Genomic DNA, 115,343 nt, shown 5'->3' with positions numbered 1-115,343 from the left:
CCTGGAGCTCGTCGATCCACATGAGCAGCCGGTCGAGCGGGTCGATGAGCTGCTGCACGTAGAGCGTGGCCGCGGTGACCTGCTCCAGCGAGACCCAGCCCCGGATGTAGAACATGCCGCCGATGACGAGCGTCGCCACGATCGGGATCACGTAGCCGAGCTCGACCGCCGGGAACCAGACCGTGCGCAGCCCCAGGGTGTAGCGTTCGGCCGCCCACGACCGGGAGATGTCGGTGTCGGTGCGGCGGTGCCGCCGGGCCTGCAGGCCCAGGGCCTCCACCGCGCGGGCGCCGCCGACCGTCTCGGCCAGGCCGTCGGTCATGTCCGCGTAGGCGGCGCTCTCGCGCAGGTAGCCGTCCCGGGCCCGCTTGAGGTACCACCGGGTGGAGATCCACAGGATCGGCGCGGCCAGCAGCGAGGGCAGCGCGAGCAGCGGCCCCACCACCAGCAGCGCGCCGACGGTGATCACGCAGGTGACCAGCGCGATCAGCGTCTCGGGTACGGCGTGCCGTACCGTGCGCGACAGCGCGTCCACGTCCCGCGAGGTCCGGGTGATGAGGTCGCCGGACCCGGCGCGCTCGACCGTGGACAGCGGCAGGCCGAGCACCCGGCCGACGAACTCCTCGCGCAGCTCGGCGAGGACCTTCTCACCGAGCCTGGAGGAGGCGTAGACCGCGGCCCTGACCAGCACCGCCTGCGCGACCAGGAAGCCGCCGATGGCCAGCGCCACCATGGTGACGTCGATCCCGGTGCCGTCGTGCACCCCCTGGACCAGCCGGCCCAGCAGCCACGGCACCGCCAGGCCCGCGACGGCGGCCAGGCCGTGCAGGCCGAGCGCCACCGTCAGGTCGCGGGGGTATTTCAACGTGAGCCTGCGGGCGTACGCCCGGACCTGCGCCTGGTCGGCGACGGGCAGGATCTGCCTGCTCATGCCTTCTCCTCCGCCCGCCACCCGGAACCTGTGCTCACACGATCACGGCGCTCTTCCGCTCGCCCGCTCACGAGTCTTCCCCTCTGGTGACCACGGCGGTGTAGGCCGGCACGGTCGCCAGCAGCTCCCGGTGCGTCCCCTGGGCGTGCACGACGCCGCCCTCGACGTAGATCACATGGTCGGTGCGGTCGAGCACCAGCGGGCTGGTCGTGCAGACCAGTGTGGTCTTGCCCGCCCGTGCCTTGGCCAGCCGGTCGGCGATGCGCGCCTCGCTGTGGGCGTCGACCGCGCTGGTGGGCTCGATGAGGATGAGCACCTCCGGGTCGGCCGTCAGCGCCCTGGCCAGGCGGAGCCGCTGCTGCTGGCCGCCGGAGAACTCCCGGCCCGACTCGGCGACGTGCCCGTCGAGGCCGTCGGGCAGCGCCTCGACGATGTCCTCGGCGCACGCGGTGTGCAGCGCGCCGGCGATGTCGGCGGCGGAGGCCCCGCCGGAGACGTCGAGCTCGTCCCTGAGCACGCCGGCGAAGAGCTTCGCGCCGTTGTCGGCGACCAGGATCCGGCGGCGGACCTCCGCGATCGGCAGAGTGTCCAGCGGCACGTCGCCGAAGTCGACGTCGCCGTCGCTGTAGCGGCCGAGCCGGTCGGCGATCGCGACGGCGTCCTCGGGCGTGGCCGCCGCGACGGCGGTGAACACGCCGGGGCGGACCGCGACCCCGGAGGCCACGTCGCGCAGCAGGCCCCCGCCCGAGTGGCCGGTGCCGCCGTCCACCTCCGGCTCCAGGTTGAGGATCCGCACCACCCGGCGGGCCGCGACGTGTCCCTTGGTCAGCTTGTCGGCCGCCTCGGTGAGCGCCCGCATGGGGGCGATCAGGAAGACCGCGTAGCCGTAGAAGGCGACGAGCTGGCCGGCGGTGATCTTGTCCTCGATCGCGAAGGTCGCGCCCAGCCAGGTGACCCCGGCGATGAGCAGGCCGGGCAGCAGGATCTGCGCGCCCTCCAGGGTGGACTCGACCGCGGCCACCCGCACGCCCGCGTGCCGCACCCGCTGCGACTCCTCGGCGTAGCGGTCGGCGAAGACCTGCTCGCCGCCGATGCCGCGCAGCACCCGCAGGCCGGCGACGATGTCGGCGGCGCGGGTGGACAGGTCGCCCTGGAGGTCGCGGTGGGCGTGCTGGCGCCGGTGCAGCGGCCGGAGCAGGGGGACGACGGCGACGGCCATGACCGGCACTCCGATGAGCACGGTCAGGCCGAGCGGCAGCGAGGCCCTGATCAGGATGACGGTCACCGCGACGATGGCGACGATCGCGCCGGTGCCCCTGAGCAGGATGTCCATCGCGCCGCCGATGTGGGCGATGTCGGAGTTGCCGACGCTGACCACCTCGCCGGTGGACATGCGCTTGGGCAGGGTCGCGCCCAGCCGGGTCGACTGCCTGACGGTGACCTGGACGGTCCGGTAGGCGGCGCACAGCCAGTTGTAGACGGCCATCCGGTGCCGGAGGATGCCGGCGGCCGCCTGCACGATCCCCAGGCCGAGCAGCACGGCGCCCCAGGTGACGAGGGCCGGCGTGTCCTTGGCCCTGATGGCGTCGATGCCCTCGCCCATCGCGGCCGGCACCAGCGCCATCGCCAGCCACCACAGGGTGGCGTAGCCGATGCCGAGGAACAGGGAACCCGCCTGCATGCGGGCGATCCAGTACAGGTATCGGACCGGGCTGCGGGCGTCAGGGATGCCGGGGTCGGCGACAGGTAGGGAGCGCATAGCGAGTCCAGGCTGACAAACTCCCTCCTCGCCAGGCAAACCATTTTCTGACCTCCGGCGGCGTCAAGCAGAGTTGACAGCCATTCGATGTCAACCTAAATTGACAGGCATGAGCGATACGGCGCAGCTGGCATCCGACGCCGGCAGCCGCGATCCGGCCGTCGGCCTGCGGGCCGTGCGGGCGCTGCGGATGCTGGTCGACCGGCTGGAGGCCCTTCAGGTGGAGAACGCCAGGCAGCAGGGCTGGTCCTGGCAGGAGATCGCCAACTGCCTGGAGGTCACCCGGCAGGCGGTGCACAAGAAGTACGCAGGGGGCCGCGGCCTGTTGAGGCGGGAGAAATAGGCATGTTCGAACGGTTCACACACGAAGCCCGGCAGGTCGTGACGCTCGCACAGGTGAACGCCCGGCGGCTTCACCACAGCCGGATCGGCACCGAGCATCTCCTGCTCGGCCTGTGCGAGCAGCCGGCCACCTTGTCGGCACGCCTTCTGGCCCGGCACGGGCTCGACCACGCGGAGGCGTCCGCCGCGGTGGTCCGCCTCATCGGCCCCGCACCGGCCGAGGAGCTGGACAGAGACGCCCTGGAGACGATCGGCATCGACCTCGACGCGATCCGGGAGAAGGTCGAAGCGGCCTTCGGCCCCGGCGCCCTCGACCGGGAACCGGAGCGAGACCACCGTGGCCGCCTCCGCAGCGGCCGTCACATCCCGTTCTCCCCCGGTGCGAAGAAAACCCTGGAGCTCTCCCTCCGGGAGGCTCTCACCCTCAAGCACAGGCACATCGGCGACGGCCACATCCTCCTGGGCCTGCTCCGGGGAGGCGACGGCCTGGCCCGCCGCGTCCTCGACGAGGCACTCGTCGACACCGGGACGCTGCGCCGGGAGATCGTCGAGAACATCGGCCCCCACCGAGCCGCCGGTTAGAACCCGCTCGGCGCCGCCCACCCGTCGTACGGCCAGGGCACCTGGGCCCGGCGGAGCAGGAAGAGGCTGCACAGCGTCTCCCAGAGCGGGCTCGTCGTGATTCTCGTCCTGGCCAGAGTGAGCTCATCCAGCTCGATCCGGATCACGCTCCGAATCTACCCATACGACGCCTCATACCGATCTCGCACCCACCACGGACGACACGCCGCACCAGGCGGGCCAGGGGCTGCGCCGGGTGGGCCGGAAGCGGCCGACCCGGCGCAGCCCGCCGTCGGCGGCGCCATTCGGGACCACTCGCCGGACCAGTCCCGCTCCCGGGTCCGGCCTGACCAGTAGGACCGGCCGGTAGGACCGGCCGGTAGGACCGGCCGGTAGGACCGGCCGGTAGGGCCACACCATGACGCCCGTGCCCGGACACGGAAACGCGGGCCGTACCGGAGGAGGATCCGGTACGGCCCGCGGCGCGGTTCACCCGACCTACTTGGAGGCCCTGAGGTAGTCCCGGTTCATCTGGGCGATGGTGTCCAGCGGGATGCCCTTGGGGCAGACCGCGGTGCACTCGCCGGTGTTGGTGCAGCCGCCGAAGCCCTCGGCGTCCATCTGCTCGACCATGGCCTTGGCGCGGGAGTCGCGCTCGGGCTGGCCCTGCGGGAGGAGGCTGAGGTGAGTGATCTTGGCCGCGGTGAAGAGGGAGGCCGAGCCGTTCGGGCAGGCGGCGACGCACGCGCCGCAGCCGATGCAGGTGGCCGCGTCGAACGCCGCGTCGGCGTCGACCTTCTTGACCGGGACGCTGTGCGCGTCGGGGGCGGACCCGGCGGGAACGGAGACGAAGCCGCCCGCCTGGATGATCCGGTCGAACGCCGAGCGGTCCACGACCAGGTCCTTCACCACCGGGAAGGGCGCGGCGCGCCACGGCTCGATGGTGATGACCGCGTTGTCCTCGAAGTGCCGCATGTGGAGCTGGCAGGTGGTGGTGGCCACCTGCTCGCCGTGCGCGACGCCGTTGATGACCATGCCGCACATGCCGCAGATGCCCTCGCGGCAGTCGTGGTCGAAGGCCACCGGGTCGTCGCCCTCCAGGATGAGACGCTCGTTGAGCACGTCGAGCATCTCCAGGAAGGACATGTCGGGAGACACGTCCTCGACGCGGTAGGTGACCATGCGGCCCTTGTCCTCGGGGCCCTTCTGGCGCCAGACCTTGAGAGTGAGGTTCACTTGTAACTCCGCTGGCTCATCTTGACGTACTCGTAGTCGAGGTCTTCCTTGTGCAGGACCGGGCCCTGCTCGCCGTACTCCCAGGCCGCGACGTAGGCGAAGTTCTCGTCGTCGCGCAGGGCCTCGCCGTCGGCGTCCTGCGACTCGGCGCGGAAGTGGCCGCCGCACGACTCGGTGCGGTGCAGCGCGTCGATGCACATGAGCTCGGCCAGGTCGAAGAAGTCGGCCACCCGGCCGGCCCGCTCCAGCGCCTGGTTGAGCTCGTCGGCCTCGCCGGAGACCTTCACGTTCTTCCAGAACTCCTCGCGGAGCTCGGGGATCCGCTCCAGCGCCTTGCGCAGCGACTCCTCGGTCCGCTCCATGCCGCAGTAGTCCCACATGAGCTTGCCCAGCTCACGGTGGTAGGAGTCGGCGGTGCGGCTGCCGTTGTTCGACAGCAGCTTGTTGATCTTCTCGCGGACCGCGATCTCGGCCTCGGCCACGGCCTCCTCGTCGACCTCTCCGTAGGGGCCGTTGGCGAGGTAGTCGCCGATCGTGGTCGGCAGCACGAAGTAGCCGTCGGCCAGGCCCTGCATCAGCGCGGAGGCGCCGAGACGGTTGGCGCCGTGGTCGGAGAAGTTGGCCTCGCCGATCACGAACAGGCCGGGGATCGTGGACTGCAGGTCGTAGTCGACCCACAGGCCGCCCATCGTGTAGTGCACGGCGGGGTAGATGCGCATCGGCTGGGTGTAGGGGTCCTCGCCGGTGATGCGCTCGTACATCTCGAAAAGGTTGCCGTACTTCTTCTCCACCGCGTCGCGGCCGAGCCGCCTGATCGCATCGGCGAAGTCGAGGTAGACGCCCAGGCCGCCGGGGCCGACGCCGCGACCCTCGTCGCAGACGTTCTTGGCCGCGCGGGAGGCGATGTCACGCGGGACCAGGTTGCCGAACGCCGGGTAGATGCGCTCCAGGTAGTAGTCGCGCTCCTCCTCGGGGATCTGCGAGACGGGCCGGTCGTCGCCCGCCTTGAGCGGCACCCACACGCGGCCGTCGTTGCGCAGCGACTCCGACATCAGGGTCAGCTTGGACTGGTAGTCGCCGCTGACCGGGATGCAGGTCGGGTGGATCTGCGTGTAGCAGGGGTTGGCGAACATCGCGCCGCGCCGGTGCGCCCGCCAGATCGCCGTGGTGTTGCAGCCCTTGGCGTTGGTGGACAGGAAGAACACGTTGCCGTAGCCGCCGCTGGCCAGCACGACCGCGTCGGCGACGTGCCGCTCGATCTCGCCGGTGACCATGTCGCGGACGATGACGCCGCGCGCCCGGCCGTCGGAGACGATCAGGTCGAGCATCTCGTGGCGGGTGTGCATCTCCACGGTCCCGGCCGCGATCTGCCGCTCCAGCGCCTGGTAGGCGCCCAGCAGCAGCTGCTGGCCCGTCTGGCCGCGGGCGTAGAAGGTCCGGGAGACCTGCGCGCCGCCGAAGGAGCGGGTGTCGAGCAGGCCGCCGTACTCGCGGGCGAACGGCACGCCCTGGGCCACGGCCTGGTCGATGATGTTCACGCTGACCTGGGCGAGCCGGTAGACGTTGGACTCGCGGGCGCGGAAGTCGCCGCCCTTGACGGTGTCGTAGAACAGCCGGTAGATCGAGTCGCCGTCGCCTCGGTAGTTCTTGGCCGCGTTGATGCCGCCCTGGGCCGCGATGGAGTGCGCGCGCCGGGGCGAGTCCTGGTAGCAGAACGACTTGACGTTGTAGCCCAGCTCGCCGAGGGTCGCGGCGGCCGAGCCGCCCGCGAGACCGGTGCCGATGACGATGACGTTGAGCTTGCGCTTGTTGGCCGGGTTGACCAGCTTGGCGCTGAACTTCCGCTTCTCCCAGCGGTCCTCGATCGGACCCTCGGGAGCCTTGGTGTCGCGGATCGGCTCGCCTTCGGTGTATTTCAGGGTCGTCATCGTCCGATCACCGTTCCTCATTCGCTACGCGGATGGCCTGCTCCACGGCGTCCGTCGCCGCGCTCACTGCGTCGGGTCCACTCACTTGACCACTCCGGCCATGACCGCGATGGGGACCGCGAGGAAACCGAGGACCAGCACCGCGGAGATCGCGGCGGCCACGCCCTTGAGCGGACGGTAGCTGCGGCCGCTCGCCAGCCCGAGCGTCTGGAACGCGCTCCACAGGCCGTGCCTCAGGTGCAGGCCGACCATGACGACCGCGAGCACGTAGAAGATCGTGACCCACCAGCGCGAGGGGTCGAAGCCCTGCACCAGCTTCTCGTACGGCGTGCCGTCCCAGCCGGCCGGGTTGACCGTGCCGAAGGTCAGGTCCAGCAGGTGCCAGATGACGAACAGGACGATGACGACGCCGCCGTAGCGCATGGTGTGCACGGCGTAGCCGCCCGCCTGGGACTTGCGCTTGGCCGCGTACTTGACCGGGCGGGCCTTGCTCGCCCGGCGGGCCAGGGAGATCGCCGACCACATGTGCAGGCCGACCGCCACGGCCAGCACGACCTCGACGACGGTCAGCAGGACGCGCCTGGGGACGATCGGCTCGCCCATGGTCCGCAGGAACTCGGCGTAGGCGTTGAAGGACTCGGCGCCGAAGAAACTCTTGAGGTTCCCGGCCATGTGGCCGATGAGGAAGAGCACCAGGATGGCGCCCGTGACGGCCATCACCGCCTTTTTCCCGTTGGAGGTGCCCAGCAGCCCGCCGGGCCTGTCGGGCTTCGCGTTCTTCGCGGCGGCTTCCGCGGGGGGGTTGACCCGCGCGGTGGCGGATCCGCGCTCAATCGTGGCAGTCACGCACGTGACGCTAGGAAACGCGCTTTACCCCCGTCCAAGTCATCGTGGATGTGGTTTCCATAGCCTGTGGCTATTACCTCTGCGTCCGGGGAGTTTACCCGGGCGGGTCCCGCGGGCCGATGCGAGCAATCTCACATCTTCCCCGGTGCCGGGGGGCGCCCCGGATCCGGCACCGCCCCCTCCGTACGCTAGGGAAGCGTGCAGCTTCAGCAACTGGCCTATTTCGTGGCGGTCGCCGAGGCCCGGCACTTCACTCAGGCCGCCGAACGGATGCGCGTCGCCCAGCCGTCGCTCAGCAAGCAGGTCAAGGCCCTGGAGGCCGAGCTCGGCGCGCCGCTGTTCAGCCGCGCCAGGGGGAACGTCACCCTCACCCCGGCCGGGGAGGCCCTGCTGCCGCTGGCGCGCCGGATGCTGGCCGACGCCGAGACCGCGCGGCGTGAGGTCGGCGAGCTGGCCGGGCTGCGCCGCGGCCGGGTGCGGCTGGGCGCCACGCCCTCCCTCTGCGCCGGGCTGATGGCCGACGCGCTGGCCAGGTTCCACCGCGCCTACCCCGGCATCGAGCTGCTCGTCGAGGAGGGCGGCTCACGCGACCTGGTCCGCACCCTCGCCCGCGGCCAGCTCGACCTGGCGCTGATCATCCTGCCCCTGCAGAGCGACGACCCCGCCCTGGTCACCGAGGAGATCCTGCGGGAGAACCTGGTCGTCGTCTCCCCCTCCGCCGCGCCCGCGCACAGGCCGTACATGCGGATAGAGGAGCTGCGCGGGCAGCCGATGGTGATGTTCCGGCGCGGCTACGACCTGCGGGAGGCCACCCTCGGCGCCTGCCGTCATGCCGGGTTCGAGCCGAGGCTGGCGGTCGAGGGCGGCGAGATGGACGCCGTGCTCCGTTTCGTGGAGGCCGGACTGGGCATCGCCCTGGTCCCCTCGATGGTCCTGGACGGCCGCCCCGGTCTGAGCGGGACGCCGCTGGCGCCTCCCGGGCTCCGCCGCACCATCGCCATCGCCCACCGCAAGGACGTCGAGCCCACCCGCGCCGCCCAGGCCTTCCGCGCGACCCTGCTGTTCTATCTCGCCGAGGCCGCCCACGACGGCAGCCTCCCCGAAGGTGTGGAATTGATCACCACGGCTTGAGCGACCCATTTCCCGGATGGCACACCGGAGAAGGCGCGGGCCGTACAAGATGGTCAAGGTCCGCGGGCGACTGCGCCACGGCGGGGAGCGGCGAGCTGTCCGCTCCGGGCCCGACCACCGCCGCAGCCGGGAGCCCGGGACGAGACTGATCGCTGTCCCATAAGTCCTGGTGTCACACTATTCTGCATAGCGTTAATAGGTGCTCCCCGATCCCGCAAAGAGGCGTCAGTGACCGCCCCTCCCCCCGACACGCTCACGATCCTCCTCATCGAGGACGACGCGGGCGATGCCTTCCTCGTGGAGGAGCTGCTCGGCGAGGCGGACAACCCGCCGAAGATCATCTGGGTGCGCAGTCTGGCGGAGAGCCGCGTACGGCTGACCGAGGACGTCCAGTGCGTGCTCGTGGACCTCTCGCTCCCGGACGCGACCGGCCTCGAAGCGCTGGAGCAGGTGCTGTCCATGGCGCCGCACGCCGCCGTCCTCGTGCTGACCGGGCTGAACGACACCCACGTGGGCACCGAGGCCGTGGCGGCCGGCGCCCAGGACTTCCTGGTCAAGCAGGACGTGGAGGCCCGGCTGCTGGCGCGGGCGATCCGCTACGCGATGGAGCGCAAGCGCGCCGACCTGGCCCAGCGCAGGCTGGTCGAGGTCGAGCTGCTCACCAAGGAGAACTCCCGCCTCGAACGCGGGCTGCTGCCGGTGCCGCTGCTGGAGACCGAACATCTGGAGCACCAGGCCCGCTACCTGCCGGGCCGCAGACGGGCCCTGCTCGCCGGCGACTTCTGGGACACCGTGCAGAGCCCCGACGGCGCCGTGCACGTGGTGGTCGGCGACGTGTGCGGGCACGGCCCGGACGAGGCCGCGCTGGGGGTCGCGCTCCGGATCGCCTGGCGGACCCTGGTCCTGGCCGGGCACACCGGCAACGATCTGCTGCGCACCCTCGACTCGGTGCTCCGTCTCGAACGCAAGTCCGCGGAGATCTTCACGACGCTGTGCATCGTCACGATCGACCCCGCGCTCAGCACCGCGCGCATGCACGTGGTCGGCCATCCGCCGCCCCTGCTGATCCGCGAGGGCACGGTCGGCGTGGTGCCGGGCACCCCCTCGGGACCGCCACTCGGGATCTTCCAGGGCGTGGACTGGACGGAGATCGAGGTTCCGCTGGGCCGTGACTGGTCCCTGCTGCTCTACACCGACGGCCTGATCGAGGCCACCGTCGGCGGCGGGCCCGACCTGCTCGGCACCGAGGGTCTGCTCCGCCTGGTCCACGAGCAGGGCGGGATCCACCTCGACCGGCTCATCGACCGGGTGACCGAGCTCAACCAGGACGCGCTCAGCGACGACCTGGCGACCGTGCTCATCTCGCGGAACGGGCGGGGATGAGCGACCGCCCCCGTCCCCTGCCGGCCGCCGCGCCGGCGACGGGCTTCGGGAAGCTGCGCGTGGGGCAGTGGTTCCTGCTCGCGGGGGTGTCCGTCACACTGATCTTCACCATCGCCGGCGCCTTCACCATCTCCTCGATCGAGAAGACCCGCCAGGCCAGGGTGGCCGTGGTGGACGTCGTCGACCCCGCGGCGCTGCGCATCCTGGAGATCTCCAACGCGCTGACCTCGCAGGAGAGCTCGGTGCGGGCCTACGGCAGGACCAACGAGGAGTCGTCCCTCCAGGACTACCGCCGGTCGGTCACCGCGGAGGCCGACGCGCTGGCCGCGCTCGACCCCCTGCTGCCCCGGATGCCGGAGCGGCAGGCGGTCGGCACCGAGGTCGCCCGCCTGAAGGCGGCCGGAGACGCCTGGCGGCGCGACTACGCCGACAGGCTCATCGCCTCGGTGCCGACGCTGGGGACCGAGGCCAGCAACCGGCAGAACGCGCCCGTCAACGCCGCGCGGTTCACCGAGATCCGCCGCTCGCTCACCGCGCTCCAGGACCACCTGAACCGGCTGCACGCCGAGGGCAGCGCCCGGCTGGAGGAGGGCTGGCAGGCTCTCTACGTCGCGCTCATCGGGGTGGCCGGCGTGCTGGTCCTGGCCGCGATCGGCTTCACGCTCATCGTCCGGCACGCCGTGCTGCGCCCGACGGCGGAGCTGACCGGCCAGGTCCGCGCCGTCGCCCAGGGAGACTTCGACCACAAGCTCAGGGTCGAGCGCCCCTCCGAGCTGGCCGAGCTCTCCAGCCACGTAGACGCCATGCGCCGCCGCATCCTCGCCGAGTGGCGGCGGGCCTCCGAGGCGCAGGGCAAGCTGGAGGAGCAGGCGGCGGAGCTGCGGCGCTCCAACGGCGAGCTGGAGCAGTTCGCCTACGTGGCCAGCCACGACCTGCAGGAACCGCTGCGCAAGGTCGCCAGCTTCACCCAGATGCTCGACCAGCGCTACGGCGACCAGCTCGACGAGCGGGCCAGGCAGTACATCGCCTTCGCGGTGGACGGCGCCAAGCGCATGCAGCTGCTGATCAACGACCTGCTCGACTTCTCCCGGGTCGGCCGGCTCGGCGGCGAGCGGACCACGACCGACTCCGGCGCGGCCCTGCGGGCCGCCCTGAACAACCTCTCGGCCACGATCGAGGAGACCGAGGCCACGGTCACCTCCGACGACCTGCCCGAGGTGCACGGCAACCGGGTCCAGCTCGCCCAGCTCTTCCAGAACCTCGTCGGCAACGCGCTGAAGTTCCGCTCCCAGGAGTCCCCGCGCATCCACATCGGCGTACGGCGCGACGGGGACATGTGGGAGTTCTCCTGCGCGGACAACGGGATAGGCATCGAGAGCAAATACACTGACAGGATCTTCCTGATCTTCCAGCGCCTGCACGGCCGCGACGCCTACGCGGGCACCGGCATCGGGCTGGCGCTGTGCAAGAAGATCGTCGAATACCACGGTGGCCGGATCTGGGTGGACGGCGAGGAGACCGACAGGCCCGGGACGACCTTCCGCTGGACGCTTCCCTCTGGAGATGTGGATGAATGACCTGCGCTGGATCGACGTGCTCCTGGTCGAGGACGATCCGGGCGACGTCCTGCTGACCCGGGAGGCGTTCGAGCTCAACAAGGTCCGCAACAAGCTGCACGTCGTCAACGACGGCGAGCAGGCCATGGCCTTCCTGCGCAAGGAGGGCGAGTACGCCGACATGCCCCGGCCGGACCTGATCCTGCTGGACCTCAACCTGCCCCGCAAGGACGGCCGGGAGGTGCTCCAGGACATCAAGGCCGACGAGAAGCTCCGCAGGATCCCCGTGGTGGTGCTGACCACCTCGGAGTCCGAGGAGGACATCCTGCGCAGCTACAACCTGCACGCCAACGCCTACGTCTCCAAGCCGGTCGACTTCGACCAGTTCATCAACGTGGTCCGGCGGATCGACGACTTCTTCGTCACCGTCGTCAAGCTGCCCAGCTCCGACCAGCACTACTGACCGGCGTCCCACCCCGCCGTAGGCCGGGCTGACCGGGGATCTCCCTGGAGTCCCGTTCAGCCCGCGTTCCTGACAGGTCGATGACCTCTCCCTGACCAACGTGACAGGAATCACATCCGGTCAGTGAAAATGTGAGTGACCCTTCTCACATAATCCCCGGGCTCCGTCGTAACGTATCCCCACCAATAACGCGCGCGCACGTGTGAGCCGGCGCGACCATGGCCCAGCGCGCGGCACAACTGAAACGACCCGGACCCCCCGGTGAGTAGGGTCCGCGGGAGGTGGAGAGGTCTCCGATGACCCAGACAACGGCCGACAGCCCGGCCAGAAGGCAGCGTGCGCAGATCAAGGAGCGCACTCTGCGTACCGATCCGTGGTGGCGCTATCCACTGATCACTTTCATCATCTTCACGGCGTTCCTCGTCTACGCGACGTGGGCGATCTTCGACGCGGACTTCTTCGTGTCCCCGTACCATGCCCCGTTCGCCTCCCCGTGTCTGGCGGAGGCGAGCTGCCCGCCGGAGTCGCGGCTGTTCGGCTTCGCGCCCTTCGGTGACTGGTACACCCTGCCGCCGGGCCTGCTGATCCTGGGGCTGCCCGCCGGCTTCCGCTTCACCTGCTACTACTACCGCAAGGCCTACTACCGGGGCTTCTGGCTGTCGCCCCCGGCCTGCGCGGTCAACGAGCCGCACGGCAAATACACCGGCGAGTCCCGCTTCCCGCTGATCCTGCAGAACATCCACCGCTACTTCTTCTACGCGGCGATCGTGGTCGGCCTGATCCTCGCCATCGACGCGGTGAAGGCCCTCATCGGCAGGCCGGCGGGGCTCGGGACGTGGATCCTCATCGTCAACGCCGTACTGATCAACCTGTACACGCTGTCGTGCCACTCCTGCCGCCACATCACGGCCGGGCGCCTGAACCACTTCTCCAAGCACCCCGTCCGCTACAAGGCGTGGGGCTTCGTCTCCAAGCTCAACGCCAAGCACCAGGAACTGGCGCTGATCTCGATGTTCTCGGTCATGGGCGCCGACCTCTACGTCCGGCTGGTCGCCAAGGGCATCATCAACTTCCCGTTCGCATAAGGATCAGCTGTGGAAATCGAGCGTCACGAATACGACGTCGTCGTCATCGGCGCCGGCGGGGCAGGACTGCGGGCGGCCATCGAGGCCCGCCAGCAGGGCAAGCGGACGGCGATCGTCTGCAAGTCGCTGTTCGGCAAGGCGCACACCGTCATGGCCGAGGGCGGCGCGGCCGCCGCCATGGGCAACGTCAACAGCGCCGACAACTGGATGGTGCACTTCCGCGACACCATGCGCGGCGGCAAGTTCCTCAACAACTGGCGGATGGCCGAGCTGCACGCCAAGGAGGCCCCTGACCGGGTCTGGGAGCTGGAGGCGTGGGGCGCGCTGTTCGACCGCACCAAGGACGGCAAGATCAGCCAGCGTAACTTCGGCGGGCACGAATACCCCCGGCTGGCCCACGTCGGCGACCGTACCGGCCTGGAGCTGATCCGCACCCTGCAGCAGCGGGTGGTCGCGCTCCAGCAGGAGGACGAGAAGCTGCACGGCGACGCCGAGGCCTACATCAAGGTCTTCCAGGAGTGCACGGTGACCCGCCTGCTCAAGGACGGGGACGCGATCTCCGGCGCCTTCGGCTACTGGCGGGAGAACGGCAGGCTCATCCTGTTCGACGCCCCCGCGGTCGTGCTGGCCACCGGCGGCATCGGCAAGTCCTACGTGGTGACCTCCAACTCCTGGGAGTACACCGGGGACGGCCACGCGCTGGCGCTGCTGGCCGGGGCGAAGCTGATCAACATGGAGTTCATCCAGTTCCATCCCACCGGGATGGTCTGGCCGCCGTCGGTCCGCGGCATCCTCGTCACCGAGTCCGTCCGCGGCGACGGCGGGGTGCTGAAGAACTCCGAGGGCAAGCGCTTCATGTTCGACTACATCCCCGAGGTGTTCAAGGACAAATACGCCACCACCGAGGAGGAGGGCGACCGCTGGTACACCGACCAGGCCAACAACCGCCGTCCGCCGGAGCTGCTCCCCCGTGACGAGGTGGCGCGGGCCATCAACTCCGAGGTGAAGGCCGGCCGCGGATCCCCACAGGGCGGCGTCTACCTCGACGTCTCCACCCGGCTCCCGGCCGCCGAGATCATCCGGCGGCTGCCGTCGATGCACCACCAGTTCAAGGAGCTGGCCGACGTCGACATCACCAAGGAAGCCATGCAGGTCGGGCCGACCTGCCACTACATCATGGGCGGCGTCGAGGTCGACGCCGACACCGGCGCGGCGGACGTCCCCGGCCTGTTCGCGGCGGGCGAGGTCTCCGGCGGCATGCACGGCTCCAACCGGCTCGGCGGCAACTCGCTGTCGGACCTGCTGGTGTTCGGCCGCCGCGCGGGCGCCGGAGCGGCCTCGTACGTGGACGGGCTCGCCGCCCGGCCGAAGATCTCCCAGGACTCGGTGGACGCCGCGAAGGCGGAGGCGCTCGCCCCGCTGGAGCGCGGGGGCGAGAACCCCTACGAGGTCCACCAGGAGCTGCAGCGGACGATGAACGAGCTGGTCGGCATCATCCGCAAGGCCGAGGAGGTCACCGAGGCGCTGGAGGCGGTGGGCAAGCTCAAGGAGCGGGCCCAGGGGGTCGGGGCGCCCGGCAGCCGGATCTACAACCCGGGCTGGCACCTCTCCCTCGACCTGCGCAACATGCTCCTGGTCTCCGAGTGCGTGGCCAAGGCGGCCCTGATCCGCCAGGAGAGCCGCGGCGGCCACACCCGCGACGACTTCCCCGGCATGTCGGCCGAGTGGCGCCGCAAGCTCCTGGTGTGCGGCCTGTCCCCCGACGGCTCCGGTGTGACCGTCGAGGAGAAGGTCCAGCCCTCGATGCGCGAGGACCTGATCACGCTGTTCGATCGGGACGAGCTGAAGAAGTACATCACCCAGGAAGAGCTGGCCGACTTCGACGCGTTGGTCAAGGAGTAGCCATGAGTTACAAGGCGAAGTTCCGCGTGTGGCGGGGCGAGGGCGGCGAGGGCAAGCTGGAGGACTTCACCGTCGAGGTGAACGAGGGCGAGGTCGTCCTCGACATCATCCACCGGCTCCAGGCCACCCAGGCCCCCGACCTGGCGGTCCGCTGGAACTGCAAGGCCGGCAAGTGCGGCTCCTGTTCCATGGAGATCAACGGCAAGCCCCGGCTCGGCTGCATGACCCGGATGTCCACCTTCACGGAGGACGAGACGATCACGGTGACGCCCATGCGGACGTTCCCGGTGATCAAGGACCTGGTCACGGACGTGTCGTTCAACTACCAGAAGGCCCGGGAGATCCCCTCCTTCACCCCGCCGTCGGACGTGAAGCCCGGCGAATACCGCATGCAGCAGATCGACGTCGAGCGGTCCCAGGAGTTCCGCAAGTGCATCGAGTGCTTCATGTGCAACAACGTCTGCCACGTGATCCGTGACCACGAGGAGAACAAGACCAACTTCGCCGGTCCGCGCTTCCTGATGCGGATCGCCGAGCTGGACATGCACCCCTATGACGTGACCGACCGCAAGGACGCCGCCCAGGAGGAGCACGGCCTGGGCTACTGCAACATCACCAAGTGCTGCACCGAGGTCTGCCCCGAGCACATCAAGATCACCGACAACGCGCTGATCCCGATGAAGGAACGCGTGGTCGACCGCCGCTACGACCCGCTGGTCTGGCTGGGCAACAAGATCTTCAAGAGGTCCGGCTCGAAGAGCTGACCCTCCCCTGCGAGCCCGTCCCCTACCAGCGCCGCACCTGTCCGACAGCGCCGGCCCGCGTCCACGCGGCCGGCGCTGTCGGACAGGGACCGGTGGATGAGGTAGCCGTTGGCGCCGTGCGGTTCCACGCCGTCGGATCCGGCGGCCGGCTCACCTCGCAGGAGCGGCGGATCGTACGGCCGGCCGCCGCAGGGGTCAGCAGCCGTGAGATCGCATCACAGCTGTTCCTGAGCCCCCACACGGTGGAATATCACCTCTGCCGGGCCTACCCCGAAGCTTGGGGTCACCTCGCGCCACGAACTCTCCAGGGCCGATCCGGCGCGTCCCCAACGTGGTCGGGCGGGGCGCGCCGGCGCCGTCACTTGGAGCGGCGGAACAGCCCGCGTCTCTTCTTTCCGCTCTCCTGCCCGGGCAGAGGGTAGACCGCCGTGGCGGTGGGCTCGGCGGGCGGCGGGCCGACGAGGGGCTCCTGGCCGGGGAACGGCCCCCGGCCCGGGTCACCGGCGTGCGGCGGCTCCAGCGGGAACGGCGCGCCGGGGAACTCACCGGGCCCCTGCGGGACGGCCGGACCGCCCTGGAGACCGGGCCCCTGCGGGGACGGACCGCCCTGGAGACCGGGGCCGCCCGGGAACGGCGGACCGTCCGGGTGGAAGGGCTCGGCGCCGTGCGGGGGCGGACCGCCCTGGGGGAGGCCGCCGGGCGCGCCGGGGAGGAGGTCGTCGGGCCGGCCCGGCCGCGGGTGGTCGCGGAACTGGTCCGGGCCGGGAGGGAACGGCTCCTGGGCGTGGCTACGGACGTACGGCGGTTCCTGCGGGAACGGCGCGCCGGGGAACTCACCGGGCCCCTGCGGGACGGCCTGGCCGCCCTGGGGACCGGGGTCGTCCGGGGACGGCGGGCCGCCCTGGAGACCGGGACCGCCCTGGAGACCGAGGCCGCCCTGAGGACCGGGACCGCCCGGGAACGACGGGCCGCCCTGGGGGAAGTCCCCCGGAGGGCCGTACGGCGCGGCGCCGTGGAAGGGGGCCTCCGGCCCCATCGGCCCGTGGGGCGCCTGCCCCTGCGGGTGCTCCATGTAGCCGACGGGCTGCCGGCCGTAGCCCTGCGGCTGGTCGTAGCCGGGCTGGAACTGCTCATGGCCCGGCTGGTCGTAGCCCGGCTGAGGCGGGTAGGCCGTGGACTGCTCGTACGCCTGGGGATACTGCTCCGGCGCGTACTCCTCCGGATAGGCCGGGGCGTACATCTGCATGGGGACGAAGCTGATTATCGGGGCGTAGGCCGTACCGCTCTGGTAGGTGCCGTGCGGGAAGCCGGGCGCCGGTCCGTAGCCGGGGCCGATCGGGTAGCCCATCGGGCCCATGGCGTCGCCTCGCTGGTGGCCCAGGGCGCGGGGGCCGGCGCGGCGGATGGCCGCGGCGTGGGCCAGGCGGCGCAGCCTGCCCTCGAAGATCAGCACGGCGAACAGCACCAGCAGCACGAGGATCAGCGCCGGGATGGCGAGCTGGCTGCTCAGCGTGGCGCTGTCGAACTCGGAGTTGGCGTTGCGGATCTCGTAGGGCACCGGGGCCGGGGTGGTGTCCTCGAACGTCGGGGCGTTGGTCGGCGCGGGCGTGGCCGTGGGGAGCTCGGTCGGACTCTGCTCCGTGGTGGGGAAGACGACCTCCGACTCCGACTCCTCGGGCGTCGGCGGCTGCGTGTCGACGACGGGAGGCGGCTCGATGGGGGCCGAGTTCGACGGCGGCGGGACGACCGGCGGGGCGGTCGTCGCCGGCGGGGCCGTGGTCTTGGGAGGCTTCGGGGTCGTCGTCTTCGGGGGGACGGTGACCGTGGTGGTCACCGTCTTCTGCGGCACCGGGGTGGTCGGCGGCGGCTCCTGCCCGGGGTCCTCGGTGACCGTGACGGTGACGATCGGCGTGGGCTCCTCGCACGGCCCCGCCGGATCGGCGTCACAGCCCGGGATCTCGGAGGGGTCGACGGCGACCAGGCGGGTGGCCGCGCCGGCCGGGGTGGAGGTGGTGAGGGGCGCCGCGGCCAGCAGCAGCGCGCCGCTCAGCCCCAAGGACATGACAACGGCGGAGACGGCCGCCGTACGCCGTGATCGCGTCACCGGTGCCCTCCGCGGATTTCCCAAACAGGCTGAGTCAAGGAAAATACTAGTTGGGCAAAAGTAACAGCAAAGCGCTTTTTACAACACAGGTCGCGACTCACGCCGGCGCTGGACCTTCATCTGCAGCCAGAGCAGCCCCAGCAGGCCCCCGATCGCGGTCCCCACCGCGGGCAGTCCTCGCATCCCGGTCAGCAGCGGACCCGACTCGGCGACCGGCCCGATCTCCCGGCCCGGCCCGTCGACGTCCCGGGGCAGCGGCGCGCCCAGGGGCTGCGGGTCCGTCGTGGCCGCCGACGGCGGCGACGCGGCCGGCGCGGCCAGCGGCATCCGGAGATTCGGGTCGTCCCACACCTGGAGCGGCTGCCCCGGTGCCTGCGGCATCGGTCCCGGCGCCTGCGGCATCGGCCCCGGCAGCTGCGGCACCTCTCCCGTCAGCGGGGGCATCTGCCCGGCCTCGGCCAGCTCCGCCGAGCGCCGCGACACCGTCTCCGCCCTGGTGGCCGCGGCCTCCTCCCGCCGCCCGGCCCGCCGCGCCGCCACCCTCTCCGGCCGGAGCGGGCCGGCGGACGCCCCGCCCCGGTCCGGCGCGGCGCTCGGGGTGCCGGAGACCTCCGGCCCGGCCTGCTCGGTCCGGGATCCTCCGGACACAGCGACGCTCCCCCGAGGCGCCGGGGCCTCCTCCAGGGTCATCCGCATGCCCTCCCCGCCCTTCAGCCGCGGGTCCGGCGGCACCGCCCGCGCCCCGGGCTCCCCCAGAACCTGCGGCGCCGCGAGCGCCGGCGGGTTCAGCGGTGCGACCGGCTCCGGCAGGCTCTGCGGGATCTGGGGGGCCTGCCCCGGGTCCGCGGGGCCGTGCGACGTCACCGGCGAGGCGGGCGGCGTGGACGGCCGGTCCGCGGCCGTCGCGGCACCGGCCGGCCCGGCCTGTCCCGCCGCCTCCGCGCTCCCCGACGCCCCCGCGGGGCTGCCCGGAGGCAGCGGGGGCACGTTCGGGGCGGGCCGGGGCAGGACGGGGTCGGCCCCGACGGTCTGCGCCGCCTTCATGATCTCGGCGATCCTGGAGGCCGGGTTCTCGATCGTGGTCCGGGCCGTGTGCGTGATCCACACGCCGTCGCGGTTGCGCATCCGGGCCACCGCGGTCAGCTCGATGTCCTCGTCCTGGTCGGGCATCGTGAGCAGCACGTCAACCGACCTGCGCGTGTCGACCACCCCGAGGGAGCACATCTGGGCGCCGCCGCCGGGCGGCACCTGGGCGCCGGCCTCCTGCGGGCACTCGATGCTTCTGAGCGCCTCGGCGGGCGTGGTCTCCACCGCCAGCCGCGCGTCGGTGCCGGACCCCTCCAGCCACACCCGGAACCGGATCACGTCGTCGGCGCGGACCCACTGGGACCAGGAGTTGAGCTCGTCGGCCTCGGCCGCCTCGGCGGGGAACGTGGCGGGGTCGTCCGCCCCGACCGCGTACACGGCCGGTCCTCCGCCCAGCACGAGCGCCCCCGTCCCCAGGGCCGACACGACCCGGGCACGCTGCCACCATCCGGTCACCGCACTTCTCCGATCCCCCGATACGGACGTACGCCAACGACACATCCCGCTATTGTTATGTCACAATGCGTAGCCGCTCAACCCTCGCGGAGCTGACCTTGTACGGCGCGCACGATCGGCAGGTCCGCGGGCAGCCACGGCACGTCATACAGCTCGTCCATGGGCAGCCAGCGCAGGTCCAGGTGCTCCTTGGCCTCCGGCTCGCCCTCCACGATCTCGGCCAGCCACACCCGGAGCACGTAACCGCTCGACAGCGGCCAGTCGCCGCCGATCTGCGCCCCGGCCTCGACCAGGACGCCGAGCTCCTCCTGGCACTCCCGGATCAGCGCCGTCCGATCGTCTTCCCCCGGGTCGACCTTTCCACCGGGCAGCTCCCAGCCACCGGCGAGTTCGGGAGGCTCGGCGCGCTGGGCGGCGAGCAACCTGCCGCTGCCGTCGACGATCGCGGCTCCCACAACGACCTTGTCCATGGCCCTCGATTCTGTCAGCCCTGCTCCTTCAACCTGAGCTGTGCGAGAACATCGGGGTTCTGCAGCGGCCGGGTGAACCCCACGATGCCGATGCGGTCCCGATAGGTGGTGACCTTGATCGGCCCGCACAGCCGGCACCTCGCCTCGACCATCTTGCCCGGTGAGACCACCATTCCCACGTGACCGGGCCGGTCGACCCCGGTGCCCGGCCCCGCGTTGAAGAAGACCAGATCCCCGGCCTGCTCGTCGCCCGGCGCGATCTTCTCGCCGAAGGGCCACTGACCGAAGGTCGTGCGCGGGATGGTCAGGCCGACGCTCCGGTAGGCCATGTAGATGATCCCCGAGCAGTCGAAGGCATCCGGTCCGGTGCCGCCCCACAGGTACGGCTTGCCGCGCTGGGCCAGCGCGTAGTCCAGGATCCCGGCGACCGTCTCGGTGGGCGCCGCCGCCACCAGGGGCTCGTCGCAGGCCGCCTCCGCCTCCGGCGGGACGCTGACCGCGCCGTCCTTGGCATATTTCTCGGCGATCTCCATGACCTGGTCGACGTACCACCAGGCCCGGTTGTAGACGAACAGCGAACGCCGCACGTCCTCCGGCGCGCCGTTGCGCTTGAGCATCTTCGCCGCGCCCAGGATGGCGTCGGCCGGGTTGTAGACGTCGGCCCAGCCGTCGCCGTCGCCGTCGGAGGCGTAGCCGTTGAACTGCGACGGAATCTTGATCTTCGCCTTGCCGCCCCAGGTGCCGATCAGGAACTGCATCGGCCCGGCCGCCCCGGCGTAGTTGGTGCCGCTGCGCACCCCGGGGAGCGTGGACCGCCCGTGGTCGGTCTCCCGCTTGCCCACCCCGGCGAGCACGTTCCACTGCACGCCGATCTTCTCGGCGTGCTTGCGGTACAGCTTCAGGTAGTCCGCCGGGATGTCCGAGCCCGCGGCCTCGGACTGCTCGCCCGCGGCCCTGGAGACCTCCTCGCAGTCGGGCAGCCCGCCGCCGGTGAAGGAGGGGAAGGTGCTCATCATCATCATCGGCGCCAGGACCAGGGTGAGCAGGCAGAGCCCGGCGACGGCGATGATGAGGACGAGGCGGACCCGCTTGCCCGTCATCCGCTCTCCCCACTCCGCGCGGACCCGTCGTCGCCGTCCTGGCCTTCGTCGGCCGGCTGCAGATCGTGGACCCGCCAGTCGGCCCCGACCTCGATGAGCGTGACGGCGTAGTCCTCGGTCCGCTCCTTCGGCCCGCTCTTGGCGGTGACGTCCTGGGTGCCGGTGACCACGAACACCACCGAGGTGTTCTGGATCTGCCGGATCTCCTTCACCCGCGCCGTGCCGACGGAGACGACCTCGTCGGCGCGGTTGGCCTCGACGCTGCCCGGGGAGGTGACCGTGCGCAGCAGCACACCGGCGAACTCGGTCGTGGTGTATCCCCTGAGCCGGTCCCCGTAGACCGCCGGGTCCTCGTCGTAGCGGAACGTGCCGTACTCGGCGGTGAAACGCTGGGCGTAGTCGGCGGCGGCGGCCAGCTCCTGCTTGGTCATCGGCAGGTAGGAGTAGACGTCGAAGGGCGCGTTGCTGGCCGTCGCCGACGGCCGGGGCGGCTCGGCGCTCACCGCCGCCCGCGATCCGGGCACCGTACGGCTCACGCCCGCCGGATCGGGCTGCGGCCGCCCCTCGTCACCGGAGTCCGGCCACATGGTCAGATAGATCCCGACCGCGGCCAGCATCATGACCAGCACCGCGAAGACCAGCCCTCGACGGCTGCCCCCTTCGACCATCGTCAGTCCTTGTCGGGGTTGGACGCGCGGAGCCAGAAGGGCGCGGCCGTCTCATCGGTCCCCCCGCCCCGCTCGGACCGGCTGGGCAGCCAGAGCGGGGGCGCCTCGGACGACCTGTCCGCGCGCCCGCCGTTCCCCGACCTGCCGGAGCCGCCGAAGATGCCGCCCCCCGACCCCGAGGAGTCGCGGGAGCCGCCGAAGATGCCGCCGCCGGATCCCGAGGAGCTCCGGGAGCCGCCGCGTGGCGCGGAGCCCGAGCCGGAACCGTTGCGCGATCCCGAGCCGCGCGGCTCCGGAGCGCGCGAGCCGGAGTCCCAGCGCCGGGAACCGCCGCCGGGGCCGAAGACGCTCCCGCCCGACCGTCCGCCGCCCGACGAGGACGACGGCGACCCGCCGGAGGACCGGCCGCCGGAGGAAGCCGGGGAGGACCCGCCCGCCGGCCCGCCCTGCGGGGCCCAGCCGCCGGAGCGGCCGCTGAACCAGCCGCCCCCGCCACCGCGGGTGGAGCCCCCGGAGCCGGAACGGGCCGGGGCGGCGCCGGCCGCGGTGGTGCCGCCCGTCGCGGCGCCGCCGGAGAGGTTGAGCGGCGGCGCCGCGCCGGCGCGCGCCGCGGTGACCGGCCGGCCGGTGGCCTTGCGCCGCGTGCCCGTCTGGGCGTCGGTGTCCAGCGGCGCGGGCTGCGCGCCGGCCGGGATCCGGGCGCCGGAGGGCGTGTTCGCCGCCGAGCCGCCCTCCTCCCCGCGGACCTTGCCCTGGGCGACCGCCGCGGCCGCCGTCGCGACCGAGGCGCCGCCGGCGAGCGCGGCCGCCTGCAGCACGGGCTCCGCCTTGCGCATGCCCCAGCGGCCCACCCGGGCCGCCGCGACCGGCGGCAGCACGCCCGCCGCGCGCTGCAGGGTCGGCGCGGAGGCCGCGTCGCCCAGCATCCGGGTGGTGAGCGTGTGCCCGTCCATGGAGGCGAACAGGTGCTGGAACGGCCGGCGGTAGAAGAAGACCGCGATCGTCAGCAGGGCCATGAACATGACCTGCATGCCCCACGGCATCGCCGTGGAGATGATCAGGGCGTAGCCGTACACCAGGACGCCCAGGACCAGCGTCAGCACCGCCTGCCTGAGCAGGGTGCCGACCACCATCTCCACCCAGCGCATCGCGATGATCCGGCCGGACCCCGGATGCACGCCGATCAGCAGGAAGACCGGCGCGAGGATCAGCAGCAGCAGGAACCCGACCTTGAGCACCAGCAGCGAGACGGCCACCAGGAAGATCAGCAGTCCGGCGACCATCGCGGCCAGCAGCGCGCCGATCGCGATGCCCAGCCTGTTTGTCCAATCCTTTCCCTGGAAGAGGAAGAAGATCGGCGTGTTCTCCAGCTTGTCGGCGATCTCCGCCTCGTATCGTGCCTGGTGGGCGCTGACGTTCGGGATTTGCGTCGCCCGCAGCTCGGTCTCGTCGATGGCCTGGACGTCCAGCAACTTGGCGGCGTATGCCGCCACCTGGGGCGCCGCCGGGTCGGCGGTGCCGAACTCGCCCATCAGCCACGGCTTGCAGATCAGGGTGGACCAGAGCGCCTCGGCGTTCTGTTCGACCCCCGGGACGCCGGTCTGGCCGTAACCACCGGACTTCATCTGGGGATTGGTGTCACCCTTGGCAGGAACGCAGGATGTCCCGCCCGCGCCGGGCAGTCCGGAGAAGGCCGAGTTGACGACCTCGCTGGTCTTGTCGGTGACCAGCTTGCCCATGCCGGTGAAGTCGCCGGGGCGGCTGAAGAACCAGACCGCGACGGTGACCGCGAGGACCATCCAGATGACGCCCTCGGCGGTCGTGGTCGCGCGTTTGCGGATCAGGCCGTACCAGGCCAGCCAGATGGCGCCGAGGATCACGATCGGCCGCAGGTACGGCCAGTACATCGCGTTGGACAGGCTGATCACGATGTCGTCGACGACAGCCTTGATCGACTCCAGCGGGCCCTCGGTGGCCGCGGCCTGATAGGTCGTGATGGTCAGCCGGTCGAGCGCCTTGGCCCACGAGAAGATCGTGTTGGCCATCGTGTTGCCCATCACCGCCGCGACGTCGTCGCAGCCGAGCTGGTGGGTGTGCCAGAACTGGCCGCTCATGCCGTAGGTGGCGTAGTTGCCCTGCGGGGCCGGGGCGGAGGTCGGCGCCGGCGCGGCCGACGCCTCCGGTCTGGCCGCCGCCGCTCCCGCCGTCTCCGGGGACGGCGGCTTGAGCAGGCCGTCCACGCCCGAGCCGACGACCTCGGGAGCCAGGTCCGGCGAGAGGTCGCAGGGAGCGGCGGCGACGGCGGTGGACGTGCCCGCCGGCGACAGCAGCGGGAGCGCGAGAAACGCGGCCAGCGCCACCAGCGCGATGACGATCCGCCTGCGTAGTCGTCCCTTGCGGGAGTTCTTCAGCCCCTTGCGGGAGCCCTTCATGACCGCACCTCCAGCGCCGCAGCCCCCGGCCTACTGACTCTGTCGCCCCCGGAAAGATCATGCACGTTCTCGCCCGGTTTGTCGTGGGTCGGATTCGTATCGAGCCACCGCACCAGCTCGTCGGAGATGAGGTCCACCCCTATACGGCCCGCACGACCGTCCAGATCTCGGAAGACACACTCGCCGTTGCCCAGCGAGCGCAGGATCGCCTTGTGCTCCTCCGAGGGCTCCACCCCGAGCAGCGCCATCACGTGCTCCACCTCGACCCGCTCGGTCGAGCGGAAGGCGAACACCGACGACAGGCAGTTCGTCACCTGCTCGTTCAGCAGGTCGCCGGCGTTCTGCGAGACCAGCACCAGGGCGGTGTTGCGGGAGCGGCCCATCCGGCTGACCTCGGGCACCAGTTTGGCGCCCTCCGGCGTGGAGGTGATGGCCCAGGCCTCGTCCAGGAAGATCGCCTTGGGGGTCCGCCGGTCGAGGCCGTTCATCAGGCCCCGGGCGAACTGGGCGACCAGGTAGAGCAGCGCCACCGACAGCCGCTGCTCGTAGGAGTAGTCGTCACGGCCGGTGGAGGCGTCCGGGAGGGTCAGGCCGCCGAGGGTGAAGACCGTGGTCCAGCCCTCGGTGTCGATCTGGTCGCCGCCCGAGGGGTCGAAGCAGAGCCGGGCCAGGTGCATCTCCGACATCGAGCGGAGCACGGCGCCCAGGTTCTTGGAGGCGGCGTCCTCGGCCTGCTCCAGGAAGTCGACGACCTTGCCCAGCGAGGGGTCCACACCGTTGGAGACCGCCGCGACCGCCTGGATCATCGCCGACTCGCGCTCCTCCGACATGCGCGGGAGCAGCAGCCGCAGGGTCTCGCTGGCCATCGTCTTCTTGGCCGCGATGTCCTCGCCGAAGGAGAACGGGTCGAGCAGGCCCGGCGCGGCCGAGCCGAGCGGGATGACCCGCGCCTTCCGGCCCCGCCGCTGCAGCAGCTGGACCAGGGAGTCGGCGTCGCCCTTGGGGTCGATGACCGCGACCGTCACGCCGCGCAACGCCATCTGGTAGATCATCAGCAGCGCGAGCGTGGTCTTGCCGCCGCCGGGCTCGCCGGTGATCGCGATGGCCGTCGGCCGGTTGCGCGTGGCCGCCACCAGCGGGTCGAAGTGCACGATGCTCCGGGCCCGGCCCAGGGTCTCCCCGACGTAGGGTCCCATCCAGCCGGCGTTGGCCTCGTCCGCCCGGTCGCCCAGGTCCACGGTGGCGGTCGCCATCCCGCCGGCGATGGTGCGCAGCGGCTGCCGCTGCGCGTAGGCGTTGACCCGGACCCGCTCGCCCGGCAGCGCCTCGCAGAACAGCGAGAACTGGTCGCCGGTGGAGTTGACGATGTCGATGCCCAGGTCGCGGTAGTGCTCCACGACCGCCTCGACCCGCTGTATGCAGATCTCCTCCGTCGGAGCGGACACGATCAACCGGTGCCAGCCGTACACGAAGGGCAGGCGCTCCTTGGTGATGCCGTGCTCCAGCATGCGGGCCGCGTCGATCTGCTCGGCCAGCGCCAGCGGCGCCTCGGCGCCCGCCTCCCGGATGTGAATGTCCATGTCACGGGCGTGGGCGAGCTTGCGCGCCACGTCCTTGCTGGCCTTGACCGGCGAGATCAGCCGCATCCTCGAACTGATCTCCACCGGGAAGGGGAGCTGGTCGGCGAAGTGCATCCACGGCTCGCCGTCGGGGAAGGGCATCAGGTCGGGGAACCGGGCGAAGGACAGATGCGCGACGTAGGAGTCGCCGTCGGGCTGCTCGATCCGGAGCAGCGACCTGCCGTTGTGGATCTGCCCCTCGACGAGGGACTCGATCTCGCCCTGGCCCCAGCGCCGCTTGGGGCTGGCCGAGGCGGGCGGATCGCCCAGCGAGCCGGTCGCGGCGTGCTGGAAGAGCCAGGCGATCTCGGTGGAGGTGGCGTGCCGGGCGTACAGGGCGCTGGCGGACAGGGCCCGGCCCAGCCGCTCCGCCTGCTCCGACCACTTGGCGATCTCCGCCTTGGGGACGTGGTCGTCGTCGATGCCCAGGACCTTCTCGCTGCGCTGGTAGAGGCCGAAGAGCTGGGACAGCACCCCGGTGCCGAGCTGCCTGCCGCGCGCGCCGAGCCGTACGCCGAGATAGACCTCCTTGCTCCAGAAGTCCTTCGCCCAGACGTGCCGGTACATCTCCTCGAGGTAGTCGCGCCAGCCGGGGCCCTCGTCGGAGGTGGCGTTCAGCGCCATGGCCCACTCGGCCGCCGGGTAGGTGCGGTGCGCCACCCGCAGGTGCACCTCGGCGTCCGGCATCCGGATCGCCGCCAGGGCGATCGTGATGTTGGTGACCAGCGCCTCCCGCTCCTCGGGGGTGACGAACTCGTAACTCACGGTCGGCAACCGGAAGTAGGCCCAGACCGACGAGTCGGTCAGCAGGATCCGGTCGTCGAAATATCGGACGGCGAGACGACTGCGTGCCCGCGAGGCGCGGCTCACACGACCTCCTTCACCGGCCGCGTGGCCGGACCGCTGTGACCGGCGGCTCGCCCGCCACGCTCGCTCACGTGCCCACCTCGTTACGCCCGTTCACCACGTCTCCTCGCGCCCGGGGGATCACTGGGCCAATTCCTCCTCGCTGGGTCGGATCGCCTGTGCCGCTCCGAAACCCGCCACCACGACTCCGGCCAGCGCGAGATACGCCCGGCGGCCCGGCGCCCGCAGATGCGACGGCTCCACCCGCTCGGACCTGCCGGGGGCCAGCTCGTCCTCCCAGGGCACCCGCACGATCGCCCGGCACCGGCCGCGCGCGACCGCCTCGGCCTGCTCCACGTCGCCCATGCTGCGGCGGCTCACCCCGTTGACGACCATGATCGCGCGTCGGCGGAGGTCCGCGCAGCCGTGGCCGTCGAGCCACTCGTAGGTCATGGCCACCGCGTCCGGGCCGTCCTCGCTGGCCGGCACGACCAGGACGAGCTGGTCGGCGTAGGGCAGCACCCGCGCGGCCAGCGCCGCCGCCGGGTCCATGACGATCAGCTTGTAGTGCCGGTCCAGCATGTCCATCGTCTGGCTGAGCCGCCGGTCGGAGAAGAGCGTGCGGTCGGAGAGCCGCTGCTCGGCCCCGGAGTCGCTGTCGCCGGCGATGACCTCGAGGCCGGAGGCGCAGCGGCTGGTGTAGGCGCGCATGCCCAGATAGCCGTGGACGTTGTCGAGGCCGGCCAGCAGGGAGGTCAGGGTCTCGGGCGACTCGCCCTGGATCCGGCTGGACAGGGCGTGGATGCCGATGTTGGCGTCGACCGCGAGCACCCGGTCCTCGCGGTATCGGGCGAGGGTGTGGCCGAGCATGAGGGCGGTCGTGGTCTGCCCGGCGCCGCCGGTGCAGCCCAGCACCACCACCCGGCGGCTGCCGGCGAACACCGCCCTGGTCCGTGCCTCGTCGATCTCCGATCCGTCCGTGCGGCCGGTGCCGCCGGGCCCGATGACCACCTGGGCCAGCCGTCGCCAGCCTCCCGAGGAGTCGCGGCCGACGACCGACTCCACCCGGCGCACCCTGGCCTCGCCATGGGTGGGCCGGGACACCGGCACCGCGGGCGCCACCGGGTCGGCCTTGGCCTCGGCCCCGGACGGGACCGCCCGGATCGACACGCCCGCCGACGTCCCCGCGGGCCGGTCCTGCTGCCAGGTCCTCGGCGTCTCGGCGGACTGCCCCATCGGCGCCGGCTGCCCCTTGCGGTGCCTGGTCCACAGGCCGTTGTCGGCCTCCGCCGCCGCGTCGCCCACCCGCACCTCCGGTCCGGCGGGCCGCCGGACCGGAGCGGGCCCGATGAACCGCGGCTCGGCGGGAGCCTGCTCGGCGGGGCCCGCCGCGGCCGCGGGCCGCTCGACCGGCGTGGGCCGCTCGGGCAGCACAGGCCGTCCGGGCCGCTCGACCGGCGTGGGCCGCCCGGCGGGGTCGGCCGGAGCCGCAGACCGCTCGACGGGCTCCTCGGCGGCCATGGACCGCCTGGCGGGATCCTCGGCGGGCGCGGACCCTTCAACGGTCGTGGACCGCCCGACGATCTCCTCAGCGGTCGTGGACCGCCCGACGGGAGCGGCCGGGGCGGCGGACCGCTCCACGGCCTCCTCGGCGGGCGTGGACCGCTCGACCGGCGTGGGCCGCCCGGCGGGGTCGGCCGGGGCCACGGACCGCTCGACGGGCTCCTCGGCGGCCGCGGACCACCCGGCGGGCTCCTCAGCGGCTGCGGACCGCTCCAGGGGCTCCTCAGCAGTCGTGGACCGCTCGACGGCCTCCTCGGCGGCCGCGGACCGCTCCACGGGCTCCTCGGCGGCCGTGGGCCGCTCGGGGAGCCGGCCGGCGGCCCTGGGGGCGGCCACGGGCCGCTCGGCGGGAGCGGTGGAGGCGGTGTCCGTCTGAACCCCGTCCTGGCCGGTCCCGGCCGGAGCGGGGCGCTCCGCCTCGGCCGAGGCGGCGAGCCTGCGCAGCCGCCGCAACGCCTCGGTGCCGATCGGCGCGACCGGATCGGCGGGAGCCTGCCCGGCCGGGGCCGCCGGAGCGGGGTCGGCCGGGATCTTGACCAGTGCGGCGGCGGCCACGGGCGGCGGAGCGAGGGAGACCCGCTCGACCGGCTCCGCCGGAGCGGAGGCGGCCCGCGTCGTCGAAGGGGAGACGGCAGGCGTGGCGGGAGCGGCGGCCACGGGCCCCTCGGCGGGGACCGCCTGCCCGAGGGCCGGAGCGGTGCCCCGGCGGGGCGTGCGCGTGCCCCAGGCGACGCGTTCGCGGGCGACCGGGGCGGCCGCTGCCGCCGCGGCGGCGGCGGCCACCGCGGGACGGACCTCGCGGGAGGACGCCGCGCGCTTGGGCTGGGCGTGCCGGGCCCTGCGGGAGACCTTGGCCCGGGCCGGTGCGGCCTGTCCGGGCGCGGCCCGCCAGACCCGGCCGGTGAGGCTGATCTCCGAGGGCTCGGCGGTGGGGGCCATCCGGCACCAGGTGCGCGGCTCACCCACGTAACGCACCTGCGACTGGAGCAGCTCGGTGAGCCTCTTGCTCTCGATCACCGGCCTGGTGGAGAGCCAGGTGACGATGCCGGGCGGCACGAGGTAGACCACGTGCCAGGGCGCGTCGAAGGGCAGGCCCAGCAGGTAGAGCACCAGTGACCAGGGCACCACCACGCCCACGAACACACCGATCCAGACGATCGGAAGCGGCATCGGCAGCCGTAGGTCGTACAGCTTGTAGAGCCGTTTCTCGATCCGCCAGATATTGGTATACGTGGGCAGGTCCACACGCTCCTCCTCTCCGCCCTCGTTCTTTGACCGCTACGCGCGATCTCAACCCCCCGTGATGCCCAGCGCGCCCGCGATCGCCTTGGCCGTCACCTCGATGATGTTGGGCACGTAGAAGATCACTCCGATGGCCACCGCGAGGATGATGAACTGCACGAACCTGGTGATCTCACGGGTGAAGAGGAAGAAGAGCGCGACGACGGAGACGACGACGAGGAAGAGCGGGGCGAAGAACTTACGGAGGAAGTCGGCCAGTCCCTCGGTGTTGACACCCGTCGGAGCACCGGTCGGCTGGGCGAGGTCCATCGCGCTCAGCAGGATGGTCTTCAGGATCACTTCTCGTCCTCCGTGCTCATGATCGTGCTCGCCGGGCGGCCACGGACCCGCGACACGCATGCCCGGACCCGCCCACCGCCGATTCACTGATCAGGGGGGGTCTGTTCACTGCGGACCGGCACCATTCGATCATGTGTTACCCCACAGACCGTTTCGCGCCTCGGATGTCCTTGACGAACCACTTGTCGCCCTGCTTGACCACGGTGAGCAGGTAGGCCTGCTCAAGCTTGCCGCTCATGTCACCGGGGTCGGACGGGGTGGGCTCGGCCGAGGGGGCCACGCCCGAGGGCACACCCCACACGACCGTCGCGGTGACCTCCCGGGTCGCGCCGCCGACGAGAGGGACGGCGAGGTCCTTGAGCTCGACGAGGGTGAACGCGCCGCCGAACCCCTCCAGGGTGACCCCGGCGGCGGCGTAGCGCTGCAGGGAGGCGTTGTCGCCGGCGGCGTAGGCCTTGAAGAAGTCGGCCAGGGGCGTGCGGAGCTCGGCCTCGGCGGCCTCGTCGCCCTCGCCCTCGGGCACCGGGGGCAGGTTCGCCGGGGTCGGCGCGGGAAGGATGCCCGGCCGCCCGGAGACCACGAACCTGTCGGTCCGGCTGTCGTGGAACACCGGCACGGACAGGAGCTGGCGGCGGCTTCCCGACTGGAAGGCCAGGGTCACGACCGCATTCTCCCGGTCGACGATTTCCGTGCCGTACGGCTGCACCGCGCCGGCGGCCATCCGGCCGACTCCGTCCCAGCCGAACTGCGGCTCGGCGCCGTCGGGCAGGTAAGGCGCGAGCCGGGAGGCCCTTTCCTGGGAGCGGACGGCCTCGAAATTCAGATAGACGGCGGCGAACTGGCTGGCGAAAGAGGTGGCCCGGCTGAGCGGAAATTCGGTGTCCGCCGGAACGGCGGCCGCCCCACCTGCGGTGTTCTGCCGGGTGAAGCGTTCGAAAGGCGCACGGACCCCGTTCACCACGATGACCACTATTAATGCCCAGAGCACGGCGCGGCCGGTCCACACCAGCCAGCGACCGCCTCCGCCGGACCAGCGGGCCCGGCCCGGTGCGCCCCGCCCTCGGGCCGGAGCGCCGTCGGACTCGGGGCCGTAGGGCTCCTCCGGGTATGCCGACAGCTCAGGGTCGCCAGCGATCCGAGGATCACGCTGGACCGTTGCCCTTCGAGCCATCTTGCCTCCGCTCGCGCCCATCCCCCGGTTGGCGCGGTGTCGTATTACTCCCGACCCCGTTAACCATGGTCAAGCACTTACTCTAACCGCCCCGCCGATTGTTCCAGGAAAGCCACGCCTATGCTGCAGGCATCGTCGTGACTGAGCAAACCCGGTCTGGAACTCGGCCGGACCCGCCACCTGTGCACATCGCCAAGAAAGCACGTTATGCCTGCTCGGCGGGTAACCCGATTACTCAAAGGCCACGCATTGCTATCCAAACGGCGCCGAGACTGTCGCGACCTGCGCATTTAACTCGGAATGCATCACACAGTGTCACCATATGAGGAACGGGCCTGGTCAGAGGACCAGGCCCGTTCCCTCACGCGTGAGCCGTCAGACGTTGAAGCGGAACTCCACGACGTCGCCGTCGCGCATCACGTAGTCCTTGCCCTCGATGCGGGCCTTGCCCACCTGGCGGGCGGCGGCGATGGAACCCGCCTCCACCAGCTCGTCGAAGGAGACGATCTCCGCCTTGATGAAGCCGCGCTGGAAGTCGGTGTGGATGACCCCGGCCGCCTCCGGAGCGGTGGCGCCCTTGCGGATCGTCCAGGCCCGGGTCTCCTTGGGACCGGCGGTCAGATAGGTCTGCAGGCCGAGGGTCTCGAACCCGACGCGGGCGAGCTGGGACAGGCCGGACTCCTCCTGCCCGACGGACTGCAGGAGCTCCAGCGCCTCGTCGTCGGGGAGCTCGACGAGCTCGGACTCGATCTTGGCGTCCAGGAAGACGGCCTCGGCCGGAGCCACGATCGCCGACAGCCGGGCCCGCAGCTCCTCGTCCACCAGCTCGTCGGCGTCGAGGTTGAAGACGTAGAGGAACGGCTTGGCGGTCAGCAGGTGCAGCTCGCGCAGGTCGGCCACGTCGATCCCGGCGCCCTTGGCCCCGGCGTAGAGGGTGGCGCCGCCGTCGAGGAGCTTGACCGCCGCCTCCGCGGCCTCCAGCGTGGCCTTGCGGTCCTTGTTGGTCCTCGACTCCTTCTGGAGCCGGGGGATCGCCTTCTCCAGCGTCTGCAGGTCGGCGAGGATCAGCTCGGTGTTGATCGTCTCGATGTCGCGCTCGGGGGCGACCTCACCGTCCACGTGGGTCACGTCGGGGTCGGTGAAGACCCGGATGACCTGGCAGATGGCGTCGGTCTCGCGGATGTTGGCGAGGAACTGGTTACCCCGTCCCTGCCCCTCCGAGGCGCCGCGGACCAGTCCGGCGATGTCGACGAACTCGACCTTCGCGGGCAGGAGCTTCGCGGAGCCGAATATCTCGGCCAGCTTCTCCAGACGCGGGTCGGGGACGCCGACGATGCCCACGTTGGGCTCGATGGTGGCGAACGGATAGTTCGCCGCCAGGGCGTTGGCGGTCTTCGTCAGCGCGTTGAAAAGCGTTGACTTACCGACGTTGGGCAATCCGACGATGCCGATACTCAGGCTCACGTAAGCCGAGTTTACGGGGAATCACCCAGTGCTACCCGCCGCAGGCACGTCACGGGCCGGTGGACGGCCGCGGCCGCCGGCGTCCGCGGGGCCTGGCGGGCGAGATGTAATGACACGGGCGAAATGCCGGAATCGATCCGGAAGGCGTGTCGGGCAGCCAGGAGCCACCGGGCCTGCGATCATTCCGGGGTGGATGTCATGGCACTCGCTTTCCAGCTCGCCGTGGGACTCGCCGCGGGACTCGCGATCGGGTTCCTGCTGGGCCGGGCGCGTGCCTCCTCGGGAGCGGCGGACATCGTGACGCGCCTGGCCGAGGCCGAGGCCCGCGCCAAGGCCGCCGAGGAGAAGGTCGCCTACGTCGAAGGGCAGCTGGCCGAGCGGTTCCAGGCCCTGTCGGCCCGCGCGCTCGACGTCAACAACCTGCGGTTCCTGGAGCTGGCCGAGACCCGGCTGGCCGCCGGCCGCGCCGAGGCCGCCGGGGAGCTGGAGCAGCGCAAGCAGGCCGTCGAGCACCTGATCGAGCCGTTGAAGGACACCCTGGCCCGTGTCGAGGCGCAGCTGCGCGACACCCAGTCGGGCCAGCGGGCCGCCCACGCCGAGCTGGCCAAGCACATCGACGTGGTCCGGGAGAGCAACGACCGGCTCCGCGTCCAGACGACCGCGCTGGTGCGTGCCCTGCAGCGCCCGGAGGCCCGGGGCCGGTGGGGGGAGCTCCAGCTCCGCAGGGTCGCCGAGATCGCCGGGATGCAGCGATACTGCGACTTCGACGAGCAGGCCAGCGCCACCACCGCCGACGGCGTGCTCCGGCCGGACATGATCGTGCGACTGGCCGGCGGCAAGAACATCGTGGTCGACTCCAAGGTCTCCCTGGCCGCCTACCTGGAGGCCGCCGAGTCCGGCGACCCCGACCACCAGTCGGCCCGGCTCGACTCCCACGCCCGGCACGTGCGCGAGCACGTGGACCGGCTCGCGTCCAAGGCCTACTGGCAGGCGTTCAGCCCGGCGCCGGAGTTCATGGTGCTCTTCATCCCCGGCGAGGCGTTCCTGGCCCCGGCCCTGGAACGCGACCCCGCCCTGCTGGAGTACGCCATGCGGCGGCGGGTCCACATCGCCACGCCCACCACGCTGATCACCATGCTCCGCACCGCGCAGTACGCCTGGCAGCAGGCCGCGCTCAGCGAGAACGCGCGGGCGGTCTTCGAGCTCGGCAAGGAGCTCTACGAACGGCTGGGCACCATGGGGCGGAACATGGAGACGATGGGACGGTCGCTGAGCAGGGCGGTCGAGTCCTACAACCGGACGGTCGGCTCCCTGGAGACCCGGGTGCTGGTGAGCGCGCGCAAGCTGAACGACCTGGGGCTGGTCGAGACCGAGCTGGACAGGCCCGGCACGGTCGAGGACCTGCCGCGCGCGCTGACCTCGCCCGAACTACTGGAAGAAGAGGGCGCAAGCTCGTCCCCCATCTCCCGGCTGAACGGTAAGTTGGCGAACGACCTGCCCTGAAAGCCGTTCCCCGAAGACGCCGTCGGCCGGACACTGGAGGCGGAGCGGAGGGGGTTGGCGATGAGGGGCCGAGGTCGAGGGGGACGACTGGTGGACGATCGAGGCGACGGGCAGCCGCTTGGCGGGGTGAGCGCGTGAGTGAGCAGAAGCGGAGTGCCGGCATCCGGCTGACCGCCCGGGGCGCGGTGGCGTCCGTGCTGGTGTTCACGCTGGCGGGCAGTGTCGCGCAGGCGCTGCTCGGCCTGCCGGTGCTGACCGGCCTGGCGTTCGTGGCCGGTTGCGCGGCGGCGGTGTCGCTGGTGAACCGGCGCGACCTGCTCTCGCTGGTGGTGTCACCACCGTTGATCTTCTTCGCGGCCACGCTGGTCGCCGAGGCGGTCCGGGCCCTGGGCGCGGCCTCACCGGTCCAGGCGTTCGGCCTGGGCATGCTGACCAAGCTGTCGGCCGGCGCCCCGTGGCTGTTCGGCGGCTCGCTCCTGGTCCTGGTCGTGGCCTGGCGGCGCGGCCTGGCCCAGTGCGTCCGCGACCTGCGCGAGGAGCTGCGGGCCGCCGGCCCCGACATTCCCCGCCCGAGGAGCGGCGACAGCGTCGGCTACGCCCCCGAGCCCGAAGGCTACTTCGAACCCAAGGTGTACGGCACGCCCCGCGAAGGCCAGTAGCCGCGGGGCGGGCCGCCGTAGGCGCACAGCCCGGCCGGCGATCGCGCGGCACGGCCGCTGCGGGCGCACGGCCCGGCCGGCGAGGGACCGTGGACCTGCGGAGGACCTCAGGCCGAGGACGCCCGTACGGCGGCACGCGGCGCCGCCGTACAGAGCGGGGAGGGCGGGTCAGACGGTGGCGCGCAGGTCCTTGCGCAGCTCGTGCGGGAGGGCGAAGCGGACGCTCTCCTTGACCGACTCGACCTCCTCGACGTCGTCGAAGCCGTGCGCGGCGAGGCGGGCCAGGACGCCGGCGACGAGCTCGTCCGGGACCGAGGCGCCGCTCGTCACACCGACCGTGGTGACGCCGTCGAGCCACTCGTCCTTGATGAGTGAGGCGTCGTCGACCAGGTAGGAGGCGTCGGCTCCGTGGTCGAGGGCGACCTCGACCAGCCGCTTGGAGTTGGAGGAGTTCTCGGAGCCCACGACGATGACGAGCTGGGCCTGGGCGGCGATCTCCTTCACCGCGATCTGGCGGTTCTGGGTGGCGTAGCAGATGTCGTCGCTCGGCGGGTCGATGAGGTTCGGGAAACGCTCCTTGAGCCGGGAGACCGTCTCGACCGTCTCGTCCACCGACAGCGTGGTCTGCGACAGCCACACCAGCCGGTCGGGGTCCTTCACCTGGACGGCGTCGACCGAGTCGAGGCCGTCGACGAGCTGGATGTGGTCGGGCGCCTCGCCGGCGGTGCCCTCGACCTCCTCGTGGCCCTCGTGGCCGATGAGCAGGATGTCGTAGTCCTGGGAGGCGAAGCGCCTGGCCTCGTTGTGCACCTTGGTCACCAGCGGGCAGGTGGCGTCGATCGTCTTCAGGCTGCGCCGGGCGGCCTCCCGGTGGACCGCCGGAGAGACCCCGTGGGCGGAGAAGACCACGATCGCGCCCTCGGGGACCTGCTCGGTCTCCTCTACGAAGATCGCTCCCCGCTCCTCCAGCGTCTTGACCACATGGGTGTTGTGGACGATCTGCTTGCGGACGTAGATCGGCGCGCCGTACTGCTCAAGGGCCTTCTCCACGGCCTCGACCGCTCGATCGACCCCTGCGCAGTAGCCACGGGGTCTAGCCACAAGCACACGTCGGGTCGCGGGGGTCTCTGAAGTCATGTTCTTATGCTACGTGGAGTGTCCGCTGGGCCGCCCACGCGTCCTATGACCTCATACGGCACAGTCTTGCGAGACTAGACGCCTAAAACAGACCTCCCAGGGAGACGACATGGCAGTCCCCGACATCCTCCGTAATGTCACCAGAAATGTCCGCGAGGCGCTCTCCAGCCGCGAAGGGTTCAAGGAGAAGGCGAAGGACCTGCCGCTCTACGTGCTGCAGTCCGCGCTGAGCGGGGTCGGCCAGGCCCTGCTGATCGGCGACCGCGTGCGGAGCACGATCAAGCGTATCGGCCAGCAGGACGAAGAGGAGTCCACGCAGACCGCCGACGAGCCGGCCGAGTCCGCCAAGGACGACAAGACCGAGGACAAGCCGGCCCGCCGCGAGCCGGTCATCTTCGCCCCCCGCCCGGAGAGCGCCTCCACCAAGGAGATCACGCCCGAGACCAACGGCGCCAAGTCCCGTCCCGAGCCGGTCATCTTCGCCCCCGCCAAGCCCAAGGCCAAGCCCGCCACCACCGAGGCCGAGACCGTCGAAGCCAAGCCCGCCGAGCCCGCAGAGGTCAAGGCCACCGAGCCGGTCAAGGCCGAGACCGTCGAAGCCAAGCCCGCCGAGCCCGAGGCCACCACCCCCGAAGCCAAGCCTGTCGAGACCGACACCGCAGAGGCCGAGCCCGCCAAGGCCACCAAGACCAAGAGCGCCGCGCCCAAGGCCAAGTCCAAGACCGCGGAGCCCAAGGCCGCAGAGGCCGCCGTCTCCCAGCCCGCGGCCGCGAAGGTGGAGGTCACGGAGGTCGAGGTCGTCAAGCCCGAGGCGGCCGACGCCGCGCTGGTCGAGGTCACGGAGACCAGGGTCGCCGAGCCTCCGGTGGCCACGCCGGTCCCCGAGGCGGTCGCCGTCCCCGCCGAGCCGATGCCCGGCTACGGCCAGCTGTCGATCGCGTCCCTGCGCGCCCGGATGCGCGGCAAGACGGCCGAGCAGATCCAGGAGCTCATCGACTACGAGCGGGCCACCACCGCCCGTCCGGAGGTCGTGCGGATGTACGAGAACCGGCTGGCCAAGCTGGAGGCGGCCGGATAGCCGCAGCTTGCGCGTAGGCTCCCGACCATGACCTCGAAGACCACCCCGGAACAGCCGCTCCCGGTCCGCACCGTGCTGCAGATGGTCGGCGGCTGGATCGGCAAACTCGGCACCGTCTGGGTGGAGGGGCAGATCACCGAGCTGACCGCCCGCGGCGGCACGGTGTTCCTGACGTTGCGTGACCCCGTGGCCAACGTCTCGGCCCGGGTCACCTGCCCCCGTGGCGTCTACGAGGCGACCGTCCCCCGGCCGGTGGACGGCGCCCGGGTCGTCATGCACCTGAAGCCGGACTTCTGGGTGAACAAGGGCTCCTTCGCGTTCACCGCCCTGGAGATGCGCCCGGTCGGCGTCGGCGAGCTGCTGGCCCGGCTGGAGCGGCTGCGCCAGGTGCTCGCCGCCGAGGGGCTCTTCGGAGTCGACCGCAAGCGGCGCCTGCCGTTCCTGCCGGGCACGATCGGGCTGATCTGCGGCCGTGACTCGGCCGCCGAGCGCGACGTGCTGGAGAACTCGCGGCGCCGCTGGCCCGCGGTGCGGTTCAAGGTCGAGCCGGTGGCCGTGCAGGGCCCGTACGCGGTCACCGAGGTCACCGAGGCTCTGCGGAAGTTCGACGCGGACGGCGAGGTCGACGTCATCGTGATCGCGCGGGGCGGCGGGTCGATGGAGGACCTGCTGCCCTTCTCCGACGAGGCGCTCGTCCGGGCGGTGGCGGCGTGCCGGACCCCGGTGGTCAGCGCCATCGGCCACGAGCAGGACAACCCGCTGCTCGACCTGGTCGCCGACGTGCGGGCGTCCACCCCCACGGACGCGGCCAAGAAGGTCGTGCCGGACGTCGGCGAGCAGCTCACGCTCATCCGCCAGCTCCGCGACCGGGGCCGGCGGGTGGCCGGCGGATGGCTGGAGCGCGAGACGGCCTGGCTGGCCGCGGTCCGCTCCCGCCCCGCCCTGGCCGACCCGGTCCGTGAGATCGAGCGCAGGGCCGAGCAGGCCGAGCAGCTCAGGGACCGGGCGAGGCGCTCGCTGACCGCCTCCCTGGACCGCGCCCAGGACTCCCTGGAGCACCTGCGGGCCCGCCTGGTCTCCCTGTCCCCCGCCGCCACCCTGGAGCGCGGTTACGCGATCGTGCAGCGCCCCACGGGTGAGGTCGTACGGCGGGCGGCCGACGTCGCCCCCGGCGCCGAGCTGACGATCCGCTTCCCCGACGACAGGGTGCCGGTCAGGAGGGATTCAGCCACGTGAGCGAGGGGTAGCGCAGGCCGTCGTCGACGAAGCCGAACTGCCGGTAGAGCGACTCGCCGTCGGAGGTGGCGTGCAGGTCCACCCTGCGGACCTCGCTGTCGCGGTACCACTCCATGAGCTTGGCCATGATGGCCCGGCTGTGTCCCCGGCGCCGGTGGCCCGGGGCGGTGGTCATGTCCTGGATGTAGCCGCAGCGGCCGTTGGTGAGGGTGGGGCCGGGGAAGCGCTCGAAGATGAGGCCCATGCCGCAGGCGGCCAGCCCGCCCTCGGGGGCGTCCACCACGTAGACGGCCGTGTCGTCGCTGCCCAGCCTCTCCTTGAGGCTGTCGGCGTAGGTGTCCTGCCACTGACCGTCGACCGGGTAGCTGCCGTCCTGGGCCATCCGGTCGGCCAGGATCTCACGCAGGCGGACCAGCTCGGGGATGTCCTCGGGGGTCGCGGTACGAACGCTCATCCATGCAGTGTCCCAGGACCGTGATCCGCCCCTTGTGCCGGCGGGTGACTCTAGGGTGGGGATGTGGCCGATGAGAAGACACCGTCGTATGAGCAGGCACGCGAGGAGCTGACCGAGGTGGTCCGCCGCCTGGAGGCCGGCGGGCTGACGCTGGAGCAGTCGATCGAGCTGTGGGAGCGCGGCGAGCGGCTGGCGTCGCTGTGCGAGGAGTGGCTCCAGGGCGCCCGGGTGAAGCTCGCCGCCGCCATGGCGCAGCGCCGGCAGCCCGACCCCGCAGGGGACGCGCCCTTCTGAGGTCTGTCCGGCGGCGTACGTCCTGGGACGGCAGCGTACGTCCTGGGACGGCGGCGTACGTCCTGGACGGGGGCGTACGTCCTGGACGGGTCGGTCTCGGTCGAGGTGTCGCCGTCGCCGGAGTCCCGGGCGCGTGAGGCGATGGCGCCGTCGGAGACGGTCGAGCCATCGGTGAAGGTGACGGTGGCGCCGTTGACGTCGCCGGAGCGGTCGTTGGCGAAGAACGCGTCCGGCGCGGAGCGGATCGAGCTCTGGAGCGCCGTGCCGTACGCGCCGACGCCGTTGTCGACCTTGCTCCGCACGCGGTGGCCGGCCCGCGGGAACAGCACGGGCCGCGGCGCGCCGGTCCTGTCCGTCGATCGTCACCGCGCCCGGTCAGGGCCGGGCCGCACCGCCCAGGTGAGGCCGCGACCTCATGGTCCGGGCCCCGGACAGGCCCCTAGGAGGTCACCCGCGTCTGCTGCTTGATGGATCCGGCCAGGGCCGACAGCTCGTCCCACTGGGCGGTGCCCGTGACGACGACCGTGGCGTCGGGCAGGAGCCGGACGAGGGAGCGCTGGTTCTTGTCCTTGCGGACGCGCTGCTCCCAGGTCACCCCGCCGATCTGGACGCTGCCGGTGACCTCGCCGGTGTTGGCCAGCCGGTTGGCGAACTCGGCCGCGGGCCTCTCGTCGCTCTGGGCAAGCATCGCGTGGGAGCGCTTGGCGGTGGCGAAGCCGAGCCTCCAGGTGACCGCGCCCTTCTCCTTGGTCATCCGGGAGCTCGTCGGGATCCAGCCGGCGGGCACCTGATCCGGCGACCACACCTGGTAGGGCGCGTCGCGGCGCATGTTGGCCACGTCGAACGAGAAGTCGACCTTGGGGATGTGCTCGGTCCTGCTCTGCGGTGTGACCAGCAGGAACACGCCGACGCCGGCGAGGCAGACCAGCATCGCGACCGCATAGCCGTAGAAACCCTGAGTGAACCGTTCCACGACTGTCGAGACTAGTCGCTCGGGGGCGCGGTCCGGTCTCAGGGGCGCCTGATCTGCCCGACGATGGCGAGCACGCCCTCGGCGAGGTTGCGGGACGCCTCTTCGTCCTCGGACAGGGCGACCTCGGAGACGGCGGCGGCGAGCGCGCCGGTGAGGACCACGACCAGCGCGCCCTCGTCGCCCTCGAACAGGGCGGCGTTGCGCTTGGCCCACTGGCGCAGCCGGTCGCGCATGATGACCTCGAACCCCGGGGGCCCGTCACCGCGCAGGAACAGCGCGGCGAGCTCGCGCTCGGCGAAGCAGCCCTCCAGGTAGGCGCGGGCGCCGGCGATGAACAGCCGCATCGGGTCGGCCTCGCCCCCGGTCCGGGCCTCCTGGACGGCCTGCTTGGTCCGCTGGGTCTGCCGGGTCTGGAAGTCGTCGAAGAGCGTCAGGTAGAGATCGGCCTTGCCGGAGAAGTGGTGGTAGAGGCTGCCGACGCTCGCCCCGGCGCGGGCGACCACGTCGGTGACACCGGCCTCCGCGAAACCGCTCGCGACGAAGACCTCCCTGGCGGCCGCGAGGAGCGCGACGCGCGTGGCGGCACCCCGCTCGGAGGTCCGTGCAGCCACGCCTGTCACCAGCCGTTCCGTGTCGCTACTCATGGTGGGCACATTATCCCTCGCCGCCCGGCAAGAGGGAGGCAACTACGATCGATGCAGTAATCCACGAGAGGGGCTCCTCGTCATGTCCGATCAGACGTCCGTACCTGCCGCGCTCGCCACGGGTGCACACGCACCTGATCGCAACCTGGCCCTCGAACTGGTCAGGGTCACCGAGGCGGCCGCGATGGCCGCGGCCCGCTGGGTCGGGCGCGGTGACAAGAACGGCGCCGACGGCGCCGCGGTGAACGCGATGCGCCAGCTGATCAACACGGTGTCGATGAACGGCGTGGTGGTGATCGGCGAGGGCGAGAAGGACAACGCGCCGATGCTCTACAACGGCGAGCACGTCGGGGACGGCAGCGGCGCCGAATGCGACGTGGCCGTGGACCCGATCGACGGCACCCGCCTGACCGCGCTCGGCATGCCCAACGGGATCTCGGTCATCGCGGTCAGCGAGCGCGGCTCGATGTACGATCCCTCGGCCGTCTTCTACATGGACAAGCTGGTCACCGGCCCCGAGGCCGCCGGGGCGGTCGACATCAACGCGCCGGTGGCCGACAACATCTCCGCGGTGGCGCGGGCCAAGGGCGGCGAGCCGTCGGACGTGACCGTGGTCATCCTCGACCGGCCGCGCCACGAGAAGATCATTCAGGAGGTCCGGGAGGCCGGGGCGCGGATCAAGCTCATCACCGACGGCGACGTGGCCGGAGCGATCATGGCCGCCCGTGCGGGCACCGGCGTCGACCTGATGCTCGGCATCGGCGGCACCCCCGAGGGCATCATCGCGGCCTGCGCGCTCAAGTGCCTGGGCGGCGTCATCCAGGGCAGGCTGTGGCCGCAGGACGACGCCGAGCGCCGCCGGGCGCTGGACGCCGGACTCGACCTGGACGCCACGCTGACCACCGACGACCTGGTCCGCTCCGACGACGTGTTCTTCGCGGCCAGCGGGATCACCGACGGTGAGCTCATGCAGGGCGTCCGCTACCGCGGTGGCCGCGCCGTCACCAGTTCCCTGGTCATGCGCGGCCGTTCCGGCACGATCCGCAAGATCGAGAGCGAGCACCAGCTCTGGAAGCTGCGCGCCTACAGCGCGATCAACTTCGACAGCGCGAGCTGACCGGCCCGGCGCCGCTCGTGGCCCGTCCGCTCAGCGGCGGAACCACGAGCGGCGGGGCCGCTTCGGCGACTTGGCGACGATGTTGCCCAGGGTGACGATCCCGGTGATCTCGATGAGCGGTCCGTCGGGCGAGGGCGGGACCTGGTTCTTCTTGCCCGCCATGAAGGCGGAGGCGGGCATCTCGATCCGGACGCCCTCCGGGACGATCAGCGTGAGGGTCGCAGCCATCACGGTGACCTGGAGCGTCACGTGGCCCGACTGGAGCAGCGCCTCGCGCAGGTCGAGCGTGACGTTGGCGCAGACCGCGGTGGCGGAGAAACGGGTGGGCACCACCCAGCGGCCCGAGCGCTCGTCCGAGCCGAAGAAGGCCAGCACCGGGCGGACGTCGGTCCGCAGCGGCTGCGCCTCGGGCGGGAGCAGGTCGGCGGTGAGCGCGGCGATCTCGCCCAGCGTGCGGGCCCGGTAGAGCGTCTGGAGCCGCTCCTCGTGCTCGTCGTGGTCCAGCCGGCCGTCGGCGAGCGCGTCGCCCAGCACGGCGGCCACCCGTGCTCTGTCGTCGTCCCCGGCGCGCAGGTCGCCGGGGCGCGGCAGGCGCCCGGAGTTACGGATCGACGGGGGCGGGGAACTGTCCACCCTTCGACGATAATCGCTGTCAGGGCCGTAGCGGCGCGGCAAGGCCGCCGACATGGCGCCGGAAGAGGGCGGTGCCGGCGATCACGGCGGAGCGCCGGGCGCGGCCGAGGTCACGCGGGACACGCCCGACCACTCCTGCCGGGACGCGCACACCGCTCCCGACCACTCCTGCCGGGACGCCCGGACCGCACCTGGCCACGCCGCCCCGGACGCGCGCACCGCTCTTGGCCACACCGCCCCGAACGCGCGCACCGCTCTTGGCCACGCCGCCCCGGACGCCGGGCGCGACGGTCCGGATGATCAGCCATTGACCGCCGGAGACGGCGCCCCTACTCTGACGAGAACCTGAACCCCCCTCATGTTCTCTGGAGGTCGTGATGCCGACCCCACGCGACAGGCAAGCACGGGTGGCGACCTGGGCCGCCTTCTTCGTCCAGGGCCTCTGCTTCGCCACCCTGCTCACCCATGTGATCGACCTGCAGCACAGGTTCGGGCTGAGCGACGGCGACCTCACCCTCGTCCTGCTGCTCGTCCCGGTGATCGCCGGCGTCGGGAGCGTCGTGGCCGGCCCGCTGGCCGCGAAGTACGGCAGCGGCCCGGTCCTGCGGATCTCCCAGGTGGGGGTCTGCATGGTCGTGGCCCTTGTGGGATGGAACACCCAGCTCATCGGGCTCTACCTGCTCAGCGCGGTGTTCGGCCTGTTCGTCGGGGCGGTGGACGCGGCGATGAACATGCAGGCGGTCGCGGTCGAACGCCGCTACGGCATGAGCGTGCTCACCGGTTTCCACGCCGTGTGGAGCGTCGGCTCGATGCTGGGCGCCGGGTTCAACTCCGCCTTCAGCGCTTTCGGCACCGGCCTGGGCTGGTCGTTCTCCGTCCCAGTGGCGATCGGCGCCGCGATCTCCGTGATCATGCTCCCCCGCCTCTACGACCGGGACGGGGAGCGGGCGACCGCGCGCGCCGCGCAGACGGCCAGGGTGCCGTGGCGGCCGATCATCCCGCTCTGCCTGGCGATGGCGTTCCTCTACGTCGGTGACGCGGCGGTCTCCAACTACAGCACCCTCTACATGGAGAGCGCGCTGTCGGCGAGCGGCTGGCTGGTGCCCTTCGCCTACCTCGTCTACCAGGCGGCCATGCTCCTCGCGCGGGTCCCCGGGGACTTCGCCGTGCGCAGGTACGGCCCGGCCCCGGTCGTCCGGGTGGGCGCGGTGATCGCGGCCGTGGGCACGCTCGGCGTCGTCGCCGCCCCGGGCGTCACATCGGCCGTCCTGTCGTTCGGCCTGATCGGCGTCGGCCTGTCCGTCATCGCGCCGCAGTCGTTCTCGGCGGCCGGCCGCCTCGGCGCCGGGGCCGAGACGGCGATCGCGCGCGTCAACGTGTTCAACTACGTCGGCTTCCTCGTCGGCGCGGCCGTGGTCGGCACCGTCAACGACACCATGGACGCGCGGGCGGCGTTCGTGCCCGCCGCCGTCCTGGTGGCCCTGATCGTGCCGCTGGCCAGGGGCTTCCAGCCGAAACCGGAACTCGTGCCGCAGAAGTAGGGCCGCTGGTCACGTCCGGTCCGTCGGCCGACCGGCCGGGAAGCGCACGGGCGCCTGCGCCGTGGTGAGCCTCATCGCGACGCCTTCGTCATGGGGACCCGTGGATCGACCGGCTGGTCCGCCCAGGAGGAGCGGACCCAGGCGTGCCGGGGGTCGTCGCAGAAGGCCATGGACCGTGTGGGGGCGGGTCCGGCCAGGACGTTGAGGTAGTACAGGTCGTAGCCGGGGGCGGCCATCGACGGGCCGTGGTAGCCGTGCGGGACGAGCACCACGTCGCCGCCCGAGACCTCGGTCAGGGTGTCGTGGGTGCCGTAGACCCGCTGGTAGCCGGGGCCGCCCTCGAAGTAGTAGATCTCCTCCAGCACGGCCTCGTGCGGGGAGGCGGTGTCGTGCTTGTGCGGGGGGTAGGAGGACCAGTTGCCGCCGGGGGTGAGCACCTCGACCGCCACCAGCTTGTCGCAGTCGAAGGCGTCGGGGGCGCAGAAGTTGTTGACCTGGCGGCTGGCCTGGCCCGCGCCGCGCACCTCGACCGGCACCTCGCGCGCCGGGCCGTACCGGACCGGGAAACGCCGGGTCGCCCGCGCCGCGGGGAAGGCGAAGCGGCCCCGGCCGGTGATCCGGACGGTGGAGCCGACCGGCAGGTAGACGAAATCGCTGACCGCCTGGAAGACCGAGGTCCGGCCGTGCAGCGCGAGCCGCACGCCGTCGCACTCGACCTCGCACGAGCCCGACAGCGGCAGGACCAGCATCTCCTCCTCACCGGTGGTGAACTCCACGCTCTCGCCGGACAGGCAGAGCAGGCGGAGCCCGGTGTAGGTCCATCCGGCCGACTCCGGAGTGATCAGCAGCGCCCACGGGGACAGCGCCGCGCTGCCTGCGGGGATCAGAGTCATGCCCTCGCCTCCCCTCGCCGCCCGCCGGGACGTGACGTTCCAGCGCTGTGCCTGGCCGATCGCTCGCTCATGCCACCTCCAGCATCGCCACGGCGGTGTCGACGGCCGCGGCCACGTCGTCATCGGAGGGGTACAGCAACGCGCGGCCCACCACAAGCCCCCGCACCCCGGGGAGCCCGAGAGCTTCGCGCCAGGCGCTGTAGGCGTGCTGAGGAGTGTCTCCGGGATCACCGCCGAGCAGCAGGGTCGGCAGCGTCGTGGCCCGCATCACCCGCTCCATGTCGTCGACCACCGGGATCTTCAGCCACGTGTGCGCGGAGGTCGCGCCGAGCCCCTGGCCGACGCTGATGGCGTGGATCATCCCCTCCGGCGACAGGTCGTGCCTGACCGCGCCGTCGACCCTGCGCGACCAGAACGGCTCGACCATCGCCATCAGGCCGTGCCCGGCCAGCTCCGTGACCGCCGTCGCGCAGGACTCCAGGGTGGCGGCGGTCGCGGGGTCGTCCAGACCGATCCGGCAGAGCATCTTGCCGCCGTCCAGGCCCATCCGGACGATCGAGGCGGCGTCGTAGGCGGTGAAGCGGTCGTCGAACTCGAAGGCCGCGCCCTGCAGGCCGCCCCGGTTCATCGAGCCGATGACGAGCTTGCCCTCCAGCGCGCCGAGCAGCAGCAGGTCCTCCACGATGTCGGGGGTGGCCAGCAGGCCGTCCACCCCCGGCCGGGCCAGGGCGGTCATGAGCCGCGCCAGCAGCTCGACGCGGCCGGCCATGGCCATCGGCCGGCCGGCGACACCGAGCGCGCCCCGCGCCGTGTGGTCGGCCGCGACGATCAGAAGCCGGTCGCGGTCCTCCAGCAGGCTCCGCCGCCGCCGGGCCGCCGCCGCCTCGGCCACCCGCCAGGGAGAGCGCGCGCGGGTCTCGCGCAGCTCCCGGTAGCCCTCCGCGCTCACGCCCGGCACGGCGCCCGCCGGCTCCGGCGCATCCGGCCGGGCGCCCGCCGGCTCCGGGCCTGTCGCGCTCAACGCCCGCTCCCCCGCGCCGGGTCCGCCCACTCCGGGCCGAGCACCTCTCCCACCTCGTCGAGGGTGGGCATGGCGGGCGCGCAGGCCAACCGCCCCGCCACGATCGCCCCCGCCGCGTTGGCGAACCGCAGCACCCGCTCCAACGGCCACCCCTCCAACAACCCATGACACAACGCCCCGCCGAAGGCGTCACCGGCCCCCAACCCGTTGACCACCTCCACCGGCACCGGCGCCACCTCCACCGTCTGCGCCCGCGTCATCCCCACCACCCCGGCCGACCCCCGCTTGATCACCGCCAGCTCCACCCCCGCCTCCAGCAACATCCGCCCCGCCGCCAACGGCTCCCGCACCCCGGTGGCCACCTCCACCTCATCCACATTCCCCACCGCCACCGTCACCTGCCCCAACGCCCGCCGCACCTGCGCCCGCGCCGCCCCCACCCCCGGCCAGAACACCGGCCGGTAATCCAGATCCAGCACCGTGTGCACCCGCCGCCCCCGCGCCCGCCACGCCGCGAAATGCGCCCCCCGCGACGGCTCCCGCGACAACCCCGTCACCGTCGCCCACAGCACCCGCGCCCCGGCCACCGCCTCCAGATCCAACTCCCCCGCCAAGATCTCCAGATCCGGCGCCTTGGGATGCCGGTAGAAATACAGCGGGAAATCCTCCGGCGGCCGGATCTCACAGAACGTCACCGGCGTCGGCAGCCCCGGCACCGCCGTGACATACCGGTCATCGACCCCGTAGGCCCGCAACGCGTCATGGACGAACAACCCGAACGGATCGGCCCCGGTCCGGGTGATCACCGCACTGGAGCGGCCCAGCCGGGCCGCCGCCACCGCCACGTTGACCGGACTGCCGCCCAGATACTTGCCGAAGGTCTCCACCTCCCGCAGCCCCACCCCCACCTGCAGCGGATAGACGTCCACCCCCACCCGCCCCATGGTCAACACCTCGATCACGCCGACCCCTCCGCCCGCCCACCGGCCAGCCCCCGCAGGTAGGCCAGGCTCGCCCGGACGTTCTCCCGGGGCGCGGCGCCGTCACCGGCGCCGAGCACGACGTCCTGCTCCAGGACGTACCAGCCGGAGTATCCGGCCGCGCCCAGCCCCGCCACGATCCCGGCGACGTCCACCTCGCCCTGGCCGAGCGGACGGTAGATCCCCGCCCGCACCGCCTCGGTGTAGGACAGCCCGCCCGCCCCGACCCGCGCGGCCAGGCCCGCGTCGACGTCCTTGAGATGGACGTGCGCGATCCGCCCGGGGACCGCACGGACGAGGTCCATCGGGTCGGTGCCGCCGATCAGCAGATGACCGGTGTCCAGGCAGAGCGCGACCTCACTGCCCTCGAGCACCCGCTCCACCTCCTGCCGGGTCTCGACCATGGTCCCGACATGCGGATGCAGGGTGACCGTCCGGCCGAACTCCTTGGCGTGCTTGAGGATCCGGCCCAGGTTGGCCAGCAGGGTCTTCCAGCCGCCCGCCGCCAGGGCGGGCTTGGCGTCGTAGCTCTCCCCGCCGGTGGCGGCGGCCAGCACGACCACCTCCACCTCGCCGTCCCGGAAAGCCCGCATCGCGGCCCGGACCTCCGGCAGCGGGTCGTGGTGGGGGTCGTGCAGCACCACGGGGACGAACCCGCCGACCGCCCGCAGGCCGTACCCGGCGAGCAGGGAACGGCAGCGCGACGGCGAGGGCGGCAGGAACCCCTGCGGCCCGAGCTCGGTGGCCGTCAGGCCCAGGTCGCGCATCTCGGCGAGCACCTGGGAACGGTCGAGCTGGCGGCCCCAGCCCGGCACCTCGCAGACGCCCCAGGAGATCGGGGCAGCGGCGGTCTTCACTTGGTCACCTCCGCCATCCGGACCGGACGCCCCTCGCGCCTGGACAGCTCGGCGGCCTCGGCGACGTAGAGCGCGGCCAGGGCGTCATCGACCGTGCAGGGACTCTCCCGCTCGCCCCGCGCCGCGGCCAGGAACGCGCCCATCTCGGCCACGTAGGCGGCCTCGAACCTGACGGCGAAGTCCGGCCACGGCTCACCCGGCGGCTGCCACCCCTCGGCGCTGGTCAGCGGCACACGCCGATCCAGACCCGCCACCTGGGTCCCCATCGTGCCCGCCAGCTCCATCCGCACGTCGTACCCGGCGCCGTTGTAGCGCGAGCCCTGCACCGTCACCAGCGTGCCGTCGTCCAGGATGAGCAGCGCGGCACTGGTGTCGACGTCACCGGCCTCGGCGAAGAAGGCCGCGCCCCGGTTGGCACCGGCGGCATAGACGGTCTCCACCTCACGGCCGGTGACCCAGCGCAGGATGTCGAAATCATGGATGTGACAGTCCCGGAAGATCCCCCCCGAGGCGGGCACGTAACCGGCCGCCGGCGGCCGGGGATCGGCGGTGACCAGGTGCACCCGGTGCAACGTGCCCAGCCCGCCCCCGCGCAGCGCCGCCCGCGCCGCCGCGTAACCGGCGTCGAAACGCCGCTGGAACCCGATGTGCACCACCGTCCCGCTCTGCCCGGCCGCCTTGAGGACCCGCAGCGTGTCCTCCACCCCGATCGCGACCGGCTTCTCACAGAAGGCCGGCACCCCCAGCTCACAGGCCCGCAGCAACAGCTCCGCGTGACCCGCCGTCGGAGTCGCGATCACCACCGCGTCCGCGTCGAAGGCGTCGCCCACCCCGGCGCCCAGCCTGGCGGCGATCTCCTCCGCCCGCGCGGCGTCCGCGTCGGCCACCACCAACTCCTCGACCCAGGGATGCGCCGCCAGCGTCGCGGCGTGGAATGCCCCGATCCGGCCAAGACCTAGCAGACCAACACGCATGATGCCTCCGAGGGAGATAGCGGCTGACCTCCAGTTCTAAGCGAAGGCATCGGAACTCGTCAAGGATTTGTCAGGACATGAAGACCATCTACCCCCAAGGGAGCCCGCGAGGGTGCGCCGGTGAGCTGGACCGAGGAGCGAGGGAGCCCGCGAGGGTGCGCCGGTGGCTGGACCGAGGAGCGAGGGAGCGCAGCGGACGAGCGACGAGGGAAGCCATCGGTTATCAGCACCCGAGCCGCGACGCGCAGCGTCGCCAACAACACAGCGGACGAGCGACGAGGGAAGCCACCGGTTACCAGCACCCGAGCCGCGACGCGCAGCGTCGCCAACAACACAGCGGACGAGCGACGAGGGAAGCCACCGGTTACCAGCACCCGAGCCGCGACGCGCAGCGTCGCCAACAAACAGGCGTCGCCGTCAAACAGGCGTCGCGGTCAGTGGGGCAGGCCGGCCGCGAAGGCGCGGATGGTCTGGTCGGCGTGGTGGACGGGGAGGCGGGCGAAGCCCATGACCAGGGCGGGCGGCCCGGGGGCGTTGCGCATCGGACCCGCCGGCTCGACGGCGAGGCCGCACGCCCGGGCCGTCTCGGCGGCCGAGTGCTCGTCCCAGCCGCCGGGCAGCTCGGCGAACAGGTGCAGCCCCGCGGAGACGCCGCGCACCGTGATCTCGGGCAGGTGGTCGGCCAGCGCCCGCACGAAGGCGTCGCGCCGGGCCCGGTACTCCCGGCGCATCCTCCGCAGGTGCCGGTCGTAGCCGCCGGTCCGGATGAGGTCGGCCAGCGCGTACTGCTCCAGGACCGGCGAACCCAGGTCCAGCTCGCCGCGGGCCAGCCGGACCGACTCGGCGATCCCGGGCGGGGCCACCACCCAGCCCAGCCGGAGCCCCGGGGCGAGGGACTTGCTCACGCTCCCGGCCATGACCACGTGGCCGGGGGCGAGGCCCTGCAGGCAGCCCACCGGGTCGCGGTCGAACCGGAACTCCGCGTCGTAGTCGTCCTCAAGGATCATCGCGCCGGTCCCGGTGGCCCACTCGATCAGCGCGGCGCGGCGCCGGGGGGAGAGCACCACGCCGGTGGGGTACTGGTGGGCGGGGGTGAGCAGCACCGCCCGCGCCCCGGTCGCGGCCAGGGCCGTGACGTCGACGCCCTCGCCGTCCACCGGGACCGCGACCAGGTCGGCCCCCGCCGCGCGGAGCAGCGGGAGCTGGCGCAGGCTGGTGGGGTCTTCGACGGCCAGCCGGATCCGGCCGGGGAGCGGCGCGGGGTGGGCGATCCGGTCGACGAACCAGTTCAGGTCATGGGTGGCCCGGCCCTCTGCGGGCTGCCCGGTGAGCGCTTGGAGCGTCAGGCTCAGCCCTTGGGCCACCCCGCCGACGATCACCAGGTTGTCCGGGCTGACGTCGGCCGCCCGGACCCTCCTCAGGTAGCCGGCCAGCTCCTCGCGCAGGCCGGGGATGCCACCGGGGTCGCCGTAGTCGAGCGCGTCGGCGGGCAGGGTGGCGAGGGCGCGTCTGATGGCGGCGAGCCACCGCTCGCGGGGGAAGGCGCTCAGGTCGGGGGAGGTGGAACGGCTCCCGTAGTACGGCTTGCCGGCGGCCAGGGTGGTGCGGGCGGTCTCCGCCGGGGGCCGGCTCGCCGCCGGGGCCACGCTGGTGCCCGCGCCGACCCGCGAGATCAGGAACCCTTCCGCGACGAGCTGCTCGTACGCCTCCACGACCACGCCCCGCGACAGCCCCAGGTCCTTGGCCAGCTCACGGCTGGCCGGCAGCCGCTCTCCCGCCGGGAGCCTGCCCTGCCGTACGGCCTGCCGCAGCTCACGGGCGATCTGCCCGGCGATCCCGCCTGCCGCCCGGTCGACGGTCACATGCAGATCGGCCAATTGGTCCTCGTTCTCAGCGGTTGATTGGACCCGTTTCGGGAACCATTGGCCTCCTAGCATGGCCGACATGAACGCAGATGTCATCACAGCCGTCCCCGCCACGCGGGGGCGCGGCCTGGGCCAGGCGGCGGGGGCGATGTTCCTGGTCGGCACCCTGGCCGGGGTCTCCGGCGTGATCCAGGACTATCCGGTCTACGGCGGCCAGGCTCTCCGCTACCTGCTCGCCGCCGCCGTCCTGCTCGCCGTCACCCGGGCCATGGGCCTGCGGGCCGTACGGCTCACGCTCCGCGAGGGCGCGCTGCTGGTCGCGCTGTCGCTGTTCGGGCTGGTGATCTTCAATGTCTGCGTGATCGAGGCCACCCGGCACGGCGGCCCCGCCCTGGTCGGCACCGTGCTCGGCACCGTTCCGCTGGCGCTCGCCCTGCTCGACGGCCGTCCCTCGCCGCGGGTCGTCGGGGCGGCGACGGTGGTGGTGGCCGGCGCGACGCTGGCCACCGGGCTGGGCAGCGGCGACCTGTCGGGACTGATGTGGTCGCTGGGGGCGCTGTTCTGCGAGATCTGCTTCTCGCTGCTGGCCATCCCGCTGCTGCCCAAGCTGGGGGCGGTCCGTGTCTCGGCCTACTCGGCGGCGCTGGCCGTGCCGCTGCTGGCCGTCGCCGGCCTGCTCGCGGACGGCGGCGCGATGCTGCGCACGCCGACTCTCCCCGAGGCCCTGGGCCTGGGCTACCAGTCGCTGATCGTGACCGCCGTGGCGTTCTTCCTCTGGTACGACGCGCTCCCGCGGCTCGGCCCGGGTACCGCGGGGCTGTTCGCCGGGCTGATCCCGGTCGGCGCCATCGTCACCGGCGTGGTCCTCGGCCTGGGCACGCCCTCCGTGCCCGACCTGCTGGGGGCCGCCCTGGTGATCGCCGGGATCGTCATCGGCCTCAGCGCGGCCGGTTCGTCTCCGAGTGCGGAAGGCTCGCCCGCTGCTGGGGGACGTCCACCTGCTGCTGGGGCAACTTCACCGGCGGCTCCGGCCAACTCACCGGCCACTGGGGAGTCTGCCCGTCAATCTCCCTGATGTTCCTGAGCGTCAGGACGATCAACGAGACGGTCAGCCCGACGATCACGACAACCGCGATGATCGCGATCATGACGATATTGCTGCTCATGATGGTGTCCACGATGCCCTCCGGCTCCGTCCTGGCCGATTAACCCGGTCCTCTTCCAGCTTCCTCTGTGTCTTCGGACATGTCGGGACGGTGGACGCCATGAGTGGCTAATGCTTCCCCCAAATACTCTTTTTCAGGCCATATCACTCCATCGGCCACGGGATGAGGGAGGACGCGACCCCCTCCCCCACCACGGCGGCCGAGCGCGATCGGGAGGCCGTACCCTCTAGGAGCACCGAAGGCCCCCGGCACGGAGGATCGAAGACGATGCCCGAGTTCGACTACACCGACCTGCTCCCCATGGGACCGGATGAGACGCGATACCGTCTGATCAGCGCCGAGGGGGTGCGCGTGGTCGAAGCCGCGGGCCGCAGGTTCCTGGAGGTCGACCCCGAGGCGCTCCGGCTGCTGACCGAGACGGCGATCCACGACATCTCGCACTATCTCCGGTCGTCCCATCTCGCCCAGCTCCGCAAGATCATCGATGACCCCGAGTCCAGCGGGAACGACCGCTTCGTCGCCCTCGACCTGCTGAAGAACGCCTCGATCTCGGCCGGCGGCGTGCTCCCGATGTGCCAGGACACCGGCACCGCGATCGTGATGGGCAAGCGCGGCCGCCACGTGCTCACCGACGGCGCCGACGCCGAGCACATCTCGCGCGGCGTCTACGACGCCTACACCAAACTGAACCTGCGCTACTCCCAGATGGCCCCGATCACCATGTGGGAGGAGAAGAACACCGGCTCCAACCTCCCCGCGCAGATCGAGCTCTACGCCGAGGACCCGCACGGCCACGCCGACGAGTACAAGCTGCTGTTCATGGCCAAGGGCGGCGGCAGCGCCAACAAGTCCTTCCTGTACCAGGAGACCAAGGCGGTCCTCAACGAGAAGCGGATGCTCCAGTTCCTGGAGGAGAAGATCCGTTCGCTCGGCACCGCCGCCTGCCCGCCGTACCACCTGGCGATCGTCGTGGGCGGCACCTCCGCCGAATACGCCCTGAAGACGGCGAAATACGCCAGCGCCCGCTACCTGGACTCCATCCCCACCGAGGGCTCCCCCAGCGGCCACGGCTTCCGCGACACCGAGCTGGAGACCAAGGTCTTCGAGCTCACCCAGAAGCTCGGCATCGGCGCCCAGTTCGGCGGCAAGTATTTCTGCCACGACGTCCGCGTCATCCGCCTGCCCCGGCACGGCGCCTCCTGCCCGGTCGCCATCGCGGTCTCCTGCAGCGCCGACCGCCAGGCCCTGGCCAAGATCACGCCTGAGGGGATCTTCCTGGAGCAGCTGGAGACCGACCCGGCGCAGTTCCTGCCGGAGACCACCGACGAGCACCTGTCGGACGACGTCGTGAACATCGACCTCAACCGGCCGATGCCGGAGATCCTCGCCGAGCTCACCAAATACCCGGTCAAGACCCGCCTGTCCCTGACCGGCCCCCTGGTCGTCGCCCGCGACATCGCCCACGCCAAGATCGGCGAGCTCCTCGACGACGGCGGCGAGATGCCGCAATACCTCAAGGACCACGCGGTCTACTACGCCGGACCCGCCAAGACCCCCGAGGGCTACGCCTCCGGCTCCTTCGGCCCCACCACCGCCGGCCGCATGGACTCCTACGTCGAGCGCTTCCAGGCCGCGGGCGGCTCCATGATCATGCTCGCCAAGGGCAACCGCTCCAAGCAGGTCACCGACGCCTGCAAGGCCCACGGCGGCTTCTACCTCGGCTCCATCGGCGGCCCCGCCGCCCGTCTCGCCCAGGACTGCATCAAGAAGGTCGAGGTCCTGGAGTATCCCGAGCTCGGGATGGAGGCCGTCTGGAAGATCGAGGTCGAGGACTTCCCCGCCTTCATCGTCGTCGACGACAAGGGCGAGGACTTCTTCACCGACTCCACCGGCCCCGTCCTGTCCATCGGCCGCCGCTGACCCCCTGACACCTGATCACGCAAGGCCCGGCTCCCCGCGAGCCGGGCCTTCGCCGTCCGCGGTCCGGCCGGTCGGCGGGGCGGGTCCTCCTGCGGCGTGCCCCGCGGGCCGCTTGGTTGAATGGCTGGATGGACGAGGCGCAGGCGCGCGCGAGGTTCCAGGCGGCCCGGGTCGCCCGGCTGGCCACGGCCGACGCCCACGGCACGCCTCACCTGGTGCCGGTCACCTTCGACCTGGACGGCGACACGGTCGCCTTCGCGGTCGACCACAAGCCCAAGCGGACGACGGACCTGCGCCGCCTGCGCAACATCGCGGCCAACGACCGGGTGTGCCTGCTGGTGGACCACTACGACGACGACTGGTCACGGCTGTGGTGGGTCCGCGCCGACGGCAGGGCGCGGATCACCGGAGAGGGCCCGTCCCGGGAACGGGCCCTGGCACGGCTGGCGGAGCGATATCCGCCCTACCGTGACCGCCCGCCGCGGGGTCCGGTCGTCCTCATCGAGGTGGAGTCCTGGACGGGCTGGTCATACGCGTGCCCGTAGCCCCCACCAGGCGGGTCCCGGCCGATCAGGCCGCGCCGGGCAGGGCCCCGGCGTGACCGGGACGGCGGAGACCGCACGCCGGCCGGACAGATCACAGAAGTATGATCATGCTGTCCTTTAATTGATCTTTCCGGTATATCTGCACCCATGAGGCAGACACAGCCACTGCAGCCGGGCGACCCCACCCAGATCGGGCGGTTCCGCTTGACGGGCCGGCTGGGCAGCGGTGGCCAGGGCGTGGTGTTCCTGGGCGCGGACGAGGCCGGTCGGCGGTTCGCGGTGAAAGTACCTCACCTGCCCAACTGGGCCGACGGCGAGCTGCGGGAGCGCTTCGCCCGCGAACTGGAGACGGCCCGGCGCACCGCTCCGGCGTTCACCGCCCGGATCGTCGAGGCCGACCTCGAAGGCAGGCAGCCGTACATCGTCAGCGAATACATCGAGGGCCCCAGCCTGGGTGAGCTCGTGACGGCCGGCGGCCCGCTGCACCAGGACGCCGTACACCGGCTGGCGACGGGGCTCGCCTCGGCGCTGGCCGCGATCCACCAGGCCGGCATCGTCCACCGTGACGTCAAGCCGGACAACGTCCTCATGGGGCCCGACGGGCCACGCCTGATCGATTTCGGCATCGCCCGGCTGCCCGGCATCACCATGACCACCTCGGGCCAGATGCTGGGCACGCCCCTCTACATGGCGCCGGAGGTCTTCAACGGCGAGCGGGTGGGGCCCGCGGCCGACGTGTTCGCGTGGGGCGCTGTCATCGCGTTCGCCGCGACGGGCAGGCACACCTTCGGGGGAGCCGAGATCCCGGCGATCATGCACCGCATCCTCACCGAGCAGCCGGACCTCACGGCGCTCTCCGAGCAGATCCGGCCCGTCGTGGCCGCGGCCCTCGCCAAACAGCCCGCCGACCGCCCCAGCTCGGTGGACCTGATGGTGCGGCTGGTCGGCGGCTCCTCCGTGCCGCCCTCGCAGCTCAGCACCATGGACGTCACCGACGCGGCCGTCCGGCGGCGCCGGACGCGCGTCCTGCTGGCCGCCGGGAGCACGGTGCTCACGCTGGCCGCCGCCACCGGGGTGGTGCTGGCCGTACGGCAGGCGGAGCTGGGTCCGGGCGGCGGGACGACGGCGCAGGGGTCGGGGTCCGGCTCCGTCGAGCGGGTCCGGCAGCCGGAGCCGGGCGGCGAGGGGCCGTCTCAGGACCCCGCCGGCAAGGACGGCGCCGGGAGACCGGAACAGGACCCCGCCGGAGGGAACGGCGACGGGAAACCCGGGCAGGACGGCGGCGGGAAACCGGAACAGGACCCCGCCGGAAAGGACGGCGCCGGGAAACCCGAGCAGGACCCGGCCGGCGAGGACGGCGGCGGGAGACCGGAACAGGAGCCGGCCGAAGACGACGGCGGCGACGGATCGGCGGGCCCCCTCGGGGAGAGCAAGCCGGCCACCGGCTCGCCGCCGGCGGTGTGGGACGGCGACGTGCGCGCCTACTACGACGTCGGCGCCGCCGAGCACGGCCGGCGGGCCGGCCGCCTGAAGGCGGCGGGCTTCCGCCCGCTGTCGATCTCCATCACCGACCGGGGCTACACGGCGCTGTGGCGCAAGACTCCGGGTGTCGCGTACGTGACCGCGCACGGTCTGACGGGAGGCGAGTACCAGGCGTTCTGGGACAAGTGGATCGCGAAGGGCTACGTGGAGACGGTCACGGCCGCGCACGGAACCGGCCCGGCGACGGTTTTCGCGCTCGTCATGGAGAAGCGCCCGGTCGACCATGTGGCCTACTTCGGGCTGACCGGCGCCCAGCTCCGCACCCGCAACTCCGAGGCGGCGCGCAAGGGGTACATCCCCTTGTGGATCACCGCCTACGGCACCGCCGGCGACCCCCGCTACACCGCGACCTGGGTGGAGAACACCGAGGGCACCGACTGGCACCTCACCTTCGGGCAGACGGGCAAGCGGTTCCAGGCCGAGTTCGACCGGCAGGCCCGCGACAATTTCCGGCCGGATGTCACGATCGCCCCCGACGGGAAGTACACGGCCGTGTGGAAGCAGCAGCAGAGCGCCTGGTCCTGCTACAGCGGACTGACCGCCCAGCGGCACGTGGCCCGTCTGAAGCAGCTCCGGCGCGAGGGCTACCGGCTCACCCGCCTGGCCGCCGCCCAGGTGGGGGACGAGGTGCGCTACTCGCTGCTGGCGGACAAGAAGTAGCGACGGTCGCCGCCGGCGGACAAGGCCGTCGCCGCCGGCGGGCAGGGAGTAGCGACGGCGCGCGGGGACCGCGGCCGCGTGCCGTACGGAGCCCCGGACATCCGACGGGCCGTGCGGTGGCCGAGACGCCGGGCGGGCCGTGCGGTGGCCGAGACGCCGGGCGGGCCGGGTGGCGGCCCGGACATCCGGCGCGCCCCATGAGAGGCCGAGGCGCCGGGCGGGCCGTACGGAGGCTCAGGCGCCGGGCGAGAGGTAGACCCGGAAGGTCTCGCCACGGGCGGTGAACTCGCGCAGGCAGCGCCAGCCGAGACGTTCGTAGAGGCGGACGGCGGCGGTGGCCCGGGGCGAGGTGACCAGCCAGGACCGGCCCGCGGCGGCGGCGATGCGCCGGACCAGGGCGGCGCCGAGGCCACGGCCGGCGCAGCGGGGGTCGACCGCGACCTCGTGGACCTCGAAGCGGGAGGCCAGGACCGACAGGTCGCCGACCGCGTCGGCGATGGGGAGGTAGAGGCGGTCCTCCGGCCAGGGATCCGGGGTCGGGAAACCGTAGGTGAACCCGGCGGGCTCACCGTCCAGATAGGCGACGTCGCAGTGGAATCCGGGCATCCGGACGTGGGCGGCCAGCCGTTCGGCGAAGGCGTCGATCTGGTCGGAGGTCTCGCACCACGGCGGCGGTGCGAACGCCGCCGCGTAGACCGACCTCAAGGCTGCGGTGGCCGGCACTACGTCGAAGGTCAGCCCTGCAAGCACGAGACCTCCATCGGACCGAACTGACTCTTGCCATGATGATGTAGATGCGACTTATTCGCAATAGCGACAGGACCTAGGTCGCAGGACTGATGCAGATGCAAGCAAGTTGCAATAGTGTCCGGAGGAGTATTGATCAACGAGGAGGTAAGACCCCATGGGCGACTACACCCTTCCGGACATGCCCTACGACTACGCGGCGCTGGAGCCCGCGATCACCGGCGAGATCCTGGAGCTGCACCACTCCAAGCACCACGCCGCCTACGTCAAGGGGGCCAACGACACGCTGGAGCGGCTGGCCGAGGCCCGCGACAAGGGTGAGTTCGGCGGCCTGGTCGGACTGGAGAAGACCTTCGCCTTCAACCTGTCCGGGCACGTGCTGCACTCGATCTTCTGGCAGAACCTCTCCCCCGACGGCGGCGACCGCCCCGACGGCGAGCTGGCGGCGGCGATCGACGAGCACTTCGGCTCCTTCGACGCCTTCCAGAAGCAGCTCACCACCGCCACGGCGGGCGTCCAGGGCTCCGGCTGGGGCATCCTGGCCTGGGAGCCGCTCTCGCGCCGCCTGGTCGTCGAGCAGGTCTACGACCACCACGGCAACGTCGGCATGAACACCACCCCGCTGCTGGTCTTCGACGCCTGGGAGCACGCCTACTACCTGCAGTACCGCAACGTGCGCCCCGACTACGTCGAGAAGCTGTGGGGGCTCGTCAACTGGGCGGACGTCACCGAGCGTTTCTCAACAGTTACGAGCACGAAAATCTGACCGAAGAACGCAAGAAGATTCGGCCCGGTCTCTACTGGTCGCATTACGCAAATCGGTAAGCTGCCCCACATGCGTGCGCCGTCCGGATACCTTCTTGCAGCGCGCTACCGGCTGTCGGAGCCGGTCGGGCGCGGCGGCATGGGCACCGTCTGGCGAGCACACGACGAGCTGCTCGGCCGCGAGGTGGCCGTCAAGGAGGTGCGGCTGCCCCTCGTCCTCGACGAGGAGCTGCGTGCGGAGCTGTGCGCCAGGACCGAACGTGAGGGGCGGGCGACCGCGATGGTCGCCCATCCCTCGGTGATCACCGTCTTCGACGTCGTCACCGAGGACGAGCGCCCCTGGATCGTGATGGAGCTGCTCCGGGCCCGATCCCTGGAGCAGCTCCTCCAGGACCGGGGCCCGCTGCCGCCGCGCCAGGTGGCGGAGATCGGGCGGCAGGTCCTGGGCGCGCTGCGGGCCGTGCACGCCAAGGGGATCCTGCACCGCGACGTCAAGCCCAGCAACGTCCTGGTGACCGACGACCGGGCGGTGCTCACCGACTTCGGGCTGGCCGCGCTCGAAGGCGACGTGTCGATCACCCAGGCGGGCATCGTGCTCGGCTCGGCCGGATACATCGCTCCCGAGCGCGTGCTGGGCGCCAAAGCCCACCCCTCCGCCGACCTGTGGTCGCTCGGCGCGACCCTCTACACCGCCGTCGAGGGCCGCGGCCTGCACGGGCGCCGTACGGCCGCCGCCGCGCTGGCCGCCCTCACCAGCGGCGAGCCCATCCCGATGGAGAAGGCCGGACCGCTGACCCCGGTGCTGCAGGGCCTGCTCAAGATCGACCCGAATGCCCGGCTCGACGCGGTGCGGGCCTCGCTGATGCTCGCCCGGGTGGCGGCCGGCGGCACCGCCGAGGAGCCGATCGCCCGGACCGCGAGCAAGCCCGTCCGGAGCACCGCGACGATCACGGTCCCGCCGTTCAACCGCCGCCCGCAGCACCGCGGGACGCACCGGGTGGGCTCCGCGCCGATCCCGGCCCCGCTGCCTGTGCCGACCCCGGTCCCGCAGCCCCGCGGGCACCGGCGCCCGGCCGAGGGGGTGCACCGCAAACCGGTGGAGCGCCCCCCTGCTCAGCGTCCGTTCATCCGGTTCATGACACCTTTCATCCGGTTGGTGCTCCCACGACTTCTGTGGCCCAGGGAACTCCGTAAGCGCGGATAAAGCGTTCTTCAAGCAAGAATCGCTATCTTCTTCTCATGCCGGAACAGCAGACGCGCGTGCTCGCTGACCGCTACGAGCTGATCGCACCGCTCGGCCGGGGGACCATGGGCACGGTTTGGCGTGCCTACGACCGTTCCCTGGGCCGCGAGGTCGCGATCAAGGAGATCCGCCAGGAGTCCGGGCTCAGCGAGGCACAGCGCGCCGAACTTCGAGAGCGGATGATCCGCGAGGGCCGCACGGCTGCCCGCATCAGCCATCCCTCCGTGGCCACCGTCCATGACGCGATCATCGAGGACGGCAGCCCGTGGATCATCATGGAGCTCGTGCAGGCGCGCTCCCTTGAGCAGGTGATCGAGGAGGAGGGTCCGCTGCCGCCCCGGCTGGTCGCCGAGATCGGGGTGGACCTCCTCGGGGCGCTGCGCGCCGCCCACGCCCAGGGGGTGCTCCACCGCGACGTCAAGCCCGGCAACGTGCTGATCACCGAGAGCGGCCGGGTGGTGCTCACCGACTTCGGCATCGCCAAGGCCGAGGGCGACACCAACCTCACCAAGACCGGCATGGTGATCGGCTCCCCCGGATACACGGCGCCCGAACGGGCCCGCGGGGAGCACACCGGCCCCGAGTCGGACCTCTGGTCGCTGGGCGCCACGCTCTACTTCGCGGTGGAGGGCCGGCCGGCCTACGAGCGGTCCTCGGTGGCCGAGACCCTCGCCGCGCTGATGACCGACCGGGCCGACCCGCCGACCCAGGCCGGGCCGCTCCGCCCCGTGCTGGAGCAGCTCCTGGAGCGGGACCACACGGCGCGGCTGACCTCCGCCCAGGCGGCGGCGGCGCTCCGGGCCGTGGCCGAGACCCCCTCGACCTCGGCAGGGTCCGCACCCGTCAGGCCGGTGGCGCAGGTGGCGCCCGCCGTGCCCGTCACCCCCGCGGCCCCGGTCGCGCCGGTGCGCCCTCCCGCCCCGGCGAGTGCCGCCCCTGCGGGCCCCGCGGCTCCGGCCGCCCCCGTTCCGGCCCCGGCGGACGAGGAGTACGACGCCGACCGCACCATGCTGGTCGTCCGCCCCAAGGGGGGCCTGCGCCTGCCCACCGGCCACCCGTCCCCGGCCGCCGCCGGGCCGCCGCCCGCTCCGGCCTCCCCCCAGGACACCCCGGCGGTGGGTCTCCCGGCGGACCGCCTGCCGGGCAGCGCGCCGGCCGGGCCCGGAGCACCGGCCCCGGGCGGGCCTGGGCCGTCCGGCCCGCCCCGGCGGGGCATGCCGGCCACGGGCGGGCACGGCCCGGCCGCGCCGGGCACGCCGGTCGCGGGCGGGCGTGGTCCGGCCGCGCCGGGCACGCCGGTGGCCTGGGGGCCGGGGTCCCCGGTGGGACCGCGGCCGGGAAGCGCCCCGGACGACCAGCCGGCGGACGCCGGGTGGCTGCCCGGTCACGGGGGCCCCGTGCCACCGGGCCCCTGGCAACAGCCCGGACCGGGAACACCCGATGGCCCCCCGCACCAGCCGGGACCGGGCGTGCCCGGCGGCCATCCGCATCAGGCGGGACCTGAGGAGCCCAGGCGGGGCGACCCGCGGTATCAAGGGCTGGGGACCGACCTGTTCGCGATCGCGGGACAGGGCGGCAAGGGAGAGCAGACGACCACGCCGCCCAGGACCCGGGTCGGCCTGATCGTCCTCATGGGGGTCGCGGCCCTCGCCCTGGTGCTGATCGTGATCCTGGCGGCGGCGACCCTGAGCTGAATTCCCGCTTTATCCCGTACGACGCAGACTGGACCCATGAGCGAGTATCGGATCGAGCACGACTCGATGGGTGACGTACGTGTCCCGGCGGACGCGAAGTGGCGGGCGCAGACCCAGCGAGCGGTGGAGAACTTCCCCATATCCGGGCGCGGGCTGGAGAGCCCGCACATCGCCGCGCTGGGTCTGATCAAGGCGATCGCCGCCGAGGTCAACGCCGGACTGGGGGTGCTGGACAAGGAGCTGGCCCAGGCCATCGCCGAGGCCGCCACCGACGTGGCGGAGAACGAGTGGGACGGCGAGTTCCCCATCGACCTCTTCCAGACCGGCTCCGGCACCTCCTCCAACATGAACGCCAACGAGGTGATCGCCACCCTCGCCGAGGAGCGGCTGGGCCGCCCGGTCCATCCCAACGACCACGTCAACGCCTCGCAGTCCTCCAACGACGTCTTCCCCACCTCCATCCACGTCGCCGCCACGACCGAGGTGACCTACCACCTCATCCCGTCCCTGCGGCACCTGGCCACCGCGCTGCGGGAGAAGTCGCTGGAGTTCGACCAGGTGGTCAAGGCCGGCCGGACCCACCTGATGGACGCCACCCCGGTCACGCTCGGCCAGGAGTTCGGCGGCTACGCCACCCAGATCGACAACGCCATCGCCCGGGTGCGCGGCGCGATCCCCCATCTCGCCCAGCTCCCGCTGGGCGGCACGGCCGTCGGCACCGGCGTCAACACCCCGCCCGGCTTCGCCTCGCAGGTCATCGAGAAGCTCCGCGAGGCCACCGGCCTCCCGTTCTCCGAGGCCCCCGACCACTTCGAGGCCCAGGGCGCCCGGGACGCCGTCGTGGAGCTCTCCGGCCAGCTCCGCACGGTCGCGGTCTCGCTCAACAAGATCGCCAATGACCTCCGCTGGATGGGCTCGGGCCCGCGCGCCGGACTCGGCGAGATCAACCTGCCCGACCTCCAGCCCGGCTCGTCGATCATGCCGGGCAAGGTCAACCCGGTGATCCCCGAGGCGGTGTGCATGGTCGCCGCGCAGGTCATCGGGAACGACACGGCCATCGCCTTCTCCGGGGCCTCGGGCAACTTCGAGCTCAACGTGATGCTGCCGGTCATCGCCCGCAACGTGCTGGAGTCGATCCGGCTGCTGGCCAACGCCTCCCGGCTGCTGGCCGACCGCTGCGTCCACGGCATCACGGCCAACACCGACCGCCTGCGCGAATACGCCGAGTCGTCCCCGTCGATCGTCACGCCGCTCAACCGGCACGTCGGCTACGAGGAGGCGGCCAAGATAGCCAAGCAGGCCCTGGCGGAGCGCAAGACCATCCGCGAGGTCGTCATCGAGCGCGGCCACGTCGCCAGGGGCACCCTCACCGAGGAGCAGCTCGACGCCCTCCTCGACGTGCTGTCCATGACCCGGCCGCCGTCGTAGATCAACGGCTCTGGGAGGCTCGCCCCATGACCCAGATCAAGTTCTACGGCCGCCGCGACGTCTGGTCCGGCCGGCGCCAGGAGATGTCGGACACCGTGCACGGCTGCCTCACCGAGGTGTGGCGGCTCCCGGAGGACAAGAGGTTCCACCGGTTCCTGCTGCTCGACGCCGAGGACCTGATCTGCCCGCAGCGTAGCGAGCGGTATCTGATCGTGGAGATCGTCTGCTTCCAGGGCCGGTCGGACGAGGCCAAGCGCGACCTGATCCGCGCCCTGTTCGCCCGGGCCCAGGAGGAGCTCGACCTCCCGGCGGCGGACCTGGAAATCGTGATCATTGAATCGCCGCAGGTCAACTGGGGCATCCGCGGGGTCCCCGGCGACGAGCTGGCGCTCACCTATCCGGTCACGGTCTGACCGCGACAGGCCGGCTGGACTCTCCCCTGAAGGGAGAGCCCAGTCTGGCCCCATGAAGAAGACTCACCCCGGCCTCTACACGGCCAAGGCCGCCCCGGCGCTCCTGGACGTCCCCCCGCTCCCCTGTCTCATGGTGGACGGCTCGGGAGACCCGTCCGGCGACCACTACAAGGCCGTCGTCGAGGGTCTGTACGGCGTCGCCTACACGGTCCGCGCGGAGCTCAAGCCGGTGCTGACCTACTCGGTCGCCCCCCTCGAAGGGCTGTGGGAGGGCACGCCCGACGACCGCGCGTCCATGCGGTGGACCATGGGCATCCTCCAGCCGGAGCAGGTCACCCCCGAGGCGGTGGCACGGGCGGTGAGCGCCGTCCGGAGGAAGAAGCCCGGCGCGGAGGTCGACGGGATACGGATCGCCACCGCCCCCGGAGGCAGGGCGGCCCAGATCCTGCACACCGGCCCCTACAGCGAGGAGTCGGCGACCGTCGAGAGGTTGCTGAAGTTCGTCGCCGACCAGGGGCTGACCGTCGCCGGGAGGCACCAGGAGATCTACCTGTCCGTGCCGGGCCGTACGGCACCGGAGAAGATGCGGACCATCATCCGCTATCCCGTCGCCTCCGGGTGACGGCCCCGGACAGGTCCGCACGGCACACATAGGTGGCGGCATGACTATGGTGGCTGCCGACATGGGCCGGGATTCGGCTGATTGCCTAGATTCGGCAGCATGAGTGACCTAGCGGGGCGGCGAGCCGTGGTGACCGGGGCGGGCAGCGGGATCGGGCGCGCCTGCGCGCAGCGGCTGGCCGCCGCCGGAGCGCATGTGGTGGTGGTCGACATGGACGCCGAGGCCACGGCGAAGGTGGCCGCCGAGGTCTCCGGGACGCCGGTGGTCGCGGATCTGTCGGCACCCGACTTCGTGGACGCGCTCCCCGGCGACGTGGACATCGTGGTGAACAACGCCGGATTCCAGCACGTGGCGCCGGTCGAGGACTTCCCGCCGGAGGTCTTCTCGAAGATCCTCAAAGTCATGGTCGAGGCGCCGTTCCTGCTGGTCCGGTCGGTCCTGCCGGGAATGTACGGGCGAGGCTGGGGACGGATCGTCAACATCTCCTCGGTCCACGGCCTCCGCGCCTCGCCGTACAAATCTGCATATGTCACCGCTAAGCATGCGCTTGAGGGGCTGTCGAAGGTCATCGCCCTGGAAGGCGCCCCGCACGGCGTGACCTCCAACTGCGTGAGCCCCGCCTACGTCCGCACCCCGCTGGTGGAGAACCAGGTCGACGCCCAGGCCGAGTCCCACGGCATCGGCAGGGACGAGGTCGTCGAGCAGATCATGCTGGCCCCCGCGGCGGTCAAACGGCTGATCGAACCGGAGGAGGTCGCCGAACTGGTCGCCTACCTGTGCGGCCCCCACGGCTCGTTCATCACGGGAACCTCCCTCCCCGTGGACGGCGGCTGGACCGCCCGCTGACCCCGGAACGCAGCGTCGCAACGAGAAGCGTCGCAATCAGACCGCGAGGGTGCGCCGGTGAGCTGGACCGAGGAGCGAGGGAGCGCAGCGGACGAGCGACGAGGGAAGCCACCGGTTACCAGCACCCGAGCCGCGACGCGCAGCGTCGCGAACAACACGGCGGACGAGCGACGAGGGAAGCCACCGGTCACCAGCACCCGAGCCGCGACGCGCGGCGTCGCAATCAGAATGGAAGACATGAGTGCACGGGTCTTTCTCGAAATGCTGGCCAGGGAGGCGTCGGCGGTCGAGTTCGAGGGGCCCATCCTGGCCGCCAGGGCCGGCGGGGCGGACGCGGCGACGCTGGCCGAGCTGGAGGAGGCCAAGCTCGCCGCGCTGAAGGTGCGGGCGCTGCTGCGGCGCAGGGCCAAACGCGAGGCCGAGCTGTCGGCGCTGTTCGACACCGCCGGTGACCTGGCGGGGCTGCGGGACCTCGACGCGGTGCTGGAGGCCATCGTGCACCGGGCCAGGCAGCTCCTGGGCACCGACGCCGCCTACATGACGCTGCACGACCCCGAGCGGGGCGACACCTGGATGCGGGTGACGGACGGCTCCGTCTCGGCCAAGTTCCGTGCGCTCCGGCTGGCCATGGGCGCCGGCCTCGGCGGGTTGGTGGCGCAGACCGCGACCCCCTACTCGACAGCCGACTACTTCGCCGACGAGCGGTTCCGGCACAAGCTCCACATCGACGACGCGGTGCACGAGGAGGGCCTGGTCGCCATCCTGGGCGTGCCGCTCAAGCTCGGCGCGCGGGTCATCGGGGTGCTGTTCGCGGCCAACCGGAGCGTGCGGCCGTTCACTCAGGACGAGGTGGTGCTGCTGGGCTCGCTGGCCGCGCACGCGGCGGTGGCGATCGACAACGCCCGGCTGCTGCAGGAGACCAGGAACGCCCTGGAGGAGCTCAGCGAGGCCAACCGGCAGGTCAACGCGCACAGCGAGGCCGTGGAGCGGGCCGCGCTCGCGCATGACCGGATGACGGGGCTGGTGCTGCGCGGCGGCGGGGTCGGGGACGTCGCCGCCGTGGTCACCGAGGTGCTCGGCGGCTCGCTGGTCGTGCTGGACGACGCGGGACGGCCGATCACCGGGGACCCGGGCGAGCTGGCGGCGGGCGTGCCGGCGCAGGAGGGCGGTCCGGCGGGCACGCGGCAGGGCTCCGAGACGACCGCGGCCATGATCGCGGACGCCGCGCAGTCGTCCCGGGCGCTGGGCCGTACCGTCAAGCGGGGCAACCTGCTGGTCGCGTCGGTGGACGTGGGCGGCGAGCCGCTGTGCACGCTCGTGCTGCGGGCCGACGGCCAGGTGGCCGACACCGACCAGCGCATCCTCGAACGGGCCGCGCTGGTCACCGCGCTGCTCCTGCTGTTCCGGCGTACGGTGGCCGAGGCGGAGGGCCGGGTCAGGGGCGAGCTGCTCGACGACCTGATCTCCCGCCCCGCCCTGGAGGGGCTGGGCCAGCGGGCCCGGCGGGTCGGGGTGGATCTGGACGCCGACCACGTGGTGGTGGTGGTCCGCCACGGCGGACGGCGCGAGCGCGCCGCCTTCTGGGCCTCCTCCCAGGCCACGCTGAACCACGGCCTGGCGGCCCTGCGCGGGGACGAGGTGGTGCTGCTCCTGCCCGGCGACCGGCCCGGCCACCTCGCCAAACGGGTGGCGGCCGAGCTCAGCGGGTCTCTGGGCCATCCCGCCACCGCGGGCGCCTCGGGCCCGGTGCGCGGTCCCGCCGAGGTGGCCGCCGCCCACCGCGAGGCGCAGCGCTGCGCCGACGCCCTGCTGGCCCTGGGCCGGGCCGGGGAGGGCGCGAGCGCCACCGAGCTGGGCTTCGTCGGGCTGCTCGTCGGCGACGGCCGCGACATCGAGGCGTTCCTCGGCTCTGCGCTCGGCTCGGTGATCGACTACGACGCCCGCCGGGGCACCGCCCTGATCCGCACCCTCACCGCCTACTTCGGCACCGGCGGGTCGCTGTCGCGTACGGCCGAGGCCCTGCACATCCACGTCAACACCGTCACCCAGCGCCTGGACAGGGTCGCCCAGCTCCTCGGCGCCGACTGGCAGGATCCGGAGCGCGCCCTGGAGATCCAGCTCGCCCTGCGCCTCCACCGCCTCAGCCACTGAAGCCGTCCCTCCCGCCCCGCCCTCCACGGGTGTCCGCGGGCATCCACATAGACCAGCCACCGGGTATGGCGGCCGGAGCCATAGGAGTGACGCCGGTCACTACGTACCGTGAGCCGACATCCCCCCAACAGCGCTACCCATTGGTGAGTGAGATGTCAGAGAAAACCCGCACCCCCATCGGAAAGATCGTCGCGGCCAGTCTGATCGGCACGACGATCGAGTGGTACGACTTCTTCCTGTACGGCTCCGCCGCCGCGCTGGTCTTCCCCGCGCTCTTCTTCCCCAAGTCGGACCCGCTGACCGGCACCCTGCTGGCCTTCCTCACCTACGCGGTCGGCTTCGTCGCCCGCCCGCTGGGCGCGCTGGTGTTCGGCCACTACGGTGACCGGCTCGGCCGTAAGAAGCTCCTGGTCATCAGCCTGCTGATGATGGGCGGCGCGACCTTCCTGATCGGCTGCCTGCCGACCCACGCGGCGGTCGGCGCGGCGGCTCCGCTGCTGCTGACCGCGCTCCGGCTCGTCCAGGGCTTCGCCCTCGGCGGCGAGTGGGGCGGCGCGGTGCTCATCGTCTCCGAGCACGGCGACACCGCGCGGCGCGGCTTCTGGGCGTCCTGGCCGCAGGCCGGCGCCCCCGGCGGCAACCTGCTGGCCACCGCGGTGCTCGCGGTCCTGGCCGCGGTCCAGTCCGACGACGCCTTCCAGAGCTGGGGCTGGCGCATCCCGTTCCTGCTGTCGGGCCTGCTGGTGCTGCTGGGCCTGTGGATCCGGCTGTCCATCAGCGAGTCGCCGATCTTCCAGCAGGCCGTCGCGGAGGCCAAGCCCAGGGCGAGCATGCCCATCGTGGAGGTCTTCCGGTACCACTGGCGCGATGTGATCACCGCGATCGGCGCCCGTTTCGCGGAGAACGTCTCCTACTACGTGCTCACCGCGTTCGTGCTGGTCTACGCGACGGAGGCGGCCGGTCTGACCAAGCCCGTCGTGCTCAACGCGGTGCTGATCGGCTCGGCCATCCACTTCTTCTCGATCCCCATGTGGGGCGCGCTCTCCGACAGGCTCGGCCGCCGGCCGGTCTACCTGCTCGGCGCGGCCGGGGTGGGGCTGTGGTCCTTCGCCTTCTTCCCGCTGATCGACACCAAGAACTTCGCCGCGGTCACCCTCGCGGTGACGGTCGGCCTGATCCTGCACGGCGCGATGTACGGCCCGCAGGCGGCGTTCTTCTCCGAGCTGTTCGCCACGCGGATGCGCTACTCCGGCGTGTCGATCGGCGCCCAGCTCGCCTCGATCGTCGCCGGCGGTCTGGCCCCACTGATCGCGGTGGCCCTGCTGGGCGCCTACAACTCCTCGTTCCCGGTCATGCTGTACATGCTCGCCGCCGCCGCGCTCACCCTGATCACCGTGTTCGTCTCCCGGGAGACCCGGGGCCGCGACCTCGCCACCCTGGGCGCCGCCGACGACTCCCCCAAGACCCCCACCACCCGCTGAACCGTACGGAGAGACATTCGATGCGCCTGGACAACCGGCGGGTGCCCACCGCCCGGATCACACATAACGTGCTTTCGACCGGCGAGACCGGGGGCGAGGCGGTCCTGTTCGTGCACGGGAACGTGTCGAGCTCCGTCTTCTGGCGGGACACGCTGACGGCCCTGCCGGGCGGCTACCGGCCGCTCGCGGTGGACCTGCGGGGCTTCGGCGACAGCGATCCCGCGCCGGTCGACGCCACCCGCGGCCTGCGGGACTACTCCGACGACGTGCTCGCGCTGGTCGACGCCCTCGATCTGGACGGCGTGCACCTGGTGGGCTGGAGCATGGGCGGTGGCGTGGTGCTCCAGGCGCTGCGCGACCGGCCGGCCGCCGTGCGGAGCGTGACGCTGGTCAACCCGGTCTCGCCGTACGGCTTCGGCGGAACGCACGGGCCGGACGGCGCGCTGAACCACCCCGACGGGGTCGGTGGCGGAGCGGGGGCGGCCAACCCCGACTTCGTGAAGCTGCTGACGGCCGGGGACCGTTCCGACGACTCCCCGGTGTCGCCGAGGAACGTCCTGCGGAGCGCGTACGTCAAGCCGGGCACGGTGGTCGAGGACGAGGACGCCCTCGTGGAGTCGATGCTGTCGACGAGGATCGGCGAGGACCACTACCCGGGCGACGCGGTCGCCTCCGAGGTGTGGCCCGGGGTCGCCCCCGGCACCCGCGGGGTGCTCAACGCGCTGGCCCCCACGCACTTCCGGCTGGACGACCTGCACACCATCGACCCCAAGCCGCCGATCCTGTGGATCCGCGGCGCGGCCGACGTGATCGTCTCCGACACCTCGCTGTTCGACCTGGCCCACCTCGGCGCCCTCGGCGTCGTCCCCGGCTCGCCGGGCACCCCCGCGCAGCCGATGATCGCCCAGACCCGGGCCGCGCTCCAGCGCTACGGCGACCACCGCGAGGTCGTCCTCGACTCCGGGCACAGCCCGCACGTCGAGCGGCCCGAGGAGTTCCGCGCCGCCCTCGTCGACCACCTGAAGCGGAGCTGAGCGATGCGCACACCGTCAGGATCACGCGGGCGCGCCGTGCCGGCCGCCGGGCTCGGCGCCGTCACCGCCGTCATCACCGCCGCCGCCCTGCTGGCGGGCGCGCCGGCCGCGGGCGCCGGGGTGTCGGCGGAGCGGGACCCGGTGGGCGCGCACTGCGCGCGCCTGGACCGGGTGACGGTCCCGGGGGCCGAGCACCAGGTGACGGCCTGCCTGGACGACCTCACCACGGCGGGCACGACGGTCTCCGGGCACACCGACCCCGCCGACTGGGCCGGACTCCACCCCGCCGGGGCGGTCAACCCCAAGGGCGTCCCAGGCATCCAGGTCGACGGCTACTTCCCCGACACCTCGACCTCCAACACCACCCACGGCTGGAACCACGACTCCCAGTTCGTGCTCCGGCTGCCGGACAGGTGGAACGGCGGGCTGGTCGTCGCCGGCACCCCGGGCAACCGGGAGCAGTACGCCAACGACTTCACCATCTCCGACTGGGCGCTGGCCAAGGGCTACGCCTACGCGGTGACGGACAAGGGCAACGTCGGGGTCACCTTCTACAAGGACGGCCGCCGGCCGGGCGACGCGGTCGCCGAGTGGAACCGGCGGGTCACGCAGGTGGCGGTCGCCGCCAAGGCGGCCGTCGCGCGGCGCTACGGCAGGCTCCCCGAGCGGACCTACGCCGCGGGCATCTCCAACGGCGGATACCTGGTCCGCTGGCAGCTGGAGAACCGGGCCTGGCTGTATGACGGCGGGGTCGACTGGGAGGGCACGCTCTGGCGGGTCGAGGGCGACAACCTGCTCACCTTCCTGCCCCCGGCGCTGCGGGCCTACCCGGCGGGCGACGCCCAGGCGATGTACGACGCCGGGTTCGCCAAGGGCTCGGAGTTCCTGTGGCCGTTCCACTACCAGTACTACTGGGACCTCACCCAGCGCGTCTACCGTGAGGAGCTCGACCCGGACTTCGACGGCGACACCGAGGCGGGCACGCCCTTCTGCGCCACGGGCACCCCGGCCTGCGACACCGACTACGACTACGACGCGCGCAGGCCGTACCGGGCGGTGGAGAGGATCGGGCTCACCGGCCGGATCGGCAAGCCGCTGATCACGCTCCACGGCACGCTGGACACGCTGCTGCCGATCTCCCGCTCCGGCGACGTCTACGCGGACATGGTCGGCGACCGCCGGCCGTTCCGGTACTACCGGGTCACCGACGGCACCCACGTGGACAGCCTCTACGCCGCCTACCCCGACAGGCTCCGCCCGCTGCTGCCGTGCTTCCGCAGCGCGTTCGAGGCCCTGACGGACTGGGTGGAGCGGCGGCAGAGCCCGCCGCCGAGCGCGACCCTGCCCCGCCCGGCGGGCGGAGACCTCGCCAACGAGTGTCAGCTCGCCAGGTAACGCTCCTGTACGGTCCGGGTCAGCCGGACCGCGCCCCGTGCCCCGGGGATCCGCCGCGCGATGCGCTTGAGCAGCGGGTTCCGGGGCGCGGGCGTCCCCCCGGCGGACTCGTAGATCTCCACCCGGCCGCCGCGACTCATCCCGACCTTGAAGCGGAGCCCCACCTCCGGGCCGTCCACCCGCAGGAACGGCACCCAGTCGCCTGGCGCGAGGGCGCCGTCGCGGCGGGTCAGCCGGGTGGGGATCTTGGCGACCAGCCGCCCGGGATGCTGGCCGGGCACACCCGGCTCGACCAGGGCCGGCACGCAGACCTCGCGCTCCCGGCGCGTCTCGTGGCGCAGCACCAGCTCGGCGGGCGGCCCCCCGCTCGGCGGCACGTACGGCACGGGCACGACGACGAAGACGTGCTCGCGCTGCCGGGTGATCGTCGTCCCCGCCGAGACCAGGACGATCGACTCGGCGAACGAGCGGGGCTCCACGCAGACGCCCAGCTCGCCCCGGTCCGACCACCAGGGGATGACCAGCCGCTTGGAGTAGTCGGCCAGCACGCCGGTGCAGTTCAGCGGGGAGCCGGTGACGCGGGTGCGCGCGTGGTGGGCTCCGCCGTACATACGCACGTGGATCTCCCACAGCCCGGGCGGCAGGGGGCGGCCCATGGCGGCGGAGGCGACGTCCAGCCGGGCGGTGCCGGCGACCTGGAGCCTGACCCCGTTGCGGTGGCGTGAGCGCATCATCGAGCAGGTCACCGGGAGGAAGTAGACGAGCCCGGTGTCCTCGTGCCTGACGTAGACCTCGAACCGGGCGCGGGCGGCGGACTGGGAGACGTCGGCCAGCTCGGGCGCGAGACGGAAGCCGTCGAGGGGCACGGGCGGCTCCCAGAGCAGGCCGTCCTCGCCGTGGGGCAGGAAACGCGTCGGGGACCCGTCACCCCGCAGGATCTCCACGCTGAGCCCCATGATGAACGCGCCGTCGTCCCAGACGACCTCCCTGAGGTCGGCCTGCAGGCGGGTGCCGCGCATGGCCTCGGCCAGCACGACCAGCTGGTCGAGCCGGCCGGCGCGCAGCAGCGCGGCGCGGGCGCGCAGGTGCACGGGCAGGTAGGGGTCCAGGCGCGGGGGGAAGCGCTGCACGGTCAGCTCGCGCAGGCTGGTGAAGGTGGCCGCCCGCTCCCTGGAGGAGGCGGAGACGAACCGGCCTCCCCCGAGCAGGCGCAGCACCGAGGTGCGGAACCAGTGCGCGTACATCCGGTCGCGCTGGCGCCCGGGGGGGACCTCGAAGTCGATGATGTCGAGCAGCTCACGCAGCTCGGCGCCCCAGACGTAGGGGTCGCCCGGCGGCTCGGGCCGCTCCTCGACGTGGCAGCAGACCTGGTCGGCCAGGGTGGCGACGACCTTGGCCCGCAGGTAGGCCCGGAGCGCGAACGCCTGCTCGGCCAGGCGCCCGCCGGAGTCCGCGAAGGTCAGCGCCTCGGCGTCCAGGAACGTCCTGCGGTAGAGCTTGTGCGGGGTGAGCAGCGACAGCAGCCGGTCCCTGAAGATGTCGGCGCGTTCCCGGTTGCCGTCGAAGACCGTGGAGGGCGGCGGGCCCTGGTCGCTGACCAGGCGCCCGACGAGGATGTCGGCGTCGGTCTCCACCGCGCGCTCGTACATCCGCCGCAGGGCGGCCCGCTCCAGGCGGTCCGTCTGGTCCATCAGGTAGACGTACTCGCCCTTGGCGATCGCCATCCCGACGTTGCGCGCGCGGGCCGGCGAGCCGTCCGGGCCCAGATGGAGCACCCGGACGTTCGGCCGCACCGCCGCGACGGAGTCGAGGCGCTGCTGGATCCCGTCGTCGGACCCGCCGTCGGCGAAGATGACCTCGTACTCCTCCGAGGGCATCGACTGTTCCAGCAGCGAACGGATACACGCGTCGGCGATATCACCGGGGTTGTGCACCGGCACTACCACGCTGACCTTCACATCCATACGGCCAAGCGTGCGATGCCGGCGGGCGGCAGACGGTCAGACTTGCCGACTCCTGGTGTCTCAGTACCAGCCCTTGGCCTGGGAATGGCCCCAGGCACCACAAGGCGTGCCATAACGACCCTTGATATAACCGAGTCCCCACTCGATCTGGGTGGCCGCGTTGGTCTGCCAGTCACCTCCGGCGCTGGCCATCTTGTGGCCGGGCAGTGACTGCGGGATGCCGTAGGCGCCGCTGTAGCGGTTCATCGCCCGCTCGTTCCAGCCGCTCTCCTTCATCCAGAGCTTCTCCAGGCAGCCCCACTGGTCGGCCCAGCCGCGCGCCTCCAGCATCTGCTTGCCCAGCGCCTTGTTGCCGGTCGGGTTGGCGGTGCCGGGCGGGAGCTGCTGCGGGTCGAAGCCGCCGCCGCCGGGGGCCTCCTTGGGGATCACGATCTGGTCCAGCGGCTTGCGGTGGTCGCGCTGGGCCTTCAGCTTGTCGGCCTTGAGGGCCTGGGCCGCCTGGGCCTTGAGCACGTCGCTCTGGGGATCGGGCGCGAACGGGTCGCCGCTGAGCATCTTCGACAGATCGCCCAGGCTGAGCGGCTCCTCCGCCGGGGCGGAGGCGTTCTGGACGGCGGTGTAGACGGTGAAGCCGCCGCCGCCGACGAGGATCACGGCCGCCGTGCCGAGGATGACGGCGCGCTTGGGGGTCAGCCACCCCTGCTTCTTGGCCTTGGCCGGTTTTCCGGCCGTGCGGCGGGGGCGGGGAGCTGAGTGCTCCTTCACGTGCGGCGGTCCTGAACTCACGACCTATGAGCTTGCCGTGGACAGGGGGGTGGTCCGCAACCCGAACGGGAGAGTTGGTTGGTGTTCCCCTGGGCGGCCGCCGGTTTTTTTGCCGCCTACTTGCTGGTTACATGGACTTTCCTGGGATTTGGCCCGGTAAATGTGATTTTCATCACATTTACCGGGCGGGGGCCTCCTACGTACCCCCGCACCGGAGGAAACGCCCTCCATTAGGCTTTCAACGCCATATTTGGTTACTGTCCACCTCATGTCACAGTTCCGTGACGGTGCAGGTGTCCTCCCATATTGGAAGAATAATTACCCGGTGGCCGGCATCCTCCTTGTTGAAGACGATCCCTCGGTCCGGACCGGGCTCGAACTGGCCCTGACCCGTCAGGGCCACTCCGTGACCTCCTACGCCAGCGGCGAGGAGGCGCTCGACCACATCCGGACGCGGCGCCCCGAGATCGTCGTCCTGGACGTCATGCTCCCCGGGATCGACGGTGTCGAGGTGTGCCGCCGCATCCGCAGGCTGGACCAGCTGCCGGTGATACTGCTCACCGCCCGGGGCGACGACCTGGACGTGGTCGTGGGGCTGGAGGCGGGGGCCGACGACTACGTGGTCAAGCCGGTCGAGCCGCGCGTGCTGGACGCCCGGATCCGCGCCGTCCTGCGCCGGGTGGAGTCGGTCGCCTCCGACCGCATCACCTTCGGCGACCTGGTCATCGACCGGGGAGCGCTCAAGGTGTCGCTGGCCGGCCGGGAGGTCCATCTGACCCCCACCGAGCTGCGGCTCCTGCTCGAACTGGTCCGCCACCCCGGCCAGGTGCTCAACCGCAGATACCTGCTGCGGGCCGTCTGGGACCACACCCACGTCGCCGACTCCCGGCTGGTGGACGCCTGCGTCCAGCGGGTCCGCGCCAAGATCGAGTCAGTGCCCGCCGAACCTCAGTTCATCCACACCGTCCGTGGGTTCGGTTACCGGTTCAGCCCGCCGTGAAGCGGGCCTACACCGGGCTGCGCGGCCGCCTGGTCATCGCCTTCACCCTGATCGCGGTGACGGCCTCCGCACTGGTCGCGGGGATCGGCTACGAGCTCGTCAAGGGCCGGACGATCGACCTCGCCGAGCAGGTGGCCGTGCGCGACGTGCGCGACACCCTGGAAGGGATCAGGGTGCCCATCGGCGCGCTCTGGGCGGGAGACAGCCCGCCGACCGACGCGCAGATCAGCACGTTGCAGAAGAGCCTGCGCCTGCGCAACGGCGGGGTGGTGGTCCGCTACCAGAGCTACCTCTACCCCGACGGCGACTTCAGCATGAACGACGTCCCCGCCGACCTCGACGCCGGGGCAGCCCGGCGGCTGGTGACCAAGCGGCAGACGATCGACGGGAAGATGTGGCTGCTCATCGGCACCCCCGTGTGGCGGATAGAGCCCCTGCGCATCGCCAAGCCCACCGGGATGAGCGTCTTCGTGTTCGTCCCCCTGGCCGAGGAGGAGCAGCTCCTCGACGACCTGCGGCAGCCGCTGGCCGCCGCCGGGGCCATCATGCTGATCATCGCGCTCGCCGTCGCCCTGGTGTCGGCCCGGCGGGTGCTGCTGCCGGTCCGGCGGCTCGGCTCGGCGGCCCGCGCGCTCGGCGCCGGCCACCTGGACACCCGCCTGCCCGTGCGCGGTCAGGACGAGCTGGCGGAGCTGACCGCGACGTTCAACGACACCGCGGCCGCCCTGGAGCGGAGCGTGACCGAGCTGCGCTCGCTGGAGGCGATGTCACGGCGGTTCGTTGCCGACGTCTCGCACGAGCTCAGGACCCCGCTGACCGCGATGACCGCGGTGACCGACATGCTCTCCGAGGAGGCCGAACGGCTGCCCCGCGAGCCGGCGGCGGCCGTACGGCTCGTGCTGCGGGAGATCGGGCGGCTGCGGACCCTGGTGGAGCAGCTCATCGAGACAAGCCGGTTCGACTCGGGCACGGCGACCCTGAACCTGGACACCACGAACATCGCCGACGTGATCTACGACTGCCTGGAGACGCGGGGCTGGTCGGAACGGGTGGAGGTGAACGTGCCGCAGGGACTGGCCTTCTCCCTCGATCCCAGGCGCTTCGACGTGATCATGGCGAACCTGGTGGGCAACGCCCTGCGCCACGGCGAGCCTCCCGTCGTGGTGACCGCCCGCAGCACCCCGAACGGCCTGGAGGTCAAGGTACGCGACCACGGCAGGGGCATCCCGCCCACGGACCTGCCCCACGTGTTCGACCGCTTCTACAAGGCGGGCGCCCGGGGCGACGGGAGCGGCCTCGGCCTGTCCATCGCGCGGGCCAACGCCCGCCTGCACGGCGGCACCATCTCGGTGCGCCCGCAGGATCCGGGCACGCTCTTCACGGTCTGGCTGCCTTCGACATGAGGCTCCACGCTCCGGTCTCCTTCCGCCCGCTCCCCTTCCGCCCGCGGTGGCCGGCGTGCCTGCTCGCCGCCGCCCTGACGCTGGGCGGCTGCGGAATAGCCCCCACCGAGGTCCGCGACCAGGGCCGCCCTCCGGTGATCAGCTACAGCCCCACGTGGGTGACGGTCTACCTGCTGCGCGACGGGCGGCTGGAGCCCGCCAGCATCCCCGTGGGCTCCGACTCCGCCAAGGACATCATCAACACCCTGTTCCGGGCCGGGAAGCAGCCGCCGAAGAAGGGGCTGAGCAGCGCGCTCAACGAGTTCAGTCACTACGACACCGAGACCACCCGATACTCCGACACGCCCCAGCGCAACGACCCCGGGGGCAAGCTGGGCTACCGGCTGAACGTGATCATCACGGGAGAGGGCGAGATCTCCAGGGCCGGGCTCGCCCAGATCACCTGCACCATCAGGCAGAACAAGCAGGAGAGCATCTGGAGCGTCGAGGTCACCCGGCTGTTCCCGGGTACCCCGGCGTCGCTGGGCGAGCACACCTGCTTCGAGTATCGGGACCTGGCGGCCAAGGGGGTACGGCTCCCGCCGTGACGGGCCTGGGGGGCGGCTGCGCCCCGTACCGGCCGTGAGGCGCGGCCCGCCGTACCCGTGACGGGCCGGAGAGGGCCGCTCCCGCGGCGCCGGGCGCGGGGGGAAGCGGCCCTTCCGGGACGGGCCGGAGGGAAGCGGCTCCCGCCGGGACGGGCCGGGACCCGCGGATCCTCCGCGGACGGCCGGCCGGGTGGCCGGCCCGCCGCGGGAGGACCCGCGGGCGGCGGCCTACATCGTGATGTCCTCCAGCATCTCGGTCACGAGGGCGGCGATCGGCGAGCGCTCCGAGCGGGTCAGCGTGACGTGCGCGAACAGCGGATGGCCCTTGAGCTTCTCCACCACCGCGACCACGCCGTCGTGCCTGCCCACCCGGAGGTTGTCGCGCTGGGCGATGTCGTGGGTGAGCACGACCCTGGAGTTGGCGCCGATCCGGCTCAGCACCGTCAGCAGCACCCCGCGCTCCAGCGACTGGGCCTCGTCCACGATCACGAAGGCGTCGTGCAGGGACCGGCCGCGGATGTGGGTGAGCGGCAGCACCTCCAGCATGCCCCGGTCGATGACCTCCTCGATCACCTCGGGCGTGGTGACCGCGCCGAGGGTGTCGTAGACGGCCTGCGCCCACGGGCCCATCTTCTCGTTCTCGGAACCGGGCAGGTAGCCCAGCTCCTGGCCGCCCACGGCGTACAGCGGGCGGAAGACGATGACCTTGCGGTGCTGGCGGCGCTCCAGAACCGCCTCCAGGCCCGCGCAGAGGGCGAGCGCGGACTTGCCGGTGCCCGCCCGGCCGCCCATCGAGACGATGCCGACCTCGGGGTCCATCAGGAGGTCGAGGGCGATGCGCTGCTCGGCGGAGCGGCCGTGCAGGCCGAACACCTCCCGGTCGCCCCGCACCAGCCGCACCGACTTGTCCGGCAGGACCCTGCCCAGTGCCGAACCCCGGCTGGACAGCAGCCGCAGACCGGTGTGGGTGGGCAGGTCCCGGGCCTCGGGCAGGTCGGCGGTGCTGTGCTCGAAGAGCGTCTCGATGTCCTCCGTGGTCACCTGGAGCTCGGCCATGCCGGTCCAGCCGGACTCCACCACCAGCTCGGCGCGGTATTCCTCCGCGGCGAGACCGATGGAGGCCGCCTTGACCCGCATCGGCAGGTCCTTGGAGACCAGCACCACCTCACGCCCCTCCGCGGCGAGGGTCCGCGCCACGGTGAGGATGCGGGTGTCGTTGTCGCCGAGCCGGAAGCCGACGGGCAGGATCGACGGGTCGCTGTGGTTGAGCTCGACCCGGATGCTGCCCTCGCCGATCGGCATGGGCTCGTCCAACCGCCCGTGTGTCACCCGTAGGTCGTCGAGGTACCTCAGCGCCTTGCGCGCGAAGTATCCGAGTTCCGGATGGTGGCGTTTGCCCTCCAACTCGGTGATGACGACGATCGGGAGGACGACCTCATGCTCGGCGAAGCGGCTCATCGCCGCTGGATCCGCCAGCAGGACCGAGGTGTCCAGGACGTACGTACGCCGGCTGGTGACCGGCGACGTGGGTGAGGACGAAGGGTTTGCCACGCGTTCTCCCCCGGGCGCCATGGGGGGCGCCCTGCCATGAGCTGGGATGCGGACCGGACCCGGGCCCACGCTCGCGGCTTGCCGAGGAGGCGCCGGCGACCGGCCCTCCTTGGCAGTCGTGACGCAAAGGCGAGCCCTCTCCGGAGTAGGCGGGCTGTGCCCGCCTACTTGTTACGGTACGTCCTGAATACCCACCCGCCAAAGGGACAAGCCTGTCCGAAAGGGGGTGTTCATGTGGTGTTTCAGTAGCCGTACCGTCGATGCCGCGCGGCATACGAGCGGAGCGCCCGCAAGAAATCGACCCTGCGGAAGTCAGGCCAGTAGGCCTCGCAGAAGTAGAACTCGGAGTGGGCGCTCTGCCAGAGCAGGAAGCCGGAGAGCCGCTGCTCTCCCGAGGTCCGGATGACGAGATCCGGGTCGGGCTGGCCGCGCGTGTAGAGATGCTCCGCGATGTGCTCCACATCGAGGACCTCCACCAGGTCCTCGATGCTCGCGCCCTTGCTGGCGTGCTCCTGGAGAAGGGAGCGCACCGCATCAGCGATCTCACGCCTTCCTCCATACCCAACAGCAACGTTCACAATCAAACCCGGACGGTGTGATGTTGCTTCTTTTGCGTTTTTAAGGACATGCGCCGTGTGATCGGGCAGAAGATCGAGCGCGCCCATAGGGTTGATGTGCCATCCGTCGGCGACGAGCTCCTGGACCACGTCCTCGATGATCTTCACGAGGAGGTCCAGCTCGTCCTTCGACCGGTTGATGTTCTCGCTGGACAGCAGCCACACGGTGACGACCTCGACGCCGGCCTCGCGGCACCAGCCGAGGAGCTCGGAGATCTTGTCCGCGCCCTTGCGATGACCCCGGCTGACGTCGTCGATGCCCATCGAGCGCGCCCAGCGCCGGTTCCCGTCGACGATGACGCCGACATGCCGGGGGGCCATGTCCTTCTGGCGGAGCAGCTTCGCCTCCAGCCGCCGTTCGTACAGCCGGTAGACGAGATCGCGCACGCCCATGGAGTCCCTCCCCTCAACGCCCACCGTCGAAGGGCGCTGACAGGCAATTATCACCGCCCGCGAGACCTCTCCGCCCCGTCTATCGGGTTCCGGTTGAGTTGCCGGACTTCTGCGGCGCCAGGCACTCCTCCGCCTCCGTGACGAGTGCCTCCACGAAGGCGCCCAGCTCAGCCGAGGTGAGCACGGCCCGCATGCCCACCCCACCACCGCCCCAGGCCTCCACGAACGCCCTGCGGGTCAGCCGCCATTCACCGGCGCTCCCCCGCCTGGCCGGGACCCAGATCGGGATGGTGCGCAGCTGACATCGGAGTTCGCCCCCGCTCACGATCCCGTTCCTCGTCCGGTAACGAAAGGCGAACAGTTCTTCCTCCTCGGGGAAGCGGTCGTCGGGGTCGGGCCACTGCGCCTCAAGACCGGCCCGGGCCTCGGCGACGCCCTTGGCCAGCCGGACGAGGAACCAGCCGCACCGCTCCCCCACCGTCCCGTAGAGCGTGCCGTCGCGGTGGAGTTCGAGGGTGACCTCGTACGGCAGGCCGACGCTGTCCCGGCACGCCACCGGCGTAACGGTCAGATACGACCCATCAAGACAACGCAGTCCCCCCACCTCACAGAGGTTATCCCCGGCACAGCCTGCCAAAACGTTCTCAATGCCGGCGATGCTCACCCTCGACGCCAGCTGTGCTCACGCCACCCGGGCGGCTGGTGCCACTCCGTCCAGCCGTGTCCCCGGCGGCCGTCCTCGGCCTCGAACCGGCACAGAGCGCGCGGGAAACGGGCGGGCTCGCCGTCCGGGGAGGTCATCCCCACGGGGGCGAAGGCGACCGGGGTGACGGTCATCGGGGCCCCCGGCACGGCCAGCCGCGAGAGGACGGGCAGGCCGTGCTCGCCGAACTCGGTCGCCGCGGTGAACCCCTCCCGGTGGCCGAGCACGCCCTCGGGCGAGACCGTGAAACACGGCCACGACAGCTCGGCGCCGAGGTTGGCCCGCATGCCGTGGAAGAACGTCCCGTCGTCGAGCCGCCCGGAACTCCACAGCCAGGAGACCGTCCACCAGTCGCGCTCCCCCCAGCTGTGGTCGCGCTCGCCGTGTCCGGCGAAGGGGATCTCCTCGCCGCCCACCCTGATCACGCCGGCGACCCTGCAGGGGATCTCGTAGCGCGGGACGAACCCGTAGGGGTAGACCCCGCCGACCGTCTCCCACTCCAGGTCGAACTCCAGCGAGGTCCTCGGGGCCCCGTCGGGGACGTCGTAGGCCCACGTCGGATCCTCCAGCACGGCGGCCGCCCCGGCCTCCAGGGTCAGCCTGGTGGAGCGCATGGGGGCCGTCGTCTCGTGGGTCGCCCGGTAGTCCCGGCCCCGCACCGTGAGGCCGGACGTGGGCAGCGGGGCACAGTCGTCGGCGAGCAGCACCAGCGGCCGGTCCCGGCCGACCAGGCACGCCCAGTACCAGGCGCGGTCCCAGTTGGGATACAGGCCCAGCCGGACGTAACCGGCCAGGGAGCCGTCCTCGGCCGCGAAGTCGAAGTAGAACGACTCGCTCCACAGCCGTTCGCCACCGGCCGGATGCGTCCCCTCGTCCGCCTCACTCAGCGGCCACGTCCCGTGATCGATGATCTTCACCACGGCCCACTCCCATGCAAGCGCTTGGCTACACGACCGGGCCAACCTAACCGACCGGCCCCCCGGCGGGACAGCCCTCAGCGATCATCTCCACCCCGCCCTCGCGGGGCGTCCGGCCCCCTGTCGCCGCCCGGTGCGGGAGGTGCCGGTGTGCCGCTCAGCGACAGCACGGCGGCCAGCTCCCGGTCACTCGCCCGGCCCAGGCCGTACAGGGCGATCCCGCAGAGGTCGAACTCCGCCCTGGAGACGTGGTCCCGGGGGCGCGGCGGCAGGGACGCCTCCTCGCGGTGGCGCAGGCGGTGGTGGACCAGCGCGGCCTGCCCCAGGCGGGTGGGCTCGACCCGCGCGGCACCGCACGCCTCGACCAGCCCCAGCCCCTCCATGTGCGCGATCAGCGCGGTGACCGCGGGCCCGCGGACGATCGCCGCCTTGACCTCCCACACCGGAAGACCCCCGGGCCGGTCACCGAGCAGGGCGAGGATCTCGGCCTCCACCGGATGCGAGGCTCCCGCCAAGCCCGAGGTCCCTTCCGGGTCTGAAATCCTCCCTGGACTCGAGGTCTCCGCCGGAGGCGGGATCCCCGCCGGGCCCGAAACCCTCCTCGGGGCCGAGGCCGCCTCCAGGTCCGAGGTGCCCTCCGGGGCCGCGGTGCCCTCCAGGCCTGAGGTGCCCTCCGGGCCCGAAACCCTCCCTGGACTCGAAGTCTCCGCCGGAGGCGGGATCCCCGCCGGGCCCGAAACCCTCTTCGGGGCCGAGGCCCCCTCCGGAGGCGAGGCCGCCTCCAGGTCCGAAATCCTCCCCGGGCCCGAAATCCTCCCCGGGGGCGGGGTCCCCGCCGTAGGAGGGACCCCTTCCGGGCCCGAGGTGCCCTCCGGGTCCGCGATCCCCTGCGGGGGCGGGGCCACCCGGATCAGCCGCCCGTCGCGCCGGGCCGTGAGGGCCCCTCTGGCGGCCAGGGCGGCCAGGGCGGTGTTCGCCACCCGGAACCGGCCGCCCGCGAGCTGGGACAGCTCGTAGAGGTCCGGGGCCGGCCCCCTGTAGACCTTCGGGGAGTGCATGGCCAGTCTCAGCGCGATCAGGCCCGCCACCGTCACCAACGCCACCGTCACGACGACGATCAGAGTGGTCAGCATGACGACCTCCCCCCGAGAAGGTGTCCTCACCCAGTTGGACGAACGGTGCCCGAGAGAAGTTTCAGCACCCGCCGCAGGGGGTGGGACCAACGGCGGGTCCCGGCGGGCGGCTCCGAGCCCCGGCCGGGGTCCGGCAGCCGCCCCTGGGCGCTGAGCCGCTCCGCGAAGTCACGCGCGTCGGCGCGGGAGCCGCCCGACGGCTTGGGGCGGCCCCGTGCGTACGCCTCGAACTCCCGCGCGAAGTCGTCGCCGAGCAGCGCCACCAGGTCCGGCCGGAGCCGGGCCACCGTGCCGCGCCGTTTGGAGATCAGGGCGGCCGCCTGGATCCGCAGCCGTGCCTCGTCGAACCCCGCAGGCGCCTCGGCCCCGGCGACCAGAGCGGCCAGCAGCCCGGCCTGCGCACCCCCCAGCGCCTCCCGGGCACCACCCAACGCCTCCCGGGCCCCGGCCGGGGCACTCCCGGCCCCGTCCGGGCCAGGCCGGGGATCCGCCGGCACGTCCCCTGCCCGGACGTCCCGTACGCGCCCTTCGGCCACCGGCGCCTCCCCGGGGCGGTCCTCAGACACGGGCCATCGCGCCGCGGACCCGGTCGAGCTCCGCGGCGAGCGCGGCGTCGCTGGGATAGTCGTCGTCCCATTCGAGCAGCACGCCGGGCGGGTCGGCGCGGGCGCAGAGCTCGGACAGGATGTCCAGCACCTCGCCGGGGACGTGCGCGGTGTGGGTGTCGTGCCAGAGGCCGTGGTGGGAGTGGCCGCCGGCGACGTGCACGTAGGCGAGCTCGGACAGCGGCAGGCCGTCCAGCGCGGCGGTGGCCGACAGCCCCAGGTTGACCTGGTTGGTGTAGAGGTTGGCCACGTCGACCAGGAGCCCGACCCCGGTTGTCTCCACCAGCTCGCCGAGGAACTGCGCCTCGGTCATCTCGTCCTCCGGCCAGCCGAACAGGGCCGCCACGTTCTCCAGAGCCAGCGGGACGGGGAGCGCCGCCTGCGCCCGCCGTACGTTCTCGGCGATCACCGAGAGCGCGGCCCTGGTGCGCGGGACCGGGAGCAGGTGGCCGGCCTCCATGCCACCCGCCCGCACGAAGGCCAGGTGCTCGCTGACCAGCGGCGCGTCCAGGGCCTGGGCGCAGGCCGCCAGGTGCGCCAGCCGGGCCGGGTCCGGCGGCTCGGCGCCGCCCACCCCCAGCCCGACGCCGTGCGGGATCACCGGCACCCCGCGGGCGCGGAGCACCCGCAGCGACTCCGGGAGCCGGTCGGGCCGCACGTTCTCCGCGATGACCTCGACGAAGTCCACGCCGGGCAGGCGCTCCACCGTCAGGTCGATCTCCGGGCGCCAGCCGATGCCGACGCCCAACGGCCCGGATCCGGACATCCTCACACCACCTCCCCGATCACCACGCGCCCCGGTCAGCCGCCGCCACAGCCGCCACAGCCCCCGCCGCAGCCGCCGCCGCAGCTCGAACCACCGCCCGAGTCGCCTCCGCCCGAGTCGCCTCCGCCGGAACCCCAGCCGCCGGAGCCGAAGTCGCCGCCCCCGCCGTAGGAGGCGTCGCCGGAGCTGGAGGAGCCGCCCCCGCAGGAGCCGCCGGCGCAGCCCGCGGAGCCCTGGGCCTGGCCGCGCTTCAGCTCCTCCTCCAGGCCCGGGTCCCCCAGCTCGCCCAGGCCGTAGAGGGCGACCGGGACGCCGACCGCGAAGGCCAGGTCCGGGGTCGCGGGGCGGGCGCCCCGCACATGGACCTTGCGGGCCGAGCCGAGCACGTCGTGGCCCGCCTTGCTGAGGACGCCGCGCAGTGCCTGCTTCTGGCGCAGGTAGGAGACCAGACCGCTCATCCAGGCGACGGTGCCGATCACCACCGCGGCCACGCCGAAGAAGCCCCAGTCGGAGACGGACAGGACGGCGCCGACCTCGAAGACGGCGGCGAACACCGTGAGGAGCAGCAGCCGGTTCAGCAGCCGGCCCGCCCCGGCGAGGGAGCCGTCGGGCACCAGCAGTCCCATGCCCAGCAGGCGGTAGCGCAGGCCGCTCATGGCCTGGCCGTCGGCGACCGTACGGCGCAGCTCCCCCGCCGGGCAGGAGTTGCCCCGGGCGCGCAGGGCGTCGAGGACGGCCTGCTCGATCGGTTCGGGGGAGGGCAGGGCGCCGACCACGAGGCTGACCTGACCGCCCCGTGACACCCGGACGGCCCCGCCCCTGGCCAGCAGGCCGAGGGCGGTGTTGACCACGCGCAGCGGCCCGCCGGACAGGTAGGCGAGCTCGTAGGGGCTGAACTGGCCTCCGTGATGATTGGCCGCGACCGAGCGGACCCGGCGATGCTCATGGCGCACCGCCGCGGCCGTGGCGTTGACCGCGACGGCCAGGGCGAAGGCGATGACGAACAGTACGAATTCCATGTCCGCCTCCCGGGGGGAAGGCGGGGCGTGTGCCCCGCTGTCATGTAGACGCACGGGGCCACACGGAAGTTGCAGCCGGGAGGTCTCAGTTCAGCCGCTCGACCAGCGCGTGGTATTCGTCCCAGAGCTCCTTGGGAAGGTGGTCGCCGAAGGTCTCGAAGAAGGCCGGGATCAGCGCCGCCTCCTCCTTCCAGACGTCCCTGTCCACGCTCAGCAGGGTCCGCAGGTCCTCGGCGGGGATGTCGAGGCCCTCGGTGTCGAGCTCGGCGGGGAGCAGGCCGATCGGCGTCTCGACCGCCTCCGCCTCGCCGTTGAGGCGGTCGACGATCCACTTGAGCACGCGGCTGTTCTCTCCGAAGCCGGGCCAGATGAACTTGCCGTCGTCGTTCTTGCGGAACCAGTTGACGTAGTAGATGCGCGGCAGCCGTACGTTCTCGCGCTGGCCGATCTTGATCCAGTGGGCGAAGTAGTCGCCCATGTTGTATCCGCAGAACGGCAGCATCGCGAACGGGTCACGGCGCAGCTCGCCGACCTTGCCCTCGGCCGCGGCGGTCTTCTCCGAGGCGATGTTGGCTCCGGTGAACACACCGTGCTGCCAGCTCAGCGACTCGGTCACCAGGGGGACGGCGCTGGCGCGGCGTCCGCCGAACAGGATCGCCGAGATCGGCACGCCCTGGGGGTCCTGCCACTCGGGGGCGATCGTCGGACACTGTGCGGCGGGGACCGCGAACCGGGCGTTGGGGTGGGCGGCGGGCTCCCCGCTGCCGGGGGTCCAGGGACGGCCCTTCCAGTCGGTCAGGTGCGCCGGGGGCTCCTCGGTGAGCCCCTCCCACCACACGTCGCCGTCGTCGGTGAGGGCGACGTTGGTGAAGATGCTGTTGCCCCAGAGCGTCTTGATCGCGTTGGCGTTGGTGGCCTCGCCGGTGCCGGGCGCCACGCCGAAGAAGCCGGCTTCGGGGTTGATGGCGTACAGGCGGCCGTCGGCGCCGAAACGCATCCAGGCGATGTCGTCGCCGACCGTCTCGACCTTCCAGCCCGGGATGGTCGGCTGGAGCATGGCCAGGTTGGTCTTGCCGCACGCGCTGGGGAAGGCCGCCGCGACGTAGCGGGGCTCCCCGGACGGCGGGGTGAGCTTGAGGATGAGCATGTGCTCGGCCAGCCAGCCCTCGTCGCGGGCCATCGTGCTGGCGATGCGCAGCGCGTAGCACTTCTTGCCGAGCAGCGCGTTGCCGCCGTAGCCGGAGCCGTAGGACCAGATCTCCCGCGTCTCGGGGAAGTGGCTGATGTATTTGGTGGAGTTGCACGGCCACGGCACGTCGTGCTGGCCGGGCTCCAGGGGGGCGCCGACCGAGTGGACGGCCTTGACGTAGCCGCCGCGCTCCTCGATGAGCCGCAGCGCCGCCTCACCCATGCGCGTCATGATGCGCATGGAGACGACCACGTAGGGCGAGTCGGTGATCTCGACGCCGAGCTGGGAGATGTCACCGCCCAGCGGGCCCATGCAGAAGGGCACGACGTACATGGTGCGGCCGCGCATGCTGCCCTTGAAGATCTCGCCGAAGGTCCGGCGCATCTCGGCGGGGGCGATCCAGTTGTTGGTCGGCCCGGCGTCCTCCTCGCGCTCGGAGCAGATGTACGTCCGGTCCTCGACGCGGGCGACGTCACTCGGGTCCGAGGCGGCGTAGAAGCTGTTCTGCCGTTTGGCCAGGCGCTTGAAGGTGCCCTGTTCGACCAGCAGGTTCGTCAGGCGCGTCCACTCGGTCTCCGAGCCGTCGCACCATTCGATCCGGTCGGGCTGGGTCAGCTCGGCGATCTCCTTGACCCAGGCGGCCAGCTCGGGGTGGCTGGTCGGGCTGGGGGCGGTTACGTCTGCGATAACGGACACTGCTGCGGCTCCTTACGCTTCTCAGGGCCAAAACATCATTGACAGAGAAACCGCATTTAATCCAATTGGCGTAGACCAGTGAATGCGTGCGGTCCGGCGCCGCATCACCCCTGTTCCACCTACCCCGCGGGGCATATGGGCTGGCAGAGGCAGCGACGTTCTGAGTGACGTACCCCGAAGAAGAGAAACTAAAGAAAGCCGTTCCGGCAGTGGTATAGGCCATTCCAAGAGGTCTAAACCAATCGCTGAACAGGTTCAGACCAATTTTCGACCGTTCTCCCTGACCAGCCTCAGGAGTTCACGTCCGGCCCCGAGGCACGCACCCGGTCGACATGCTGGAGCGCGTCCCGCAGATCGGTCAGCCAGGTGTCGGTGTGCTTGCCCACCAGGCGCACGCACCAGGCCAGCGCGTCACTCCGGCTGCGGGCGACCCCGGCGGCCACGAGGGTGTCGAGCACCCGCCGCTCCGACTGCCGCAACCGGGTCATGACCGGCACCGACAGTGTGGTGAACATCACCGTCTCGTCGCCGACGGCGACCCCCCAGGAGACCTTCCGGCGGAAGCGGTGCTCGGCCTCCAGCGCGATCTCGATGCGGCGCTCCCTGGTCTCCTCGCGGAAGCGCTGCACGCCGCCCTCCACGGCGGCGGCCCGTTCCACCTCGGAGACGTCGTCGCCGAGCGCGGGCGGCCGGAGCCGGCCGACCACCGCGATCTCCTCCCGGTCCAGCACGATCTCCGGCGGCCCCTCGAACCACCCCTCGGGCAGCCGGCCCGAGAACCATCCGCGGAGCTTCCCTACTGCTTCGTCATTTTCCATGTAATTGAGATTACATCGCTTCATCCGGCAGAGCCAGCACCTCGTGCCGACGGGTCGCGCGCAGCGCCCGCGTCGGTGAACGCGGTGCCGGCGGCGGTGTTCAGGCAGGTGACCGAGAGGTCAGAATCGGCACATGAGTTCACCTCCGCGCCCCGAGGGACTGCGCGAACGCAAGAAGGCCAAGACCCGGCGGACGATCCAGGACCACGCTCTGCGGCTTTTCGCCGAGCAGGGGTACGAGGCCACGACGGTCGAGCAGATCGCGGACGCGGCGGAGATCTCGCCCAGCACCTTCTTCCGCTACTTCCCCGTGAAGGAGGACGTCGCCGCCCCGGACGACTACGGCCCCCTCCTGCTGGAGGCTCTGGCGGCGCAGCCGGCGGGCCTCGGACCGGTCCCCGCGCTGCGCGCCGCCGTGCGCGCGGTGTTCGGGCGGCTCTCCCCGGAGGAGGAGCTGCACATCCTCGCCCGCGTCAGGCTGCAGCTCAGCCATGCAGCGCTGCACTCCAGGACGGTGGACAGAACGATCACTATGATCGGCCTGCTCGCCGCGGGCGTCGCCCGCCGCCGGGGGCTCGGCGCCGTCGACCCGCTGAGCCGTACGGCCGCCGGGGCCGTGGTCGGCGCGCTGCTGCCGGCCGTGTCCGCCTGGGCCGAGGGCTCCGGCGCCGGCCGGCTGGCCGACGCCCTCGACGAGGCCCTCGCCCTCCTCGAATCGGGTCTGTGCCCCTGACCGCCGTCCGGCCCGCGGGGCGTCAGCGGACGCGGGCGGCGACGTCCGGGCTGATCCGGACGGCGCCGGCGAAGTTGCGGGTGCTGACCGGGACGAGCTTGACCACGTCTCCGGTCCTGGGGGCGTGCAGCATCTTGCCGCCGCCCCAGTAGATCGCCACATGTGAGACGTAGCTGGGGTTGGTCGGGTCGTGCCGCCAGAACAGCAGGTCACCGGGCTGGGCCTGGGAGAGGGGGATCTGCGGGCCCGCGACGAACTGCTGGTGGGTCACCCGGGGCACCTTGATGCCCGCCTGGGCGTAGGCCCACTGGACCAGCCCGGAGCAGTCGAAGGTGTCCGGCCCCTCCGCGCCCCAGACGTAGGGGCGGCCGAGCTTGCTGATCGCCGCGGTGAGGGCGGTCTTGACCTGGGGGGCGGTCATGAAGGCGCCCGCCGACCAGGTCGCGCGCTTGGGGGTCGACAGCACCGGATTGATCGTGGCGACCTGGCTGCCCCGGGGAAGGATCCGCAGCAGGGCGCGGCGCAGCTTGGCCGAATCGGCCTTCGGGGCGCTCACCACCAGCGCGTTGTTCTCCGGGATGCCCAGCGCGCGGGCGGTCTGCCGCGAGACCACGGCGTCGATGGCCCCCATGCCCATCGTCGCGTAGGCGCCCACGCGCAGGGTCTGCCCGGCCGTGGCGACGGACTTGCCCAGCGGCATGCCGCCGTCGTTGCCCAGGACGAAGGAGACGGCGATCTCACCGGCGGAGACGTTGCGCCAGAGCCTGTCGGAACGCGCGGTCGGCTTGGGGGTGTAGGCGCGGAACGTCGAGGGGTTGACCCCCAGGGTCTGCACCCGCTTGCCGTCCATGCCCACCTCCGCCGCGTCGGCGCGCTCCACCGCCCGCACCCCGGCGACCTGCGCGACCCGCGCCACCACGGCCGAGCGCAGCGGCTTGGCCGCGACGACGAAGAGGTTGGGCCGGTGCATCGAGGTGAGCGGGGCCACCGGGAGCGGCGGGGCCTGCGTGGGCGGGGTCTGCGTGGGCCAGGTCTGCGTGGGCGGGGCCGTCGCCGTGCCGGCCTGGAGGCTCTGCCGGGCGACGGGCCTGCGCAGGGCGACCGTCTCCGGGGTCCGCTCCGGCAGCTGGGTGACCACCACCACCCCCGTGGCCAGCACGGCCACGAGGAAGAGCGCGATGACGGGGACGGCCTGCCTGGGCAGGCGGGCGCCGCGGCCGTAGCGGATGCGCGGGCGGTAGGCGAGATCCTGCCGGGCCTCATGGATCAGATCGGAGACCCGTGTCCGCCGATCCAACACGGCGTCCCCCTTCCACCCGTTCTGATCCAGCCCTAAGAGAGTGCCGTACGCCGCGCCATGATGCACGCGAACCCGCCAAAACACTCTGTTATCTACGACACGGTCACAAGCCGGACGGCATGCCTCAAGGCCCCGCCTTCAGGACATGTCTCGGAGCGCACGCCTCCCTGGACATGGCGATCCGCCGGGACGGGGTCCCGGCGGATCAACTGGTCCGGGCGAGGTCAGCTACCGATGTAGGGAACGGCCTCAAGGATCTCGACGGTGTTGGAGCGGCCGTTGGGCATCGTGTAGGTGGCCTTCTCGCCGATCTTCTTGCCGTTGATCGCCGCGCCGAGCGGCGACTTCGGCGAGTAGACGTCGATCGGGGCACCGCTCTCCTCGCGGGAGGCCAGCAGGAAGGCGACTTCCTCGTCGTCGCCCTCGAAGCGGATGGTGACGGTCATGCCGGGGCCCACCACGCCCTCGGTGCGCGGCGCCTCACCCACCTTGGCGCTGTCGATGATCTGCCGGAGGTGGAAGATGCGGGCCTCCATCTTGCCCTGCTCGTCCTTGGCGGCGTGGTAGCCGCCGTTCTCCTTGAGGTCGCCCTCTTCGCGGGCGGCCTCGATCTTCTTGGCGATATCGACGCGCCCGGGCCCCGAGAGGTATTCGAACTCCGCCTTCAGGCGGTCGTACGCCTCCTGAGTGAGCCAGGTGACGCTCTCGTTGTGGGAGTCGGCCACGGGTTCTCCTTGCATCCTCTATGGGGGCTTCGTGCTTGGGTAGCTGTCGTTCGAATTTCGAAAGGCTAACAAGTTAACCGCTCGAACGCTTCCCCAAATATCTCACTATACGAGATAGCAGTAGTGGACTGCGCCGGAAGTCGCCTGGGCACTGGTCTCTAGCCGCTCAGTAAGGCGGACATATCCCTCACCAGCAGGAATAGTGACCTCACGACTCCCGACTTCCACGTGAGCCACATCCATGGCCCGCAGCCGGCAGAGGGCCGCGCGATCGGATGGCTTGACCACTTCGAAGGTGATCTGAATAGAATCGCCGCGGCTGGCATCGAAAGCGATGACCTGGTCGATAACCTCGGTGTTGCCCTTGGACGCCCACATCACGTAGCCCCACCCGCCGGCGCACACCGCGCACAGGATCGCGATCACGACGTGCACGACGAAGCGGCCCCTGCGCTCCGGACGGTCGGGGAAGTCGCCCGGGGTGCCGAGCACCGGACCGTTCTGCCGGCCCTGCTCGGCCTCGCTGGTGGCCATGACGGAATCTCCCTGCACTACCTCGGCGTTATCCGAGACAATTGTCCCTCGCGGGGGCCTCGCCCTCGCGACCGCCATAAGAGAAACTAACCTCTCCCCGGAGTGCCCAGGCCCAGCCGGGGAGTGGCGCGGCATCGGAGCGAGCACAATGGACGCGTACGGCGGAGCCTGCCGTCCTCAGGGCGAGCGAGGATCTGAGCGCGACCTATCAAGAGGAGACATCGAGCCCGTGAGTGCACCGCTGAGGCTGATGGCCGTTCACGCGCACCCTGACGACGAGTCGAGCAAGGGCGCCGCCACGATGGCGCGCTACGTCGCGGAAGGTGTGGAGGTGCTGGTCTGCACCCTCACCGGAGGAGAGCGCGGTTCGATCCTGAACCCCAAGATGGACCGTCCCGAGATCCTTGAGAACATCGGCGAGGTCCGGCGCCTGGAGATGGAGCGCGCGCGAGAGATCCTCGGCGTGCAGCAGCGCTTCATGGGGTTCGTCGACTCGGGCCTGCCGGAGGACGAGAGCGAGCCGCTGCCCGAGGGCTGCTTCGCCCTGCAGCCGATCGAGACCGCCTCGGCGCCGCTGGTGGCGGCCGTGCGCGAGTTCAGGCCGCACGTCATCCTCACCTACGACGACGACGGCGGCTACCCGCACCCCGACCACATCATGACCAACCGCGTCTCGGTGGAGGCCTTCGAGGCCGCGGGCGACCCCGACCGCTACCCCGACGCCGGGGAGCCCTGGCAGCCGCTCAAGCTCTACTACCACATGGGCTTCACCAAGGACCGGTTCGAGGCGCTGCACGAGGCCATGACCTCCCGGGGCATCGGCTCCCCCTACGCCGACTGGATCGCGCGCTGGGAGGACCGCCCGCAGAAGTGGCCGGTGACCACCCGCATCCCCTGCGGCGACTACTTCGAGGTCCGCGACGAGGCGCTGCTCGCCCACGCCACCCAGGTCGACCCCGACGGCTTCTGGTTCGTCTGCCCGCGCGACCTGCAGCGTGAGATCTGGCCGACCGAGGACTACCACCTGGCCCGATCCCTCGTCGACACCGAGCTTCCCGAGGACGACCTGTTCACCGGCATACATGCCGAAGAGGTGTCCCCCGCCTGCCACTGACACGACCATGGGGTGGCGGTGGCAGACTTGAGGTGTGATTGCATTCGACACCGTCGCCAAGGGTGACGTCAGCCCGGGCCTCCTGGGATTCCTCGTCGTCGCGGCGCTGGGGTTGGCGCTGTTCCTGCTCGTCAAGTCGATGAGGCGGCAGATCTCCAGGATCGAGGTCCCGTCCGAGTCCGAGCTGAAGAAGCACAACCCCGCCACCTAGCCGGGCCGCGCTCCGGCCCGGCCCTCCGGGGTCAGTCGGCCGACCATGCCCGCTCCAGGGCCTTCGGCAGGCCCCAGCGGCCCAGCGGGGTGAGCACCTCGCGTCTGTCCACGATCCCCAGGCACGCCCACAGCGGCGTGACCGAGCTGAACAGCGTCTCCGCCGCCTCCAGGTCGTCCGGTTCGTCCATCTGGACGTCGATGTCGTCGGACTCGGCGATGAGCCGGGCGATCCGCTCGGGCGAGGCCAGCACCCCCGGGCCGCGTCTGGCCAGGGCCGCCACCACGGCCAGCCAGTCCGCGTGGTGGATCGCGCAGAGCGCGGCCAGCACGGAGTCCTCGTGGCTCAGCTCGCCCTCCAGGTCGGAGAACCTCTCCGGCGTGTCGTCGTCTTCGGGCAGGTCCGAGATCGGCCCGGCGATGCCCGCCGTGACGGTCAGCCAGAGCTCCTCGTCGTCGGCGGGCAGCGGCTCCCCGTCGTATCCGGCGCAGGCCCGCAGCACGTTGCCCGGATAGCCCGGGTCGGCCAGCACCTCGCGCAGCCGTACGCACGCGGCCCGCAGGTCCCCGGCCGGCCGCTCGGGGTCGGGCAGCTCGGCCAGGATGCGCCGCAGCTCGCTGAGCGCGAAGGCCTCCTCCTCGTCCCAGGCCGCGAACAGCTCCTCGTCCTGCTCGTCGCTGACCGCGATCCCGGGCACCCGCCCGTCGGGCAGCGGGCTGTTGAGCCAGCGCTCCTGCAGGTCCTCGTAGACCTCCCGGGCCGCCTCGTCCCCCTGGGCGAGCGCGTCCGGGTCGACCTCACCGGCGGCGACCCGCTCCTCCAGGTGGGCGACCAGCCTGCCGAACATCTCCTCGGCGACCGGCCCCCGCTCGTCCTCCTCGGGCCAGACGAAGAAGCTCCGGGTGAGCAGGAGCGGCTCGGTCCCGGTGGACTCCAGCCACCGCTGCACGTCGCCCACGGTCGCGCCGCCGGACTCGATCGCCCGCAGCGTCGCCTTGGCGGACTCCCAGAAGGGCAGGGACAGCGGGTTCCCCGCCGCCATCAGCGCCCGGCGCAGGTCGGGGAGGGCCACCAGCGCCACTCCCGACGGCACCGCGAGCAGGGCGAGGGCCACATCACGGCGGGTCAGCTCGGCGGCCGGCCGCCCGGCGTGCACACAGACGAAGTCGAGATCCACGCCCAGTGAGCCTACGCCCGAAGCCCCATGAACACACCTCCCGCCCCGGCGACACGTCCGCCGCCGGGACGTCCGCCGTCAGGGGGCGATCCGGGCGAGGGCGGCGGTGTAGATCTCGACGGCCTCGTCGATCCTGGAGATCTCGCAGAACTCGTCGGTGACGTGCGCCTGCTCGGGCTCGCCGGGGCCGCAGATCACGGTGGGGACGCCGCCGCAGGCGGGACCGAGCACGGAGGCGTCGGTGAAGTAGCTGGCGGCCGGGCGGTCGCCCGGGGGGAGGGCCCCCGCGGCGAGCAGCGCGCCCACGAAGGGGTCCTCCGGGTCCGTCCACACCGCGGGCAGGTCGATCAGCACCTCCAGCGACGTCTCCGCGCCGAGCTCGGCCCGCAGCCGCTCGCGCAGCAGCGCGTGGTCCTGTCCGGTGATCGTGCGCAGGTCGACGGTCGCCTCGGCCAGGTCGGGGACGGAGTTGACGTTGATCCCGCCGTGCGCCGTCCCCACGTTCACGGTGGAGGCGCCGAGCATGGCGTGGGCGGGGACGCCGGGGTCGAACCCCTCGACCCTGCCGATGGCGCGGGCCAGTTTGTAGATCGCGTTGTCGCCGAGGTGCGGCATCGAGCCGTGCGCGGTACGGCCCCGCACGGCCATCCTCAGCCACAGGGCGCCCTTGTGCCCGAGCAGCACGCGGTTGGCGGTCGGCTCGGCGACCAGCAGTGCCCGGGACCGCCCGACCAGGCCACGGGCGATCATGTCGATCGCGCCCTCGCAGCCGGTCTCCTCGCCCACGGTGAGGACGAGTTCCAGTGCCACCCGGGGGCCGTGACCGGCCGCGTGCCGCTCCGCGGCGACCACCATCGCGGCCACCCCGGCCTTCATGTCGCTCGACCCGCGCCCGTAGAGCCGGCCGCCGTCCACCTCCGCCGCGTGCGGCCCGTGCGCCCATTCCTGGCCGCCCAGCGGGACCGTGTCGAGGTGGCCGGTGAGGGTGACCGGCAGCCCCGATCCCCACCGGGCGACCAGCCCGGTACGGCCGGCGGCGTGTTCGTGCGCCCGGACCTCGAACCCGGCGGCCTCCAGCCGGCGGGCGAGCGGTCCGGCGGCCGCGGCCTCACCGCCCCCCACCGTGTCGATTCCGATCAGCTCGCGGGTCAGCGCGAGTGCGTCGCTCATGCCGCTCCCCCTCCGGTCACGTCGAACCCTCCGATCACGTCGAACCCTCCGGTCACCCTGAACTCCAAGTCATGTCGGGCCCCGGCCGTGTCGGGCCCCGGCCGCGTCGGGCCCCCGGCCGTGGCGGACCCCGCTCTCCCCGGCCAGACCGGATCCCCGGCCACGTCGGCCCCGATCACGTCGGACCTCCCGATCACGTCGGGTCTCCGGCCGGCGTGGATCCCGCGCCGGCCGCCCCGCGGTCGCGGGAGACCCCCTCGACGGGCCTGCTGGTCTCGCGGACGACGAGCCGCGGGGCGATGGCGATGCGCTGGGCGGGACGCGGGTCGTCCATCCGCACCTGGCCCAGCAGCCGCAGGGCCTCGGCCGCGATCGCCTCGACCGGCTGGCGCACGGTGGTGAGCGGCGGGTCGCACATCGCGGCGTAGCCGACGTCGTCGAAGCCGACCACCGACACCTCCGTGGGCACCCGCACGCCGCCGAGCCGCAGCGCCCGCAGCAGGCCGATCGCGATCTCGTCGTTGCCGCAGATCACCGCGTCGGGCAGGGAGTCCTCGGCGAGGAGCAGCCGGCCGGCCTCGACGCCCCAGCCGAGGGTGAAGTCGCCCAGCAGCGGGGGACGGACGGACACCCCCGCGCGCGCGGCGGCGCGCTCGAAGCCGTCCAGCCGCAGGCGGGCGGAGGAGTTCACCAGGCGGCTGCCCACGAAGACGACGGAACGGGCCCCGCCGGCGACCACGTGGTCGACGGCCAGCGTCAGGGCCTGCGCGTCGTCCACCCCCACCCAGTCCGCCCCGCCGTCCTCGATGTAGCGGTCGACCTGCACGAGGGGGACCTGCCGGGCGGCGTTCAGCACCGCCGGCACGCTGCCCTCCATGTCGCACGGGCTGATGATCAGACCGTCCACCCGCCGCGCCATGAGAGTCTCCAGCCGGCTGGCCTCCACCTCCGGGGTGTACTGCGAGGCGCACAGCAGCAGGTCCACACCGGTCCGCTGGAGCTGGTGCTCCACCGCCTCGACGATCATGGTGAAGAACGGGTTGCCGATGCCGGGGACGACCATGCCGATCGTCCCGGTGGTCCGGTCCCGCAGCGCCTTGGCGACGGCGTTCGGCCGGTAGCCGAGCTCGGCCACGGCCCGCGCCACCCGCTCGGCCACGTCGGCCCCGACCTTGCGGCGGCCCGAAAGGGCGCGGGAGGCGGAGGCCACGGAGACTCCCGCGGCCCTGGCCACATCGTGGATCGTCACACCCATTGCTGAAATCGATTTCCTTCACTGAGCGCGCCTGGGACGGCTCACCGCTGACCGCGGGGCCGTCGGCAGCCTATCGCGGCCCGGCGGCACCCGGCGGTTGAGCAGGAAAATTGACCTTTTCGGACATACATAACCTTGACGTCACTTTGCCCCCGTGGCTAGCATCCCGGCAATGGGTAATCGATTACCCAATGCACCCCCCACAGCGGTCCCCGCGAAAGGCTGAACCCGATGGCACGATCCAATCGACTCACCCGCCTGACAGCCACCACCGCGCTGCTGGCCACCGGCCTGCTGGCCGCGGCCTGCGGCGGCACGGACGGCTCCGGCGCCGCATCGGGCGGTGACCGCCCCCGCGTCGGCCTGGTGCAGATCAACCAGCAGGCGATCTTCTTCAACGAGATGAACGCCGGCGCCCAGCAGGCGGCCAAGGAGGCGGGCGTCGATCTGACGATCTTCAACGCCAACGACGACGCCGCCAAGCAGAACGAGGCCGTCGACAACTTCGTCCAGCAGCAGTTCGACGCCGTCGTCGTCGTGGCCATCGACGTGGAGGGCATCAAGCCCGCCGTGAAGATCGCCAAGGACGCCGGCCTGAAGGTCGTGGCGGTCGACGCGATCGTGGACTCCCCCGCGGTCGACACCCAGGTCGGCGTGGACAACGCCGCCGCCGCCAAGGACGCCGGCGCGTTCGTCAACGACTGGGCCAAGGCGCAGAACCTGGCGGCGCCGAAGATCGGCGTGGTGGGCGCGCTCAACTCCTTCATCCAGAACATCCGCAAGGACGACTTCAACGCCACCGTCCAGGCGGGCGGCGCCCAGATCGTGCAGACCGTGGACGGGCAGAACAAGCAGGAGGCCGCCATGACGGCCGCCGAGAACCTGCTCACCTCGCGCTCGGACATGAACGCCATCTACGCCACCGGCGAGCCCGCGCTGCTCGGCACCGTGGCGGCGGTGAAGTCGCAGAACGCCGCCGACCGGGTGAAGGTCTTCGGCTGGGACCTCACCAAGGAGGCGATCAGCGGCATCGACGCGGGCTTCGTCGCCGGAGTCGTGCAGCAGGATCCCCGGACCGAGGGCTACGAGGCGGTCAAGGAGGCCAAGTCCCTGGTCGGCGGCGGACAGGCCAAGAAGAAGATCGACGTGCCCGTCACGATCGTGACCAAGGACAACGTCGACAAGTACCGCACCACCTTCAAGTAGGCCGGCGGGAGACCCAATAGAGATGAGCAGTCAGCAGACGGAGGTCGCCGACCGCGTGGTCATGCGCGACATCCGCAAACGCTACGGAATGGTCGACGCCCTGCGCGGGGCGACCCTCCGGGTCGGTGTCGGCGAGGTCGTGGGACTGGTCGGCGACAACGCCGCCGGCAAGTCCACCATGATGAAAGTGCTGGCGGGCGCGGTCGTGCCGGACTCCGGCGAGATCGTCATCGACGGCCGCCCGGTGTCCTTCACCAATCCCCGCGACGCCCGCGAGCTGGGCATCGAGATGGTCTACCAGGACCTCGCCCTGTGCGACGACATCGACGTGGCGGGCAATCTGTTTCTCGGCCGCGAGCCGCGCCGGAGCGGTGGCCTGCTGCTCGACACGCGGAAGATGCACGAGGAGGCCCGGCTCCACCTCGACGCGCTCAACATCCGGATCCCGCTCACCGACATCCCGGTGGGCGGTCTGTCCGGCGGGCAGCGCCAGGCCGTGGCCATCGCCCGCGCCGTCACCTTCGCCCCCAAACTCCTCATCCTCGACGAGCCCACCGCGGCCCTCGCCGTGACCGAGGTCGAAACGGTCCTCGAACTCATCAAGACGATCTCCGCCCAGGGGGTCGCGGTCATCCTCATCACCCACCGTCTGCAGGACCTCTTCCGGGTGTGCGACCGGCTCTGCGTGATGTACGAGGGGACGCTCCGCGCCGACCTCGACGCCCGCGAGACCAGCCTGGAGCAGCTCGTCTCGGAGATCGTCGCCCACGAGCTGCCCGAGGGGGCACGATGACCACCACCATCAGCGACCGGGTGGTGACCACCCGGTCGGCCCGCGCCAACGCGCACATCGGCAGGCACGCCCAGACCATCGCGATCGCGGTCGTGCTGGTCGTACTGCTGATCTTCTTCTCCTTCTCCGCCGACCGCTTCGCCACGGCCGGGAACATGCTCAACCTGATCCGGCAGATCGCCCCGACGCTGATCGTCGCGACGGCGATGACGTTCGTGATCTGTACCTCCGGCATCGACCTGTCGGTCGGCTCGACCGTGGCGCTGTCGGGATCACTGCTGGCGATCGTGCTCCAGCACGGCTGGGACCCGACCCTCGCCCTCATCGCGATCCTCGCCCTCGGCGCCGCGATCGGGTTCGTGAACGGGTGGTTCTCCGCCTACCAGGGCATCCCGCCGTTCATCGTCACGCTCGCCATGCTCTCGATCATGCGTGGTACGGCGCTGCGGGCCACCGAGGGCTACTCCACCCCGATCGACGGCGACCTGTGGATCGTCCAGCTCGGCCAGGGACGTGTCGCCGGGGTCCCGGTGCCGGCGATCCTCGCCGTGGTCATCGCGCTGGTCGCCTGGCTGACCCTGACCCGCACCCCGTTCGGCCGGTACGTGATCGGCCTCGGTTCCAACGGGGAGTCGCTCCGCCGGGCCGGGGTGAACACCCGCCGGGTGGGCCTGACCGTCTACGTCCTCACCGGCCTGGCCGCCGCGCTCGCCGGCGTGCTGATCGCCACCCGGCTCAGCTCGGGCTCCTCCAACGCGGGCACCGGGTTCGAGCTGGAGGTCATCACCGCCGTCGTCCTCGGCGGGACCAGCCTGTTCGGCGGCCGGGGCAGCATGCTCGGGACCATCCTGGGCGCCCTGGTCCTCGGCGTCATCGCCAACGGCCTGGTGCTGCTGCACGTCTCGCCGTTCTACGTCCAGATCGTCCAGGGCGGCATCCTGCTGCTGGCCATCTTCTCCAACAGCAAGGTCTGGGCGAGGTTCGGCGCGGTGCGGAAATGACCGGCCGGCCCGGAGCCGGCGGACCGGTGAGCGCGATGACGGTGCTCGGCCCGGTGCCCGTCGCCGAGCTCGGCGTCACGCTCTGCCACGAGCACCTGCGCAACGACGGCGCCAGCGCCTGGCACCCGGCCCCGGCCGGGGACGCCGAGGGGGAGCTGATCGCCGGCTCCCGGCTGCGGATGGACTTCCTCGGCCGGCTGCGGCACGACCCCTACCTCTCCCGCGACAACGTCTCACTCGACGACACCGAGGTCGCGATCGAGGAGGTGGCCCGGTTCACCGCCCGCGGCGGCCGGACCCTGCTGGAGGTGACCCCCGACGGCATCGGCCGCGCCCCCGGCGAGCTGGCCCGGATCGCCCGCGCCGGCGGCCTGAACATCGTGATGGGCTGCGGCTTCTACCTGGAGCGCACCCATCCGGCCCGGGTACGCGAGATGAGCGCCGACGACGTCGCCGCCGAGATCGAGCGGGACCTGACCGAGGGCGTGGACGGGGTGCGCGCGGGGGTGATCGGCGAGATCGGGATCTCGGCGGACTTCACCCCGGCCGAGGAGAAGGTGCTCCGCGGCGCCGCCCGCGCGCAGTCCCGCACCGGCGTGCCGCTCTCGGTGCACCTGCCCGGCTGGGTACGGCACGGCCACCGGGTGCTCGACGTCGTCGCCGAGGAGGGCGGGCTGCTGCCGGCCACGGTGCTGTCGCACATGAACCCCAGCCTGCACGACCGCGACTACCAGGTGTCGCTCGCCGTCCGCGGCGCCTACCTGGAGTACGACATGTGCGGCATGGAGTATCTGTTCCCCGGAGAGGGCCAGTCGCCGTGCGACGAGGAGAACGCCGCGGCCATCGCCTGGCTGGTCCGCGCCGGGTTCGGCGACCGGCTGCTGCTCTCCCAGGACGTCTTCCTCAAGACCATGCTGGTCCGGTACGGCGGGGCCGGCTACGCGCACATCCTCACCGACTTCGTCCCGCGGCTGCACCGCCACGGGCTGGCCCCGCAGGACACCCACCGGATGCTCGTCGCCAACCCGCGAGAGCTCTTCACCGCCGCGCACGGGCATCCGCGGTCCGCCGCCCTGCCCCACGACGGCTGAACACCCACAGAACGCCCTGCCGTACGACGGCCGGACACCCACAGAAGGAGACATCCGTATGACCCGCGTGCTGGTCGCCGGCGAGTCGTGGATCAGCGAGTCCACCCACTACAAGGGCTTCGACTCGTTCACCACGACCACCTACCACACCGGCATCGAGCCGCTGCGCGACGCTCTGGTGTCCGACGGCATGGAAGTCGACCACCTACCGGCGCACGACGTGCCGGGGCTGTTCCCCGCGACACTCGACGAGCTGTCGGCCTACGACGTGGTCGTGCTCTCCGACATCGGCGCCAACAGCATCCTGCTCCACCCCGACACGTGGCTGCACAGCAGGAAGTCGGTCAACCGGCTCGACCTGCTGGCGCGCTGGGTGGAGCAGGGCGGCGGCCTGGCGATGGCGGGCGGCTACCTGAGCTTCCAGGGCTTCGAGGCCAAGGCCGCCTTCCGCGGCACGGCCGTGGAACGGGTGCTCCCCGCCCGGATGTCCCCCTACGACGACCGGGTGGAGACCCCCCAGGGCGTCCCCGGGGCCGTCACCGACCCCGGTCACGTCATCGTCGCCGGGCTGCCCGCCACCTGGCCCGACCTGCTCGGCTACAACCGCTTCGAAGTCCCTCAGGACGCCGCGCTGCTGGCCACGGTGGGCGGGGACCCGCTGCTCGCCGTACGCGAGGCGGAGGCCGGGCGCACCCTCGCGTGGGCCTCGGACATCGCCCCGCACTGGTGCCCCGAGGAGTTCGTGAGCTGGGACGGCTACCGCACGCTCTTCACCCGTGCGGTGCGCTGGCTGGCGAAGGAGATCTGACATGGCGATCCCGGTGATCCTCGACTGCGACCCGGGGCACGACGACGCCCTCGCCATCCTGCTGGCGGTCGCCCACCCGGCGATCGACCTGCGCGCGGTCGCCACCGTGGCGGGCAACCAGACCGTGCAGAAGACCGCGCTGAACGCGCGGCGGATGCTCGGCCTCGCCGGGGCCGCCGGCGTACCGGTGGCGGCGGGCTGTGACCGGCCGCTCGTCGCGCCGCTGGAGATCGGCGACTACGTGCACGGTGAGAGCGGCCTGGACGGCCCGGCCTTCGGCGAGCCGGACGTGCCGCTCGACCCGCGACACGGCGTCGAGCTGATCCACGACACGCTCGCCGCCGCGGAGGAACCGGTCACGATCGTGGCGATCGGACCGCTGACCAACATCGCCACGCTGCTGCGCCGCCATCCGGGCGACCGCGAGCGGATCCGCGAGATCGTGATCATGGGGGGCTCCACCGAGCGGGGCAACCACACCCCGTACGCCGAGTTCAACGTTTACGCCGACCCGGAGGCCGCCGCCGAGGTGCTCGGCAGCGGCGTCCCGACCACCTGGGTCGGGCTCAACGTCAGCCACCAGGCCCTGGTCACCTCCGACGTGCTGGAGCGCATCAGCGCGCTGGGGACCCCGCTGGCGCGGATCTGCGTGGAGCTGCTCACCTTCTTCGGCTCCAGCTACCACAGGGCCTGGGGGTTCCCCGCGCCGCCGCTGCACGACCCGATCACCGTCGCCTACCTGATCGACCCGGCGGTCCTCACCCGGGTCCGGGTGGGCCTGCGGATCGAGCTGGACGGCGCCCACACCCGGGGCGCCACCGTGGCCGACCTGCACGGCCGGATGGACTGGGAGCCGAACGCCGAGGTGGGCACCGTCCTGGACAAGGACCGGTTCTGGGACCTCATGATCGGCGCCATCGACGTCCTCGGCCGCGGGTGACCCCCGGGCCGCCCGCCTGACCACCGGTCCCGCTCACGGCCCCGCCCCCCGCGGATCGCCGGTGAGCGGGGCCGTACGGCTTGAAAGCCTCCCCGTACGGCCCCGGCCCACCCCCCCGCCCGGGGGCACGCGGACAGCCCCGTCGCCTGGTCCGAGTGGGATGCGGAGGCGTTGCCGAGGCCAGACGGCGGGACGTGCCGTTGCTGATCAGCGCTGATCAGCGTGGACCACTCGGCGTGCCACCGGTGCCATGGGATTCCTGCGGGTAGTGGGGAGCTCGTCGTAGGCTGAAGGCCATGAAAGGTGGTGTCATGAGCGTTCAGCCCCTGCACGATGGCGCGGCGGACCATCCGAGGGTCCCGAGAACGATCGGCGGCATCTCCAGTGCGCTACGAGGAAGCCGCCGTGCTCAGTTCTTCGCCGAGCTTCTGGAGGCTCAGCAGGGCCCTGAGCTGGACGGTGTGCTGAACGCCTGGTGGGGACGGGCGATGCTCGACACCGATCCCGACCGTGACCGCGTCCGGGCGGCCGCAGAGGCAGGAACCCTGCCGACCGTCAGCATGGATGAGATTCTTCGTCGACGGCAGGAGCACCGCGCCCGGTGACTGAAGGCGACGACCTATGGCCTGTCACGCCGTCGGAGATCGTGGCTGACACACTGGGCGACCCATCGGTCTCAGCGGAAGTGTTCTCGGCGGTGGCCGCCCTCACCGTCGCCATCTGCGAAGATCCGTGGTTGGCCGGAAGCGATCAAGTCGGTGCCGATCCGGACTGGCGGGAGATTCTTGTCCCCAAGGGGTACGGCATCGCGGAGTACCGCGTCGACAGGAAGAACCAGCGAGTAATCCTCACCCGCATAGTCCTGTTCTGATGTATGAGAATCTGGCCCTATGAACAGGCTTGGTGGCGAGACTTCTCCCTACCTCCTCCAGCACACCAGCAACCCGGTTGACTGGTGGCCATGGGGTGCGGAGGCGTTCGCCGAGGCCAGACGGCGGGACGTGCCGTTGCTGATCAGCGTGGGCTACTCGGCGTGCCACTGGTGCCACGTGATGGCGCACGAGTCGTTCGAGGACGAGGGCACCGCCGCGCTGATGAACGAGAACTTCGTCAACGTGAAGGTCGACCGCGAGGAGCGGCCGGACGTGGACGCGGTCTACATGACGGCCACCCAGGCCATGACCGGCCAGGGCGGCTGGCCGATGACGGTCTTCGCCACCCCCGAGGGGCACCCCTTCTACACCGGCACCTACTTCCCCAGGTCGCACTTCCAGCGGCTGCTGGCCGGGGTGTCGAACGCCTGGAACGGCGAGCGTGAGGCGGTGCTGGAGCAGGGCTCGAAGATCGTGGAGGCGCTGCGGGAGCAGTCGTCGCTGCCCTCGGGCCCGCTGCCCACACAGGACACGCTGGCCCGCGCCGTGCGTGCCCTGGGCGACTCCTTCGACCCGGTGCGCGGCGGGTTCGGCGCGGCGCCCAAGTTCCCGCCGTCGATGGCGCTGGAGTTCCTGCTGCGCTACGCCGCCGCCCGGCCCCGCACCGGGGGCGGGCCGGAGCGGCCGGACCCGGAGGCGGGCGCGGAGCCCGGGGCCGACACGGCGACGGCGATGGCCGGGCGGACGCTGGAGGCCATGGCCAGGGGCGGCATCTACGACCAGCTCGGCGGCGGCTTCGCCCGCTACAGCGTGGACGCCGGATGGGTGGTGCCGCACTTCGAGAAGATGCTCTACGACAACGCGCTGCTGCTGCGGGTCTACGCGCACTGGTGGCGCCTGACCGGCTCGGCGCTGGGCCGGCGGGTGGCCGTGGAGACGGCCGACTGGCTGCTGGCCGAGATGCGCACCCCCGAGGGCGGCTTCGCCTCGGCCCTGGACGCCGACAGCGAGGGCGTGGAGGGCAAGTTCTACGCCTGGACCCCCGAGGAGATCCACGAGGTCCTGGGCGAGGAGGACGGCGCCTGGGCGGTCGCCCTGTACGAGGTGACCGGCACCTTCGAGCACGGCACCTCGGTGCTCCAGCTCCTGTCGGACCCCGACGACGCCGAGCGGGCCGCCCGGGTCCGCGCCGCGCTGCTGGCCGCGCGGGCCCGCCGGGTACGGCCCGGCAGGGACGACAAGGTGGTGGCCGCCTGGAACGGCCTGGCCATCGCCGCGCTCGCCGAGGCCGGGGCCCTGTTCGACCGGCCCGACCTGGTGGCGGCGGCGCGGGCGGCGGCGGTGCTGCTCGATGAGCTGCACATGGACGGCGACCGGCTGCTGCGCACCTCGCGCGACGGCCGGGCGGGCGCCAACGCCGGGGTCCTGGAGGACTACGCCGACCTGGCCGAGGGCCTGCTCACCCTGTACGGCGTGACCGGGGAGGTCCGCTGGTTCCACCGGGCCGGGACACTGCTGGAGACCGTGCTCGACCGGTTCGCCGACGGCGCCGGCGGATTCTTCGACACCGCCGACGACGCCGAGCCGCTGTTCCGCCGCCCGCAGGACCCCACCGACAACGCGACCCCGTCGGGCCAGTCCGCCGCCGCCGGGGCGCTGCTGTCCTACGCCGCCCTGACCGGCTCGGCCAGGCACCGGGAGGCGGCCGAGGCGGCCCTCGGCCCGGTGACCCTCCTGGCCGACAAGCACGCGCGGTTCGCCGGGTGGGGGTTCGCGGTGGCCCAGGCCGCCGTCTCCGGCCCGGTCGAGGCCGCGATCGTGGGCCCGCCCGACGACCCGGCGACCTCGGCGCTGCACAGGACCGCCCTGCTGTCCACCGTCCCCGGCCTGGTCGTCGCGCTCGGCACGCCCGGGTCGGCCGAGGTGCCGCTCCTCGCCGGCCGGGACCTGCTCGACGGCGCCCCGGCGGCCTACGTGTGCCGGGGGTTCGCCTGCAGGATGCCCGTCACCACCCCGGCCGGGCTACGGGCCGAGCTGGCGTCCTGAGGCGCCCGCGCTAACGGCCCGGGGCTCTGTCGAAGCCGTCGCCGGGGGGCTGTCCCTGGTCACCGGTGCCGCCGCCGTCCATGCCGTCACCGGTCCCGCCGTCTCCAGTCCCGCCGTCTCCGGTGCCGTCGCCGCCCGTGCCGTCACCGGTGCCGTCGCCCGTCCCGTCCGGGGACTGGCTCTGGTCGGGGGACGGGTCGGCCGTCGCGTCGGGGCGCGGCGTGGGCGTGGCGGTGTCGTAGCCGTCCCCGCCCCCGTCGCCGTAGTCGCGGTTGCCGGAGTCGTAACCGTCGTCATAGCCGTCGTCGTAGCCGTCGTAGGTGGAGTAACCGTAGTTGGACGGCTCGGCGAACTCCTTGACCGGCTTGCCCGACATCGCCTCGGCCATGAAGGCGCGCCAGATCTGGGCCGGGTAGGTCCCGCCGTACTGGGCGCTGCCGTTGACGACCACCGGCCTGTTGTCGTCACGGAACATGTCCACCGCGACCGCCAGCTGCGGGGTGAACCCGGCGAACCACACGGCCGCCGACTTGTCGGTGGTGCCGGTCTTGCCGGCCACCGGGCGGTCGTAGAGGCGGGCGGCCGAGCCGGTGCCCGCCTCTACGACCTGGGTCAGCGCGTAGGTGGCGTCGATGGCGGTCTGCTCGGTGAAGGCCCGCTCGCCCTTGACCTTGATCTTGGTGGTCCTGCCCTTGGCGTCGGTGACCGATCGGATCACGTGGGCGTCACGGTGGACGCCCCCGGCGGCGAACGTGGCGAAGCCGGAGGCGTTCTGCACCGCGCTCACCGACGCCGTCCCCAGCGGCAGTGTGGGGAAGTCCGCCTGGCGGGCGAGCTGGTCGGCGGGGATGCCCGCGCCCTCGGCGATCTTGGCGATCTTGTCCAGCCCGACCCGCTGCCCGAGGTCCACGAAGGCGGTGTTGACCGAGCTCTGGGTCGCCTTGACCAGGTTGACCTGGCCGTAGGAGTAGTTGCCCGAGTTGGGGATGCCCCTGTCGCCCGAGGTGACGTGCAGGGGCGAGTTGCCGTCCACGCGGGTGTCGAGGCCGAAGCCGTTGTTCAGGGCGGCCGCGAGCGCGTACGCCTTGAACGTGGATCCGGCCTGCACCTTGGCCGAGAAGGAGTTGTCGAACTTGTTGGCCTCGTAGCTGGGCCCGCCGTAGAAGGCCACGACCTCGCCGCTGGCGGGGTCGACGGCGGCCAGGCCGGTGCGGACCTTGGCCGAGGTGCCCTCGGGCAGGACCGAGGTGACGGCCCGCTCGGCGGCGGCCATCAGCCCCTTGTCGAAGGTCGAGACGATCTTCAGGCCACCCTGGTTGATGGCCTCGTCGGTGTATCCCATGCGCTTGAGCTCGGCCGTCACCTGGTCGAGCATGTAGCCCTCCTGGCCCTTGGGCGCGAAGATCGCCTTGGGCTTCTTGAGGGTGGGGAAGGCGGTGGCGGCCGCCTGCTCGGGGGTCAGGGCCCCGGTCTGCACCATGCCGTCGATCACCGACTGCCAGCGCGCCCTGGCCGCCTCCAGGTCGGCGCCCCGGGGGTCGGCGAAGCGGGACGGCTGCTGGATCACCGCGGCGAGATAGGCGCCCTCCGCGACGGTCAGCCTGCCGACGTCCTTGCGGAAGTAGGCGTCGGCCGCCGCCTGGACCCCGTCGGCCCCCCGGCCGAAGTAGATCGTGTTGAGATACTGCTCCAGCACCCAGTCCTTCGACTTCGACTGGTCCACCTTCAGGGAGATCAGGACCTCCTTGAGCTTGCGGGCGACGGAGCGCTCCTGGCTGAGGCCGCTGTAGTAGTTGCGGACCATCTGCTGGGTGATCGTCGAGCCGCCCTGGAGCTGCTGGCCGGTGACCGTGGACCACATGGCGCGGAAGGTGCCCTTGAGGGAGACGCCCTTGTCCTCGTAGAAGGACCGGTTCTCGGCGGCGATGACCGCGTCCCTGACGCTCTCGGGGATCTGCGACAGGGCGACGCTCCTGCGGTTCACGCCCTGCTTGGCCAGCACGGTCTTGCCGTCGCGATAGTAGATCACCGAACCCTGCGCGGTGGCCCTGGGCTGCGTGCTGTCCGGGATCGGCGTCATGACCCACGCCACCCCGAAGAGGCCGATCATCGAGAGCACGGCGGCGCCGGCGACGACGAGAGCGATCCGCAGGACCCTCCGCCGCGGACCGCCCCTCTCCTGCCCCTTCTCCTGGCCTCTCTCCCGGCCCTTCAGCACGCCCGAACCCCCATCCACTCCGCATTCACCCCCCGTGAGCAGTGCGGACCGTAAGGGTAAACGATGGATAACGGTGTCTGAACCCCGCTTGGGATAGTACGGCTAGCTCTTCCCCTGGCGCGGTACATCGGCCACCAAAGGAAGGACCCGGTATGGCACGGGTGTGTCCAGCGCGATCACCGACGAGGTCCGGACCACCCCGCGAACGTCAACAATCAGGTCGATGACCCTCTGCAGATCGGCATTGCTGCGCGCCACCACACGGCAGTGCATGTCGTCGCCGCCGGTGATCGTGTGCACCTCCAGCACCTGGGGGATCGCGGCGAGCTGGTCGGCGACCGGGTCGTGCCCGCTGACCTGGCGGATCTGCAAAGTGACGAACGCGGTCACGTCGTAGCCGAGCGCGGCGGGGGCGATGTCGGGGCCGAAGCCGGTGATCACACCCCGGGCGGTCAGCCGGTCGAGACGGGCCTGCACGGTGCCCCTGGCGACGCCGAGCCGCCGGGAGCACTCCAGCACGCCGAGCTTGGGCTCCCCCGCCAGCAGGGCGATGAGCCGGGCGTCGAGTTGATCAATCGTCATGATGTACAGGCACTCCGGTGGAACGGGCGGACAGATATACAAATTGTCCACTAATTCAAGTGACTGTTGCACAACCAGCCCATCAATACAGAGGGTGTGCGTATGAGCGACATTTTTCCCGTGAACGGTATGGACGCGGTGGTCTTCGCCGTCGGCAACGCCAAGCAGGCCGCCCACTACTACTCCAGCGCCTTCGGCATGAAGCTGGTGGCCTACCGGGGCCCGGAGAACGGCAGCCGTGACGAGGTGGCCTATGTCCTCACCTCCGGCAGCGCCCGGTTCGAGTTCCGCGGCGCGGTACGGCCCGGCACCGGCGTCGCCCGTCACGTGGCCGAGCACGGCGACGGCGTGATCGACCTGGCCATCGAGGTCCCGGACGTGGAGGCGGCCTACGCCCACGCGCTGGCCCAGGGCGCCCAGGGCCTGGCCGAGCCGTACACGCTGGAGGACGACCACGGCAAGGTCGTGCTCGCGGCGATCGCCACCTACGGCGAGACCCGGCACACCCTGGTCGACCGGTCCAACTACAGCGGCCCCTACCTGCCCGGCTACGCCGCCGCGGAGCCCATCGTCGCGGCCCCCGACGTGAAGAACGGCCGCCTGTTCCAGGCCATCGACCACTGCGTCGGCAACGTCGAGCTCGGCAAGATGGACGAGTGGGTGGAGTTCTACAAGCGGGTCATGGGCTTCACCAACATGGCGGAGTTCGTCGGCGACGACATCGCCACCGAATACTCGGCCCTGATGTCCAAGGTGGTCGCCGACGGCACCCGCAAGGTGAAGTTCCCGCTCAACGAGCCGGCGATCTCCAAGAAGAAGTCGCAGATCGACGAGTATCTGGAGTTCTACGGCGGCCCGGGCGTCCAGCACATCGCGCTGGCCACCAACGACATCCTCAGCACCGTCGACCACATGCGCGCGGCCGGGGTGCAGTTCCTCGACACGCCCGACTCCTACTACGACGACCCGGAGCTGCGCGCCCGCATCGGCCAGGTCCGCGCCCCGATCGACGAGCTGAAGAAGCGCAAGATCCTGGTCGACCGCGACGAGGACGGCTACCTGCTGCAGATCTTCACCAAGCCGGTGCAGGACCGCCCGACGGTGTTCTTCGAGCTCATCGAGCGGCACGGCTCGCTCGGCTTCGGCAAGGGCAACTTCAAGGCGCTCTTCGAGGCGATCGAGCGCGAGCAGGACCTCAGGGGCAACCTGTAACGGCTCTTGGCTTTGCCGAGGCGGGTCCCTGGTGATCACAGGGTCATGGGACCACCGCCACCGCCGCCGCCGGACGACTCTGGATCAGCCCCCTGGTCCACCCCGCCCCCCGGGCGGGGCCCCGGCGGCGGCGGGCCGGCGCCCGTGAGACTCGGCGGGCGATGGCGCCGCCTGATCGCGGGCATCCTCGACATCATCATCGTCGGCCTGATCTCCTCGCCGTTCACCTACGAGACGTTCACCACCGTCTGGGACACCGACAAGGACGTCTTCGTCCGGGTGCCCGTCCAGCACACCTTTCTGGCGGCCCTCATCGGCTTCCTCTACTACTGGCTGCTGACCGCCTTCTGGAACGGCCAGACACTGGGCAAGAAGCTGTTCGGCCTGCGCGTGGTCGACGACAGCGGGCGCAGGGTCGGGGTCGGGCAGGCCGCGGTGCGCGAGCTGGTGGCGTGGCTGCTGTACGCCACCTGCTGCCTGGGCTGGATCAACCTCGCCTTCATCCTTTTCACCCGACGCAAACAGGCCATCCACGACATCGCCGCCAGGACATTGGTCGTAGATGCCTGATCACCCCAGGTCAAGCACCTGTCTGGCGTAGTCTGCCGTTCGGTGGTCCGGTCCGACCGGGCTCGGAAAGGGGATTTGAGGGCATGGCGTCCGGTCGGCTGGCTATCGCGGCAACCGCCACTCTTCTCGGTTTACTCGGCTCGGTCGCCTGTTCGGCGTCACAAGGGGAGAGCATCACCTCCAAGGATGCGGCGCCCTCCGGCGCCCTCGGCTCCGCCCCGCCGCGGGCGGCGGGCACGATCGGCGCCCCCGGGATCGGCGACCCCGACTTCCCCACCGACGGCAACGGCGGCTACGACGTCGACCGCTACCGGCTCAAGCTCGCCTACGACCCCGCCGCCAAGCACCTTTCCGGCGTGGTCGGGATCGAGGCGAGAGCCATCCAGGACCTGTCCAGGTTCAACCTGGACCTGCGGGGGCTGGAGGTCGACCGGATCACGGTGGACGGCCGTCCCGCCAGGTTCGAGCGGGTCAAGGACGAGCTCATCGTCGCCCCGGCCGAGCTGATCCGCGGCAGGTCCGGCTTCACCGTCGAGGTCGCCTACGCCGGAGAGCCCAAGCCGGTCACCGGCTCCTCCAACCTGGGCACCTACGGGTTCATCCCGACCGCGGACGGCGCGTTCGTCACGGCCGAGCCCAACGGCGCCAAGACCTGGTTCCCGAGCAACGACCACCCGGCGGACAAGGCGCTCTACGACTTCGAGATCACCGTCCCCGCGGGGCTGAACGTGCTGGCCAACGGCGAGCTCGTCGGCGAGCCGAAGACCAGCGGCGGCAAGACGACCTTCGTCTGGCGGGAGAGCCACCCGATGGCGAGCTATCTGGCCACCATCACGATGGGCCGCTTCGAGCTGCGCCAGGGCAAGACGGCGGCGGGGATCCCCAACCTGGCGGCGGTGGACCCGCGCTACCGCGACGCGCTCGACACCCTCTACACCCAGTCGGGGCAGATCACCGACTACTGGAGCACGGTGTTCGGGCCCTACCCGTTCTCCTCCACCGGCGGCGTGATCGACGACTTCACCGCCGGATACGCGCTGGAGAACCAGACCAGGCCCATGTACGGCGGGTTCAACCCGGACGAGGGCATCATCGCCCACGAGCTGGCCCACCAGTGGTTCGGCGACAGCCTGAGCATCAGGCGCTGGAAGGACCTCTGGCTCAACGAGGGCTTCGCGACCTACGCCGAGTGGCTGTGGTCGGAGCACAAGGGTGACTCCACCGCCGAGAGGATCTTCCGCGGCCACTACGCGGCCGGCCCGTCCGCCGCCATCTGGAGATACCCGCCCGGCCGCGCCAAGCCGGAGGACCTGTTCAACAACTCGGTCTACACCCGCGGCGGCATGACGCTGCACGCGCTCAGGCAGCGGATCGGCGACCCGGTGTTCTTCAAGCTGCTGAAGACCTGGACCGCCGAGCACAAGTACGGGAACGTGACGACCGAGGAGTTCGTGGCGCTGGCCGAGAAGCTCTCCGGCAAGCAGCTCGACAGCCTCTTCGAGGCCTGGCTGTTCACGGCCGGGAAACCGACCGAGTGGTGACGGCCCGGCGGCGGGTCAGCCGAAGATGAGCCGGTAGCCCTCCTTGCGCAGCGACGCGAGCACCTCGTCGGAGTGGGCGGGGCCCTTGGTCTCCAGCTGGAGCTGGACCTCGACCTCGCCCAGGTGCACGCCGAGCCGCTCGTGCACGATGTCGAGCACGTTCGCGCCGAGCCCGCCCAGCTTGGCCAGCAGCAGCGCCAGCACGCCCGGCCGGTCGGGCAGCGGCACCCGCAGGGTCAGATAGCGTCCCGCCGCGGCCAGGCCGTGCCGCAGGACCTTGGCCAGCAGCAGCGGGTCGATGTTGCCGCCGGAGAGCACGGCCACCACCGGCGGCTCGAAGACCTGCGGCTCGGCCAGGATCGCGGCCACCCCCGCCACCCCCGCGGGCTCGACGACCTGCTTGGCCCGTTCGAGGCAGAGCACCAGCGCCCGGGAGATGTCGCTCTCGGTGACCGTCACGACGCTGTCGACCAGGTAGTGGATCAGCTCGAAGGGCAGCTCGCCGGGGCGACCGACCGCGATGCCGTCGGCCATGGTGGCGGCGGGCTGGACCATCACCGGCCGCCCGGCCGCCAGCGAGGCCGGGTAGGCGGCCGCCCGCTCGGCCTGCACGCCGACGATCCGCACGCCCGGCCGGAGCGACTTGACCGCGAGCGCGACCCCGGCGGTCAGCCCGCCGCCGCCGAGCGACATCACGATGGTGCCGACCTCGGGGAGCTGCTCCAGGATCTCCAGCCCGATCGTGCCCTGCCCGGCGATGACGTCCGGGTGGTCGAAGGGGTGGATGAACACCGCCCCGGTCCGCTCGGCGTGCTCCTTGGCGCTGGCCAGCGCGACGTCCACGGTGTGGCCGGCGAAGACGACCTCGGCGCCGTAGGAGCGGGTCGCGGCCACCTTGGGCAGCGGCGCCCCCTCCGGCATGTAGACCGTCGCCCTGGCGCCGACCAGACCCGAGCCGAGCGCCACACCCTGGGCGTGGTTGCCGGCGCTGGCCGCCACCACGCCGCGGGCCCGCTCCCCCTCGCTCAGCCCGGCGATCCTCACATAGGCTCCGCGCACCTTGAACGACCCGGAGCGCTGCAGGTTCTCGCATTTGAGGTGGACCGGCCCGCCGATGGCGTCGGACAGCACGTGCGAGTGGAGCAGGGGCGTCCGCAGGGCCACGTCGGCCAGGAGCTCACGGGCGGCGACCACGTCGTCGTAGGTCACCTGGGGGTGGGACATGCATGCCATCCTCCCACCCGCGCCCGGTACGGCCGCACCCGGCACGGCGGGCGGAGGCCGTACCGGGACAGGCGCGGCAAGCCCCCCCCGAAGGCCACAGCGGCGTGCTCGGCGCCGGCCTAGGCCTGGTCGCCGTCGTCGCCATCTCCACCGCCAGGGAGCGGCCCCCGTCCTGGACGCCCCCCCTGGCGCCGGCGGCCCCTCGCCGGCGCCCTCGTGAGTCTCATCTTTGTTTCGATCCGTGGCGAGCGGCGATCCTGCTGGTCGCGGGAGGCAAAGCAGGTGACTGGGAACACCGGTATCGAGAGGCGATCCCGAGAGCTGAGCAGTTGTATGAGATCTACCCGGTGGATCGGCAGAAGGAGATGACGCGGTGACCAGCCATCGCAAGTGGCGTGAGAGCGGCCATCTGGAGCGTGCGATCGAGACCGCGGGGGGGCTGGAGCGGTTCGAGGCGGAAACGCGGCACCTGCGGGAGGAAGCTCAGGCCTGGCGACTCACCGAGATGCGCAGGCGCCGTGGACTCACCCAGCACCAGGTCGCGGAGAGCATGGGCGTCTCGGTCGGACGAGTTTCACAGATCGAGAAAGGCGATGTCTCGACCAGGGAAGTCCTGGATCGATATGTCACCGCGCTTGGGGGCACTCTCAAACTGATCGCCGACTTCGGCGACGAACAGCTCAAAGTCAGCTGATCGTTCGATGGCTTCCGGCCGGCGGCCAAGCGCCTGCGGAGCCGTACGGGACCGTGTGCGCGGAGCCTCAGCGGGACCGGTAACGGTCGGCGGCGAGGATCAGGGCTGCGGCGCCGGCCGGCACGGAGTCGATCAGCTCGCCGAGCGCCTTCCACAGGGTCCGCTCGTCGCCGCCCGGCGGGTGGCCCGCACGTTCCCGTCGGGGTCCACCAGGGCGACGGCGAACTTCGTCCCGCCGATGTCGACGGCAAGCACCGATCCGGACATCTAACGATCATATGGCCGGCCCACGGCCGGGTGGGAGGAGAAGACCAGGACGGAGGCGGTGAACCCGTGCACATGGTTGTGCCCGCTGACCGGGCCGACCTCCCCGGCCGCGAAGAACCCGGCCACGCTGATCGGGCCGAGGGTGTCGCGGAGGGCGACCGCGTCGTGGTCGGCGCTGCCGAACATGGCCGAGCCCCGGCCGTTGCAGGAGAACAGCAGGGCGCCGTCCACCCGGCCGAACTCCTCGCGGTGGGCGTCGAGCAGCTCGTAGAGGTCCTCGTCGGCGGTGGCCGCGTCGCGGACCTGGAAGCGGACGGTGCGGCCGATCTCGACGACGTCGCCGATGGCCACCGCCTCCCTCTCGGGGTCGATCCCGAGCACTCCCCTGATCAGGAAGTCGCCGCGCTCGTGCCGCTCGGCGTATTCGTCCATGGCGACACCGATCTGCAGGCCCGAGGCGACCAGGTCCCGCTCGTCCTCGTCCAGCGCGCTGACGATCTCCTCCAGCCTGGCCAGAGCGGGCTGGCCGGCGAGTTCGAGGAGCAGGTTGTCCTCGACGGCGGTGACGGCCATCGTCGGGCCGATCGGGCGGCACCCCTGGCTGACCACGGTGCTGATGTTGACGGGGCCGCTGAGCAGCACCCCGACGGCGCCCTCGGTGTATACCTCCCCGTCGGCGAACAGCCGCACCGCGCCCCGGCCGCGCAGGGCGTTGGCCAGCCCGCCGATCAGCGGGAGGTTGCCCAGCACCTCCTTGGAGCGCTCGACGAACCCGTCGGTGGGGAAGCTGTAGGGGTCGGTGAACAGGATCGCCGCGTGGTCGTCGGGGTGGCGCTCCGGCAGGCCGACCACGACGAAACGGTCCTCGGTCCGTAACGTGTCCAGCGCGAAGGTCGTCAGCCGGGCGCCCGCCAGGGTGGCGGCCCAGACGCTCACCGAGGGGGTCACCTCGACTCCCTGGCCGTCACCGATCACCCCCGTGGCGCTGCAGCCGAGCACCGAGGCGTCGGGGGTCATGTCCATCACGCGCAGTCCCGCGCGGGAGACCTCGTCTGGATCCTCGCCGCAGATGAAGAAGCAGACCAGGTCAGGGGGTGCGGTCAGACCCGCCAGGGCCTGACGCACCGCGGTCTCGGCGGCGGTGACCAGGTCGGCCCCCACCGCGAGACCATCGGCGAAACGACTTGTCAAAAGCACCACTCGTCTCGCCTCTCCTTCTTTTCCGAAGCCTTGTCTTGGTGCGATTCTCCCCACTGTGGGAACAAGCACGCGCACCGAACGTCACTCAATGGCAAGATCCGAAACCGGGATAAGAGTGCCGGTTTCGGCGCCGGGGACGTAGGCTCGATCCCGTGCCTCAAATCCCAGAGCCACGTACTCTGCGCGAGCTACGCGCGAGCGGCCATATCCACCGTACGGTAAAGGCCGAGATCCGCGAGAACCTCCTGGTCCGCCTCAGGGCGGGGGAGACGCGGTTCCCCGGCATCGTGGGCTTCGACGACACCGTCCTGCCCCATCTGGAACGGGCCCTGCTCGCCGGGCACGACCTGGTCCTGCTGGGCGAGCGCGGCCAGGGCAAGACCCGGCTCATCCGCACCGTCACCGGCCTGCTCGACGAGTGGACCCCGGTCGTCGACGGCTGCGAGATCAACGACCACCCCTACGAGCCCTCCTGCGTCCGCTGCCGCCGGCTGGCCGACGAGACGGGCGAGGACCTGCCGATCTCCTGGAAGCACCGGGACGAGCGCTACGGCGAGAAGCTCGCCACCCCCGACACCTCCGTCGGCGACCTGATCGGCGACATCGACCCGATCAAGATCGCTGAGGGGCGCACGCTCGGCGACCCGGAGACCGTCCACTACGGCCTGGTCCCGCGGAGCAACCGGGGCGTCTTCTCGGTCAACGAGCTGCCCGACCTGGCCGAGCGGATCCAGGTGTCGCTGCTCAACGTGCTGGAGGAGCGCGACATCCAGGTCCGGGGTTACAACCTGCGGCTTCCGCTGGACATCCTGCTGATCGCCAGCGCCAACCCGGAGGACTACACCAACCGCGGCCGGATCATCACCCCGCTGAAGGACCGCTTCGGCGCCGAGATCCGCACCCACTACCCGCTGTCGATCGAGGCCGAGCTCACGCTCATCCGCCAGGAGGCGGCGCTCGGCCAGGTGGGCGCCGACCTTCCCGACCACCTCGTCGAGGTGATCGCCCGGTTCACCCGGCTGGTGCGCGAGTCCACCGCGGTGGACGCGCGTTCCGGGGTGTCGGCCCGCTTCTCCATCGCCGCGGCCGAGACCGCCGCGGCCTCCGCCGTACGGCGGGCGGCCCTGACCGGCGAGGAGCACGCGGTCACCCGCGTGGCCGACCTGCCGGGCATCGTCCACACGCTCCGCGGCAAGGTGGAGTTCGAGGTCAGCGAGGAGGGCCGGGAGACCGAGGTCCTCGCCCACCTGCTCCGCCGGGCCGTGGCCGAGACGTTCCGGGGCACGCTCGGGGGCGCGGACCTGACCGCGCTGCTGGAGAGGTTCGCCGAGGGCGTCCAGGTCGAGTCCGGCCCCATGGTCCCCGCCGCCGAGCTGCTGCGCAGGATCGGCCCGGTGCCCGGTCTGGCCAAGATCATGTCAAGGCTCGGCATCGGCGACGAGTCCCCCGGGCACGCCGCGGCGGCGCTGGAGTTCGCCCTGGAGGGCCTCTATCTCCTGCGCCGCCTGTCCAAGGACGAAGTGGACGGTACGGCGGTCTACCGCACCTGAGGTGTCAGCATGAGCTATCGCTATGGCGAATACCGGGACGGGCCCGACCCGCTCGCCCCGCCGTACGACGTCCGTTCGGCGCTCGACCAGATGGGCGACGCCGTCCTGGCCGGCTCCAACCCCGGCCACGCCCTGCGGGACCTGCTCAAGCAGGGTCTGCCGGGCGCGCAGGACCGGCGCGGGCTCGACGACCTGCTCCGCGAGGTACGGCGGCGCCGCCGCGAGCTGCGCGAGCGCGGCCGGCTCGACGGCACCCTCGAACGGGCCAGGGCGCTGCTGGACAAGGCGATCGGCCAGGAGCGGAGCGAGCTGTTCCCCGACCCGTCGGACGAGGCCCGGCTGCGCGAGTCGGAGCTCGACGGCCTCCCGGACGACCCCGCCAGCGCCATCCAGGAGCTGAGCGGCTACGAATGGCGCTCGGCCGCCGCCCGGCAGACCTTCGAGGAGCTGCGCGACCTGCTGCGCAGGGAGGTGCTCGACAGCCAGTTCCGCGGCATGCGGGAGGCGCTGGCCAACCCCGACCCCGCCGCGATGGAGCGGGTCCGGCAGATGATGTCCGCGCTGAACGACATGCTCGACCGGGACGCGCGGGGCGAGCACACGCAGGCCGACTTCGAGGAGTTCATGTCGGACTACGGGGACATGTTCCCGGAGTCGCCGCGGAACCTGGAGGAGCTGGTCGACATCCTCGCGCGCCGGGCCGCCGCCACCCAGCGCCTGCTGGCCTCGCTCACCCCCCGCCAGCGCGAGGAGCTCAACGCGCTGATCAACCAGACGCTGGAGCAGGCCGGGATGGGCGAGCAGATGCGCCGCCTGGGCGAGTCCCTCTACTCCCGCCGCCCCGACCTCGCCTGGAACACCCCGGAGCGGCTGACCGGCGACGACCCGATGGGGATGGGCGACGCGGTGACCGCGCTGGACGAGCTCGCCGACCTGACCCAGCTGGAGGCCGCGCTCCGCCAGGACTATCCCGGCGCCCGGCTGGACGACATCGACGAGGCGGCGATCCGCCGCGCGCTGGGCCGTTCGGCCGTCGACGACCTGGAGGCGCTCCGGCAGATCGAGCGGGAGCTCGAGCAGCAGGGCTACCTGCGCCGCCAGCGCGGGAAGCTGGAGCTCACCCCCAAGGCGGTCCGCCGTCTCGGCGAGACCGCCCTGCGCCGCGTCTTCGCCTCACTCGACTCCGGCCGCCGCGGCGACCACGACCAGGTGGACGCCGGCGCCG

106 protein-coding genes (2 of these 106 running past the window's edge) are annotated in these 115,343 nt (G+C 71.8%); 54 read left to right on the top strand and 52 right to left on the bottom strand.

The features are described from left to right. Together J2S55_RS21835 and J2S55_RS21830 are read right to left on the bottom strand one after the other, a co-directional pair. Positions 1–931: the 5' portion of an ABC transporter ATP-binding protein gene (locus J2S55_RS21835; RefSeq protein WP_306864026.1), read on the bottom strand. 815 nt of this gene lie to the left of the window's left edge; the window shows 931 of its 1,746 coding nt (coding positions 1–931); its start codon is at positions 929–931; the stop codon falls past the left edge of the window. A 67-nt stretch (positions 932–998) separates the two neighbouring features. Next, on the bottom strand, positions 999–2,690 hold the full coding sequence (locus J2S55_RS21830) for an ABC transporter transmembrane domain-containing protein (protein WP_306864023.1): 1,692 nt from the start codon (positions 2,688–2,690) through the stop codon (positions 999–1,001). A 109-nt stretch (positions 2,691–2,799) separates the two neighbouring features. On the opposite strand from J2S55_RS21830, the gene J2S55_RS21825 reads away from it, so the two are divergent. Continuing rightward, positions 2,800–3,033, top strand: coding sequence for an RNA polymerase subunit sigma-70 (locus J2S55_RS21825; protein WP_306864020.1), 234 nt, complete (start codon positions 2,800–2,802; stop codon positions 3,031–3,033). 2 nt (positions 3,034–3,035) lie between these two features. Further along, positions 3,036–3,614 (top strand): Clp protease N-terminal domain-containing protein, encoded by a 579-nt coding sequence (locus J2S55_RS21820; RefSeq protein WP_306864017.1) that lies wholly within the window; start codon positions 3,036–3,038, stop codon positions 3,612–3,614. Here J2S55_RS21820 and J2S55_RS21815 read toward each other — a convergent pair. The 4 genes from J2S55_RS21815 to J2S55_RS21800 all read right to left on the bottom strand — a co-directional run bounded on the left by J2S55_RS21815 (position 3,611) and on the right by J2S55_RS21800 (position 7,603). Then, the gene (locus J2S55_RS21815) at positions 3,611–3,760 is read right to left on the bottom strand and encodes a hypothetical protein (RefSeq protein ID WP_306864015.1); all 150 of its coding nucleotides are present in this window, start codon (positions 3,758–3,760) and stop codon (positions 3,611–3,613) included. The genes J2S55_RS21820 and J2S55_RS21815 overlap by 4 nt on opposite strands. A gap of 331 nt (positions 3,761–4,091) precedes the next feature. Next, positions 4,092–4,829, bottom strand: coding sequence for a succinate dehydrogenase/fumarate reductase iron-sulfur subunit (locus J2S55_RS21810; protein ID WP_306864014.1), 738 nt, complete (start codon positions 4,827–4,829; stop codon positions 4,092–4,094). Next, positions 4,826–6,757: a fumarate reductase/succinate dehydrogenase flavoprotein subunit gene (locus J2S55_RS21805; protein WP_306864012.1), complete on the bottom strand. Its 1,932-nt coding sequence runs from the start codon at positions 6,755–6,757 to the stop codon at positions 4,826–4,828. The genes J2S55_RS21810 and J2S55_RS21805 overlap by 4 nt, the downstream gene beginning before the upstream one ends. Positions 6,758–6,838: 81 nt before the next feature. After that, positions 6,839–7,603, bottom strand: coding sequence for a succinate dehydrogenase cytochrome b subunit (locus tag J2S55_RS21800; protein WP_306864009.1), 765 nt, complete (start codon positions 7,601–7,603; stop codon positions 6,839–6,841). A 198-nt stretch (positions 7,604–7,801) separates the two neighbouring features. Between J2S55_RS21800 and J2S55_RS21795 the strand changes: the two genes are divergently transcribed. The 8 genes from J2S55_RS21795 to J2S55_RS48340 all read left to right on the top strand — a co-directional run bounded on the left by J2S55_RS21795 (position 7,802) and on the right by J2S55_RS48340 (position 16,309). Further along, on the top strand, positions 7,802–8,734 hold the full coding sequence (locus J2S55_RS21795) for a LysR family transcriptional regulator (protein WP_306864007.1): 933 nt from the start codon (positions 7,802–7,804) through the stop codon (positions 8,732–8,734). Positions 8,735–8,962: 228 nt separating this feature from the next. Then, a complete protein-coding gene (locus J2S55_RS21790; RefSeq protein ID WP_306864004.1) occupies positions 8,963–10,117 on the top strand; it encodes a PP2C family protein-serine/threonine phosphatase in 1,155 nt (384 codons plus the stop codon). Beyond that, positions 10,114–11,694: a sensor histidine kinase gene (locus J2S55_RS21785; RefSeq protein WP_306864002.1), complete on the top strand. Its 1,581-nt coding sequence runs from the start codon at positions 10,114–10,116 to the stop codon at positions 11,692–11,694. Before J2S55_RS21790 ends, J2S55_RS21785 begins: the two co-directional genes overlap by 4 nt. Next, positions 11,687–12,136 carry a response regulator gene (locus tag J2S55_RS21780; protein WP_306863999.1) on the top strand — a complete coding sequence of 150 codons (450 nt, stop codon included), beginning with the start codon at positions 11,687–11,689 and terminating at the stop codon, positions 12,134–12,136. The genes J2S55_RS21785 and J2S55_RS21780 overlap by 8 nt, the downstream gene beginning before the upstream one ends. Before the next feature lie 296 nt (positions 12,137–12,432). Then, positions 12,433–13,221 carry a succinate dehydrogenase subunit SdhC gene (gene sdhC / locus J2S55_RS21775; protein WP_306863996.1) on the top strand — a complete coding sequence of 263 codons (789 nt, stop codon included), beginning with the start codon at positions 12,433–12,435 and terminating at the stop codon, positions 13,219–13,221. 9 nt (positions 13,222–13,230) lie between these two features. Further along, positions 13,231–15,123, top strand: a complete 1,893-nt coding sequence (locus tag J2S55_RS21770) for a fumarate reductase/succinate dehydrogenase flavoprotein subunit (protein WP_306863993.1) — start codon at positions 13,231–13,233, stop codon at positions 15,121–15,123. 2 nt (positions 15,124–15,125) lie between these two features. Next, positions 15,126–15,887 carry a succinate dehydrogenase/fumarate reductase iron-sulfur subunit gene (locus J2S55_RS21765; protein ID WP_306863990.1) on the top strand — a complete coding sequence of 254 codons (762 nt, stop codon included), beginning with the start codon at positions 15,126–15,128 and terminating at the stop codon, positions 15,885–15,887. Between the two features lie 92 nt (positions 15,888–15,979). Further along, positions 15,980–16,309, top strand: a complete 330-nt coding sequence (locus J2S55_RS48340; protein WP_370879690.1) for a helix-turn-helix domain-containing protein — start codon at positions 15,980–15,982, stop codon at positions 16,307–16,309. Here J2S55_RS48340 and J2S55_RS21760 read toward each other — a convergent pair. The 11 genes from J2S55_RS21760 to ychF form a co-directional block, all read right to left on the bottom strand. Continuing rightward, positions 16,246–17,991, bottom strand: coding sequence for a hypothetical protein (locus J2S55_RS21760; RefSeq protein ID WP_306863987.1), 1,746 nt, complete (start codon positions 17,989–17,991; stop codon positions 16,246–16,248). The two genes, J2S55_RS48340 and J2S55_RS21760, sit on opposite strands and share 64 nt — an antisense overlap. A 78-nt stretch (positions 17,992–18,069) precedes the next feature. Beyond that, positions 18,070–19,533, bottom strand: coding sequence for a hypothetical protein (locus J2S55_RS21755; protein WP_306863985.1), 1,464 nt, complete (start codon positions 19,531–19,533; stop codon positions 18,070–18,072). Positions 19,534–19,610: 77 nt separating this feature from the next. Beyond that, positions 19,611–20,003 (bottom strand): (deoxy)nucleoside triphosphate pyrophosphohydrolase, encoded by a 393-nt coding sequence (locus J2S55_RS21750; protein WP_306863983.1) that lies wholly within the window; start codon positions 20,001–20,003, stop codon positions 19,611–19,613. Between the two features lie 14 nt (positions 20,004–20,017). After that, the gene (locus J2S55_RS21745; RefSeq protein ID WP_306863980.1) at positions 20,018–21,103 is read right to left on the bottom strand and encodes a C40 family peptidase; all 1,086 of its coding nucleotides are present in this window, start codon (positions 21,101–21,103) and stop codon (positions 20,018–20,020) included. After that, the gene (locus J2S55_RS21740) at positions 21,100–21,771 is read right to left on the bottom strand and encodes a hypothetical protein (RefSeq protein WP_306863977.1); all 672 of its coding nucleotides are present in this window, start codon (positions 21,769–21,771) and stop codon (positions 21,100–21,102) included. Before J2S55_RS21740 ends, J2S55_RS21745 begins: the two co-directional genes overlap by 4 nt. Before the next feature lie 2 nt (positions 21,772–21,773). After that, positions 21,774–24,203, bottom strand: a complete 2,430-nt coding sequence (locus tag J2S55_RS21735) for a type IV secretion system protein (RefSeq protein ID WP_306863976.1) — start codon at positions 24,201–24,203, stop codon at positions 21,774–21,776. Further along, the gene (locus J2S55_RS21730) at positions 24,200–26,692 is read right to left on the bottom strand and encodes an ATP-binding protein (protein ID WP_306863975.1); all 2,493 of its coding nucleotides are present in this window, start codon (positions 26,690–26,692) and stop codon (positions 24,200–24,202) included. Before J2S55_RS21730 ends, J2S55_RS21735 begins: the two co-directional genes overlap by 4 nt. A 117-nt stretch (positions 26,693–26,809) precedes the next feature. Continuing rightward, positions 26,810–29,476: a TcpE family conjugal transfer membrane protein gene (locus J2S55_RS21725; protein WP_306863974.1), complete on the bottom strand. Its 2,667-nt coding sequence runs from the start codon at positions 29,474–29,476 to the stop codon at positions 26,810–26,812. Positions 29,477–29,521: 45 nt separating this feature from the next. Continuing rightward, positions 29,522–29,782 (bottom strand): hypothetical protein, encoded by a 261-nt coding sequence (locus tag J2S55_RS21720; protein ID WP_306875523.1) that lies wholly within the window; start codon positions 29,780–29,782, stop codon positions 29,522–29,524. Between the two features lie 166 nt (positions 29,783–29,948). Then, the gene (locus J2S55_RS21715; protein WP_306863971.1) at positions 29,949–30,983 is read right to left on the bottom strand and encodes a conjugal transfer protein; all 1,035 of its coding nucleotides are present in this window, start codon (positions 30,981–30,983) and stop codon (positions 29,949–29,951) included. Positions 30,984–31,358: 375 nt separating this feature from the next. After that, positions 31,359–32,447 (bottom strand): redox-regulated ATPase YchF, encoded by a 1,089-nt coding sequence (ychF, locus tag J2S55_RS21710; RefSeq protein ID WP_306863969.1) that lies wholly within the window; start codon positions 32,445–32,447, stop codon positions 31,359–31,361. 198 nt (positions 32,448–32,645) lie between these two features. Here ychF and J2S55_RS21705 point away from each other — a divergent pair, with 198 nt between their 5' ends. Both J2S55_RS21705 and J2S55_RS21700 read left to right on the top strand, forming a co-directional pair. After that, complete coding sequence (locus J2S55_RS21705) at positions 32,646–33,950, top strand: DNA recombination protein RmuC (RefSeq protein WP_306863967.1); 1,305 nt, start codon at positions 32,646–32,648, stop codon at positions 33,948–33,950. A 134-nt stretch (positions 33,951–34,084) separates the two neighbouring features. After that, positions 34,085–34,609: a DUF6542 domain-containing protein gene (locus J2S55_RS21700; protein ID WP_306863963.1), complete on the top strand. Its 525-nt coding sequence runs from the start codon at positions 34,085–34,087 to the stop codon at positions 34,607–34,609. Between the two features lie 168 nt (positions 34,610–34,777). Here the strand turns inward: J2S55_RS21700 and J2S55_RS21695 are convergent, their stop codons facing one another. After that, positions 34,778–35,746, bottom strand: coding sequence for a 4-hydroxy-3-methylbut-2-enyl diphosphate reductase (locus J2S55_RS21695; RefSeq protein ID WP_306863961.1), 969 nt, complete (start codon positions 35,744–35,746; stop codon positions 34,778–34,780). Between the two features lie 109 nt (positions 35,747–35,855). Here J2S55_RS21695 and J2S55_RS21690 point away from each other — a divergent pair, with 109 nt between their 5' ends. After that, on the top strand, positions 35,856–36,824 hold the full coding sequence (locus tag J2S55_RS21690) for a DUF8129 domain-containing protein (protein ID WP_306863958.1): 969 nt from the start codon (positions 35,856–35,858) through the stop codon (positions 36,822–36,824). A 27-nt stretch (positions 36,825–36,851) separates the two neighbouring features. Beyond that, positions 36,852–38,060 (top strand): exodeoxyribonuclease VII large subunit, encoded by a 1,209-nt coding sequence (gene xseA, locus J2S55_RS21685; protein WP_306863957.1) that lies wholly within the window; start codon positions 36,852–36,854, stop codon positions 38,058–38,060. Here xseA and J2S55_RS21680 read toward each other — a convergent pair. Next, the gene (locus J2S55_RS21680) at positions 38,038–38,514 is read right to left on the bottom strand and encodes a GNAT family N-acetyltransferase (protein ID WP_306863954.1); all 477 of its coding nucleotides are present in this window, start codon (positions 38,512–38,514) and stop codon (positions 38,038–38,040) included. The genes xseA and J2S55_RS21680 overlap by 23 nt on opposite strands. A 63-nt stretch (positions 38,515–38,577) precedes the next feature. On the opposite strand from J2S55_RS21680, the gene J2S55_RS21675 reads away from it, so the two are divergent. Then, entirely contained in the window at positions 38,578–38,808 is a 231-nt protein-coding gene (locus J2S55_RS21675; protein ID WP_306863952.1) for an exodeoxyribonuclease VII small subunit, read from the top strand. A 439-nt stretch (positions 38,809–39,247) separates the two neighbouring features. On the opposite strand, the gene J2S55_RS21670 is transcribed toward J2S55_RS21675, so the two are convergent. Continuing rightward, the gene (locus J2S55_RS21670; protein WP_306863948.1) at positions 39,248–39,781 is read right to left on the bottom strand and encodes a DUF4245 domain-containing protein; all 534 of its coding nucleotides are present in this window, start codon (positions 39,779–39,781) and stop codon (positions 39,248–39,250) included. A gap of 38 nt (positions 39,782–39,819) precedes the next feature. Next, positions 39,820–40,425 (bottom strand): TetR/AcrR family transcriptional regulator, encoded by a 606-nt coding sequence (locus J2S55_RS21665; protein WP_306863946.1) that lies wholly within the window; start codon positions 40,423–40,425, stop codon positions 39,820–39,822. A gap of 82 nt (positions 40,426–40,507) precedes the next feature. Here J2S55_RS21665 and glpX point away from each other — a divergent pair, with 82 nt between their 5' ends. Then, positions 40,508–41,542 (top strand): class II fructose-bisphosphatase, encoded by a 1,035-nt coding sequence (gene glpX, locus J2S55_RS21660; protein ID WP_306863942.1) that lies wholly within the window; start codon positions 40,508–40,510, stop codon positions 41,540–41,542. A 30-nt stretch (positions 41,543–41,572) separates the two neighbouring features. On the opposite strand, the gene J2S55_RS21655 is transcribed toward glpX, so the two are convergent. Then, positions 41,573–42,175, bottom strand: a complete 603-nt coding sequence (locus J2S55_RS21655) for a DUF1707 SHOCT-like domain-containing protein (RefSeq protein ID WP_306863940.1) — start codon at positions 42,173–42,175, stop codon at positions 41,573–41,575. 377 nt (positions 42,176–42,552) lie between these two features. On the opposite strand from J2S55_RS21655, the gene J2S55_RS21650 reads away from it, so the two are divergent. Beyond that, positions 42,553–43,716 (top strand): MFS transporter, encoded by a 1,164-nt coding sequence (locus J2S55_RS21650; RefSeq protein ID WP_306863938.1) that lies wholly within the window; start codon positions 42,553–42,555, stop codon positions 43,714–43,716. A 71-nt stretch (positions 43,717–43,787) separates the two neighbouring features. Here J2S55_RS21650 and iolB read toward each other — a convergent pair whose 3' ends face one another. From iolB to pdxR, 6 genes are all read right to left on the bottom strand, one after another. Then, positions 43,788–44,609 (bottom strand): 5-deoxy-glucuronate isomerase, encoded by an 822-nt coding sequence (iolB, locus tag J2S55_RS21645; protein ID WP_306863936.1) that lies wholly within the window; start codon positions 44,607–44,609, stop codon positions 43,788–43,790. A 67-nt stretch (positions 44,610–44,676) separates the two neighbouring features. Beyond that, complete coding sequence (locus tag J2S55_RS21640; RefSeq protein WP_306875521.1) at positions 44,677–45,558, bottom strand: Cgl0159 family (beta/alpha)8-fold protein; 882 nt, start codon at positions 45,556–45,558, stop codon at positions 44,677–44,679. Between the two features lie 68 nt (positions 45,559–45,626). Continuing rightward, positions 45,627–46,592: a 5-dehydro-2-deoxygluconokinase gene (iolC, locus tag J2S55_RS21635; RefSeq protein WP_306863934.1), complete on the bottom strand. Its 966-nt coding sequence runs from the start codon at positions 46,590–46,592 to the stop codon at positions 45,627–45,629. Beyond that, complete coding sequence (locus tag J2S55_RS21630; RefSeq protein ID WP_306863932.1) at positions 46,589–47,467, bottom strand: TIM barrel protein; 879 nt, start codon at positions 47,465–47,467, stop codon at positions 46,589–46,591. The genes iolC and J2S55_RS21630 overlap by 4 nt, the downstream gene beginning before the upstream one ends. Then, positions 47,464–48,441, bottom strand: a complete 978-nt coding sequence (locus tag J2S55_RS21625; RefSeq protein ID WP_306863931.1) for a Gfo/Idh/MocA family protein — start codon at positions 48,439–48,441, stop codon at positions 47,464–47,466. The genes J2S55_RS21630 and J2S55_RS21625 overlap by 4 nt, the downstream gene beginning before the upstream one ends. A gap of 434 nt (positions 48,442–48,875) precedes the next feature. After that, positions 48,876–50,318 carry a MocR-like pyridoxine biosynthesis transcription factor PdxR gene (gene pdxR, locus J2S55_RS21620; protein ID WP_306863929.1) on the bottom strand — a complete coding sequence of 481 codons (1,443 nt, stop codon included), beginning with the start codon at positions 50,316–50,318 and terminating at the stop codon, positions 48,876–48,878. A gap of 67 nt (positions 50,319–50,385) precedes the next feature. On the opposite strand from pdxR, the gene J2S55_RS21615 reads away from it, so the two are divergent. The 5 genes from J2S55_RS21615 to J2S55_RS21595 all read left to right on the top strand — a co-directional run bounded on the left by J2S55_RS21615 (position 50,386) and on the right by J2S55_RS21595 (position 56,139). Continuing rightward, positions 50,386–51,381, top strand: coding sequence for a DMT family transporter (locus tag J2S55_RS21615; RefSeq protein ID WP_306863927.1), 996 nt, complete (start codon positions 50,386–50,388; stop codon positions 51,379–51,381). Next, entirely contained in the window at positions 51,381–51,515 is a 135-nt protein-coding gene (locus J2S55_RS21610; RefSeq protein WP_306863925.1) for a hypothetical protein, read from the top strand. Before J2S55_RS21615 ends, J2S55_RS21610 begins: the two co-directional genes overlap by 1 nt. Positions 51,516–51,739: 224 nt before the next feature. Then, complete coding sequence (locus J2S55_RS21605) at positions 51,740–53,392, top strand: fumarate hydratase (RefSeq protein WP_306863923.1); 1,653 nt, start codon at positions 51,740–51,742, stop codon at positions 53,390–53,392. Positions 53,393–53,520: 128 nt separating this feature from the next. Further along, positions 53,521–53,937 (top strand): TIGR03668 family PPOX class F420-dependent oxidoreductase, encoded by a 417-nt coding sequence (locus tag J2S55_RS21600; protein WP_306863920.1) that lies wholly within the window; start codon positions 53,521–53,523, stop codon positions 53,935–53,937. A 147-nt stretch (positions 53,938–54,084) separates the two neighbouring features. Beyond that, complete coding sequence (locus tag J2S55_RS21595) at positions 54,085–56,139, top strand: protein kinase domain-containing protein (RefSeq protein WP_306863917.1); 2,055 nt, start codon at positions 54,085–54,087, stop codon at positions 56,137–56,139. A 234-nt stretch (positions 56,140–56,373) separates the two neighbouring features. Here J2S55_RS21595 and J2S55_RS21590 read toward each other — a convergent pair whose 3' ends face one another. Next, complete coding sequence (locus J2S55_RS21590; protein WP_306863916.1) at positions 56,374–56,889, bottom strand: GNAT family N-acetyltransferase; 516 nt, start codon at positions 56,887–56,889, stop codon at positions 56,374–56,376. 154 nt (positions 56,890–57,043) lie between these two features. On the opposite strand from J2S55_RS21590, the gene J2S55_RS21585 reads away from it, so the two are divergent. The 11 genes from J2S55_RS21585 (at position 57,044) to J2S55_RS21535 (ending at position 69,958) form a co-directional block, all read left to right on the top strand. Then, complete coding sequence (locus J2S55_RS21585) at positions 57,044–57,652, top strand: superoxide dismutase (protein WP_306863914.1); 609 nt, start codon at positions 57,044–57,046, stop codon at positions 57,650–57,652. Positions 57,653–57,721: 69 nt separating this feature from the next. Next, the gene (locus tag J2S55_RS21580; RefSeq protein WP_306863911.1) at positions 57,722–58,855 is read left to right on the top strand and encodes a serine/threonine-protein kinase; all 1,134 of its coding nucleotides are present in this window, start codon (positions 57,722–57,724) and stop codon (positions 58,853–58,855) included. Positions 58,856–58,890: 35 nt separating this feature from the next. Continuing rightward, positions 58,891–60,588: a serine/threonine-protein kinase gene (locus J2S55_RS21575; protein WP_306863909.1), complete on the top strand. Its 1,698-nt coding sequence runs from the start codon at positions 58,891–58,893 to the stop codon at positions 60,586–60,588. 36 nt (positions 60,589–60,624) lie between these two features. Further along, positions 60,625–62,016, top strand: a complete 1,392-nt coding sequence (locus J2S55_RS21570) for a class II fumarate hydratase (protein ID WP_306863907.1) — start codon at positions 60,625–60,627, stop codon at positions 62,014–62,016. Positions 62,017–62,042: 26 nt separating this feature from the next. Continuing rightward, positions 62,043–62,429 carry a tautomerase family protein gene (locus J2S55_RS21565; RefSeq protein WP_306863904.1) on the top strand — a complete coding sequence of 129 codons (387 nt, stop codon included), beginning with the start codon at positions 62,043–62,045 and terminating at the stop codon, positions 62,427–62,429. A 52-nt stretch (positions 62,430–62,481) separates the two neighbouring features. Then, positions 62,482–63,051, top strand: a complete 570-nt coding sequence (locus J2S55_RS21560) for a GyrI-like domain-containing protein (RefSeq protein ID WP_306863902.1) — start codon at positions 62,482–62,484, stop codon at positions 63,049–63,051. A gap of 99 nt (positions 63,052–63,150) precedes the next feature. Next, positions 63,151–63,897 carry a 3-hydroxybutyrate dehydrogenase gene (locus J2S55_RS21555; protein WP_306863899.1) on the top strand — a complete coding sequence of 249 codons (747 nt, stop codon included), beginning with the start codon at positions 63,151–63,153 and terminating at the stop codon, positions 63,895–63,897. Positions 63,898–64,134: 237 nt separating this feature from the next. Continuing rightward, a complete protein-coding gene (locus J2S55_RS21550) occupies positions 64,135–66,048 on the top strand; it encodes a helix-turn-helix domain-containing protein (RefSeq protein WP_306863897.1) in 1,914 nt (637 codons plus the stop codon). 152 nt (positions 66,049–66,200) lie between these two features. Beyond that, entirely contained in the window at positions 66,201–67,529 is a 1,329-nt protein-coding gene (locus tag J2S55_RS21545) for an MFS transporter (protein ID WP_306863894.1), read from the top strand. A gap of 20 nt (positions 67,530–67,549) precedes the next feature. After that, positions 67,550–68,563 (top strand): alpha/beta fold hydrolase, encoded by a 1,014-nt coding sequence (locus J2S55_RS21540; protein WP_306863891.1) that lies wholly within the window; start codon positions 67,550–67,552, stop codon positions 68,561–68,563. Between the two features lie 3 nt (positions 68,564–68,566). Next, positions 68,567–69,958 carry a 3-hydroxybutyrate oligomer hydrolase family protein gene (locus J2S55_RS21535; RefSeq protein WP_306863888.1) on the top strand — a complete coding sequence of 464 codons (1,392 nt, stop codon included), beginning with the start codon at positions 68,567–68,569 and terminating at the stop codon, positions 69,956–69,958. Here J2S55_RS21535 and J2S55_RS21530 read toward each other — a convergent pair. Then, positions 69,943–71,922, bottom strand: a complete 1,980-nt coding sequence (locus J2S55_RS21530) for a glycosyltransferase family 2 protein (RefSeq protein WP_306863885.1) — start codon at positions 71,920–71,922, stop codon at positions 69,943–69,945. The two genes, J2S55_RS21535 and J2S55_RS21530, sit on opposite strands and share 16 nt — an antisense overlap. 60 nt (positions 71,923–71,982) lie before the next feature. After that, positions 71,983–72,687, bottom strand: a complete 705-nt coding sequence (locus tag J2S55_RS21525; protein WP_306863884.1) for an aggregation-promoting factor C-terminal-like domain-containing protein — start codon at positions 72,685–72,687, stop codon at positions 71,983–71,985. 325 nt (positions 72,688–73,012) lie between these two features. On the opposite strand from J2S55_RS21525, the gene J2S55_RS21520 reads away from it, so the two are divergent. From J2S55_RS21520 to J2S55_RS21510, 3 genes are read left to right on the top strand one after another with little or no spacing between them, the layout of a single operon-like run. Further along, complete coding sequence (locus tag J2S55_RS21520) at positions 73,013–73,687, top strand: response regulator (protein ID WP_306863882.1); 675 nt, start codon at positions 73,013–73,015, stop codon at positions 73,685–73,687. Beyond that, entirely contained in the window at positions 73,684–75,090 is a 1,407-nt protein-coding gene (locus J2S55_RS21515) for an ATP-binding protein (RefSeq protein ID WP_306863879.1), read from the top strand. Before J2S55_RS21520 ends, J2S55_RS21515 begins: the two co-directional genes overlap by 4 nt. Next, on the top strand, positions 75,087–75,677 hold the full coding sequence (locus J2S55_RS21510) for a hypothetical protein (RefSeq protein ID WP_306863876.1): 591 nt from the start codon (positions 75,087–75,089) through the stop codon (positions 75,675–75,677). The genes J2S55_RS21515 and J2S55_RS21510 overlap by 4 nt, the downstream gene beginning before the upstream one ends. Positions 75,678–75,905: 228 nt before the next feature. Here the strand turns inward: J2S55_RS21510 and phoH2 are convergent, their stop codons facing one another. The 10 genes from phoH2 to abmR form a co-directional block, all read right to left on the bottom strand. Then, positions 75,906–77,249, bottom strand: a complete 1,344-nt coding sequence (gene phoH2 / locus J2S55_RS21505) for an RNA 5'-3' helicase PhoH2 (protein ID WP_306863873.1) — start codon at positions 77,247–77,249, stop codon at positions 75,906–75,908. A gap of 221 nt (positions 77,250–77,470) precedes the next feature. Further along, positions 77,471–78,238, bottom strand: coding sequence for an isoprenyl transferase (locus J2S55_RS21500; RefSeq protein WP_306863872.1), 768 nt, complete (start codon positions 78,236–78,238; stop codon positions 77,471–77,473). Between the two features lie 79 nt (positions 78,239–78,317). Further along, positions 78,318–78,794, bottom strand: coding sequence for a hypothetical protein (locus tag J2S55_RS21495; RefSeq protein ID WP_306863869.1), 477 nt, complete (start codon positions 78,792–78,794; stop codon positions 78,318–78,320). A 104-nt stretch (positions 78,795–78,898) separates the two neighbouring features. Beyond that, positions 78,899–79,858, bottom strand: coding sequence for a DUF7064 domain-containing protein (locus tag J2S55_RS21490; RefSeq protein ID WP_306863867.1), 960 nt, complete (start codon positions 79,856–79,858; stop codon positions 78,899–78,901). 77 nt (positions 79,859–79,935) lie between these two features. Beyond that, positions 79,936–80,991, bottom strand: a complete 1,056-nt coding sequence (locus J2S55_RS21485) for a TIGR04222 domain-containing membrane protein (protein ID WP_306863864.1) — start codon at positions 80,989–80,991, stop codon at positions 79,936–79,938. Positions 80,992–81,017: 26 nt separating this feature from the next. Further along, on the bottom strand, positions 81,018–81,527 hold the full coding sequence (locus J2S55_RS21480) for an SCO6045 C-terminal-like domain-containing protein (RefSeq protein ID WP_306863862.1): 510 nt from the start codon (positions 81,525–81,527) through the stop codon (positions 81,018–81,020). 22 nt (positions 81,528–81,549) lie between these two features. Further along, a complete protein-coding gene (locus J2S55_RS21475) occupies positions 81,550–82,362 on the bottom strand; it encodes an MbnB/TglH/ChrH family RiPP precursor modification enzyme (protein ID WP_306863861.1) in 813 nt (270 codons plus the stop codon). 35 nt (positions 82,363–82,397) lie between these two features. Further along, entirely contained in the window at positions 82,398–83,381 is a 984-nt protein-coding gene (locus J2S55_RS21470; RefSeq protein WP_306863859.1) for a TIGR04222 domain-containing membrane protein, read from the bottom strand. A gap of 85 nt (positions 83,382–83,466) precedes the next feature. Then, positions 83,467–85,266 (bottom strand): phosphoenolpyruvate carboxykinase (GTP), encoded by a 1,800-nt coding sequence (locus J2S55_RS21465; protein WP_306863858.1) that lies wholly within the window; start codon positions 85,264–85,266, stop codon positions 83,467–83,469. A gap of 290 nt (positions 85,267–85,556) precedes the next feature. Further along, positions 85,557–86,084 (bottom strand): ATP-binding transcription factor AbmR, encoded by a 528-nt coding sequence (abmR, locus tag J2S55_RS21460; RefSeq protein WP_306863856.1) that lies wholly within the window; start codon positions 86,082–86,084, stop codon positions 85,557–85,559. 133 nt (positions 86,085–86,217) lie between these two features. Between abmR and J2S55_RS21455 the strand changes: the two genes are divergently transcribed. Beyond that, complete coding sequence (locus J2S55_RS21455; RefSeq protein ID WP_306863853.1) at positions 86,218–86,817, top strand: acyl-CoA-like ligand-binding transcription factor; 600 nt, start codon at positions 86,218–86,220, stop codon at positions 86,815–86,817. Between the two features lie 22 nt (positions 86,818–86,839). Here J2S55_RS21455 and J2S55_RS21450 read toward each other — a convergent pair whose 3' ends face one another. From J2S55_RS21450 to J2S55_RS21440, 3 genes are all read right to left on the bottom strand, one after another. After that, positions 86,840–88,117, bottom strand: coding sequence for a C40 family peptidase (locus J2S55_RS21450; RefSeq protein ID WP_306863850.1), 1,278 nt, complete (start codon positions 88,115–88,117; stop codon positions 86,840–86,842). A gap of 224 nt (positions 88,118–88,341) precedes the next feature. After that, the gene (gene greA, locus J2S55_RS21445; protein WP_370879689.1) at positions 88,342–88,857 is read right to left on the bottom strand and encodes a transcription elongation factor GreA; all 516 of its coding nucleotides are present in this window, start codon (positions 88,855–88,857) and stop codon (positions 88,342–88,344) included. Between the two features lie 90 nt (positions 88,858–88,947). Continuing rightward, positions 88,948–89,376 (bottom strand): DUF4307 domain-containing protein, encoded by a 429-nt coding sequence (locus J2S55_RS21440; RefSeq protein ID WP_306863845.1) that lies wholly within the window; start codon positions 89,374–89,376, stop codon positions 88,948–88,950. Between the two features lie 229 nt (positions 89,377–89,605). Between J2S55_RS21440 and mca the strand changes: the two genes are divergently transcribed. Both mca and J2S55_RS21430 read left to right on the top strand, forming a co-directional pair. After that, positions 89,606–90,490 (top strand): mycothiol conjugate amidase Mca, encoded by an 885-nt coding sequence (mca, locus tag J2S55_RS21435; protein ID WP_306863843.1) that lies wholly within the window; start codon positions 89,606–89,608, stop codon positions 90,488–90,490. 34 nt (positions 90,491–90,524) lie between these two features. After that, complete coding sequence (locus J2S55_RS21430) at positions 90,525–90,701, top strand: hypothetical protein (protein WP_306863840.1); 177 nt, start codon at positions 90,525–90,527, stop codon at positions 90,699–90,701. A 31-nt stretch (positions 90,702–90,732) separates the two neighbouring features. Here J2S55_RS21430 and J2S55_RS21425 read toward each other — a convergent pair whose 3' ends face one another. From J2S55_RS21425 to J2S55_RS21415, 3 genes are all read right to left on the bottom strand, one after another. Beyond that, the gene (locus J2S55_RS21425) at positions 90,733–91,878 is read right to left on the bottom strand and encodes a hypothetical protein (protein WP_306863839.1); all 1,146 of its coding nucleotides are present in this window, start codon (positions 91,876–91,878) and stop codon (positions 90,733–90,735) included. A 78-nt stretch (positions 91,879–91,956) separates the two neighbouring features. Continuing rightward, the gene (locus J2S55_RS21420; protein ID WP_306863838.1) at positions 91,957–93,048 is read right to left on the bottom strand and encodes a M20 family metallopeptidase; all 1,092 of its coding nucleotides are present in this window, start codon (positions 93,046–93,048) and stop codon (positions 91,957–91,959) included. Between the two features lie 193 nt (positions 93,049–93,241). Beyond that, a complete protein-coding gene (locus J2S55_RS21415; protein ID WP_306863837.1) occupies positions 93,242–94,303 on the bottom strand; it encodes a LacI family DNA-binding transcriptional regulator in 1,062 nt (353 codons plus the stop codon). Between the two features lie 231 nt (positions 94,304–94,534). On the opposite strand from J2S55_RS21415, the gene J2S55_RS21410 reads away from it, so the two are divergent. From J2S55_RS21410 to J2S55_RS21370, 9 genes are all read left to right on the top strand, one after another. Continuing rightward, positions 94,535–95,509 (top strand): substrate-binding domain-containing protein, encoded by a 975-nt coding sequence (locus J2S55_RS21410; RefSeq protein ID WP_306863836.1) that lies wholly within the window; start codon positions 94,535–94,537, stop codon positions 95,507–95,509. Between the two features lie 22 nt (positions 95,510–95,531). After that, entirely contained in the window at positions 95,532–96,302 is a 771-nt protein-coding gene (locus J2S55_RS21405; protein ID WP_306863833.1) for an ATP-binding cassette domain-containing protein, read from the top strand. Next, the gene (locus J2S55_RS21400) at positions 96,299–97,303 is read left to right on the top strand and encodes an ABC transporter permease (RefSeq protein WP_306863831.1); all 1,005 of its coding nucleotides are present in this window, start codon (positions 96,299–96,301) and stop codon (positions 97,301–97,303) included. The genes J2S55_RS21405 and J2S55_RS21400 overlap by 4 nt, the downstream gene beginning before the upstream one ends. After that, positions 97,300–98,394 carry a phosphotriesterase family protein gene (locus J2S55_RS21395; protein WP_306863829.1) on the top strand — a complete coding sequence of 365 codons (1,095 nt, stop codon included), beginning with the start codon at positions 97,300–97,302 and terminating at the stop codon, positions 98,392–98,394. Before J2S55_RS21400 ends, J2S55_RS21395 begins: the two co-directional genes overlap by 4 nt. A gap of 58 nt (positions 98,395–98,452) precedes the next feature. Beyond that, positions 98,453–99,202, top strand: a complete 750-nt coding sequence (locus J2S55_RS21390; protein WP_306863827.1) for a glutamine amidotransferase — start codon at positions 98,453–98,455, stop codon at positions 99,200–99,202. 1 nt (position 99,203) lies between these two features. Then, the gene (locus tag J2S55_RS21385) at positions 99,204–100,142 is read left to right on the top strand and encodes a nucleoside hydrolase (RefSeq protein WP_306863825.1); all 939 of its coding nucleotides are present in this window, start codon (positions 99,204–99,206) and stop codon (positions 100,140–100,142) included. Between the two features lie 311 nt (positions 100,143–100,453). Next, the gene (locus J2S55_RS21380) at positions 100,454–100,747 is read left to right on the top strand and encodes a hypothetical protein (protein WP_306863822.1); all 294 of its coding nucleotides are present in this window, start codon (positions 100,454–100,456) and stop codon (positions 100,745–100,747) included. Next, entirely contained in the window at positions 100,744–101,013 is a 270-nt protein-coding gene (locus tag J2S55_RS21375; protein WP_306863819.1) for a hypothetical protein, read from the top strand. Before J2S55_RS21380 ends, J2S55_RS21375 begins: the two co-directional genes overlap by 4 nt. A 19-nt stretch (positions 101,014–101,032) precedes the next feature. Beyond that, positions 101,033–103,060, top strand: coding sequence for a thioredoxin domain-containing protein (locus J2S55_RS21370; RefSeq protein WP_306863817.1), 2,028 nt, complete (start codon positions 101,033–101,035; stop codon positions 103,058–103,060). 10 nt (positions 103,061–103,070) lie between these two features. Here J2S55_RS21370 and J2S55_RS21365 read toward each other — a convergent pair whose 3' ends face one another. Together J2S55_RS21365 and J2S55_RS21360 are read right to left on the bottom strand one after the other, a co-directional pair. Then, positions 103,071–105,296: a transglycosylase domain-containing protein gene (locus J2S55_RS21365; protein WP_306863815.1), complete on the bottom strand. Its 2,226-nt coding sequence runs from the start codon at positions 105,294–105,296 to the stop codon at positions 103,071–103,073. Between the two features lie 84 nt (positions 105,297–105,380). Further along, complete coding sequence (locus J2S55_RS21360; RefSeq protein ID WP_306863811.1) at positions 105,381–105,860, bottom strand: Lrp/AsnC family transcriptional regulator; 480 nt, start codon at positions 105,858–105,860, stop codon at positions 105,381–105,383. Between the two features lie 102 nt (positions 105,861–105,962). Here J2S55_RS21360 and hppD point away from each other — a divergent pair, with 102 nt between their 5' ends. From hppD to J2S55_RS21345, 3 genes are all read left to right on the top strand, one after another. Next, the gene (hppD, locus tag J2S55_RS21355) at positions 105,963–107,072 is read left to right on the top strand and encodes a 4-hydroxyphenylpyruvate dioxygenase (protein ID WP_306863808.1); all 1,110 of its coding nucleotides are present in this window, start codon (positions 105,963–105,965) and stop codon (positions 107,070–107,072) included. A 144-nt stretch (positions 107,073–107,216) separates the two neighbouring features. After that, positions 107,217–107,642 (top strand): RDD family protein, encoded by a 426-nt coding sequence (locus J2S55_RS21350; protein WP_306863805.1) that lies wholly within the window; start codon positions 107,217–107,219, stop codon positions 107,640–107,642. 83 nt (positions 107,643–107,725) lie between these two features. After that, complete coding sequence (locus J2S55_RS21345; RefSeq protein ID WP_306863802.1) at positions 107,726–109,183, top strand: M1 family metallopeptidase; 1,458 nt, start codon at positions 107,726–107,728, stop codon at positions 109,181–109,183. Positions 109,184–109,198: 15 nt separating this feature from the next. Here the strand turns inward: J2S55_RS21345 and ilvA are convergent, their stop codons facing one another. After that, positions 109,199–110,407, bottom strand: a complete 1,209-nt coding sequence (gene ilvA / locus J2S55_RS21340; protein ID WP_306863799.1) for a threonine ammonia-lyase — start codon at positions 110,405–110,407, stop codon at positions 109,199–109,201. Between the two features lie 373 nt (positions 110,408–110,780). Here ilvA and J2S55_RS21335 point away from each other — a divergent pair, with 373 nt between their 5' ends. Then, complete coding sequence (locus J2S55_RS21335; RefSeq protein ID WP_306863797.1) at positions 110,781–111,101, top strand: helix-turn-helix domain-containing protein; 321 nt, start codon at positions 110,781–110,783, stop codon at positions 111,099–111,101. 132 nt (positions 111,102–111,233) lie between these two features. Here J2S55_RS21335 and J2S55_RS21330 read toward each other — a convergent pair whose 3' ends face one another. Together J2S55_RS21330 and J2S55_RS21325 are read right to left on the bottom strand one after the other, a co-directional pair. After that, positions 111,234–111,368, bottom strand: a complete 135-nt coding sequence (locus tag J2S55_RS21330) for a hypothetical protein (protein WP_306863795.1) — start codon at positions 111,366–111,368, stop codon at positions 111,234–111,236. Continuing rightward, complete coding sequence (locus J2S55_RS21325) at positions 111,369–112,565, bottom strand: FIST signal transduction protein (protein ID WP_306875518.1); 1,197 nt, start codon at positions 112,563–112,565, stop codon at positions 111,369–111,371. Positions 112,566–112,720: 155 nt separating this feature from the next. On the opposite strand from J2S55_RS21325, the gene J2S55_RS21320 reads away from it, so the two are divergent. After that, positions 112,721–114,118: a sigma 54-interacting transcriptional regulator gene (locus tag J2S55_RS21320; RefSeq protein ID WP_306863791.1), complete on the top strand. Its 1,398-nt coding sequence runs from the start codon at positions 112,721–112,723 to the stop codon at positions 114,116–114,118. Positions 114,119–114,127: 9 nt separating this feature from the next. Further along, on the top strand, positions 114,128–115,343 hold the 5' portion of the coding sequence (locus tag J2S55_RS21315) for a vWA domain-containing protein (protein WP_306863789.1). It continues 731 nt past the right edge of the window; 1,216 of the gene's 1,947 nt are visible here — the first part of the coding sequence; its start codon is at positions 114,128–114,130; its stop codon lies beyond the right edge, outside the window.

This window comes from Streptosporangium brasiliense (assembly GCF_030811595.1).
Taxonomy (GTDB): Bacteria; Actinomycetota; Actinomycetes; order Streptosporangiales; family Streptosporangiaceae; genus Streptosporangium; species Streptosporangium brasiliense.
This window is presented reverse-complemented; position numbering and strand designations above follow the sequence as displayed.

Coding starts and splice junctions, on each gene's coding strand:
- J2S55_RS21830 (WP_306864023.1), bottom strand. CDS start 2,690: ATGCGCTCCCTACCTGTCGCCGACCCCGGCATCCCTGACGCCCGCAGC.
- J2S55_RS21825 (WP_306864020.1), top strand. CDS start 2,800: ATGAGCGATACGGCGCAGCTGGCATCCGACGCCGGCAGCCGCGATCCG.
- J2S55_RS21820 (WP_306864017.1), top strand. CDS start 3,036: ATGTTCGAACGGTTCACACACGAAGCCCGGCAGGTCGTGACGCTCGCA.
- J2S55_RS21805 (WP_306864012.1), bottom strand. CDS start 6,757: ATGACGACCCTGAAATACACCGAAGGCGAGCCGATCCGCGACACCAAG.
- J2S55_RS21785 (WP_306864002.1), top strand. CDS start 10,114: ATGAGCGACCGCCCCCGTCCCCTGCCGGCCGCCGCGCCGGCGACGGGC.
- J2S55_RS21780 (WP_306863999.1), top strand. CDS start 11,687: ATGAATGACCTGCGCTGGATCGACGTGCTCCTGGTCGAGGACGATCCG.
- sdhC (WP_306863996.1), top strand. CDS start 12,433: ATGACCCAGACAACGGCCGACAGCCCGGCCAGAAGGCAGCGTGCGCAG.
- J2S55_RS21765 (WP_306863990.1), top strand. CDS start 15,126: ATGAGTTACAAGGCGAAGTTCCGCGTGTGGCGGGGCGAGGGCGGCGAG.
- J2S55_RS21750 (WP_306863983.1), bottom strand. CDS start 20,003: ATGGACAAGGTCGTTGTGGGAGCCGCGATCGTCGACGGCAGCGGCAGG.
- J2S55_RS21745 (WP_306863980.1), bottom strand. CDS start 21,103: ATGACGGGCAAGCGGGTCCGCCTCGTCCTCATCATCGCCGTCGCCGGG.
- J2S55_RS21740 (WP_306863977.1), bottom strand. CDS start 21,771: ATGGTCGAAGGGGGCAGCCGTCGAGGGCTGGTCTTCGCGGTGCTGGTC.
- J2S55_RS21735 (WP_306863976.1), bottom strand. CDS start 24,203: ATGAAGGGCTCCCGCAAGGGGCTGAAGAACTCCCGCAAGGGACGACTA.
- J2S55_RS21720 (WP_306875523.1), bottom strand. CDS start 29,782: ATGGACCTCGCCCAGCCGACCGGTGCTCCGACGGGTGTCAACACCGAG.
- J2S55_RS21715 (WP_306863971.1), bottom strand. CDS start 30,983: ATGGCTCGAAGGGCAACGGTCCAGCGTGATCCTCGGATCGCTGGCGAC.
- J2S55_RS21705 (WP_306863967.1), top strand. CDS start 32,646: ATGGCACTCGCTTTCCAGCTCGCCGTGGGACTCGCCGCGGGACTCGCG.
- J2S55_RS21695 (WP_306863961.1), bottom strand. CDS start 35,746: ATGACTTCAGAGACCCCCGCGACCCGACGTGTGCTTGTGGCTAGACCC.
- J2S55_RS21690 (WP_306863958.1), top strand. CDS start 35,856: ATGGCAGTCCCCGACATCCTCCGTAATGTCACCAGAAATGTCCGCGAG.
- xseA (WP_306863957.1), top strand. CDS start 36,852: ATGACCTCGAAGACCACCCCGGAACAGCCGCTCCCGGTCCGCACCGTG.
- J2S55_RS21680 (WP_306863954.1), bottom strand. CDS start 38,514: ATGAGCGTTCGTACCGCGACCCCCGAGGACATCCCCGAGCTGGTCCGC.
- J2S55_RS21665 (WP_306863946.1), bottom strand. CDS start 40,425: ATGAGTAGCGACACGGAACGGCTGGTGACAGGCGTGGCTGCACGGACC.
- glpX (WP_306863942.1), top strand. CDS start 40,508: ATGTCCGATCAGACGTCCGTACCTGCCGCGCTCGCCACGGGTGCACAC.
- J2S55_RS21650 (WP_306863938.1), top strand. CDS start 42,553: ATGCCGACCCCACGCGACAGGCAAGCACGGGTGGCGACCTGGGCCGCC.
- iolB (WP_306863936.1), bottom strand. CDS start 44,609: ATGACTCTGATCCCCGCAGGCAGCGCGGCGCTGTCCCCGTGGGCGCTG.
- J2S55_RS21625 (WP_306863931.1), bottom strand. CDS start 48,441: ATGCGTGTTGGTCTGCTAGGTCTTGGCCGGATCGGGGCATTCCACGCC.
- J2S55_RS21615 (WP_306863927.1), top strand. CDS start 50,386: ATGAACGCAGATGTCATCACAGCCGTCCCCGCCACGCGGGGGCGCGGC.
- J2S55_RS21610 (WP_306863925.1), top strand. CDS start 51,381: ATGTTCCTGAGCGTCAGGACGATCAACGAGACGGTCAGCCCGACGATC.
- J2S55_RS21605 (WP_306863923.1), top strand. CDS start 51,740: ATGCCCGAGTTCGACTACACCGACCTGCTCCCCATGGGACCGGATGAG.
- J2S55_RS21600 (WP_306863920.1), top strand. CDS start 53,521: ATGGACGAGGCGCAGGCGCGCGCGAGGTTCCAGGCGGCCCGGGTCGCC.
- J2S55_RS21595 (WP_306863917.1), top strand. CDS start 54,085: ATGAGGCAGACACAGCCACTGCAGCCGGGCGACCCCACCCAGATCGGG.
- J2S55_RS21585 (WP_306863914.1), top strand. CDS start 57,044: ATGGGCGACTACACCCTTCCGGACATGCCCTACGACTACGCGGCGCTG.
- J2S55_RS21580 (WP_306863911.1), top strand. CDS start 57,722: ATGCGTGCGCCGTCCGGATACCTTCTTGCAGCGCGCTACCGGCTGTCG.
- J2S55_RS21575 (WP_306863909.1), top strand. CDS start 58,891: ATGCCGGAACAGCAGACGCGCGTGCTCGCTGACCGCTACGAGCTGATC.
- J2S55_RS21570 (WP_306863907.1), top strand. CDS start 60,625: ATGAGCGAGTATCGGATCGAGCACGACTCGATGGGTGACGTACGTGTC.
- J2S55_RS21565 (WP_306863904.1), top strand. CDS start 62,043: ATGACCCAGATCAAGTTCTACGGCCGCCGCGACGTCTGGTCCGGCCGG.
- J2S55_RS21560 (WP_306863902.1), top strand. CDS start 62,482: ATGAAGAAGACTCACCCCGGCCTCTACACGGCCAAGGCCGCCCCGGCG.
- J2S55_RS21555 (WP_306863899.1), top strand. CDS start 63,151: ATGAGTGACCTAGCGGGGCGGCGAGCCGTGGTGACCGGGGCGGGCAGC.
- J2S55_RS21550 (WP_306863897.1), top strand. CDS start 64,135: ATGAGTGCACGGGTCTTTCTCGAAATGCTGGCCAGGGAGGCGTCGGCG.
- J2S55_RS21545 (WP_306863894.1), top strand. CDS start 66,201: ATGTCAGAGAAAACCCGCACCCCCATCGGAAAGATCGTCGCGGCCAGT.
- J2S55_RS21540 (WP_306863891.1), top strand. CDS start 67,550: ATGCGCCTGGACAACCGGCGGGTGCCCACCGCCCGGATCACACATAAC.
- J2S55_RS21535 (WP_306863888.1), top strand. CDS start 68,567: ATGCGCACACCGTCAGGATCACGCGGGCGCGCCGTGCCGGCCGCCGGG.
- J2S55_RS21530 (WP_306863885.1), bottom strand. CDS start 71,922: ATGGATGTGAAGGTCAGCGTGGTAGTGCCGGTGCACAACCCCGGTGAT.
- J2S55_RS21510 (WP_306863876.1), top strand. CDS start 75,087: ATGAGGCTCCACGCTCCGGTCTCCTTCCGCCCGCTCCCCTTCCGCCCG.
- phoH2 (WP_306863873.1), bottom strand. CDS start 77,249: ATGGCGCCCGGGGGAGAACGCGTGGCAAACCCTTCGTCCTCACCCACG.
- J2S55_RS21500 (WP_306863872.1), bottom strand. CDS start 78,238: ATGGGCGTGCGCGATCTCGTCTACCGGCTGTACGAACGGCGGCTGGAG.
- J2S55_RS21485 (WP_306863864.1), bottom strand. CDS start 80,991: ATGCTGACCACTCTGATCGTCGTCGTGACGGTGGCGTTGGTGACGGTG.
- J2S55_RS21475 (WP_306863861.1), bottom strand. CDS start 82,362: ATGTCCGGATCCGGGCCGTTGGGCGTCGGCATCGGCTGGCGCCCGGAG.
- J2S55_RS21470 (WP_306863859.1), bottom strand. CDS start 83,381: ATGGAATTCGTACTGTTCGTCATCGCCTTCGCCCTGGCCGTCGCGGTC.
- abmR (WP_306863856.1), bottom strand. CDS start 86,084: ATGGAAAATGACGAAGCAGTAGGGAAGCTCCGCGGATGGTTCTCGGGC.
- J2S55_RS21455 (WP_306863853.1), top strand. CDS start 86,218: ATGAGTTCACCTCCGCGCCCCGAGGGACTGCGCGAACGCAAGAAGGCC.
- greA (WP_370879689.1), bottom strand. CDS start 88,857: ATGCAAGGAGAACCCGTGGCCGACTCCCACAACGAGAGCGTCACCTGG.
- J2S55_RS21440 (WP_306863845.1), bottom strand. CDS start 89,376: ATGGCCACCAGCGAGGCCGAGCAGGGCCGGCAGAACGGTCCGGTGCTC.
- J2S55_RS21420 (WP_306863838.1), bottom strand. CDS start 93,048: ATGAGCGACGCACTCGCGCTGACCCGCGAGCTGATCGGAATCGACACG.
- J2S55_RS21415 (WP_306863837.1), bottom strand. CDS start 94,303: ATGGGTGTGACGATCCACGATGTGGCCAGGGCCGCGGGAGTCTCCGTG.
- J2S55_RS21410 (WP_306863836.1), top strand. CDS start 94,535: ATGGCACGATCCAATCGACTCACCCGCCTGACAGCCACCACCGCGCTG.
- J2S55_RS21405 (WP_306863833.1), top strand. CDS start 95,532: ATGAGCAGTCAGCAGACGGAGGTCGCCGACCGCGTGGTCATGCGCGAC.
- J2S55_RS21400 (WP_306863831.1), top strand. CDS start 96,299: ATGACCACCACCATCAGCGACCGGGTGGTGACCACCCGGTCGGCCCGC.
- J2S55_RS21395 (WP_306863829.1), top strand. CDS start 97,300: ATGACCGGCCGGCCCGGAGCCGGCGGACCGGTGAGCGCGATGACGGTG.
- J2S55_RS21390 (WP_306863827.1), top strand. CDS start 98,453: ATGACCCGCGTGCTGGTCGCCGGCGAGTCGTGGATCAGCGAGTCCACC.
- J2S55_RS21385 (WP_306863825.1), top strand. CDS start 99,204: ATGGCGATCCCGGTGATCCTCGACTGCGACCCGGGGCACGACGACGCC.
- J2S55_RS21380 (WP_306863822.1), top strand. CDS start 100,454: ATGAGCGTTCAGCCCCTGCACGATGGCGCGGCGGACCATCCGAGGGTC.
- J2S55_RS21370 (WP_306863817.1), top strand. CDS start 101,033: ATGAACAGGCTTGGTGGCGAGACTTCTCCCTACCTCCTCCAGCACACC.
- J2S55_RS21360 (WP_306863811.1), bottom strand. CDS start 105,860: ATGACGATTGATCAACTCGACGCCCGGCTCATCGCCCTGCTGGCGGGG.
- hppD (WP_306863808.1), top strand. CDS start 105,963: ATGAGCGACATTTTTCCCGTGAACGGTATGGACGCGGTGGTCTTCGCC.
- J2S55_RS21345 (WP_306863802.1), top strand. CDS start 107,726: ATGGCGTCCGGTCGGCTGGCTATCGCGGCAACCGCCACTCTTCTCGGT.
- ilvA (WP_306863799.1), bottom strand. CDS start 110,407: ATGTCCCACCCCCAGGTGACCTACGACGACGTGGTCGCCGCCCGTGAG.
- J2S55_RS21330 (WP_306863795.1), bottom strand. CDS start 111,368: ATGTCCGGATCGGTGCTTGCCGTCGACATCGGCGGGACGAAGTTCGCC.